We start from the raw sequence: 115,343 nt of genomic DNA, 5'->3' as shown, positions 1-115,343 counted from the left end.
CCCTGAAACTTCTGAAAGAACATTTCTTTCATCTGCTTCAACTGTGCCAGTTATTTCAATATAATCCCCAATTTCACTGTTTTCTATTGTATAAGTTGTAAATATATTTTGTATATTATTCTGAGCTGTGTTTTCTTCTGTATTTCTGTTTGTGTTGATTATAAAAAATACTGAAAGAACAGCAACAATAATTACTATTATAATTAAAAAAACTTTTTTCAATCTAATTCACCTCTAATGTATAAGCCTCTTTCATTTAATAACTCGAGTTTTTCTAAAAGAATTTCATTTCTTTTATTTTCAATTTCTAACTTTTTAAGTTCAAGACTAATCTGATTCAATTTGTAATCTATATCAGTTATATATCCATGGTTATTCAAAATTTCTGACTTTTGAAAATCTTCTATCAAATTTTCATAGTCTATTTCAAAAATCTGTAATTCAAGATACATTGATTCTATGTTGTTTTTATAGTTATTTATTGTTCTATTTATATTGTCTATTTTTTCATTGTATTCTAAATTTGATATATTGTTTTTTCTTGTTAAAGATTCTCCAAGTCTTTCACCTCTATCAAAAATATCGTATTGAAAATTAATTCCAAACTCCCAGTTCCAATTTTCATAGTCTCTTACTCCGAAAGAAAAGTTTAAATCTGGTAAAAAGGGTAAAAACCACAAGTTAGTATTTCTTTTATCTACTTCCTTTGCTATTTCTAAAGCTTCAACATCTTTTCTATTTTCAATAGATAAATCATAATCATTTTCAGTGATGTTTTTTATCCTTGATTTAGAATCAATGTATAGATTTTCGGAAAAATCCAAATTAATGGTTCCAAAAGATTTTTTCAAAGACAAAATAAGAGATTCTTGATTTAAAATTTGTTTTTTTAAATTTTCTTTTTCATCTTCTAATTCTGAAGCTTCATACTTTTGTTGTAATAATTCTAATTTTTGATTTTGTAATTCAATGTTATTTTTCAAATAGTAGTAATTAAATATTTCTTTAAAAGTGGTAGTGGTAATTGAATCTTCAACTTCTTCAAGATTATACTGAGAAGATAAAAGGTTGGATTCTTTGGTTAATTTATTCGAAAAATACTCTGTTTTCAATCCATATGTTATTGATAGACTTATATTTTCTTTTTTTAAGTCAAAATCGAGATTATCTTCTGTTTTTATTTCAAAGGGTATTTGAACTCCAAAATTAACTCCATAAAAATTTGCAATGTTAATATCAGCATTTAATCCAATATCACTAACGCCATCTTCAGTTATTGTAAAACCACTCAATTGGTTGGTGGATAAACTCAAATAAGGTTGAAACCAATTATTATATATAGAATTACTGTAATTTGTTGAAACAAAGTTTTCTAAAGACTTTTGATAATTACTGCTTTCATTTAATTTCTCTTCAATGATAGAATTGACATTAGAAAATGAAAATATGGAAATTATCAAGAATAAAGATAAAATTATATTTTTAAAATTCAATTCATTACCTCCTCCGGAGATACTTGAACATTTAATATGTAATTGATTAAGTTATTTAAAAGATTCTTTTCGTTAGAATAAAGATTTTTTAAAGTGTTGTAGTAGTCTATTTTTGTTTGGTTTAGTTCGGTTTTTGAAATTAAACCATTTTCAAAACTATTTTGATCATTTTCTAAATTGTTTAATTTTATGGAAACTGTTTCATATAAATTATTTACTGTATTTTTCTGTGCTTCTAAATTCACGTAAGAAGTTTTATTTTGTTTTTCAATGTTTTCTACTGTATTTTCTAAATTTATTATAGATTTCTTTACGTTTAATTCTGCTATTCTTTTATCATATTGAGAACTATTTTGTGGTAAAGTATCAAAATTGTACTTTGTTAACTCCAAATTCAGTTTATTCTGTTTAACCAAAAGAGAACTTGCAACATAAGTTTCGTCTGTATAATTCAAATTATCTAAATTTATTTCATATTCTATTGAATCAAGATCAGTGTCAAAATATTTTTCGTATTCTTCCTTTTTCTGATTAAAATTGTTTTTAACATTAACAAGAGAGTTTTTTATATCATTTAGTGATATTTTGCTATTTTTTAGTTCATTTTCTGATATTAAATTTTTTTCATATAGTTTTTCGCTGTTGTTAAAATTAATTTCAGCATTTTCAATTTGTAATTCTAGTACCTTGAGGTCTAATTCTGCTATTTTATAATCATAAACTATTGAATTTATTAAATTATAATAATTCTTCAAAGATGAATAGTAATTATTCATGTTTTGAACATAACTTAGTTCTGCTGATAAATCTGTTCTTTTGTTAAAAGATTCAATTTTTGCTTTTTCATAATCCATTAAAGCAATTTCTCTATCAATTTCTATAAGTTTATAATCGTTAGATACCTCTTTTGCTTGATGATATAAATCTGTAATGCTTGCTGTAAAAGCAAAAATAAAAACGACCAATACAATTGTTGTTACTAATCCTTTTTTCATTAAAATTCCTCCCTGTTATTTTGTAATAATTATTTTAAATGAAATTTTGTTATCTATTTTTTCTGCTATAATTTCATGTTGGTGTATATCCAAAATACTTTTTACTATGGAAAGCCCCAATCCTGAACCACCTTTATTTGTATTTCTTGATTTATCTTCTTTATAAAATCTATTGAATATTTTATCAACGTCTATATCTTCTCCTTCATTAATATAATTAGATATTGTTATATAAATTTCTTTTGTATTTTCATTGACGTAGATATCGATATCAGAATTATCTTTAGAATATTTAAAAGCATTTATGCATAAATTTTGAAATACTCTAAAATAGAGTTGAGGATCTAGCTCCACAAAAACATCTTCCTTATTGAAATGTTTTTTGATTTTTTTGTTGTATTTTTTTTCATAATCAGCCATTTCATAAATAAATTGTTCAATAAAATCGTTTAAATTTACTCTCATCTTGGAAAATTTTATATCTTTGTTGTTGTATTTTGTAAATTCAAAAAGATCATCCACCAATTCTTTGATCTTTATGGATTTTTTGTGGGCTATATTTGAATATTCTTTTAATTGATTTTCATCTTCAAAATTAGCATTATTTATCAAGTCCAAATAACCAATAACAGAAGTTAAAGGTGTTCTAAGATCATGAGATATATTAGAAATCAATTCGTATTTTTCTTTTTCTGCTTTTCTTTCGTTTTCTATTTGATGGTTTATTTCTTCTGACATATAGTTTATATTTTTTGCTATTTCAGCTATTTCGTCACTACCTTTTATTTCTATCTTATGATCTAATTTTCCAATAGATTTTTTAGATATTTCTTTTGAAATCTCATTAATATATTTTATCTTTTTGTTGGTAATCAAATAGAATATTATTAGAAAAATTATAATAGAAAAAATCATTGATGTGAAAAACATAGTATCTCTATTTAAAAGCATTCCAATAGTTTTACCAGGTTCAAAATCAATAATGAGGTAATATTGGTTATTGTTGACTACAAAGGGGATATATATGTATTGTTCTCTTCTAACAGCTGGTCTAATTGGTGGATCGGGCTTAAAATTATAAAAGGTAAATTCCAAAAAATTGTTATTTTCAATGTTGAATTCATCAAAATTAAATCTATCAAAAGCTATATTGTTAATAGATTGATTGGAAGCTATTAAATTTTTTTCTTTATCAATAATTCCAATCGCACCATTTCCCAAATCAAAATTATTTACAAAATCATTTAGAACTTCAGTAAGATCTTGGCCTTTTTCTGTGTGTAATTCAAGATTATCTAAAACTTTGTTTATGCTGTTTTCTCTATATTCAAAAGTAAGTTTTGAATATATACTCAAAAATATAATGTTTATAATTATTGCAGAACAAAAGCTTATTATAAAAGCCATTAAAAAATAACCTCGAAGGGTTTTATTTTTCAATTTTATATCCAACTCCCCATATGGTCTTAATGAAATCAGGATTTTTGGGATCTAACTCAATTTTTTCCCTCAATTTTCTAATGTGAACCATAACGGTATTTTTGGAATCCATGAAGTCATTTCCCCAAACTTCTTCGTAAATTTTGTCCATTCTCATAACGTTTCCTTTATTTATCAACAAAAGTTTTAAAATTTCAAATTCTGTAGGGGTAAGGGTTACTTCTTCGTTGTTAATCTTAACTTCCCTTGTAATAGTGTTCAAATAGAGCCCTTTATGAATATATTCATTTTTATCCTTTGTTTTTTTCGCTTTATTGAAATCTGATCTTCTTAGTTGTGATTTTATTCTTGCAATTAATTCAAGAGGATTAAAAGGTTTTGTGATGTAATCATCTGCACCAAGATTGAGTCCAAGAATAATATCTAAATCTTGGTCTTTTGCTGTCAACATAATAATTGGTGTATCATATTTTTTTCTGGCAGCGATACAAAAATCAGTTCCATTCATCTCAGGCATCATCAAATCAAGAATTATCAAATCTATATCTTCTTTTTTTAGAATATCCAACCCCTGTTTCCCATTTTCTGCTTGAAAAATATTATAGTTTTCACTTTTCAAATAAATTTCTATCAAATTTCTAATTTCAATTTCGTCGTCAATAATCAAAATATTTTTATCCATAAGATCACCTCAAAAACTTTTATCAATAATATATTATAAGTTATAAGACTATAAAAATTCTTTTAAAATTCTTAAATAATTCTTAAGATTAAATATAAATGCTTAAACACATTTTACAATAGTTAAATAAAAAATCTGGCTAAAAAGCCAGATTTAGATTATATATTTTTGATTTCTTCTGGAGAACGAACACCGTAAATAACAAAGTCATTCTTTTCTTTGGATGCTTCTTCAAAACCTTTTTTAACTAGTATATTTCTAAGTTGTTCATCATCTTCACACATATATAAAAATTCGGATCCAGGCCTGTAAACGTCATTATATTTACTTATTGCAAAATCCAAAGCCTCATCAAAATGATTTTCGCCCCAGATAAAAGATATAGACATTATTCCTTCTTTGTTGTACATTTTACTTAAAATTATCAGAGAAACTATCTTTCCTTCAATTTTTTTCACGTAAACTTCTTTTCTATCCACTAATTTTTTTATTAATTCAGCACTTGCATTTATAGCTGTCCAATCAAAAGTAAAGTAACCTTTTCTAACTTTTAATTGTTCTGAATCTAAAATAAACATAACATCATTGTAATTTTCTACAACCTCATAATTTTTAATGTCATTTATTTCTTTTTTCTCATTTATTCGATATATTTTTAAAGAATTTAATAAATAGAAACCATATTTTTTAACGATATCAACACTTTTGCTGGTGTAGAAAGTAGCCATGGAAACTAGATCAAAATCAAGATTTTTTATCTTTTTTAAATATTCTTTTGTCAAATATTTTGCATAACCTCTTCCCTGATAATCTGGGTGGATTCTCAGCCCCTCTAACCAGTACTCTCTATTTTGTAGATAGGTTAATTTTATAGTACCTATTACTTTTCCATCTTTTTCTAAAACAGAAAAATCACTATCTTTTTCATTTATCCATTTATCAAATATATTTTTTAGATAATCGTGACCTTCCCAAGTAACTTCTGAGATTTTATTTATATCATCTCTGTCATCAATTAGAGCTTTTCTTAGAATCATATTGTACCTCCCTATAATGTTTTCTCTATTATATTATATATAATTTTATAAGTATTACAAACTATTCATTTGTTTAAATTTAAATAATTTCTTTAATTTTTTGTAATGTTATTGTATAATATTTATATATAGTGAAAAAAATATCTCATTGGGAGGAGATTAACATGTACTATTTTGCTTACGGGAACAACATGAATCCCGATATTTTCAAGGAACAAGGTGTTGAATTTTTTACAAGGAAGAAAGGAATTATAAGAGGTTATAGGATTATTTTCAACAAAAAAGCAAAAGATGAAAATTATTCTTTTGCCAATATAGAACAAACTGGAAACGGTGAAGATGTTATAGAGGGAATTCTCTATGAATTAGATGATGGTGAAATGAAAGAAATAGATAAAAAAGAGGGATTTCCAACTCAATATAGCAAATATAGGATCGATGTAGAAACTGATGGGGGAGTTGTTCAAGCTATTGTTTATATAGCTCAACCAGAATGGATAGATAATAATCTGAAACCTCCAAAGTTCTATATAGAAAATATGCTTAAAGCTAAAGATCTAATATCACCTGACTATTTAAACTTCATAGAAAACATAGAAACTTTTGAAGAAGATAATAGTTAATGAAGTCTACAAATAAATTTTAAATTTAAACGGTTAGCAAAAATTATTCACAAAAAAAGAGGTGATTTAAATCACCTCTTTTTCACATAAGATCGTTGATATTTTTCTTATTATTCTTTAAAAAATCATCGAATTTGTATATATCCTCTTTATTTTCTAATGCTTCTCCTGCTTTGTAAGAATTTTCAAAACTTGAAAGTTTGTCTTCTGGTATTCCAGAAAAATATGACAATTTCTTTTTGTCTTTCAATAAGTTTGTAAAAATTTCTGGGTATTCTTCCATATAAGTATCAAGTTCATTTTCTTCATTATATAGGAAACCGTCTTGATCTAAAATATGATAGTAAGCTTCTTTTGTACCAGTTTTATTTGATATAGTTAGAGCTTCAATAAGCACTAAATTTTTAAACAATTTATTCCAATTAACAATATTAGGATAATCAGTTTTTAAGTTTTTTAAAAAAACTACTGCTTTTTCAGCTTCGCCATAATTTTTTGTGTAGTTAGCCAACAAAGAGTATTGCACTATTTTTTTATAAACAAAGTTCATGTCAAATTTAGTTGTTTCTGATTTATTTAAAAGAGTTTTCACCTCTTCTAAAATCAAATTGGTTTTATTGTAATAGGATGTGTTCAAACTATCTCCGAAAAATCTATCTTCGTTATAAGCTAAAAATTCCATTCCGGCTATATTCATTGTTTCTACAATATCTTCAATAACATTGTCAAAACCAATATTCAAAAGTTCTAAGTTGTTGAAATAAGTATCCATCTGTTTATAAGGGTTATTATCATAGCTATCTACTTGCAAAATATTACCTTGAGATAAATAAATGTGTTTATTGTTTTTACTGTCATATCCATGGACGTTAACCTGATCAGGAATATCTATTGGGTTGACTAAAACAAATCGATCATTGTATAAAAAATACTCTCCAGTATATACTTCTTCCAACTGGTGTTTAAGGGCAAAATATTTTTTGACTCTTGAAGCTTTTTTTGAGTCTATATAAGCAATATTTGTAGATAAAAAAGAACCGATATTTCCCAAAGCTATTTTTGTAAAAGTTTTATCTTGTAGGTTTATTAGCACTGTATTGACTGCATCCACAAAATTATTATGGTGATAAACCCATTTCTCATCTATGTCGAAAATATATTCATCCGAAAGAGATTTAAAATATAGATAATTATTTTGTGGATCTGAAAAGTATCTTATATAATTATCATCATATTTGTTACCATTTTCTTGCCCCTTATAGTCAGATATAATAAAATAATCATTAAAAATGTGCATTTTTGCTTTAGAAGAAAAAGGCTTGTTATTTTCAGAATATTTCAAAACTAATCTATCTTCGTTGTTTTTATAATCTACAAAATAAAACTCTGATTTACCATCTTTGATAACCTTTACTATTATCATATCTCCATTGGGGTGAAAATAAACATTGGCTGCTTTTTTTAAAATAATATAGTTCAAATCATTTTCAGAATTATAAACAATTACCATCCCATTTTTATTAATACCGGTAAACTTAAGGCCATCTTTAGACACGCTGTAATCAAAAAAACTTTCGCCCTCATAAATCTGGTTTATATTATCTAAATCAGAAGTATCCCAACCTATAATATCGTATAATTTATTTTCTAAGACATGTGTTACCAGAATATTTGTCCCGTCAAAAAAGTTTCCAGTATATTCGTAATTAGTTTGTTTTTCATATTCTTCAAAAGTAATTGAAAATGTTATAATACTTAGAACTAAAAAGACGATAAAGGTAACTTTTCTATACATAATAAAAACCCCTTTCTGATTATTAAGATATTATTAATAAAATTATACCATATTAACAATCAAAAAAGGGAAAACTAAAAATCTTCCAAAATAACCCTATCCAAAACACCATGAAGATAAGATATTAAAACACCATAATTAAAAATAGGAATATTCAGCCTTTTTATATGTTCTAACCTCCTCATCATCATAGTTCTTGTCAGTGTACAACCTCCACAATGAATTATTATCTTGGTGTCTTGAGTATCTTTTTCATCCGGGAATTCTTTACCTGCAATAAAATCAAATATAAGCTTTTTATTGGTGTATTTTTTTAACCATTTTGGTATTTTAACTCTTCCTATATCTTCTGCTAAAGGTCTATGTGAACAGCCTTCCATTATCAAAACTCTATCACCATTTTCCAGTTTTTCAATGATATCAATATCTTTTGACAAAATACTTAAATCACCTTTATGTCTTGCTTCTAAAATAGAAAAAGTAGTCAGATTAATATCTTCTGGAACTTTTTTATTAACTTCTTTAACAGCTTGAGAATCTGTTATAACAAGTTTCGGTTTTCCTTTTAGATTAGATAAAACTTCAGGTATTCCTTCAACAGAAGTTTGAATTGGGAAGGCCTTTCTATCCAAAATTTCTCTTATAGCTGTAACCTGTGGCATTATTAATCTTCCTTTTGGGGCTCCAGTATCAACAGGTATAACCAAAACTACTATGTCGTTTTCTTGAATGAATTCTGGAATCAAAGGAACTTCTTTTTCTTCTGGTTTTATTTCTGTTATTTTTTGTTTTAAATTTTCTATTCCTTCACCATTTTTAGCTGAAACCTTGACTAAATTTTCTTCATCTATTTCTATATTAGCTACATCTATTTTATTTAAAACTATTAAATAAGGAATCTTGTGTTTCTTAAAAGTATTAATAATCTTGTAGTCAAAGTCGTCTAAATTCTTATCTATAACTAAAAGGCCGATATCTCCTTTCATAAAAGCCCTTTCAGCCCTCTTCACTCTTTTTTCTCCAATATACCCTACATCATCTATTCCCGGAGTATCGATTAGGGTAACTGGACCAATTGGTTGTAATTCCATAGTCTTATAAACAGGATCTGTTGTGGTTCCTGGTGTATCAGAAACAAGAGCTATATCTTGTTTTAAAAGGGCGTTGATTAAAGAAGATTTTCCAACATTTCTCTTCCCGGTTATAATTATGTTTAATCTATATCCGCCTAATGACATTTTTTCACCTTCCCAAAGCTTTTGTAGTTATAGGACAAATCTTTATTTCCCTCTTTTCAAGTTCGTCTATGGTTTCAAAAAAATCTATTTTGGCCTTGTTGTCGTATATGTTGTAATTCTTTCTAAATTTATCTGGAGTTATGTTTACCATAACAACATTGCAAAAATATTCTAATGCATCGTAGTGTGTTTTTATATCAAGAGTTCCCAAAGCGGTTGTAACTGGCATTTGCGAATTAGGAACAACAAATCTCGCGGCACAGCAGGCGTTCAATGTCTTTGTTATAGAGCCATTTTCCATATTTTCATAGGGAGTGTTCTTAGAAGCAATTAGTGGTCCTATCCCAATCATAATAACCTTTTCATCTCTTATAAAAAGCAGATCATCTGCAATGTCTGAATTGGTTTGCCCGGGCAATCCGATAATAAAACCAGAACCAGTAACATACCCAATTGAATTGGCGTATTTCAAGAGGCCCAATCTTTTTTCATATTTTTTATCTGGATTTACTTTTTCAAAAAGTTCTCTGTTAACTGTTTCGTGTTTTAAAAGTGTTCTTATCGCCCCTGCTTTTTTATATTTGAAATAAGATTCAAAATCTCTTTCTCCAATAGAAATAGAAATTGGTAATTTGGTTAATTTTTTTATTTTTTTTATAAGTGCTATGATCTTATCATCATCGTAAAAATAATCTTCTCCACTCTGAAGAATTATTGTATCTAACCCCAATTTTTTCACTTTCTCAACTGCTTCTAATATGTCTTCTTCTGTCATTCTATATCTTTTTAGGGTTTTATTATCTCTTCTAATTCCACAGTAATAACAGTTTTTTGAACAGTAATTGCTGAACTCTATTAATCCTTTTATAGAAACATAATTAGCAGTAAAGTTTTCTTTTACTATAGAAGAAGCTTTATAAAGCAAATTTCTTTGCGGATCATCTTTTTCTAACCCTAAAATATAGAGAATAAATTCTTTGTTAAGAGTTTTGTTTTCAGTAAAATAATCCAAAAGTTTTTTACCTTTAGTATTTAATTTGTTGTAAATTGATTCAAACATAAAGCACCTCTAAAAGTATAAATCTCTTTCGCCAGTTTTGATTCTATCTATATTTGCCTTTAATGCATCTTTCATCTTTTCGTCTTTTATATTTTTGATTTCTTTGCCTATAACTCTCAAACAAGATGCCTTAGTTTCTTCAGAAGCATAATCAACTGCGTATTCCATGAGAGTACTTACAGCATTTGGAGTACAAAATCTCTTTACAAATCCAGGAATGGCAAATTCCATAAAGTGCTCACCAGTTCTTCCAAGTCTATAACAACCAGTACAAAAAGAAGGAAGGTAATCTTCATCAGTTAGCTGTCTTATTACATCATCTAAAGTTCTTTGATCTCCAAGTACAAATTGCGATTTTTTATAAGCTTCTTTATCATTGGTTGAATAAGCTCCTACCCCTATATTTGAACCTGCATCAATTTGTGATACCCCAAACTGCATTAATTCGTTTCTAATTTCAAGTGATTCCCTTGCTGTTAAAATTAACCCTGTATAAGGAACGGCCAGCCTCAAAATAGCGACGAGTTTTTTAAAAGTGTAATCATCAACTAAATGTGGTGGTTGTTCGGATATTGGCGTGTTCAAAGCGGGCTCTATTCTTGGAAAAGAAATAGTATGAGGCCCAACATTGAATCTTTCTTCAAAATGTATAGTATGAGATAATAGTCCCATCATTTCAAACTTCCAGTCGTACAATCCGAACAATGCACCTATTCCAACATCATCTATGCCAGCTTTAAAAGCTCTATCTAAAGAATAGAGTCTCCATCTATAGCTGGATTTAGGGCCACTTGGGTGAACCTTTTTATAAGTCTCTTGGTGATATGTTTCTTGAAAAACTTGGTAAGTACCAATGCCAACATCTTTTATTTTCTTAAAATCTTCAACAGTCTGTGGTGCGGCATTTATATTAACTCTTCTTATATTACCTTTTCCACTCTTAACAGAATAAACTTCTTTCACCGTATCAGCAATAAAATCCGCATCATATTGAGGATGTTCCCCATAAACAAGGATCAACCTTTTGTGTCCGCTATTTACTAAAGAAGTTGTTTCATTTTTCACTTGTTCTAAACTCAAAGAATTTCGAAAAATTTCTTTATTGCTGATTCTAAAACCACAATATTCACAATTATTAATACATTCATTACCAATATACAAAGGTGCAAAAAGAACAATTCTATTTCCATAAATTTTTTGTTTTAGTGTTTTTGCCCCTTCAAAAATCTTTTTGACTAATTCTTCTTCTTCACAGTTTAAAAGAACAGCCATCTCTTCTAAATCTAATCTATTTTTGTTCAAAGATTTGTTTATTATTTCTTCTACTCTTTCTTTTTCTGGATTTTTAGCTTTTTCCAGTAAGTTCTTGATTTTTTCTTCATCTATAAAAGTCTTAGTGTTGTTGTCTTTTAAATAAAACATAATACCACCTCTAATATTTTAAAGTATGTGATTTAACCTTAACTCCGTTTATCTGACCTAACTTTCCATTTAAAGAACCAATTTGGTCTGTAGTTCCCTTAAAAACAACAAAAATAATAGCAACATTATCTTCTTTCATTGGATAGCCTACCCTCAAATTAATATTTTCAGCATTTAAATGAAGCACTTCATTAACTTTACTATAGGCATTTTCTCTATCTGTAATTGCAATGGAAATCATAGCCGTCTTAACATCCATAAAAAAATCCTCCTCCTTGTTATAAAATTCTCAAAGGAAGAGGAAACAATATATCAAATCACGTACTAATAAGCACGAGATGATTCCGTTCATTTTCGTCTTCCTTTGATGTCAGAAAAATTCCTTCATCTTAGGGAAAATATTTAATTGTTCAATTATTAACAATCTCAGTATAACAATCAAACTTTACAAAAAAATTAAGAAAATAATGAGAAAATAAAACCAAATCTCTTCATCCAAGATTATCTTTTTTAAAAACTTATTAAAATTATACAATATTTATCATACAATTTTTAGTTACTATATATATAGCAATGGTATAATAATAAAAAGAAGTAAAATTTTTGGCAAGAGGTGTTTTTTGTGGATAAAAGGATTATAGCTGGTATTTTTTCAATAGTCTATATAAGTTTATTTTTTTTAGTGGGAGTATTTTCCATGAGTGTCTTTTCAACAATTGTTTTTTCAATTGGAATGGTGCTTGTAGTGCAACTCTTCTCTAAAAATCTGATTAAACTATTTAAAATTCCACAAAATCTATCTATATCTCTTTCGTTAATAATAATATTTACAGGGTTAGCTTTCTTAATGTTTTTCTTAGTACCAATGGTTTTTGGTGAAGTCAGAAATTTTGTAATATTTATAAACAACTTCTTTGAAAACAGAACATGGGAATCACTTTTTGAAGGATCATCTGGAATTTTGGGAACGGAAAGCAACGTATTTCCAGAAATAGAGAAGAACTTCTCAGAGTATTTGGCATCTTTACAACCAAAGATAATAGAGTTTTTCAACCAGTGGATTGTGGAATTGCCAAATATTGGCCAAAAATTAGGGTCCTTTGTATTTTTTCATATATTAATAACAATATATCTAAGTTTTTATTTTGACTCTTTTAAAACAAACATACACAAAATCTATCCCAGAAACACCAGAAAAATAGCAGTTAATTTCTTGAAAGACTTGCATATAAATTTGAATAATTTTGTTATTTCTACAATTTTTGCATCATTATTCGTCGGTGTTGGGGCCTTTATAGCATTGAATTTTCTTGACATTAGATATTCACTCTTGCTTAGTTTCTGGGCAGGAATAACCAACTTCATTCCTATTGTCGGTGTGGTTTTTGAATTCATTCCATTAATAATTGTTGGGATCTCCAGCGGGCTTGTAAAAATGCTAATACTTCTGATTATAATGTCAATATTACATGGAGCAGCTTTCGTGTTTTTCCTAAATATAATGAAGGGAAGGGCAAGAATAAATCCAGTTGGGGTAATATTATCCATACTCATATTCGGAGCAGCTTTTGGATTCATAGGCTCTCTAATTGCTGCCCCATCAGCACTTGTAATAAAAGTATTCTGGAACCACTACGTTCAACCACAGTTGGATAAATAAATAAAAATTAAACCCATTCTTTTTTAAAGAGTGGGTTTTTAATTATTGTTTAAATGCAGACATCCGTTGATCTCTGCTCCAATAATAATCATAAGACTAATTATATAAATCCAAATAAGAGAAATAACTATTCCTCCCAAACTTCCATAGGTTGTTGAAAAAATATTGAAATTATTAATATAATCAGAAAAAATAGAAGAGCTGATAATCCAACCAACAGTTGTAAAAATAGAACCTGGTAAAGTGTAAATAAACTTAGTACTAGTTCTCTTATTAAATGAAATACTAAATTTGTATAAAAGGCCAAAAATCAAAACCATAGAAACAAAAGGAATAATAATTCTCATGACATTCCAAAAAGAATAAAAAGAGCCATTAGCTTGTAATTCATTAAAAATCTCATTAGTAATAATCTCCCCAAAAACAAGGGTGAAAAGTACAAATATTATAAGAACAACCAGCAATACTGTAAAAACTATGGAAATCAATTTCAACTTCCAATAAGGTAATTTTTTTTGTATACTGTAAGCCTTGTTAATTGAGCTGATAATAGCAGTGATTCCATTAGAACCTGCCCAAATAGAAAAAATTAAACTAACTGATAAAAGAGTCTGCGAACTCGAATTAATAGTCTCGTTAATAATAGTCTCTAAAATATCTCGTGTTTCAGGTGGTATCTCTATCAAAATGTTTTCGATAAAATCTTGATTAGCTATAGGAGTATACCTCAACAAATTAAAGAAAAAAATCAAAAATGGAAAAATAGATAACAAAAGAAAAAAAGATATATAACCGGCAATAAAACCGACGTCATCTTCTCTCGATTTATTATACAAATTTTTCACAAAATAGAAAAATTTATTATCTTCAAAACTTTTAAGAAAATTCTTCATAACATCCCCCAAATCAAATTTCTTACTTAAATTTTAATACAAAATAAGAACTTAGTCAAAAATAATAGTTTAAAAATAAAACTTATAAAAGAAATTAATTATACCTCAATATCTTTTACATAATCAGTTATTTGTTTTTTATTATCAATATTTACCAAGATATAATATTTTTCTTTTAAATCCCTATTGCTCATAATAATAGAAGATAATTCATCTATTAATTGTTTTTTTGAAAAATTACTCAGATAATTTTTTATTTCAGTTTTTTTCATTTTATCAGCTCCTATAATGTTTTTAGTTAAATATATTATATCAATTTATTGATATAATATATTTAATAATTTATTAATTACTTTCTTCGTATAAGGTTTAATATAATAAAGAAATAATATCATAATCGAAGATAATCTAGTATAATTGGCTATAACCAGCTAGATAAAAAAGCTAAAATTATTCAATCTAAGAAATATAATGGTATCAGAGGTGATAATAATGTTAAATAGTCTTAAGTCTAAATTTTTATTTTTGGTAATTATATTAATCGTTATAATTGGGGTATTAGGTATTTTTTCCTCTTCAAGTCTTTATAGAATGACTAATGAGGTAGAGTTATTAATATCAAATAATTATGATTCTATAAAAGTTTTAAATCAAATGAAATATTCTATAAAAGAGCAAAATAACGCAATTGCAAATTTAATTAGAAACTTCTCAATATTGAATGTCGAGACCTTTTATAATGAAAGAAACAATTTTGAAGATGCCTTAGAATTTCAAAATAACAATATTACCGAAGAAGGAGAGAATGATTTAGTCCAAAACCTTAATAGTAATTATAATAAATATCTAAATCTTTTTGATGAATTAAAAAATAACAGAGAAGATACAGAATTTATTGAAGGATTATATGCTGATAGCATAAGACCTTTATATTCTGAAATTTTAAACAACATTGATGAATTAATCAAGATAAATGAAAATTCTATTTTTGGTTCAAGAGATGAGTTAGTTGATAAATGGAGAAATGTCACAGTTTTGATTGTAGTGATAACGGTTTTTTCTGTTTTTATGAGTATATATTTATCTTTATTTTTGATCAAAAGATTTTTAAGTCCACTTTTTAAATTGATTAATGAAATTAAAACTATTAAATCTATGAGTAAAAGAGAACCGCTGGACATAGAAACAAATGATGAACTTGGTATTTTGATTCAAGAGTTTAATAAAATGACTGAGAGAATAAAAGAGTTTGAAAAATCAACTATTGAACAGCTTGGCGAAGAAAAAAGTAAATCTGTGGCACTTATTAACAATATTCCAGATCCTATTTTTGTGTTAGATGAAAATATGAAATTGATATTGACTAATTATGCATTTAAAGAATTTTTTAAATGCAAAGAGGAAGTTAAACATAAGTTTATTTTTGATATAGTAAAAAATCTTGATTTATACGATATACTGTCTAATTTGGTGAAGAGCGATAAAGAAAATGATTATAGAGTTATTAAAATTGAAATCGAAGATCAAAAATATTTTTTCAATGTTTTGGCTACTAAAATAAGAGATGTAAACGCTAATTTAAACGGAATAATAGTTTCTTTAAGAAATATAACTAAAGAAAAAGAATTTGAAAATATGAGATTAGGCTTAATTTCAAGTGTATCTCATGAATTTAAAACTCCGTTGACCTCTATTATTCTTGGCCTTTCTATTTTAGAAGAAAAAATCAAAAATATTGATAGCGAAAATGAAGAGTTGGTTTTAACTATTAAAGAAGATGTCGAAAAAATTTCCAATCTCATTTCTAATCTTGTGAATCTAAGGAAAATAGATGATATAGACGCTTTTTATGAGTATGACTATGAAGATTTAAATGAAATTGTTAGAACAAGTGTAGAGCAGTTTGAATTTCAAGCTAATAAAGAGAATAAAAATATTTATGTTGATCTTCAAGAAATTCCAAACATTTATATAGATAAAGTGAAGATTAGTTGGGTAATAAATAACCTTATTTCAAATTCTTTAAAACATACAAAGGAGAATGACGATATAGCTATAAAAACTTATCAAAACGATAATGAAAATGTCATTTTTGAAATAGCTGATACTGGAAAAGGAATTAAAGCAGATAAAATTGAAAATATTTTTAAAAAATATTATTCAAGTAGAGAAAATAAAACGAATTATGTTGATGATTCTGGAATGGGACTAACTATATCTAAAGAGATTTTAGATAGTCATGGAGCTTCAATTGAGATAGAAAGTCAAAATGAAAAAGGGACTAAATTTATCATCACGTTCTCAAAAGGAGATAATAAAAATGAAGAAAATTCTGATAGCTGATGATACTAAAAATATTAGGAATTTGTTAGTTTTAGGTATGAAAAATAAAGGGTATGATGTAGAAGAAGCAATAGATGGGGAAGAAGCTTTAAGAAAAATCAATCACAATAAATATGATTTGATATTTTTAGATATCAAAATGCCAAAAATTTCTGGGACAAAAATATTGAAAGAGATGAGGAATAAAGATGATCATACAGATGTTGTTATAATGACAGCTTATGGAACAGTTAAAAATGCAATAGAATGTACAAAATTAGGAACAGTCGCTTATATTCAAAAACCTTTTACTTTTGAAAGGTTAGAAAATACTTTAAAAAATATGGAAACAGCTAAAATTAACAGCTATTATTCAAATGAAGAATTTACTAAAATCAAAGATATGTTTTCCATAAATCCTATTGATCCAGAAATATATAGAAAATTGGGCGATTTTATTGGGGGGAAAAAAGGTGAGATATATAAGGAGTTTTTTCATAAAGTTGCTGAAAAATTGGATAATTTAACAAATCAGAAATTGGAGGATTAAGATATGAAAGCAATTGAACATTTGAAAGATTATTTATCTACAGTAAATCCTGTTAAATTAGTTTTATTTGGATATGTATTTTATATAGTTTTTGGTTGGATAATGTTATCTCTACCTATTTCAACCGTGAATTTTGTAGGATCACTGGATAATCTTTTTATAGCCACTTCAGCTGTTTCTACAACAGGTTTAACAACGGTTTCTGTTTCTGATAGTTATACATTTTTTGGAGAATTTGTAATTCTTCTTTTAATTCAACTTGGCGGTATAGGTTATATGACTTTTTCATCTTTTGTAATACTAACAAGAAAAAAACAGTTACCAAAAAATGTTTCTGAAGTTTCACAAACTGTTTTTTCCATTCCTAAAAATTTCGTAATAGAAAAGTTCATTTATTCAGTTATATTTTTTACTGTCATAATTGAAACCATTGGAGCTTTTGTTTTGTATTTTATTTTTATTAATGAAGGAGTAGATAACGCGATTTGGCAGGCAATTTTTCACAGTGTATCAGCATTTTGTACAGCGGGGTTTAGTTTATTTAACAATAGTTTTGTAGATTTTTATAATAATTTTTGGTTAAATTTGACTATTTCAGGGTTAAGTTTTTCAGGAGCTATTGGTTTCATTGTTTTTGTTGACTATTGGAGAAAAATAAGAAGAAAAACTGAAGCAATAACCTTAACTTCAAAAATAATTTTGAGAACAACTTTTTATCTGGTTATATTTGGGACATTTTTAGTGTTTATTTCAGAACCATCTATAGCTGATTTACCTGCACATGAAAGACTTATTACATCATTTTTTCAGGTAATGACATCTATAACTACTGTTGGATTTAACACTATCAATGTTGGTGGTTTGATGAAATCAGTGTTGTTTTTTACAACTATATATATGATTATTGGAGCTTCGCCTTCTGGTACTGGTGGAGGACTTAAAACAACAACTTTTACAGCTGTTTATGGACTTGTAAAAAGTACTCTACAAGGGAAAGATGACGTTTATTTTTGGAAAGCTAAAGTTCCAAAATCAAGAGTTAATAGTGCCGCTGCTGGTTTTGTCTTTTATTTTGTAGTTTTAGCTTTAGGAGTTTATATACTTTCTTTAACTGAAAACACAGATTTTATTAGTGTTGCTTTTGAAGCTGCTTCTGCTTTAGGAACTGTTGGTTTGAGCATGGGGTTAACGAGTTCTCTTACTGTAATTGGTAAAGTTTCTATTATATTACTTATGTTAGTGGGAAGAACTGGACCATTAACTTTTGGTGCAGCATTGTTTGTAAAACCGAAATTGATTTTTGATAATAAAGAAACTGATTTAGCTATTTAAATATAATTATAAAAGAAGAATAAATACTTCTAAAGCTTTAGAAGTATTTATTTTATTATTCTTAAAAAATAAGTAAATTATATTAGAATAGAGGTATTTGGCTTTTTTCTGGCATGTTTTTGAAGAAACCTGTGGTTTTTAGTTTTTCTATTATTCTTTTACTTATTTTTGTCCTCTTTTTGAAATCTTCTATTGATATAAATTTTTTCTCTCTTTCTTTGAAAATATTCTCAGCTCCTTTTATTCCGATATTTGGGATCTTGGTTAAAGGAATTCTCAGATTTTTTCCCTCTATGACAAAATCAGTTATGTGTGATTTGTATATGTCAGGTGGAAGAAAATAGTACCCCTGTTTTTTCATTTCGTAGGCCGTTCTCAATACAGAATAAGTCAGGAATTTTTCAAAGTCGTGTTTGTAGGATATATCTGATAATTCTTCTATCTTTTTCATCATAAGTTCTTCGTTGAATATTGTATCTATATCAAATATTTTTGCTCTAACACTAAAATAGACTGAGTAGAACTCCAATCTGTAGTAAAGTTTGTAAAAGGCTATTTTATATGCCATGAACATATAGGCTACTGCGTGAGATCTTGGGAAAAGGTATTTTATTTTTATTAGTGATTCGATGTACCATTTTGGGACTTTTTTTGATGTTAATAAATTTAATTCTTCTTCAGTTAGTTTTTTGCCTTTTCTGACTTTTTCCATTATATTAAATGCTTTTTTCGATTCTATTCCATAGTGTTCCAGAGTTAGTAAAATGTCATCTCTACAGGAAACAACTTGATTTACAGATACTTGCTTTTTGAGTACTAACTCTCTTGCGTTGTTGAACCATATGTTTGTTCCGTGTGAAAGGCTGGATGTTCTGGCTAAATCGTAGAATGATTTTGGTTTCGTTTCAGATAACATCCTGTGTGCAAAAGGTGTCCATACTTCTGGTATTCCAAGAGTTCCTATTTCTACTTCTATTTCATCCAAATTTATTTTCAGTGGCTTTAGGGATGAAAAAAGTTCGAGAACGTCTTTGTCATTCATCGGGAGATTTTCATAGTTTATTCCTGTTAAATCTTTAAGTTTTTTCAAAAATGTTGGTGCATCGTGTGCTAAAGCATCTATTTTTAAAAGATCATTTTCCAAAGCTTCATAATCAAAATGTGTTGTTAGAATTCCTTTCTCTTTGTCGTTTGCCGAATATTGGTACGGAGTAAAATCGTTTATTTCGTTTTCTTGTGGAATTATTATCATTGCGCTCGTGTGTTGGCCTGTTGTCATTTTTACCCCGTTTAGTTTTTCAGCATAATAAAATATTTTTGCTATGTGGCCTTCTTTTTTTAGGTATTTTTCGGAGAATTTTAGTGCGGATCTTTTTGCTATTGTGTTTATAGTTCCAGCTTTGAAGCAGTGTTCTCTTCCAAATTTTTCTTCCAAATATCTGTGTATTTTAGTTTGATATTCTCCAGAGAAGTTTATGTCTATATCTGGAATTTTCTTCCCTTCAAACCCCATGAATATTTCAAACCTTATGTTATGTCCATCGCTTTTTAGATCTTTTCCGCATTTTGGGCATTTCTTTCTTTCCAGATCAAACCCACATATGTTTAAGTTATCTACGAAATCAACGTATCCGCATTTACAGTAATAATGAGGGGGAAGTGGATTTACTTCAGATATTCCAAGTATAAAAGCTATTAAAGAAGAGCCAACTGATCCCCTCGATCCAACAGGATATCCATCTTCTTTTGATTTTAAAATCATTTCTCTTGCAAGTAGAAAGATAATTGCATATCCATTTTGTATTATAGGATTTAGTTCTTTTTCTATTCTATCTTCTATAATAGGGTGAAGGTTTTCTCCGTAAATCTTTTTTGCTTTTTGGTAGGCTAAATTTCTGAGCTTTAAATTTTCGTCTTTTATTTTTGGTGCGTGTAATTTGTTATCAAGGGGGGATATATTTTCTATAGAGTCTACCAATTTTTTCACATTTCTAACTGCTATCTTTTTTGCCTTTCCTCTTTTTCCAAAAATCTCTATACCCGATTGAATCATTTCTTCTGTTGTTTTAAGATACCTTTTAGAATTGTATATTTTATTGAATTTTTTTAGAGTTTCTGTTCCTTTTTGCAGGGCGTTGTGAATTTCTTTATCTTTTTCATATATGTAATGGACATTTCCTGTTAGTATTACAGGTATATTTTCGTTTTCTGCTGCTTCAGTTATTTTTAAATAAAACTCTTTGAGTTTTTCTTTTGTTACTCTATCATCCTCTTTTGCGTCTAATGGCTGTATTTCTATGTAGTCAAAAAACTTAACTTTTTTTAGAAACATTTCCTCCTCCTGCTTGAGGTAGAAATACATCAAGATGTTCTTTGTACAAGCACTACCTATGTACATCCCTTCTCTATATTTTTCAATATCTTGTGCATTTATTACTGGATTCCTATCGTTTAAATTCATATGAGATTTAGATATTATTTTGTACAGATTTTTTAAGCCACTTTTATTTTTTACCAATACTGTTATATGAAAAAAGTCATTTAGAAATGGTTCAAATACTGTAAGTTCAGCACCAAATACAGGCTTTATATCATATCGTTTAGAAAGGTTCCAAAAAACTGGTATGTTTTGAACAGATTCGTGGTCTGTTATAGCTACATGGGTATGACCCCAATACTTCAATGTTTTTAATAGTTCTTCTATATCCACAATGGAATCTTGTTCACTTAATTTAGAGTGCAGGTGTAATTCGACTCTTTTTTCTATTGAGCTGTCTTTTTTTTCGAAGTTGAAATATTCTTTGTGAGCAATTACTGAAAAAGAGTAATCCCCATTAATATCGTCAAATTCAAAGTATCCTTCTGCTTTTATAATGTCGTATTTTTTGTATGGAAGGTTCTTTTCAAATATTTTAAGTATAACAGCGTCTTCGTTATCTGTTATAAAAACTTGTGTGTAATCTTTTTTATCGTCTTCATCGATGAGAAAGATTTTCCCATATAAGCTTATGTATTGTTTTGTTAATCTATATTTTAAAGCTTTTTTTACTGAAAGAATTTTATCTTTTTTCATGAAAACCCCTCCTTTATACTTATGTATAATTATACATGAAAAGTATAAAAATTTCAATAAAAAAAAGTAGTTTAACAAAAAGTTAAACTACTTCGCTTGAATTTTCTTTATAATAATCACAAAAACCGTTTAATGGACATTTATTACACTTCGGGTTTCTTGGCTTGCAAACTTGTTGACCAAAAGCAACCATTGATCCGTTTAAAGGTCCCCAGAATTCTTTTGATATTATTTCCATTATTTCTAATTCAGAATCTTCAGGTTTTTTTGTATCTATCCATCCCAATCTATTGGCTATTCTGTGAACGTGTGTATCTACTGCCATGGCTTCTTGACCAAAGGATACATAAAGTACTATGTTTGCTGTTTTTCTACCAACTCCAGGTAACTTGATTAAATCATTTATATTTTCAGGAACTTTTGAGTTGTATTGTTCTACAATTATCTTGGACAAATTTATTATTCTCTCTGACTTCTGTTTGTACATTCCTGCTGGTTTTATTAAATCATAGATGTCTTCTGGATTTAGTTTTGCTATTTCGTTTATGCCTTTGTATTTTTCAAAGAGCCTTATGGTTGCTTTTCGAGTATTTTCATCTTTTGTTCTTTGAGAAAGGACCGTGGATACTAATACGATGTATGGGTCAGTAAATTCATGTAGGTATGGAAAATTTTCTATGATTATCTTTGCTTCTTTGTCGTAATTTCTCATAATTCCTCCTTTGAGATTTTATAATTTAGTTAATTTATTATATAATAATTATATAGTTTATTATATGAGGTGTAATATGAATTTATTCATAGTGGATGATTCAGTATTGATTCAAAAAAAATTAAAGGATACAATAGAAAAAAATTTTGAAGACATAAATATATCTCTTTTTAATAGTTCCGAAGAATTACTGAATTTTATAGAGATGAAAATAAAAAAACCTGATTTTATTTTTTTGGATGTTATTTTGCCAGGAATCGATGGGTTGAAGACATGCAAAATTTTAAAAAAGCTTTCTGATTTAGATAGTTATATTTTTATTATGACTTCTCAAGATACCGATGAAACTTTGGAAAAAGCTTTTAAATCTGGCGCTGATGATTTTATTTTAAAACCACTTAGAGAACCTGAGATAATTGCGAGATTAAAAACATATATTAAATTAAAAAATTACATAGATAAATTAGAAGAGTTAAACAAAAGAGACTTTCTAACTGAATTATATAATAAAAGTCAGTTTTATGAAAATTTAAAAAAAGTAGTTTATGAGGAAGACGTTTTCTCTGTCTTATTTATTGATATAGACGATTTTAAACAAATAAACGATACGTATGGTCATATGACTGGAGACCATATTCTCGAAGAATTAGGCAAAATAATAAAAAAGTATGAGAACAAAATGATAGTTCCCTTTAGATATGGTGGAGAAGAATTTTCTATCCTGATAAAAAAATACGATCGTCAAAAAGCTTACTTAGTTGCAGAAGAATTAAGAAAAAAAATTGAAGATAAGTTATTTTATAAAAACATAAAAGTAACTATTTCTGGTGGTGTAGCTGATAATTCAAATATTGATAATTATTCTGATATAATAGAGATAGCAGATTCGAAGTTGTATATTGCAAAAAGCAACGGAAAAAATCAAATAGTGATATAAAAAGGAGAATAATATTGAAAGTATCCATACTTGCTACTGGAAACGAAATAGTTGATAAAAAGGTGGAAGAGACAAATTCTAAGTATATTGTAGAAAAAATTCGTAGTGAAAGTTTAAATATAAAAAATATTTTGGCTATTAAAGATGATAGAGAAAGTTTTTATAAATCTTTAAAGTTTTTATCCGAAGATTCTGATATTATATTTATAATTGGGGGGTTAGGACCAACCTTAGATGACATAACAATAGAATCAGTATCAGATTTTTATGGTCTTGAATTGATAGAGGATAGAAAGGTCAAAGAAAAGATCTTGAATTACCATAAAAATAAAGGGCAAATTAGTGAGTTTGGAGTAAAAAAACAATCGAAAGTTATAAAAAGTGCTGAAATATTTTACAATGATTTTGGAACGGCCCCTGGACAGGTAATAAAAATAGACAATAAGATGATAATTATACTACCAGGGCCACCACATGAATTTTCGAATGTTTTTGATAATATTTATGATAAATTTGATATTTTTAAAAATGATGATAAGATAAAATCGAATTTGTATTTTTATGGTGTTACTGAAATGGATTTAACCAAAAAAATTGAATATTTAAAAATAAAAGAAGATTACGGAATATATATCATAAAAAATTTGGGGTTAAGGCTTGATATTAACTATGATGAAGAGATTTTTAAATTCTTTAGGAATGAATACGGAAGTAGATTTTTAGGTACAAAAAATCTTTTAGAAAATTTTTTTGAAATTTTTATTAATAATAAATTGACCTTAGCATTAGCTGAATCATGCACTGGTGGGAAACTATCAGATTACATAACGAGTAAAAGCGGTTCTTCTAAATTTTTCAAGGGAAGTTTCATAACTTATTCAAATGAGTTAAAAAACAAAATTTTGAATGTAAATTTGAATACTCTTAATAGATTTGGTGCTGTTTCAAAAGAATGTGTGTTAGAAATGTCAAAAGGGTTAAAAAATATTACAAATTCAGATGTATGTATATCAATATCTGGAATTGCTGGTCCAACAGGTGGAACAAAAGAAAAACCTGTAGGAACTGTGTATTTTGGTTTAATTATAGATGATGAAGAATACTCATTTAAAAAAATATTCAATGGAGAAAGAGAAGATGTTAAAGAAAAGGCTGTGTACTATAGTTTATGGAAAGCACTTGATCTACTTCAAATGACAGGGAGGTTATCTAATGAGTGATATGGATGTTTATTTAAGTGTATTTTTGGAAGAGGCGAGAGAAAATGTCCAGAATCTTAATGACAATTTACTAAGTTTAGAAAATGATAAAAAAAATCCTGAAATACTAAATGAAATTTTTAGAATTATGCATACTCTAAAAGGGATGGCAGGAACATTAGGTTTTGATGAATTGGCAAAAATGTGTCATTCTATGGAAAATAGTCTTGATAATATAAGAAATGAAAAAATACAAATAAACGGTGATGTATTAGATCTTCTTTTTGAAGGGTTGGATGCTCTTGAAGATTCACTTAATGATATACAAGAAGGTGGAAGAGGGCATACTGACTCAGTAGAAAAAACTAATAAAAAATTTGAGATCTTGCTAAAGGAAGGAAGGATTTCAAAAGACTCATCTTTGAATGCTGCTTCTGAAGAAAAACCTCCAGAAGAAACAGAAAATAAAATTGAAAATTTATCTGAGGATGAATTTTTTATAGATATGGATGATCCAACAAAAGAAACTATGGAAAAGGTCCAAGAAAAAGCCAAAGAAGATGGCTTGAATTTTTATTTTGTAAAAGTTATTTTAAAAGAAGGTGTTCAACTAAAATTAGCAAGAGCATTCATGATTGTTCATAAATTTGAAGAAATGAATAGCGAAATAGTTTATTCAAAACCAACAAGTGAAGAGATTGAAGAGGAAAAATTTGATAGAGAACTTATTTTTGGGGTTATTTCGAAGCACTCAAAAAATAAAATAATTTCTGCTGTTAAATCTGTTTCTGAAGTGGATTTTGTGTTGATAGAAGATTTCGATGAGAAACTTTTTGAAAAAGAAGTAATCGAAGAGCAGGAAAAAGAAGAAAACAATAATGCAGATGATAAATCATCAAAGAAAAGAATTAAAACTACTCAATCAATCAGAGTCGATATTAAAAAGTTAGATGAATTAATGAATCTTATGGCAGAACTTGTTATATCAAGAAGTAGAATACTTGAAACACTTAAAAAGTACAACATAAAAGAAGTAGATGAAAGCTTGTCACAACTTTCAAGAATTACTTTAGACTTACAGAATATAGTTATGAAAGTTAGAATGGTTCCTGTGTCTTTTGTTTTCAATAGATTTCCAAGGCTTGTAAGGGATATATCAAAAGATTTGAAGAAAGAAATTAATCTTATAATCGAAGGAGAAGATACAGAATTAGATAGAACTGTTGCTGATGAAATCGGAGATCCTTTAATCCATTTAATAAGAAACTCATTAGACCATGGTATAGAATCTCCTCAAAAAAGAATTTCAAGAGGAAAATCAAAAACTGGTACAATAAAGCTCTCTGCAAGACACGAAGGCAATGGAGTAATAATTGAAATAGAAGACGATGGAAATGGATTAGATAGAGAACAAATAATAAACAAAGCTATAAGTAGAGGTATAGTTGATCAACAAAAAGCTCAATCTTTCTCGGATGAAGAAGTTTTTAATTTAGTCTTTGAATCCGGTTTTTCTACAAAAGAACAGGCTACAGAATTATCTGGTAGAGGAGTTGGAATGGATGTAGTTAAATCTACAGTAGAAAGTTTAAACGGGACTGTATCTATAGAATCTGAAAAAGGCAAGGGAACAAAAGTTACAATTAGGCTTCCTTTGACATTGGCTATTATTGAAGCATTGTTAATCACAGTCAATAAGCAAGTTTATGCAATACCTATTGCAAATATAGACACAACTCAAAAGATTAGTGATGGGGAGTTAAAAGAAGTACAAGACAGAGAAGTATTTATGCTTAGAGGCGAAGTTATACCTACAGTACGATTGAGAGAAATATTTGGTTATGAAAGAAAACAAAATAATGAGCAAGAAAATATTGTTATCATAAAAGTTGGTAATAAGAAGTTTGGAGTTATTGTTGATAAGTTGTTGGGTCAAGATGATATCGTAATTAAATCATTAGGTTCTTTATTAACTGATGTAAAAGAATTTAGTGGTGGGGCAATACTTGGAGACGGTAGCATTGCATTAATTTTAGATGTTGCGTCATTAATTTAACAGGAGGTATTTTTATGACAGATGTTCTTTCATTTCAAATTCATAATCAAGAATATGCCATAGATGTTGAAGAAATAGAAAGTGTAGTTGATATAGAAGAAGTAACCCCTGTGCCAAATTCAAAAGAATTTATCAATGGTGTTATAAATTTAAGAGGTAGAATAGTTCCTGTTGTTGATTTAACAAAAAAAATTAACATAAAATTACCTGAAGAACATGAATTTGATAATATATTGATATTAAAAATTGACGAACAAGAAATTGGTGTTTTTGTTGATGAAGTAAAAAATGTTTTATCAATAGATGAATCCAATCTTGAAAATATTCAATCAAAAAATGATGTCTACACGGGGAAAGTAAAAGGAACAATTAAAGTACAAAACCGTTTAATAATATATTTAGATATTAGAGCGGTTTTAAATTTAGAAAAAATAGATTAGGATAAATTTTGGGAGGTGCCTTTTTAATGGCTAAAAGCGTTTTAATTACAGATGATGCTGCATTTATGAGAATGATTTTGAAAGATACTTTAACTAAAGCTGGATATGAAATAGCGGGAGAAGCTGCTAATGGTCAGGAAGCAATAGAAAAATATAAAGAATTAAGTCCTGATTTTGTTACTATGGATATAACTATGCCAGTTATGGACGGTATTCAAGCTATAAAAGAAATAAAGAAAATTGATGCTGAGGCTAAAATAATTGTTTGTTCAGCTATGGGGCAACAGGCAATGGTTATAGAAGCTATTCAAGCTGGAGCAAAAGATTTTATAGTAAAACCATTCCAATCAAATAGAGTTATAGAAGCCATTCAAAAATTGGAGCAAAGTTAATGAATTTAGAACAAGTCAGTAATGAAGCATCCTCCACAGCATTGAGTAGCAGTGGAGGAATTTCTATCTTTTTTTGGTTGCTAACAATTATACTCGTTTTAGTTTTAATGGGGTTACTTTATTTTTTGCTTAACAGACTTATGAAGGGTGGTAAAAGGAATACAAAAATTGGACTCATTAAAAAATTTTATATTGATAAAAATTTTTATATAGGTATTCTAAAAATTTTTGACGAATATTATATGGTTTTATTCTCAAACTCTTCAAGTGAAGTTATAAAAAAAATAGACTACGATGAAATACAAGAATTGCTTGAAAATAAAAGTAGTTTTGTAAATACTTTTGCATCTGTTCTAAATAAGGAGAGTAAGGGTAATGAAAAATAAAGTTTTAAGAATTATATTAATTATAATTGTACTATTGATTTCTGTCTCTTCATTTACTCAAACAACTCCAGGGTTGCCAGATGTAACTATTAGTATTGAAGGAGATGCAACTAATTCTCTAACACCAACATTAGAAATAATTTTAATTATAACTGTAATTTCTTTAGCCCCCGGCTTTTTGATGTTGTTAACTAGTTTTACAAGGATAGTGGTTGTTCTGGGTTTTTTAAGACAGGCGTTGGGTACAAGGCAAGCACCCCCTAATCAAGTTCTTTTAGCTTTAGCTTTATTTTTAACAGTTATGATAATGTTTCCAGTTTTCACTAATGTTTATGACAATGCCATAGTTCCATATAACGATGGTGAAATAGGTTATGAAGAAGCTTTAAACGAAGGTTGGAATCAATTCAAAGAATTCATGACTAGTGAAATTATTGCCCATAAAAATCAAGATGATGTTTTTATGTTGGCAAACTATCTTGAGCAACCCGTTGAAGATATAAATGATACTCCATTTCAAATATTGGTTCCAGCATTTGCTTTGAGCGAACTGGAAATTGCTTTTAAAATGGGTGTTTTAATTTATATACCTTTCATTTTAGTTGATATGGTTGTTGCAAGTATACTTCTTTCTATGGGCATGATGATGATTCCACCAGTTTTGATTTCTTTACCTTTTAAAATTATGCTTTTTGTTATTGTAAATGGATGGGATTTACTAATAGGTAGCTTAATTAGAAGTTTTAGGGGTGTTTGAATATGACTGAAGAGTTATTTATTGAGGCTTTTGTTTCGGGGATTAATGTTTTCTTAACTACTATAACCCCAATCTTATTGATAAGTATTGCAGTTGGACTTATCATAAGTATATTTCAAGCTGTTACTCAAATTCAAGAGCAAACTTTAACATTTGCTCCAAAAATAATCGTTACTTTTTTGGCTATAGCATTATTTTTTGGATGGATGATACAAGAAATTGCTGATTATACCACAATGTTGCTTACAGAGTATATGGGAATGATTTAATGTGGAAATACTGTTAGATTACAAATTGTGGATTTTGTTTTTTATAATGGCAAGATTAGTGGGAGTAACTTTGTTGATACCTTATTTCAGCTCCACTTTTGTTCCAAATGTCGTCAAAGTTTTTATTGTTGTTTTTTTGTCCTATCTAATTCTTCCTACCGTGAATCAAGTATTTCCTATAGATGGCAATGTTTTAATGATTGTTTATCATATATTGATCAATTTTATTTTGGGAGTAACCATAGGGATAATGATCCAACTTGTTTTTTATGCGATCCAATTTGCAGGAGAGTTTATGGGTATCCAAATGGGTTTTGCTCTTGCAAACGTTTTAGATCCGAATTTAAATGAACAAGTATCATTAATTTCACAGTTATCTTTTTTGTTTGCATCTGTTATTTTTTTTCTTTTAAAAGGTCATATACTCATGTATGAACTTATAATTTCTTCTTTTGAAAAGGTTCCCGTATTGTTTAATTTAGATGGAGGATCTTATATAATATTTGCACAAAAGTTGGGTGATATATTAGTTATAGGTCTACAATTTGCTATGCCAATAACTGCATTTATGATTTTTATAAAGGTTGCATTGGGAATTATTTCAAGATTAATCCCTCAAATGAACGTTTTTATGGTAGGTTTACCACTCAACATTCTAGTGGGGTTTTTAATTATTATGGTGGTGATCGTAACATGGGAAGAAGAAATATCACAGATATTTTTAGAGATGTATTATTGGGTGAAAAAGTCGATGATTCTTCTTTCTCAATAGATTTACAGCTCTTCGCTGATCCGGATAAAACTGAAGATCCAACTCAGAGAAGAATTGATAAAGCAAGAGAAGAAGGCAATGTAGCACAATCAAAAGAATTTAATATGGCTATTAGTTTTTTAGGTGTAACCGCTTTACTATATTTTATAGGTAGTACACTTGTCGATGATGTAGTCAAAGTTTTTTATGATTATTTTGACCTTAATACTGAGATTATTGATCAGAATCTAATTACCTATGGAATGACTAAACATTTGGGTTTATATTTAAAGGTAGCAATTCTTTTTATAGGAGGAGCATTAATTTCATTGATGCTCGGCCTTATTCAAACCAGATTTCTTTTAGCTCCAAAAGCAATTAAATTTGATATATCAAAAATAAACCCTATTAAGGGATTTAAAAATCTGTTCAGTATGAAAAAGGTCGTAGAATTGCTTAAAAGTTTGGCTAAATTGGCGGTTGTTGGTATTTTATCTTACCAGATAATTGTTGGAAATATGGAAGCAGTTACGGGATTGGTTGATGAAGATATTTCTGCATCAATAACCTTTACAGTATCATTGATAATGCAAATTATGTTTCAGCTTGGTATAGCCCTTTTGATAATTAGCTTAATAGATTTTTGGTATCAAAGGTACGAATATAAGAAGAACTTGAGAATGACAAAAAAAGAAGTAAAAGACGAGTATAAAGACATGGAAGGAAATCCAGAAGTTAAGAAAAAACAAAAGGAATTTATGCAAAAAATAGTTTTTTCAAGGATGATTCAAGAGGTACCAACTGCAGATGTTGTTGTTACTAATCCTACTCATTATTCTGTTGCCATAAAATATGAATCTGGGGCTATGCCTGCACCAAAAGTTGTTGCAAAAGGTATGGATGAAATTGCGTTTAAAATAAAAGAAGTTGCTCGGGAAAATAGTGTTCCTATTGTTGAAAATCCAGTATTGGCAAGAACGTTATATAGGGATGTTGATATTGACGAGGAAATAACTGAAGAATTATATAAACCTGTTGCCGAGGTTCTTGCTTATGTTTATAATTTAAATAAGTCTTGAGGTGTTTACATGAATTTTAAAGGATTAGATGTATTAATTGCATTGCTAATTGTAGGAATGGTTCTTTTAATGGTTTTGCCGATACCATCTTTCTTACTTGATTTATTGCAATTGTTTAATATTGCATTATCTATTATAATTTTATTATCCTCTCTTTATGTAAAGAGAGCGCTTGATATATCTTCTTTTCCATCCTTACTTTTGATAACTACTTTACTTAGGCTATCATTAAACGTATCATCTACAAGGTTAATTTTACTCCAAGGTGAAGATTTTGACGGACAAGTTATTAGAGCTTTTGGTGATTTTGTCGTTGGAGGTAACTTCATAGTAGGTATAGTAATATTTTTGATTTTAGTTATAATCCAATTTTTGGTTATAACCAAAGGTGCAGAGAGAATTTCTGAAGTTACTGCCAGGTTTACGCTGGACGCTATGCCTGGAAAACAAATGAGCATAGATGCTGATTTGTCTTCTGGTTTAATTTCAGAAGAAGATGCCAAAACCAAAAGAGAAGAAATAAGAAGAGAAGCAGATTTTTATGGTGCAATGGATGGTGCCAGTAAGTTTGTTAGAGGAGACGCCATTGCAGGGCTTATTATAACTGTTATAAACGTTGTTGGTGGCCTTTTGATAGGTTCTATAACACATGGAATGTCTATTGGAGATGCTGCCCAATTATACACACTTTTAACAGTTGGTGATGGTTTAGTTGCTCAAATTCCTGCATTACTTATTTCTACAGCATCTGGTATGGTTGTGTCTCGTGCAGCTTCCAAAGAAAACTTTGGTAACGACGTTGTCAGAGAATTGACAAGTGATAAAAAAGTTATGAATATAACAGGCGGAGTTTTAATAACTATCGGGTTAGTATCCCCACTTCCTATTTTACCTTCATTAATTCTTGGAGGTGGCTTAATAACTATTGCATACGTAGAGAATAGGAATATGAAACAAGAAGTAGCTTTGCAGGGAGCTGGAGGAGGAAATGTTGACTCGTTTGCATCTTCAGATAAAGGTGAATCAGCTGAAGAGCAAAAAAGGTCATCTTCTCCACCTTTAACATCTCCTAATGAAGTATCAGAAGTTATTCAAAACGATACTATAGAGGTTGATATTGGTTATGGTTTGATACCATTAGCAGATCCTCAGCAAGGTGGGGATTTACTGGACAGAATAACCATAGTTAGAAAGCAAATTGCTTATGAAATGGGTATAGTAATAGCTCCAGTAAGAATAAGAGACAGCGTTTTATTGAGTTCCAATGAGTATATGATAAAACTGAAGGGTGTTGAAATAGGAAGGTTTGAATTGATCCCAGATAGGCTATTTGCAATAAATTCTGGTATGGCCTCTACAGAATTATCTGGTATAGAATCAGAAGAGCCAGCCTTTGGATTAAAAGCTTATTGGATAGATGAAAATCAAAAAGAAGAGGCTATAAGTTCTGGATATACTGTGGTTGATGCTCCAAGTGTTTTTGCAACTCATCTTTCAGAATTAATCAAAAAATATGCGCATGAAATAATAGGAATAAGAGAATTGGAAATTATAATAGAAGGTCTAAGAGTTAAAAATGCAACTTTAGTTGATACACTTGTTCCAAATATGTTGAAAATGCATGAAATTAAAAATGTAATTAAAGCACTTCTTTATGAAAATATTTCTATAAGAAATATGCCAGTTATTTTTGAAAACTTAATAGAAACTGCGGATAAACATGGATACGATTTGGAAAAATTAGTTGAAAATGTAAGAATTGGATTAGGGAGACAAATTTGTGAGGGATTAAAATCTTCAGATAATCAGGTACATGTAGTTGCTCTTGACTCTTCTGTTGAGAAGAAAATATTAGAATCAATTACTGAAGGTGAAGAAGGACGTTTAGTTGCATTGGAACCAGAATATAGTAATCTAATGATAGAAAAAATTTCTAAATCTTTAGAGAATATAATGATGAAAGGATATAATCCAATATTAATTTGTTCAAAAAGTATAAGATTTCCACTTGCAAACTTAATCTTAAGATTTGTTCAAAATATAAATATAATAGCATATGAAGAAGTTCCTTCTGATTTATCTTTGAATGTTGATGAAGTTATTACCATTTAGGAGGTATTTTTATGAAAGTAAAAAAGTATATGGTTAAAAATATATCTGAAGCAATGGACCAAATAAGAAATGATTTTGGTGACGATGCATATATTTTGGATACTAAAAAAGTGAAAAAAGGTGGTTTTTTTGGCTTTGGTGGAGAAAAATATGTTGAGGTAACCGTACTTAGCGAGAAAGAAAAAAATAAAAAAGACAATGATAATTATACCTCCCAATCGAATTCAATATATTCAATGAACGATATGGTTAATAGAAATAAAAGGTTGAATGATAGAATAAATTCAAATAAAAATGGTAATAGTGATCAAAATACTGGAGAGAAATTAGACATAAAAGAGAATGAAGATATGCAGTCTTTGCTAGAACTTATAAATTCACAAAGAGAAGTTTCTAAAAGTATAGATGAAGAAGCAAAAAGCTTTTACAATAATCAAAAAAACAATTATCAGAGTATAAAATATGATCAAGAAAAACAAAAAAAAGAGATAACAAAAAAGAGCCCGTCAGGCTATTCTAATCAAAGCTTAGAAAGGAAAAAAATAGATGAGAAAAAAGATAACTCTAATGAGAATTTAGATGAAATAAAAAACCTTATAAACAAGTTGAACAACAAAATAAACTCTGGAAATGAGTTTGTTTCAGAGTTAAAAGATAATTTAAAAGAGTCTGGTCTTAGTAAAGATATAGTAAATGAAATAATGGAAGAAGTAGATTCTGAAAATATTACAGAAAATTGGAAAAGTGATGTAACACTTTTAAATAAAATAAAGAACATTCTAATGAAAGATATCCAAATAAATAAAGAAGAAAATTTACAAGGTAAGATAATGTTAGTTGGACCAACAGGTATTGGAAAAACGACAACACTTGCAAAAATTGCAGCAATAATAAAAAGAAAGAATAAGAAAGTTGCAATTGTAACTATTGATACATATAGGATAGCAGCAGCAGACCAACTGAAGATTTATGCAGATATAATGGGTATACCTGCTTATGTTTGTTATACTCCAAAAGATTTACAGCTAACTATAGAATCTTTGCGAGAAATGGACACAATTTTAATAGATACTGCAGGAAGAAGTCATAAAAATGATCTTCAATTAGGAGAGTTGAAAGCTTTCATGGATACTGTTAATCCTGATAAAAAAATATTGGTTTGCTCTTCTAATGTAAATACTAATGATTTAATAGATATATATGAAAAGTTTAGTATTTCTAATCCAAATTCTTTGATATTTACAAAATTGGATGAAACCTCTTCATTTGGACAAATAATTTCTTTGTCTAAATATACTAATTTACCAGTTGATTATATAACTACAGGACAAAAGGTCCCTGATGATATTGAAAAGCCGGATTATGATAAATTAGTCTCAGAGGTTATCAAGGGGGTCGTGAAATGAGTCCGGGATACCAAGATCAAGCAGAAAGTTTAAGAAGTCAATTTAAAAAATCTGATACAAAAATTATATCTATATCTGGAGGAAAAGGTGGGGTTGGGAAATCAGTTTTTGCCGTAAATCTCTCTGCCGAATTAGCCAAAAGAGAAAAATCAGTGTTATTATTTGATTCTGATGCTGGGTTTGCAAACGCTGCAATATTACTCGGTAAAAATGTTAAATATAATATGAGTGATTACATAGATGGAAGAGCTACTCTTGATCAATGTATTCAAGAAACTAAATACGGTGTGGATGTAATAAGTTCTGGATTTGATTTTAAAGATTGGAAACTTTTTCAGAATGGATTCACTTCTTCAATGACAGAAGATTTCTTTTTAAAAGCAAAAGATCATGATTATTTAATTATAGATATTGGTGCTGGTTATTCGGATAAATTAAACTCTTTTTACTTGGCCTCAGATAAAATATTTTTAATCACAATACCAGAGCCAACTGCCATTGTAAATGCATACACCCTTATAAAAGCCCTGTCTTTTATAGGAGTACATTCAGAACTTGATATAATATTAAATATGATAAGAGAAAAAAGTGAGATAGAGCCTGTTAAACAGGTAATCAAAAAAACTGTTAGCAACTTTCTTGGAAAAGATATTGCTAATTTTTACGATGTTTATTATGATAAAAGAGTACATGACTCAATCAAAAGCCAAACACCCATAGTAAATCAAAACATAAACAACAAATTTAAAAAATCCTTAGAACTGATTGTAGATGACATCTTGAATATTGAGCCAAATAATGAAAAAAGCTTTACTAAAAGATTTAAAAATATTTTTGGGATGAGTTGATTATATGAAAAATGAAATAATTTACATAATATTAAAACTAGCACTAAGCAGGGGAAACTTAATAAAAGTAAGAAGTAAACAATTTTTAGATGAAGCAAGAATAATTTCATATAAAAACAAACGATTAAAAATAGTAAAGCCCACTTTCGATGTTAATGAAAATGATAACCTATTACTTGATATAGTGTATAATGGGACTTTTAAGTTAAATGGAGTATGTGTTGATAAAAACGAGCACGACATAACACTTAAGATTAAAGAAGATTTTCAATATATTACTAAAAGAAAAGATTTTAGAATTCCGTTGTTTATTCCTATTATTATTAATGATAAAATTAATGCAGTTTTAGTTGATTTTAATTCTTCAAATTATTTAGCTTTGTTAGCTTTTAAAGGAGAAATAAAATACGGAGATTTAATTTCAATAAAAACGAAAAATATAGATGATATAATATTAGAAGGGAAATGCGAAAAAGTAAGAGATGAATTATTCAATATGGAAAGGGTCGTTGTAAAAGTCAATTCAAAAAATTCACAAAAAGCTATTGAGATGTTCAACAAATTAATAGAATACTATGTCTAATGGGGGAATAATATGTCTGATTTTGTTGAAAAAGTTTCTGCCAAGAGAAATATATCTATAAATATGCCTATTGAAATAGAGGTAGATGAAGAATATTATGAAGGCAACTATAAAAGTATAATACACGAATATAATAGTAAGTCTGGTTATGCTAAAATAGGAATTCCAATGTATAAAGGTGCTTTAATAAAACTTCCAAAAGGCATTAAAATTAGAATTAGAATTTATTCAAATACAGCAGTATTTTTATTTAAAACTATCATACTACAATCGGGACAAGAAAATAATATAAGGTTTTTGGTAGTTAAAGTCCCTGAGGTTATATATAAAGTTCAAAGAAGAAAATATGTGAGAATTCCAATTTCCGAAGATGGATATTTCTATTTAAAAAAGGAATACGAAGAAATGGACGATCCACCTAAACATAAGTTTGTCAGTAAAGATTTTTCTGCAGGTGGACTTTCTATAGTTTCAGATTATGACCTTGTAGAAGGAGATAGAGTTTTCATAAATATGAATATAAAAGAAGGTCTTAAAATAGAAAACTTTGAAGCAGAAGTTGTGAGGAAAATTGGCGAAACAGATGTAGGAAGAAAAATTTTTGGTTTGGAATTTACGAACTTAGATACAAAAACAGAGAAAAAATTTGTTAAATTTGTTTTTAGGTATGAAATTCAATCTATGAAGAGGAACAGACTTTAATGGGGGGTTAATATGTCTTTATATGAAAAAATAAATAAAATGCATTTAGATGCACTTAAAGAATTTGGCAATATTGGAGCTGGAAATGCAGCTACTTCAATTTCAATGATGCTAAACAAAAAAACTGATATAAATGTTCCCGAAGTAAAGCTAATTTCTTTATCTGATTTATGGAAAATATTTAAGGATCCTGAAGAAATAACAGCTGGTGCAATGATTGGTGTTGGTGGAGAGTTAGATGGAGCAATATTATTTTTAATGGGAACTGAAGATATAAAAAAAGTTTTGGAAATGATGATGCTTCCAAAACCAGAAGATCTTACAGAACTTGATGAAATGAATAGATCTGCTATAGGAGAATTGGGAAATATTATGTGTAGTTCTTATGTTGTTTCATTATCTCAATTTACTAATTTAAACATTCATTCGTTACCACCTAAGGTTGTAGTTGATATGATTGCAGCCATAGTTTCTGAAGTATCTCTTATAACAACCGATGGTTCAGATTATCTTATATTGATAGAAACAAATATGAGTGTAGAAGATTTTGAAAAAGAAATTTCAGGATATATCATTTATATTCCAGATGAAGCTTCTTTGAATAAAATATTGAAAACTATGGGGCTGGGAATTGATGAAGAATAAAAAAATAATTGGTATAGGCGAATATACAGTTTCCAATGATAATGAAGAATTGATCGTAACCCTTGGACTGGGATCTTGTGTAGGGGTATGTTTGCTTGATAAAAAAAAGAAAATAGGAGCAATGATTCATGTCATGCTACCTGATTCAGGGGGAAAAGATACTCCTAAACCAGGTAAGTATGCTGATTCAGGTATAAAAATAGTATTGAATGAAATGAAAAATAAAGGCGCAAATTTATCAAGTATAGAAGCAAAGATAGCTGGTGGAGCAGCAATGTTTGGAAATTCCAGCAAAACTATGGATATTGGAAAGAGAAACGTTGAAGCTATAAAAAATATACTAAAACAAGAAAATATAAGAATAGTTGCAGAAGATACAGGGGGAAATAGAGCAAGAAGTATAGAATTTAATGTAAACAATTCTGAACTGATGATAAAAAAAGTTGGTGGTGGAGAAAAGGTTGAAATAAAAGTAATCTAAAAAGGGTGAGTATATGTATAAAATGGATAAAGACCAAATAGTCAGAAATTTTTTGCCCAAAATAAAAGCAATAGCTATTAACCTTCTTAATACACTTCCAAAAAGCGTTGATTTAGATGACCTTATTCAAGAAGGAGTTATTGGGTTACTACAATCCTATGAAAGGTATGATCCTACCCAAGGAGCAACCTTTTATACGTATGCTTTGACCAGGATAAAAGGTTCAATGCTTGATTATCTTAGAAAGATAGATTGGCTTCCAAAAGAGATTAGGCATTTGATAAAAAAATATGAAGAGTTTGTTTATAAACACCAGGATGAGAATTTTACTGATGAAGAAATTGCAAAAGAACTTGAAGTAGAACTCACTGATATTCAAAAGATTAAGTATTCTATTAACAAATCTCAGATTTTAGAATTAGATAATTATCTTCTCAATATAGGTGAAGATTTTATAGAAGCAAAGGAAAAAAATAATGAAAATGATCCTGAGATATCTGCTTATAAAGAAATTTTAGAAAATGAATTGAAGGAACAGATAAAAACCTTAAAAGAAAAAGAACAATTAATTTTGTCTTTATATTATGAAAAAGAGTTGACTTTTAAGGAAATTGGAGAAGTGATTGGGGTTAGCGAATCAAGAATATCACAGATTCATTCTTCTATAATTATTAAATTAAAGAAGAAAATGAATCAAGGAGATGATTGATATGTCAGAACTACATAATTACCAAATTATGGTTCAAAAAAATGTTCAAGCTTCTCAAAATATTCAAGGTATTTCTAATGCTCAAGATTCTTCAAGAATGATAAGCCTCTTCAATAAAGTTAAACAATTTCAAGAGAGTAAAAAGAAAGTTAATGAGAACAATAAAACAGAAAATAGTAAAGTAAATCCGGATGGGAAAAATAAAAATAACATTATGAATTTCAATTCTCAAAAAGAGAATAAAGATATAGATAAAAAAAATAATTTTAAATTTGATGAATATCGAGGAAATACTATAGACGTTAGACTTTAAAGGAAGTGAAATGATGATCGGATATTTTATGATTTACAAATCTCCCGAAGACAAATATTCTGGTGGTTTGATGACTTTGAATGACAAAGGACTTCCAACTAATTTCAAATATACTGAGCCGATAAAACCAAGTAAAATACAAAAAATAATTTATGGAAATAATTTAAAAAGTTTTTTGGCTTCTGAAATAATTGGTAAAAAAATATTAGAAGGTGAAAATGATATAGATTATTTTTTTATAGATGATAATGAAATTTTAGATTTTATAGATACTGATAAACTTCTCGTTTACATAAAAGAATCTTATTCTGATATGGAAAAAAGTGAAAAAGAAAACGAAACTTTTATAAATATATCAGATAAAAAAACATACAAATTAATTTTTTCCAAAAAAGCTGGAGAAGATCTGATTGGGAAAATTAAAGATAATGCTGAATATTTTAATTTATCTGAACCATTCATAAGATTAAAAGAGGCTTTAGAATTTATATGCTCTTCAAACGAAAGTCACAAGTAAAAGAAATGGACATTCAATTTTATCTTAGACCTAAAGAAAATAATATTAGTAATTTAAAAACAGCGGACATGAACAATATGAGTCCGCGTTTTGTTTGTGTTAATAATAAAATAGATAGATTTAACATTGAAATAAACAATGGATTGGAAGTTGAAAAGGTAGAAAAACGCAATTTATATGATTTGTTCGAAACGAAAAAAATTGAAGCTTTAGATATTGAAACAAACAAGCTATTGGCAAAAATTTCCTTTGAAGAACCTTTAAAAAATACTGTTAATTTTATATTTGACCTAAAATTATTTTATTCAGAAGGGTTTAATGCAACGGTATATAGATTTGATATTAATTACGATATAAAATTAAAAAAGGTAAAACCAAAAAAAGTAATCGAAAAATTAGCTATCAATCAATTGAAGAGAAATGTTAATAAAAATTACATAAAACAACTTGTTTTGGAATTGGTTCAAGAAGAAAGTTTAAAATTATCAAACGTAAAATTTTTTGGTTTTTTCAAGTCTGTTCCAATTGGTAAAGAAGTTTTTTACTCATGGAATAAAGGTAATTTAGTGTGTAAAATAGAAAAAAGCGTAGATCTATATCTCGATTCTATAGCTTTTATTGATGTTTCAACAGATGAGAAATATTTGAAGTTTATCCGGAGGTAATAAAATGAACAAAGATATTATAAAATATATAAAAGATAACCCTACAAATAAAACAAGAGTTTTTATTTTCCCTGAATACACCAATTTAGAAATAGAAGATGAAAATCTGAATGTTTTTCCTGATTATGATATTTTTCCTTTTGAAGACATAGACATCTCTTCGAAAATAAAGAAACAAAGACTGAATATTATGTATAAATTAATCAAAGGTAAAGATTTAAACCTTGTTACAACTCTTCATTCTATGACAAGATTCACTATACCACCAGAAAATTTTTATATAAAAAATTATTCTTATGGTGATAATTTCATTGATGAATTATATGAGATAGGTTATAAAAATGTTTTTGAAATAACAGAGCCATCAGAATATTCAAAGAGAGGATTTATAAGAGACATTTTTGTTCCAATATATAAAAACCCTATAAGGTTGGAACTTTTTGATGATGAAATAGAGAGGTTAAATTATTTTGATCCTTTAAATCAAAAATCTATAAAAAAGATTGAAAAATTTGATTTAGTTCCTGGCAGTGAAATTTTCTATGATCAATTTAACATAAATTTGATGAATGAAAGATTGAAATCGGAAATGAAAAAGTTTAAAGAAATTGAAGAACTAAATATAGATATGCTCAATTATTTTCCTTCTCTTTTTCATAAAAATAAAGCTACTTTGTTATCTTACTTACCAAAAGATACTGAGTTTATAATAATTGAAAAAGATAAAATTGTAAAGACTTTTACAGAAAAAGAAAGAGAAAATATAGAGATGTCAGATTCCAAGGTTAAAAAAGCCATTTACAAAAAATATTCAGGTATGAATATTCAAATATTAGATACTATAAATTATAAAGAATTAGACATAAAATTAAAAAGAAAAAAAGTGAAACAAACAGAAGATAAGGAAAAAGATTTAGAGTATTTACCTCTATTAGATTGGGAAGATTTAAAGGAAGATGATCTTATAGTACACGATGATTATGGTATAGGCGTTTTCAAAGGGGTTAAAATAAAGTCAACTCCCATAGGGAAAAGAGAATACATAACTATTGAATATAGCAATAAATCGAAAATATTTGTTCCTGTTGAAAGATTGGATAAAATTTCTAAGTATATTGGAGACAAGTCTAAAGTTAGAATTTCTTCTTTGAATGGGAAAAAGTGGAAGAAAACTAAAAAAGAAGTTGAGAAAAAAATTCATGAAAAAGTTAAAAAGCTTCTTGAAATCTATGCCCTAAGAGAGAATAAAAAAGGAAAGATAATAAAAGGAGATGAAGAGTTAGAAAAGAAGTTGCAAGAAACATTTCCTTATGTTGAAACAAATGACCAATTGAAGAGTATAGAAGAAATAAACAGAGATTTGATGTCTAACAAACCTATGGATAGACTATTAGTTGGTGATGCAGGTTTTGGCAAAACTGAAGTAGCCCTAAGAGCTGCTTTCAAAGCTATAATTGATAATTATCAAGTTCTTTTTTTAGCTCCAACGACAATTCTTTCTCAACAGCATTATGATACTTTTGTTGAGAGGTTAAAGGGATTTGGAGTTAACATAAAATTATTGAACCGACATATAACACCAAAAGAAAGAAATGAAATAATTAAACAAGCATCATTAGGTGAAATCGATATTTTAATTGGTACTCATTCACTTCTTTCAGAAAAAATCAAGATTAAAAAATTAGGCCTTGTTATAATAGATGAAGAACAGAGATTTGGAGTCCTTCAAAAAGAGAGACTTAAAGAATTAGAGCTGGGGGTTAATTTTTTAATGATGAGTGCTACACCTATTCCACGTACGCTGTATATGTCTATAAGCGGATTGAGAGAAATATCAACTATTTCAACTCCACCTTTCGGTAGAATGCCAATTCAAACATATATTGGTAATTACTCAGATAGAATAGTCAGAATAGCAGCATTAAGAGAAAAGTCAAGAGGTGGACAGATATTATATGTTCATAATAGAGTAAATGGGCTAAAGAAGATTTATGAATATTTAAAAAACCTTATTCCTGAAATAAAAATTGAGTATCTACACGGTAGAACTAACAAAATAGAGTTTAACAAAATAATTAATAGATTTTATAACAATGAAATTGATATGTTAGTAACTACTTCTATAATAGAAAATGGAGTAGACATACCAAATGTAAATACCATAATAATTGATGATTCTCAAAGATATGGTATTTCTCAACTTTATCAATTAAAAGGTAGAGTAGGAAGGTCTAAAAGAAGAGCTTTTGCATATTTCTTATATAAGGATTCACTTACTAATGATAGTAAAAGACGTTTAGAAGCTATGAAAAAATTTAATGAACCTGGATCAGGTTTGAAATTGGCCTTAAGAGATTTAGAAATAAGAGGATATGGTGATGTTTTAGGTATTGATCAAAAAGGGCACATAAATTCTATAGGTCTTCATTTATATAAAGATATCTTAGAAGAAACTGTCAATAAAATGACAGGAAAAGAAACTATAGAGAAAAAACAAAAAATCTATACTGAAATAAAAGGTATAAAAGGTTCACTATTGATTCCAGAATATTATATAGGAAATTCCATTGAAAGAATGAGAATTTACAGAAGAATATCTATTCTATCAAATTTAGATGAATTAAATGAACTGTATAAAGAAATTGAAGATAGATTTGGTAAAATACCTGAAGAGTTAACCAATTTATTTGATTATGCAAGAATTAGAATAAATGCCTCATATAATGGGATTAGGCTAATTGAAATTGGGGACAATTATGTTAAACTTGTATTTGACGAGGATGTTGTTCCAAGAAAAGAAGACTTTAATTTTAAAGTTAAAAGAATAAATCTTGATCCAAAAACAAATGAAATGATTATATATGGTATAAAAAATTTTAAAGAATACTTCAACAAAGTTTTGAAAATAGGAGAGAAAGAGAATGTTTAAAGATACAATAGTTGCTTTAAGTTCTTCATATGGAATATCTGCTATTGGTGTTATAAGAATTAGTGGAAATAATGTAGAAGATATAATAAGGAACCATTTAAGAAAGAGTTTCAAACCAAAAAAAATGTATTATAACTGGTTTATAGATAATGAAAAGAAAATTGATGAAATCACATGGACATTCCACAAAGGGCCTAAGTCTTATACAGGAGAAGATATGCTTGAAATATTTTGTCACGGTGGTCCAAAGATAATAGAAGAATTAATAACTATCTTAAAAAGATATTCAAGAGATGCAATAGAAGGAGAATTTTCAAAAAGAGCTGTATTAAATAACAAGATGGATTTAATAAAAGCTGAATCTATTAACAACATGATTCATTCAGAAACAGAGTTATCTCTTGATGCTTCAAGAAATCAAGTAACTATGGGATTATCAAAGGATATTAGTAAAATAGAAAAAGATCTCTTAGATCTCTCAACAGAAATAGAAGTAGAACTCGATTATCCAGATGATATAGCCTTTGAAAGTGAATCAGATACCCTTAAAAATAAAGTGGATAGCATTATAAAAGCTGGCAAAGAAATATTATTAAATGCAGACAATGGAATTATGGCTGTACATGGGATTAAAACAGCAATTGTTGGGAAACCAAACTCTGGTAAAAGTACGCTATTAAATGCTCTATTACGAAAAGATAGAGCTATAGTTACAGATATCCCAGGGACAACAAGAGATACTATAGAAGAAAATTTAAACATCAAAGGAATATATTTAAGAGTGATAGATACAGCTGGTATAAGAGAATCCGAAGATAAAATAGAGAAAATAGGAATTCAAAAATCTATTGATTCAATTAAAAACTCTGACTTAATTATATTTATTGTTGATGGATCAAACCCAAATAAAGATGATGAAAAAATATTTGAAAAAATTAATAAAGATTATAAAAACAAAGAGTTAATAATTGTTCTAAATAAAAACGATGATAAAAATTTTGTTCAACCATTTTTTTTAAAAAATTATCATTATATAAGTATATCTGCTAAAGAAGGTAATATAAAAGACCTTGAAGAAGAAATTTATAAGAAATTTATAAATAAATTGACTATAAAAAAACCATTACTTACAAATAGTAGACAAAAAGATATCTTGAAAGAAACCCTAAATCATTTAGAAAAAGCATCGAATAACATTGAAAATGGCATATCTAAAGATTTTATAATGTTTGATATAAGAAAGGCGTTGGAAAAAATTTATGAATTAAATGGTAAAAACTATAACGAAGAAATGTTAAATAATTTATTTTCAAATTTTTGTGTTGGCAAATAAGGAGTGGGTTAAATGAATATAATTTTATCTGTTTTATTTGGGTTAATTCCCTTATTACAATTTTTTATTCAAGGATACCTGTTTTTTGGGGTATCTCTATTATTATTAATAATTTCTTATTTTGTTATTAGAAGAAAAGGGGCTATTAATTTTATGATTGAATCAACTTTGTTGTTGGCAATGCAGGTTATTTTAGTGATCATTGATGTTTCAAATATATTTTTGTTTATATATATCGCTTTAGCTTCTGCACTTTTATATTTAGCTTCTATGGAAGACAGAAAAATTGATGAATTAAAAAGTTTTATAAAACAAGCTGGTTATGATCCTGAAACTTTTAATTTTATTTTTTGCTTTTTTGGTTTGGGTCAAATAAAAAATTTAGATGAACTAAAAAACCTTAAAAGCGCTGTTTTAGGATATGGAAAAGATGGCATTGCTTATAGTGTAAAAATGGAAACTGGAGATATAAACAGATTTTTAAGTTATGATGAGTTGAGCGATTATGGTATGTTTCGATTGGAAAAAGAACAAGAACCATATTTTCAAAAAACATGGGAGTTATTTTGGCCGAGCAGCAGACTAAGAACTTTGCATAAACCGCAATTAGAAACATTTGGACTGTTTTTCGTTGTTAAAGATGAAATTGTGACATTTTATGAAGAACCAGGATTACTATATAAGGTAGCAAATTACCTTGATGATAATGCATGATAGATGAAAAGAAATATTATGAGACTTTTAACCAGGCAATAAAAGAAGAAAGAAAAGCAGAAATCGAATCCACTATTTCAGAAATAAAAAATATATCAGGTAAAAAAAGAGAAGAAAAAGGAAGGGCAATTTTAAATCTTGATGGAAGGATTTCTGGATATGAAATAGGTGGTTTTACAGTAATAAAATATGGTAGAAAAAAATATATAGACACTAATATCTCTGTTGGAGATGAAGTTTTGATAAGCAAAGGAGATCCACTAAAATCTGATTATCTTGCAACGGTTACAAACATAGGAAATAGATATATTGAGGTTGTTGTAGCAGGCGGTGTTCCTTATTGGGCACTTAAGAATATAAGATTAGATTTATATTTTAATGATGTCACATATTCAAGAATGAAAGATGCCTTGAAAAGGTTTAGAAATAATTCTGAATATTTTCAAAATCTCAAAAATATTTTGTTGGAAAAAGAAAAGCCTACTATAAACAATTTAGAGTGTCAAATTGATTTTTTTGATGATAGACTAAATAAATTTCAAAAAGAAGCTGTAAAAAAATCTATTAAAGAAAATGATTTATTTTTATTATATGGCCCCCCAGGTACTGGAAAAACTAGAACAATAACTGAAATAATATTGCAAGAAGCAAAATTAGGTAAGAAAATACTTGCAACTGCAGAATCAAATGTTGCTACAGATAATTTGGTTGAATATTTAACAAAGATTCCTCACAATTTTAAAATTATAAGGATAGGGCATCCTGCAAGGGTTAGCGAAAGAATAAAAGATATGCTAATTTATAATGCCGTTAAGAATAAACAAAGTTATATTAATGCTCAGAAAATGAGAGAAGAGATGAATGAACTTATTGAAACAAGAAACAAGTATAAAAAACCAAATCCGAGTTTAAGGCGCGGAATGTCTGATGATCAGATAAAAAAACACGCAAGAAACAAAAAGTCTTTTAGAGGAATAAATCCAAAAAAAATGAAATCTATGGCTAAATGGATTAAATACAATGAAATGATAGATGAATTATACATGAATATTAAAGATTTAGAAGAATTTGCTTTAGATTCTGTGATAGAAGAATCTGATATTATAATCACTACAAATGCTACGGCTGGTTCAGATTTTTTAGAAGATAAAAATTTTGATGTTTCAATAATAGATGAAGGATCGCAATCTATGGAGCCATCAAGTCTTATAAGTGTCACTAAATCAAAAAAATTTATAATGTCTGGTGACCATAACCAATTACCTCCTACTATTCTTTCTGACAAAGCTAAAGATGTTCTATCTAAAACACTTTTTCAAAGAATGATAAATAAATATCCAGAGAATTCCTACATGTTGAAAATTCAGTACAGGATGAATGAGCAAATAATGGAAATTCCAAACAAGTTTTTTTATGGAAATGAATTAATAGCTGACGATTCTGTAAAAAATCATACTATAAAAGATTTGATAAATATTGACGATTATGATGATATTTTGGATCCCAACAAAACTGTTGTTTTTTTAAACACAAGTGCATCTGATAAAAAAGAAGAAGAACAAAAATTTGGTTCAAAATCAAGAAGAAATATTTTTGAGTCAGATGTGATAGTTGAAATTCTTGAAAAATTCAAAAAAAGAAATTTTGATTTAGAAAATATTGGTATTATAAGTCCATATTTTGATCAAATTGAGCTAATAGAAGAAAAAATAAAAAATAAATTCAACTTAGTTCCTGAAATTAGCACTGTTGATGGTTTTCAAGGTAGAGAAAAAGAAGTTATTATTATTTCAAATGTTAGAAGCAATGAAAACTCTGATATTGGATTTTTAGAGGATTATAGAAGATTAAATGTTTCAATAACAAGATCAAAAAGAAAACTTATAATAATTGGCGATTCAGAGACATTAAAGGAAAATGTTTATTATAAAAATCTAATAGAACATTTAAAAGAAAAAGATCTTTTTATAGATATAACATGGGGGTAGAAAATGAAGATATTTAAACTATCGATATTCGAAATAAAAAAAATATTTAGAAACCCAGGAATGCTTGTTTTGATAATTTTAATACCGATTATTATAGCTTATTTAGGAGCTTCTTTTTATCCAGAAAATTTAATGGGAGAACATAAAATTGGTATTTATAACCAAGATAATTCATTTTTAGGTAGATTTGGTTTTATTTTTTTGAAGCAGTTTTTAAAATGGGATAATACAGTTGAAATTAATTCAGAGGAAGAACTTCAGAGTTTCATAGCAACTCGAGATTTTGATTCAGTTTTGATGATCCCGAAAGGTTTTATAGATTCTCTTAGAAATTATGAAGAAAACGAACTTTATATTATTCCAAATCCGGATAAATTACAGGATGCTTTTTCTTTTTATACTATTGTAGACGCTTTGTTCAAAGAATTAAGTGGTATACCAGAGTTGTCAAGTGGATCTACTACCAATTTTTTACTTCAAGGTGGTATATCAGTTGATGAAAATAGGAAAAAGCCAGAAATTAAGTTGTTAATCCCTCAAGTTAATTCAAATGAACTAAAACTTTCAGAAAATTCAAGTTTAGGATTTAAAGATATATTTTCTCCAGTTGTTGCTGTTATTATGATCCTTTTATTTTCAATGATTGGCATTGGTAATAGTATTTCACAAACTAAGGAGAATGGATTGTTTGATATCTATAGGGCTAATGGTTTAAAAATTTATGAGTTTATTGGCTTTAAATTTATAGCTTATTTTTTAATTGGCCTTGTAGCAAGTATTTATTCTTGGTACATTTATAGGGCTTTTGGAGTTACTTCTGTTGCATCAGAAATAAACATATTGTTGATTATCTCTTTAAATGTATTTGTTTATACATCTTTAGGAATCCTTATATCAAGTATAACAAGTAATTCAAAGTCAACATCATTTTTTTTAACGGCTTTAACGGGAGGATTAGTCTTGTTTGGAGATGTATTAATACCTATACCAAAAGATTCTATAGTATTACAATTCTCTAATTTTTTACCGATTAAATATTCTATAGAATCTTGGAGAAAACTTTCTATTTTGGGATATTCAATGGACAATATATCAAAAGAAATTATATATTTATTGACATTTGGTTTGGTATTTTTGATTTCATCTTATACATTGATGTATATAAAAAATAAAAGGTAGTGATTTTATATGATAGCTTTTATTACAGATTGGGGAGAAGATAGTTATTATGTCTCTTCTGTAAAATCAGTAATAAAAAATATAAATAAAAATGCTGAGATAATAGATATTACGCATAATATGGGAAAATATGATATTTATTCCTATTCACACATTTTGCTAAGAGCGTCCAAAGAATTTCAAGAAAATACAATATTTTTGGTTGTTATCGATCCAACTGTAGGGAGTTCAAGAAAAGCCATTTTAGTAGAAACAAATCAACCAAAATATTATTTTATAGCCCCTGACAATGGAATTTTAACTCAGGTTAAAAGAAAATATGGAATTAATAAGATTATTGAATTAAATAACAAAAACTATTTTTGGAAAGAAAGTAACACTTTTCATGGTAGAGATATTTTTGGAGCATTTGCAGCTTATCTATCAAAAAACATAAATTTTAAATATTTTGGAAACGAGCTTTTAAAAATTAATGAGCTGAATATAAAAAATCCTTTCTACAATAAAAATAATATAATAGGACATTTTTTGTATAAAGATAGTTTTGGAAATTTAGAAACAGATGTTGAGAATAATAATACATTTAATTTTGACAAACATAGTAGTTATGTTATTTCTTTTGAAGGTAAAGAATATCCTTTAAACTATAAAGAATATTATTCGGAATGTGGTGACGATAAATTATTAATGCATTTTGACAGTTCTAATTATTTAGAAATTTCAATTTACAAAGGCTCGGCAGCTTCTTATCTTAATATAAAAAACTTTAATACTAAGTTTGAAATAAAGAAGATCAAATAATGCCATACAAATCCATATTAAAAAATAAAGAAACAAAAATAAACATTAAAAGATCAGAATTTATTGGTAACTGTTCTAAAGTTAACTCTGAGCAACAGGCTAAAGAATTTATAAAATCGATAAGCGAATTGTATAAAAATGCCAATCACAATTGTTGGGCCTATTTTGTAACTGATGAAAATCGAGAGTATTTCAACTACACTGATAATGGTGAACCATCTGGTTCCGCAGGGAAACCAATTTTTGGTGAAATTCAAAAAATGAATTTGAACAACATTGTTTGCGTTGTAACCCGTTTTTTTGGTGGTGTTAAATTAGGAGTAAGAGGTCTAATTGATGCCTATTCTAAGACAACTTTTGAAACTGTTAAAAACTCAAAAATAGTTGAATATCGAAACGCCTTTATTTATGGAATTGTTACTGATTACTCACAACACGCAGAAATAGAAAGATTATTGAAAAGAGAAATTGGATGGGAAATAATAGAGACGAAATTTACTGAAAATGTCTATCTTGAAATATCAATTGACGAGGAAAAAATTGAACCGATTAAAAATATTATTGAAAAAAAATCTATTAAATTAGATTTTCTAAGGCAAGAAGAAAAACCTTATAAAGTGAGGGATTGATATGAAACAAAGTTTATATAGAGTTTATAGACCTATGATTTTTGATGAAATATTTGGACAGGAACACATAAAAAGATATTTTAAAAATGCAGTTAAAAATGAAAACATATCTCATGCCTATATTTTTTCTGGGCCAAGAGGTACTGGAAAAACTACAACTGCAAGAATATTGTCAAAAATTGTAAATTGTGAAAATCCCAATGGATCAAATCCTTGCAATGAATGTTCTAATTGTAAGGCAATAAACGAAAATAATTTTATGGATGTTATAGAATTAGATGCTGCATCAAATAGAGGTATAGATGAAATAAGGCAGATAAGAGATTCTGCTAATTACAGACCTGTGAAAGGTAAATATAAAGTCTATATCATTGATGAAATTCATATGCTAACAAAAGAAGCTTTCAATGCATTGTTAAAGACATTAGAAGAACCACCTGAGCATGTTATATTCGTTTTAGCTACTACCAACTTGGAAAAGATTCCTGACACAATAATATCCAGGTCACAATTATTAAATTTTAGAAATTTATCAGAAGTTGATATTTCTGATAATTTGAAATTAATTTCTGAAAATGAAAAAATAAATATTGAAGATCAAGCAATAAATCTTATTTCAAGAAAAGCAAAAGGTGGAATGAGAGATGCTATATCTCTTTTAGAACAAGTAATGAAATTTTCTGATAAAGAAATAACTAAACAAGATATAGTCAATATACTTGGTATTTATGATGAACAGTATATAATGAATTTTATAAACGCAATATACAATTCTGACATAGATGAAATACTTGAAATTTCAAATGAAATATTTAACCTTGGTAAAGATCCTGAGTTGTTAGTTGAAGAAAGTATGGAAAAAATAATAACAATTATAGGAAATGATAAAAATGACAAATATTTCTATATACTTGAAAATCTTCAAAAAATACATAAAGAACTCAAATACAGTGAAAACACTAAGCTTGTTTTTGAGACTATGGTGGCGACATTTTCTTTTAATCTATCTAATATAGATGAAAAAAAGATGGAAAAACAATCAGAAAGCAATTTGGATACATTTGAGTCAGATCCTGCCGAAGAAAAGAAAATCGATAAAAATGTAACTCAAATTTTTGATTATTTCACTAAAAATCAGAAAAAAATTAACTTAGCTATAGTTTATGCTCTCAAATATTCCGAGTATAAATTGGAAGGTAATGAATTTATTATAAAAATTAAAAAGGATCAATCTTTGGAATATGAATTGATTAACAAGTATAAAAATGATATAAAAGTTGCCTTAAACAATATTTTTAATGACGATACACATTTGAATATTTTTTATGAAGGCAACATAAAAACTTATGATGAAAAACCAAAAAGCCAATCAAAACAATTATTTTGAGGAGTTACCATGATTTATGTTGTAGTATCTTCTAAACAAGAAAAAAGATTTATAAAAGAAAATTTAGTAAAGATAAAAGACTATTTTTTTGATATTTATGAGAATACAAAAATTAAATTAATAATATCAGGCATAGGAGCTTACAATGTAAGCTCCTCCATTTCTTATATCTGTAGATTATTTGAGCCTCAAAAAAATGACCTAATATTAAATTATGGATTTGCTGCTACAAAAGAAATAAAATATGTAAACAATATTTTTAGGATTAATACAGTAAAGGACTTTTGCTTAAATAAAAATATGTACTTTGACTTGACTTACGATTTGGGATTACAAGAAAGAAGTTTAGTAACAATGCCAAAACCTGTTGAAAATAATGAAATGGAAAAGAATATGTTGTACGATATGGAAGGCTATGCCTTTTATCAAATATCAAGAAAGTTTTTTGATAGACAAAACATTTTTATGATAAAAAAAATCAGTGATAATGGTAAAAACAATTTTGATTTAAAAAATATAGATTTAAATGATGGATTAGATAAAACATTTGAAAAGTTATATAATATAAGCGATGAGCAGGAGAAAATTTATAAAATAAAAGAACTCAAATACATAAAAAGCTCTATGATTAAAAGTAATTTCACCAAAGTTCAAAAAGATCTAATTATTAAAAAATTATACCAATTTTTATTAGATGGAAAAGAAATAAACAACTTATTGGATGAAATAATTAAAAAAGAATTTAATAATAAGAGAGAAAGGAATTGTTATTTTGAGCAAATTATTAAATCGTAGTTTTTCGCATATTTATGTGGAAAAACAAGTCGCTAATAATTACATTACAAAAAATATTTTATCTAAGTTTAAAGATTCTAAAGTAATTTATATTGATGATTACAAGGAAGTGTTTTCTGGGTTCGATCAAAATTTTTCAATTCAAAAACAATCTCAAAAAATCATAATTGCTGAAAAAAAAGATAATTTTATCTATCAAGGAAGTAAAATGTGTCACGATTTCAACAATTCTGCTTTTTTTTATGCTAACAATATAATTAACTGTCTTTTTGACTGTAAATACTGTTATTTAGGTGGTATGTATCCATCAAGTAATATAGTGGTTTTTGTAAATATAGAAGAATTTTTCTATGAAATAGAAAAAATATCAAAATCTTACAAGAATATTTATTTGAGTTATGGATATGATACAGATATACCAATTTTTGAAAATATATATCCTTTTATAGGTGAATGGATTAACAAAATAAATGAATTAAGTAATATTAAGATGGAAATTAGAACAAAATCAAATATCTTTCATAATGTTCTTTCAAATAAAAATATTGATAATGTTATACCTGCCTGGACATTAAACCCACAAAAGTTTATAGAAAAATATGAAAAGAAAACAGCTAATTTAGATGAAAGGCTGGTTTCAATAAAGAAGGTTCAAGATATGGGAATTAAAGTTAGATTATCTATTGATCCTATAATAATTGAAGGTGATTTTTTAAAAGAGTATAAACTACTAATCGATAAAATCTTTAATTTTTTAAATCATGAATTTATAAGAGACTTAAGCATAGGTTTTTTTAGAATTCCAAATGTATATTTAAAAAATTTAAAAAAGCATTCTAATTCGCCAATAATTTTTAATAATTTTGAGGTCATAGATTCCATAGCTACATATCCATTAAAAGAAAAAGAAACTGCAATAAATTCTTTGATAAATTATTTGAATAGATTTATAGAAAGAGAAAAGATATTTATTATATAAGGGAGATGGGAAATATGAAAAAAATCTTGTTAGTTAATATTTTTCTTATAATTATTAGTTTAGGATTTTCTTACGTTTATTTACAAGGTGAAAACGTCTTGAATTCTGGTGATCCAATTTTTATTAAAGGATACAACGAAAAACAGGTCTTTATGAAAGTCTATAATATAGAAAATGATATAAACGTTATTATGAATAGAGAAGTTGAAAATCAAGAAAGAAAAGTATACAAAACCAAGATATTAAATGCAAATAGTGAAGGGAACATAGACGAGAAATTTACTGTAAATGAAATAGGATTGTACTTTGTTGAATTCATTAAAAATAACGAGATAATATCTTCTGATTCATTTTTGGTTTCTGATCTTAATTTTATAGCTTTTTATGACGGCAAGAATTTGTTTCTTGATATGAGAGACAAAAATGGAAATCAAGTTAATTCAGATATATACATTAAAACTGAAAATGGAAAAACTACTATTTTAAACGATAAAAAGGTTTTAAATTATGAAATAGAAAATATAAGTGAAATTTATGTCAAAAGTAAGAAAGGGATAGCTTTTAAAAATTTCTATTATTATAGAAATAATTATCCTAATAATCCCATTGAATTTTTAAAAGATAAACCTATTTACAAAAACGATCAAGAAGTTAAATTCAATATATATTCTTTCGTCAGAAATGAAAATTATTATGTGTTAAAACCAAATGAAAAAATGAGCTATTTCATCTCTGATCCAGCGGGGAACAAACTTGTAGAAAAAGAAATAACCACAAATAATTTAGGAATTTATACAGATAGTTATTATATTTCAGAAAGTGCACCTTTTGGATATTATTCTGTCACAATAAAAACAAATGAAGAAGTTAAAAATACAGGTTTTATTGTGGAAAATTATGAGAAACCAACTTATGAAATTGAGATAAATAGAGATGATGTTTACTACAACAAGGATACAATTGATTATGAAATTGAGCTGAATTATTATGATGGAAATCCTGTTTCTAATGCAGAAATTAAATATTATGTTTATTATGGACGTTATCCAATGAATAGAGATAGACTTGTTTATGATGGAAAATCATTCACTAATGAAAATGGAGTATTAAATATCCCAATAGGTGTTGATATTAAAGAAGATGGATATTACACTCTTGAAATAATTTCGATTGACCAATCACAAAAGCAAATGGAAAAGAGAGATTATGTTGAAGTTCTCAAAGGTAAATACAATATTGAAATTTTAGGCAAAGAAGATTTTTATTTAAAACTCAACAATGGTTATAGACTTTCTTTGAAAGATAGAGAGGGAAATACAATTTCTGGTTTTGTAGACCTCACTATTAAAAAAGACGTATATGAAAACGAACAGTATAATGAAAAAATAATTCAAAAAGAATCTATAGAGGTACAAAACGGACTGGGTGATTTTTCTATTGAGAATCTATCCAATGGATTTTATACAATAGAATTTTCTTATAAAGACACTATTAAAAGCTTTTATCTAAATATATCTCCTAATGAAGATCAAGTAGAGCTATCTATAGAAACAAATAAAATAAATTCTAAAACTTATGAAGTGAATATTAATAAGCCGAAAGATATGACGGGATATATTTACTTATCTGGTTTAAATGTATATGAAAAAAAAGAATTAAAAAAAGATAAAAATAAATATGAATTTGAGCTACCTGAAAAGATTTTAGAAAGAAATGTATTTGTAGAGGTTATTGGAATTTATCAAGGCAATGTTTATAAAAGTTCTAAAGCCATTATGACAAAAGAGAACATAAATTATAATTTTGATTTATCAATTGAAAAAGATGTATATAAACCAGGAGAAGAAGTAACTATAAAAATAAAATCTCCTGAAAAAAGTATTTACAATATTTCTGTTGTAGACGACGCTTTATACGATGTGTATGAAGATAATTACGATATGAAAGATTCTCTTTATCCAGAGCTATATTCTTCGAATATCTTGTTATCAGGAAGAGAAGAATACTTTTACGTTAGGAGGCTATCTGAATTGTCTACGGAGGATTCTCATGTTTTTGCTTCTTACAAGGGATCAAGAGCGAATGAAAATGTTAGAGAATACTTCCCAGAGAATGCTTTGTGGATACCTTTTATAGAAGTTGATGGAGAAAAAGAAATTAAATTCAAAAATCCAGATAGTTTAACAAGGTGGAGAGTAAATGTATTAGGTATAAATTCCGAAAAAATAGAGGACAAAAAGATTAATTATACTTCTAAAAAGGAGTTTTATGTTACTCCGTATATTCCAGAAAACATTTCTTTAAACGATACAATGACTTTGAAATTATCGGTTACAAACAATTCTACCAAAACCAAGAATATTTCTTACAAAATATACAATCAAGAAAAATCTGTTTCTATAAATAAGTCTGAAGGAGAAATTCAATTAGATCCAAATGAAACAAAAATAGTGTCGTTTGATCTCAAGGCTATAGCAGTTGGTAAGGATAATCTAATATTTGATTTTGAGGATGATATAGTAAAACTACCTATTGATGTATATGCCAATGATATAAATCAAAATTTTGTAAAGATTATTGATTCTGATATGCAAGAAGTAAAAGTAAAAAAAGGTGATAGTTGGAGAAAATTTTCAGTTGAAAACATAATTAAAGACAATATAAAATTTTTAGATGAATATGAATATAGATGTACTGAACAAACAGTTTCAACATTAATACCTCTTTTAGTAGCAGATAAAAATGGCTATGAGATAGATGACATAGATAAAAAAGTTACTTCATCACTTCAAATTTTATACAAATATCAAAGATCTGATGGAGGCTGGGGATGGTGGATGAACTCAGAAAAATCAAATCTTTTAATGACAACGTATGTTTTAGAAGCTTTTCATATTATCCAACAATATGGTTATCAAGTTAGTCAACAAGTTGTTAATAATGGTTTGAATTATTTGAGTTCGAATACAATATCCGGTTATCAAAATTATGTTTTGAATTTATATGATTCAGCTATTAACTTACCTCTTAATAAGGTAGAAAAAATAGATTTGTTATTCATGTCACTTTATGATAAAAATGCTTTTGAATTACTTTTGGAAAAAATAGAAGAGAATAAAGATATGATAGCTTTTGAATTTAACAATTATTATAATACAGATTTAGAATTAAACTCTTATTTACTTTTAAGTATGATTAAAAATGGGTATAAGGATGAATCAATTATAAAGTTAATGAACACTATTGTTAATCTTAGATCAGGATATTATTGGTATTCTACAAAAGATACTGCTATAGCTTTAAGAGCCATTTTAGAAGCAAAGAACTATCTCAGTTTATCAGACAATGAGTCTGATTTCCATGAAGTCACAAAAAGTTCTGTTATTAGAAATAAAGGTTTAATTGAGATATTTTCAAATGAAAAGATTGAGGAAAACTTATCAAATATGGTTATCAACAAAAATTTTTATAAAAAGTTTAGTACTAAGTTATATAAGGGTCATGATGTTTACATAGTAGACTATTTTATTGATATTTCTAAAGATTTTAACGTCGAAAATATTAAATATATATCTAAAGACACCATTTTGAAAAAAACAGACCATGAGTACATTTATCTAAAAGATGAGGATTTTAAATACAGTGATAATATATACTATACCTATAAAGATTTAACGCTATACGTTTTCGGGGAAAAAATAGAAAATGCAAAAGAAGTTATGATTCATAAGGATGAAATTTATGTGATTGATACAAAAAATAACCTTTTTAAATATGAGAGTGGCTTGTTATACAAAAATGATCTTAATGTCTTGTCTATGACTTATCATAAAGGTAATTTTACTTATTTGTTCAAAAAAGATGGGGAAAAATATTTAAAATTTAACCAATATGATATTGAGTTAAGTGATGATATTTTTAGTTTGGATACTTTAAACGAAGAATTGTACCTTTTTGGAGATAAGACCTTTATATTTAATGAAGAAGACCTTACTTTATATGAAAGAGTTCCTATGGTATCGAAAAAGATAAAAGAGGATAAAAATGGTGAAATAACTTTTTATGGTGGTTTAAAATTTTCTGGGAACAATAGCTGGACAGATATAGAAGGAATTTACAAAATTAATTACAATAAAGAAAAGATAAAAGTAAAATCTGGAGATATTTTAAAATCAGAAATAAAAATCGATTCTAACATAAAAAACTACTTAACAATTGAAAGCTATATACCATCTAATTCTCAGTTATTAGAAAATTATCAAGAAAAAAGGATAACTGATTCTGGTAAATACTACAATTATTGGTACTCTGATTGGAGTTATTCATACACATCGTATAATTTTAGAAAAAATAAAATCACATTTTTCAATGATTACTATAACTCAGGTGATTATGATTACTATTTTAAAATACTTTCAACAGGAGAATATTATATAAAACCAGACTTTGGATACAACATGTACCTACCAAATTCTTATGGAATAAATACAAAAACAATTTTAAAGGTAGAATGATGAAAAAATTTTTCATTTCAATCTATTTTATTATAATTATTTTTGGTTTTTCTTATGATGTTTATTCTTCCGATAGATTTATAAATAAAGAAAGCAAAATATTGAAAATCCTTGACGACTTGGGATATAAAAAGATAAGTATGCAAGTAATTGAAACAAAAACTTTAAATGAATTCACGCAATTAACCAATTTGCCATACAGTTATTATAATGGGGCATTATTAGTAATCGACGGAAAAAAGTATATAATTATAACGCCTTTCAAATATTTTGATAATCTATTAGACGTTAGAAAAACAGTTAACCATGAAATATTACATTATTACTTAACGGAGAAAACTGATTTAACCAGCTATGAGCAAGAAGGGGTTATTTTATACCTTTTAAATGATTTCAAAAATGAAGAGGGATATAGTGAGTATAGAAAAATGGATTATTATGAGATAATTAATTATATAAAAACAAGAGAGCTTTATTAAGCTCTCTTGTTAATTTTAAAGAAATTTTCTAAGAGAATTCCAAATATTATACCAAGTATTATAAAAAGATAGCTAAAATAATTGTCTGTTAAAGGTAAAATTTTTAATCCACCGCTTAGAGTTAAAGCCAGTAATATGGACATAATAATTTGATAATAATTTTTAAGCAAATAACTAAGTAGTTTAACTATGAAGATAATTCCAAAAACTATTCCCGCTGCAACGGGTAATAAAATTGAAAAATCAAGATCTGAAACACCTTGTAATATAGGCTCATAAACTCCCATTATTAAAAGCATAGATGATCCACTTATCCCCGGTAAAACCATAGCTGAAGCTCCAATTATACCTCCAAAAAATAGATTTATAAAATTTACATTATTTTCTGCACTTCCATTCATGAAAAAGAATATTAAACTGAATATAACAAGAGATAATATAAAAGAGATTAAATTAGCTGTGTTTTTAATATCAATTTCCTTGAAGATTAAAAATAACCCGCCTAATATAAGTCCAACAAAGATGTTCATCAAATACAATTCGTAATTGTCAAGTAATAAAATAATAAGACTAGAGAAAGAAAATATTGCTATTATAAGACCTAAAAATAAAGGCACTAATAACAATAAAATTTTCTTTGAAAATTTAAGGGATAAAAATTCAGAAGCAGAAGTTAAAATGTCATCATACTTACCACTTATTATTGCTATTGTTCCAGCACTCACTCCTGGAACTAAATTGGCTATTCCCATCAATATTCCAAGTATAAAATTTTTTATAGTATTCATATTTTCCCCCTTATTAAAAATAAATGTATGTAAATATTGCTAATACAAGAGTATATAATGAAAATATTTTGAGTTTTCCATTAATAACACTTTTTTTAACCAAAACTAACCCTATTAAACCAGATAAAAATGCCACTATAGCACCGAATATTACATTTAAAGACATATCCACCTTTCCAATTTCTAAAATCCCGGCTCCAAATGTTACTGGAAGACTCATTAAAAATGAATACTTAACCGCGGACTTTTTTGTCATGCCTAACATTAAAGCTGCAAATAAAGTAGCTCCACTTCGTGAAATTCCAGGTAGAATTGCAAAAGCTTGAAATAAACCAATGATTAATGCAGTTTTATAACTAATATTTTTCATATCCTTTTGATTATTATTAAAAAAGTCTGATAAAAACATCATTATAGATGTTATAATTAAGAATGTAGCTACCATATCCACGGAATTAAACATATTTTTAAAAAAGTCTTCTAAAAGAAAACCAGCAAGAACTGCCGGAACTGTTGAAACGATAAGTTTAAAAACTAAAGATAATATTTCGGAATCTAGCTTGAAAATACCAATTAAAATGTCTTTTATTTCTTTAAAAACAAAAATAAATACGGCAAAAAATGTAGCCAAATGTAGTAAAGCAAAAAATGAAGGATCTTGTTCAAAACTAATAAATTCTGAAAAAATCGTTAAATGTCCAGAGGAAGAAACAGGTAGAAATTCTGTAAAACCTTGTATAATTCCTAATATTATCTCACTCATGATAACCTCCTAAAATATTTTCAAATTAAATAATAACATAAAAATTTGAACAAAAAGTTAATTGATAGAATGGTAGGTGATTTTTGTGATAAACAAAAAAGTTCTTGGAGAAAAATGTCCTAACTGTAATAACAAAATGATCTTTGTAACTAAAAGAAGGATGAAAGCTAAGAAAAAATACAAGATAAAAGTTTATTTATGTAAAAATTGTGGCAACACATATAAAAAGGTTATATAAATATTTTCTGAAATATAATAAAAATATTAATCTATTATTTCATTAATTATAGATATAGTTAATAAATAAGCAATAAATCGTTTATATTAAAAAATATCTTTTATAACAAGCTGTTTATAGCATTTTGAAATATAAAAAAAAACATGTATAATATATATGATTTATTTAAAGGGCGATTTTATGAATAAAAGAAACACATTAAAAAGTTTAACAATAATTTTGTTAATGTTAAGTATTATTATTTTTGTATATATAATATTTTACGATTATAATGACATATATAAAATAGAACTTAATGATCATAATAATAATAATTATTTAGACATTTTAGAGTTAAATATAGAAGATTCAAAATCTTTTTATCTATGGTTCTCTAATATAATAATTAATGTTGTGAATAATGATATGAAAATTCCTGATAGCTATTCTGATTGTGCTGGTTTGATAAGATATGCATACAAAGAATCTCTCAAAAAACATGATCAAACTTGGATAAAAGAGACTGGTTATAAAGGGAATATTTTTAAAGATATTAAAAAATACAATTATCCTGAAATACCCTTTATAGGTACAGACATTTTTTATTTAGGAGAAGATATTTTTGTCAAAAAAAATTATTCAAATTTTGCTTCAGCAAGATACCTTGTAGAATTTAACATGGATTACTTAGGTAGTAATATTGTTAATATCAAAACTGGTGATATATTAGCTTTTTTTCATCCTTATGACATAGAATATCCTTATCATCTCATGGTATATATTGAACAAAATAGGGAAAGGTATGTTATCTACCATACTGGACCAATATCTGAAAATAATCCAGGAGAACTAAGATTGACAAATTTTGAAGATTTGAAATACGCAGATCCTTCATGGATAGCAAACAAAGAGAATAAAAATTTTTTAGGTTTTTATAGATTTAAAATATTAAGTGATAATTATGAGTGAAATATTTATATCTGCAAAAGCAAAAAATTTTGGTGACCATAAAAAAGATTTTTATATAAAAAATTCATTCGAGTTCATTGAGAATCTTGACTTATTTATTTATAATATTACAAAAGTAAGCGATGCGATTACTTCTTTAAAGTTTAATTTAAATAGAAATGAATTTTCAGATTTTATAATAAAAGACCAAAAAAATTTTATTACAGATGAAGAAAACAAAGAAATATATCTTTTTGATTCTTTTGAAAAACCTGAATTACTAAAAGACCTAATTATTAAAGCAAACAAAGAAGTTTTTAATAGAAGAGCTAAAATAACAGAATTGATTAATCAACTTCAATATGACTATATGATACAAATTAATCCTTGGTATAAACATTCAAAAGCAAGACTTTATCTTTCGGATGAAAATGAAAATAAAGAATCATTTGGGCATATTGACTTGTTAAATAACAAACATTATATGAAAAACAATCAAGAGCTTCTTAATACTCTTATTAAGGATAAAAGAGTTAGAATTATATCAAAATTTTATAAAATTTCAGAAGGAATTAAATAGGTTTTTCAATCTATCGAAAGGGGGAATTTTCAGTGAACAAAAAAGAACTAGTAGATACTTTATCTGAAAAAGCTTCAACTACAAAAAAAATGGCAGAATCTTTTGTTGATAGCTTTGTTGAGGTAGTATCAGAACAACTTTCAAAAGGGGAAGAAGTTAAATTAGTTGGCTTTGGCACATTTAAAGTGCAAGACAGAAAAGCCAGAAAAGGAGTTAATCCTCAAACTGGTAAGTCAATTAAAATTCCTGCAAGAAAGGTTCCTAAATTTGTAGCAGGTAAAGATTTGAAAGAAAAAGTAAAATAATGAAAATAGTAAAAGGGCAGCGTTAAAGCTGTCCTTTTTTATTTAATAAGTTTAAGACTAATTCTTTTCCTTTGGGGATCAATTTCTATAATTTCAACAGTTACTATTTGATTTATACTTAAATATTCAGATGGATGTTTAACAAATTTTTCTGCTATATTTGATTTATGTATTAATCCATTTTCTTTTATGCCTAAATCAATAAATGCACCAAAGTCAGTTATATTGTTTACTTTACCTTCAAGTTTCATACCTTCTTTAAGATCTTCAAAATTTAAAATATCGTCAAAGAGTATTGGCTGTGGTAATTCATCTCTTGGGTCCCTTCCAGGTTTAAGTAAGTCATTTATAATGTCTTTCAATGTGTATATTCCAGTATTTAAAGATTCACTCATTTCATTAATTCGATTTTCATCATTTAAAAAAGAAATTAAATTACTTCTTATTTCATCATTTTTATTCAAAATGTCATCTTTTTTAAATCCAATATGATTTAATAATTTTTCAGCTATTTCATAAGATTCAGGATGGATGCTGGTTATTTCTAAAGGATTAATTCCACCATATATCTTTAAAAAACCCGCGGCCTGTTCAAATGATTTTGCCCCTATACCTTTTACATTCAAAATATCCTTTCTTTCTTTGAATGGACCGTTTTTTTCTCTATATTCAACTAATTTTTTGGCAATATTACTATTAAGTCCTGATACATGTTCTAATAATGCATAAGAGGCAGTATTAGCGTTAACTCCTACGTTGTTAACAACTGATTCAACAGTGTTTCTTAGCTTTTCTTTTAAACTTTTTTGATCAACATCATGTTGATATTGGCCAACGCCAATTGATTTTGGATCTATTTTAACCAATTCAGCCAAAGGATCTTGTACTCTTCTCCCTAAGCTAACAGCACCTCTAACTGTAACATCTTTATCTGGGAACTCTTTTTTTGCAAGCTTAGAAGCAGAATAAACTGAGGCTCCAGATTCGTTTGCAAAAATATATTTTAAATTCTTATCGTATTGTTTTATATATTGAACTATGAACTGTTGTGTTTCTCTTGAAGCAGTGGCGTTACCTATTACTATCAAATTGAGTTTATGGTGATCAATTATTTTATCTATAATCTTCATTGATTTTTCTACTTCATTTTTTGGTTCAACAGGAAAAATGGTAGTGTTTTCAAGTAGATTACCGTATTCATCTAAAGCAACTACTTTACAACCTGTTCTAAAACCCGGATCCATTGCTAAAATTCTTTTGTTTTTTAATGGCGGAGTTAATAATAGTTGTTTTAAATTTTCAGAAAATAGAGAAATTGAATTTTCTTCTGCTCTTACAGTTAATGTCTGTCGGATTTCTCTTTCCAACGAAGGAAGTAACATATTTTTTAGTCCATAGTTTAACCCCATGCTAATTATTTCATCATTTAACTTTTTGCCTTTTAGAAATTCTTTTATTTTGCTTTTATATTTTTCTTCTTCTAACACAACTTTAACAGAGAGAATATTTTCTTTTTCACCTCTATTAATAGCTAAAACTCTATAATCTGGAATTGCTTTTACAAGCTGGGAAAAATTGTCATAAACATCGTATTTTGTAAATTCTTCTTTAAATTTCTTTTTTTTATTTGTAGAAATTCTACCAAATTTGAAAAATAGATTTCTAAAATAATCTCTATTTTCTTTGTCATGAGCAAAGCTTTGACCAATTATATTTCCAATACCTTCTTTTATATCATCTTTACTTTTGAAATTGTCATTTATAAAATTTTTTAAATACTCGTCATCTATATCTTCTCCAAGCATAACTTTAATGGAAGCTGGTTCTAGTCCATTCTCTACAGCAATATCAGCTTTAGTTTTTTTTCTTTTTTTATAAGGAAGGTATAAATCTTCTACATCAGAAAGTTTTTCAGATTTTAATATTTTTTCTCTTAAAGAATCTGATAATTTTCCTTGTTCATTGATATTTTTAATAACCGTTTGTTTGTAATCTTCTAATTTCGTATAATAATTGAATTTTTCTTCTATATTTCTTATTTGTTCTTCATTTAAGTTCCCTGTAGCTTCTTTTCTGTATCTACTTATGAAAGGAACTGTGTTCCCTTCTTCAAGAAGTTTAATAGTGCTATTTACTTGTTTCTTATTAACGTTTAACTCTTCTGAAATCTTTCCATTTATGTCCATTCGATCACCTCATTAATATATTTTTATAAAAATCATTATAGTTATTAAAAACAAAATCAGCATTGTAATTTGATTTTATAATATCAAAATTCATAAAGACACTCGCTATATTAGAATTTTTAGCTGCTTCAATATCTAATTTCCTGTCTCCAATACCTATGGTTTTGTTTAGTGATAAACTATATTTGTTAATTAAGAAATTAAAACTTTCTGGATTTGGTTTTAATTTAAATCCATCATCAGAAGTAACAATTTCTTCAAATAAATATTTTAAATTATAAAAATCTAAAATATCAAGAGTACTTTTACTATCTCTATTAGTAACTAAAAAATTTTTACCATCATTTTTTTTGATATATATTAGCACTTCTTCAATTTTATCATATTTAATTCTATCTTTAGGTGAAATTTTAGAAAAATCATATAATATTTTATCTACAATTTCGTTATTAAAATTATATTCATTTTTTATGTAATCAAATACATATCTTAATGTTACTTTCGCTTTTTTGTAAACTTCCTCGTAATTTAGATTGACATTATATTCTTTCATTGTTTTTAATATACTGTTTATGGTTGCAGGATAAGTATCAATGATTGTTCCATCAAAATCCCAAATAAAATTTTTATATAACATAATTATCTCCTAAGTTTTTAAGCGTATTAAAATTATAACACTCATAAAGTGAAAATGTGAACATAAAAATACAAATGTTAAAATAAATATAACAATAGTTAATAATAAAAGAATAAAATATTAATATATGATAATGTGAAAAAAATATTTATTTATAAAAAAGGGGGGACAAAAATGCAAAAGTTTTTTGAAAAAGAGTTAATAGAAGAACTACATGAAATACAAGATACTTATGGTTATATTTCAGAAGAAGATATAGTAAGAATTTCTAAAAATAGAGATATTCCAAAAGCTCATTTGTATGGAGTTATAAGTTTTTATTCTATGTTTTATTTACAACCTACAGGAAAGTACATTATCCGTATTTGTGATAGCGTTAGTTGTAGGATAAATCAGTCAAAAGAATTAATAGAGATATTGCATAAAAAGTTGAGTGTTAAGAATGGAGAAACGACAAAAGATAAAAAATTTACTCTTGAAGTAGTAGAATGTTTGGGACATTGCGGTGAAGGACCCGTGATGACAATTAACGGTAAAATTTATAATTATTTGAATTCTCAAAAAGCACTGGAAATTATAAATAATTTAAAGTGAGGTGTAATTATGGAAAAATACTTTTTAAAAAATGATTTGGGAATTAAAATAGACGATTATAAGTTTAATGGTTTGAAAAATTCCCTCAATATTGAACCATTAAAAATTGTTGAAAAAATAAAAGAATCAAATTTGAAGGGAAGAGGTGGAGCTGGATTTCCTACGGGAGTGAAGTGGGAGTATGCAAACAAAATTAAATCTACTTCCAAAATAGTTATATGTAACGGAGATGAAGGAGAACCAGGAACATTTAAAGATAGATTTCTTATGGAAAATTTACCTTACAAAGTAATTGAGGGTATTGTGATTTGTGCGTATGCCGTAAAAGCCAGATATGGTTATATTTATATAAGAGGAGAGTATGAAAAAGCTATTGAAAATATAGAAAAGACGATTAAATATATGTACAAAAACCATTTTTTGGGTAAAAATATTTTTGATTCAAATTTTGACTTTGATGTTAAATTGATAAAAGGTGCTGGTGCCTATGTTTGTGGTGATGAGACTTCTTTGATAAATTCTATAGAAGGTGAAAGGGGAAGGTCTAGAATAAAGCCACCTTTACCCATTGAAAAAGGCCTGTATGAACAACCTACTATAGTCAATAACGTTGAATCATTAAGTTCAGCAGCAGAAATTATGAAATATGATGATAATCCTTATTTAAAAATGGGAACAGAAAATAGCAGAGGAACAAAATTGATTTCAATTAGTGGAGACGTTAATGGTCCAGATGTTTATGAAATAGAGTTTGGTTCATTGACAATAAAAGAAATAATAGAATTAGCTGGTGGTGTAAGAGGTAATCGAGTTGGAATTGTAATTCCAGGTGGGATTGCTACTGAATGTTTAACTGAGGATGAGTTAAATACTAAATATACATACGAAGATCTTGAAAAAATAGGTAGTTCTTTAGGATCTGGTGGAATGATAGTAATTAACAATCAAAGAAATTTATTCGAAATAATTAAAAACGTTTCAGATTTTTTTAAGAATGAAACCTGTGGAACATGTTTTCCTTGTAGAGAGGGAAATAAAAATATTAACGTAATTTTAGAGAAAGTATTAAATGAAAACATAATTACAGAGGAAGAAACTAAACTTATTAATGAAATAAAAGAAGCTATTGGACTTGCAGCTCGTTGTGGTTTTGGACGATCTTCTGTAAATTTAATCTTGTCTATATTGAACAAAAAATTGCTTAAGAAGGTGATTTTATGATTAATATTAAAATTAACAATAGAGAATACAGTTTTGAAGAAAAAATTACAATACTTCATGCCGCTAAAAAGGCTAATTTGAAAATACCAACACTTTGTTACAATGAAAAGTTAGCCCCTTATGGTAGCTGCAGACTTTGTTCTGTAGAAGTAAAAGGTAAAAAAACACTTATGCCTGCTTGTGTAACAAGAATAGAAGAAGGGATGGAAATCAAAACACATTCAGAAAAAGTGAGAAGAGTTAGAAAAATTATTATGGAGCTTATTATAGCTTCCCATGGTATAAACTGTAATTTGAATTGTTTAAATTGTTCCAGATCAGGAACATGTGAAATTAGAGAAGTAGCTGAAGAAATAGGAATAACAGAAATAAGAATACCTCCAATCGATAATTATGAACCAATAGACAACAGTAGTTTTTCTATAGTTAGAGAACCACAAAAATGTATAGTATGTAATAGATGTGTTAGAAAGTGTGCTGAGGTTCAAAATGTTAATATTTTGACCATTTCCAATAAAGGCCCATCAACACATATAACAACATTTATGGATAAAGGAATGGGAAATGTTGATTGTACTAATTGTGGTCAATGTATTTTAGAATGTCCAACAGGTGCATTGCATGAAGTTTACCATATGGAAAATGTTTGGAATTTGTTAGAAAATGATGAATATATAACGGTAGTTCAAACCGCTCCCGCTGTTAGAGTTGCAATTGCAGAGGAATTCAAACAAAAACCAGGAACAATTGTTACAGGTCAAATGGTAGAAGGTTTGAAACTGTTAGGTTTTGATAAGGTTTTTGATACTAATTTTGCTGCAGATCTAACAATTATGGAAGAAGGAACTGAATTCATTAATAGATTAAAGAATAATGGAAAACTTCCATTATTCACTTCTTGCAGTCCTGGATGGATAAAATTCATCGAACATAATTATCCTGAATATTTAGATAACTTATCTTCTTGTAAATCCCCACAGCAAATGTTTGGTGCAATAGTAAAAAATTATTATGCAAAAAAATTAGATATTTCACCAGATAAATTAAAAGTTGTTTCAGTTATGCCTTGTACAGCAAAAAAATATGAAAGTCAGAGAAATGAAATGAGCAAAGATGTTGATTTTGTTCTTACAACAAGAGAATTAGCAAAAATGTTTAAACATGCAGGAATAGATTTATGTAACTTGCCTGAGTCGAAATACGATAATCCTTTAGGAGAATCAACAGGTGCTGCGGTTGTATTCGGGACTAGTGGAGGAGTTATGGAGGCAGCTTTGAGAACAGCTTATGAAATTATTACTGGCCTTGAATTGGAAAATTTAGACTTTAACAACGTTAGAGGAATTAAAGGAATTAAAGAAGCAACAATTAAAATAGGTTCTAAAGATATAAACATTGCAGTTGCAAATGGTCTTGGAAATGCCAGGATTTTGATGGAAAAAATTAAAAAAGAAGAAAAGAAATATCATTTTGTTGAGTTTATGGCATGCCCTGGTGGATGTATAGGTGGTGGTGGACAACCAATTCCAACAGATGAAGAAACTTTGATAGAAAGAATGACTTCATTATACGATATTGATAAAAATAGTAAAATTAGAAAGTCCCATGAAAATCCTTACATAAAAAAATTATATGAAGAATATTTAGGAGAACCAAATGGAGGAATAGCGCATGAAATATTACATACTCATTATACTGTAAGAGGTTAAAAACGGGGTTTAAGCCCTATGTTTTTAGATAATTTTTACTATATTAGAAAATTATTTATCTAATCAAGAATAATATCTTTAAATAACTTAAAAATGATGATAACCCATGAAAAATATTTCATGGTTTCATGTTATAATTCATTGAGGTGATTTAAATGATGAAATTACTGAAAAGTTTTGTAAAATACCCTGAGTACGATATTATTAAGTCAATATTAGAAGAAAACGGAATTGAAGTTCAATTAAAGCAAACAGGAAACATAGGTGTGGCCTTTTTTGGAGATTCTACAAACTGCGATATATATGTACCAGAAGAATACTATCAAAAATCTTTAGAAATCATAGAACAATACAAAGAAGGAGGTTTTAATAATGGCTGATTTAAAAAAAACACCGTTAAATAAACAGCATAAAAAATTAGGGGCTAAAATGATTGATTTTGGTGGTTGGGAGATGCCAGTATGGTATAGCTCAATTATTGAAGAACATAATACAGTAAGAGAAAATTGCGGACTTTTTGATGTTTCTCATATGGGAGAGATAGATATAAAAGGTGAAGAAACAAAGAAGTTTGTAGATTATATTCTTACAAATAAAATACATGAAATGAAAGAAAAGGATGCCATTTATACTCCTATGCTTAACAAAGATGGGGGTATAATTGATGATTTGTTAGCTTATATGATAAATGAAAAAAATTTTTTATTAGTTGTAAATGCATCTAATGTTGAAAAAGATTTTGAATGGATTAAAAGTCAATCCAGAAATTTTGATGTAGAAGTAAAAAATGTTTCTGATGAATGGGGACAAATTGCTATTCAAGGGCCTAATTCAGAAAAAATCCTACAAAAATATGTAAAAATAGATTTAGATAAAATAGGTTTTTATAAATTTGATTACGAAACGATTGATGGTGAAAAAGTTATCATTTCAAGAACAGGTTACACTGGTGAAGATGGCTTTGAATTATATATGCCGGAAAAAATTGCTGAAAAAATATGGATTGATTTAATTGGATTAGTTATCAAAAATAACGGTAAACCTTGTGGACTTGGAGCAAGAGACACTTTAAGATTTGAAGCAAAACTATTGCTATATGGAAATGATATGGACGAAACAAAAACACCATTGAATGCTTCATTAAAATGGACTGTTGATTTTGATAAAGATTTTGTAGGAAAAGACAAATTGTTAGAACAAAAGGAAAAAGGCTTAAATTGGCATTTAAGAGGTTTAGAGATTAACAATAAAATGCCTGTAAGACATGGTTATAAAATATTTAATGAAAATGATGAGGAAGTTGGTTTTATTACAAGTGGAGTTAAATCTCCAACATTAAACAAAAATTTAGCTCTGGCTTATTTGAAAAAAGGAAACACAAAAATCGGAACAAAATTATTTGTTGAAGCAAGAAATAAAAAATTAGAGTCTATTGTTGTCAAGACACCTTTTTATAAAGGAAGTTCTAATCCATCTAAATAATATTGTGAGGTGATTTTATGCCAATGTATCCATTTCTTCCACATACTAAAGAAGAAATAAGAGAAATGCTTGATGTAATAGGGGTTAATAATGTAGACGAATTATATTCTGATGTTACTAATTTATACAAAGATGAGTTAAATATCCCAGAGTCAATGTCAGAAATTGAGCTTAACCAACATTTGAAAGATTTAGCCGCAAATAATAGACATATAAGAGAATATGGAACTTTTAGAGGGGCAGGAATTTATGCTCACTATATTCCATCATTAGTTTATCAAATTGGAGCTAAAAGAGGTTTTTTAACTGCTTATACCCCCTATCAAGCAGAAGTATCTCAAGGAACTCTGCAAATAATGTATGAATTTCAAACAATGATGAGTGAATTAACTGGTATGGAAGTATCAAATTCTTCTATGTATGATGGTGCTACATCGATGGCAGAAGCCATTTTAATGGCTTCAAGAGTAAATAAAAAACAAAAAACTCTTATATCAGAATCTATACATCCAGAATATAAAAATGTTTCAGAAACATATATTAAACCCCAAAACATTGAGTTTGATTACATAAAATATGACGAAAAAACAGGTAGATTGGATTTAGAAGATTTGAAAAATAAAATTGATTCTAAAACATCCTCAATTGTGGTTGGGTATCCAAATTTCTTTGGTATAATTGAACATTTAGATGAAATAAAAGAAATGTTGCCTGAAAAAGTTATGATGATTGTAGTAGCAAACCCAATCGCTTTAGGAATGCTTGAAGCACCAGGTAATTTAGGAGCTGATATAGTAGTCGGAGAAGGGCAGCCATTAGGAAATGCCCCTGCAATGGGGGGACCAAGTTTTGGATTTTTTACTTCCAAGAGAAAGTATATTAGGCAAATGCCAGGCAGAATAATTGGTGAAACTGTTGATGAACAAGGGAAACCTGGATATGTAATGGTTTTACAAACAAGGGAACAGCATATTAGAAGAGATAAGTCAACTTCAAATATTTGTTCAAATCATGCCCACAACGCTTTATTAGCAACTATCTATTTAAATGTAATAGGAAAAAGAGGTTTAAGAGATATTGCTTACCAAAACTATTACAAAGCTCATTATTTAGCTAAAAAACTTTTGGAAACAGAGAAATTTGAGCCTTTTTTCGAAGCTGATTTTTTTAACGAATTTACCATCAAGTATAATGGTAATCTAAAAATATTGAATAATAAATTATTAGATCAAAATTATTTTGGGCCATACGATTTAGAAAAGAATTATGATAAATTTAAAAATGTTGCATTATTTTGTGCTACAGAATTAACTTCTAAAGAAGATGTGTTATTTCTAACTGCTTTTGTGGAGGGATTAATATGAGCTTAATATTTGAAAAATCATCAGAAGAGAGAACTGGCTTTAGAATTCCAAGGTTAGATATAGAAAAAACAGAAATAGAAATAGATAACAAATATATAAGAAAAGAAGAACCTAAACTTCCACAAGTTCACGAGTTGGAAATTGTTCGTCATTATGATTCCTTAGAAAGATTAAATCACTCAGTTGATAAAGGATTTTATCCACTCGGCTCTTGTACCATGAAATATAATCCGATTTTTGCTGATGAAATAGCAAATTGGGAAAGGTTTAAATTTATACATCCTTATCAAGATTTAAATACAATGCAAGGTTCTTTAGAAGTAATGTACAATTTACAACATTATTTAGCAGAAATAACTGGTATGGATAATGTAACCCTACAGCCAGCTGCCGGAGCTCATGGTGAGTTAACTGGAATGCTAATTATCAAAAAGTATTTAGAGGATCAAGGATATAAAAATAAAACAAAGGTTATTGTACCAGATTCTGCACACGGGACCAATCCTGCAAGTGCAAAAATGGCCGGGTTTGATGTTGTAGAAGTTAAATCTAATGAGTATGGTAGAGTTGATTTAGAAGAGTTTAAAAACATTATGGATGAGGATGTTGCAGCTGTTATGCTAACAAATCCAAATACATTAGGGTTATTTGAAAAAGACATATTAAAAATTTCTAAAATAGCTCATGATCATCATGCTTTATTGTATTATGATGGTGCAAATTTAAATGCTATTATGGGTAAAATTAGACCTGGAGACAATGGCTTTGATGTAGTTCATCTAAATTTACATAAAACATTTTCGACTCCTCATGGAATGGGGGGGCCAGGAAGTGGACCAGTAGGTGTTAAAGCTTACTTAAAAGAATATTTACCTGTTCCAGTAGTTGAGCACGATGAAGAAGGTAAATTTTATTTCAATTATGATATTAAAAATAGTATAGGCCAAATGAGGAGTTTCTATGGGAATTTCTTAGTGCTATTAAGAGCTTATGTATATATTCTTTCAATGGGAAGAGACGGGCTAAAAAAAGCAAGTGAAATGGCTGTATTAAATGCTAATTATATGAGAAAAAAACTTTCAGAATTTATGACTGTTGCTTACCCAGGTTTATGTAAACATGAGTTTGTAATAGAAGGATCTTTTTTAAAAAAATATAACGTAAAAACTTTAGACTTTGCAAAAAGAATGTTGGACTACGGAATACATCCTTCGACTATATATTTTCCTTTAATTGTAAAAGAAGCGATGATGATTGAACCAACTGAAACTGAATCAAAAGGAACCATAGATGAAGTGATAGATATATTCAAAAAGATAACAGAAGAGGCAAAAAAGAATCCAAGGTTGTTAAAAGACGCACCGTTTTCTACACCAGTAAAAAGATTGGATGAGTTAAAAGCAAACAAGGAATTAAAAGTTAGATTCTAATAAAAAAGAAGGTGAATTAAAATTCACCTTCTTTTGGTTATTCTAAACATTCATTGCAAACACCAAAATAATTGATTTCAATTGAATCGACTTTCATTGAATTTACATATTTAGGAAACTCCAATTTTAAGTCGTCTTCTATGTCTATTACTTTACCACATTTTTTACAAATAAAGTGCGAATGCGGTTTTGTATTAGCATCATACCGGGATCTGTCCTTAGATTTTATTTCTTTTACTATTCCAGCAGATTGGAACATTTTTATAATATTATACACTGAAGTAAAAGATATATTCTTACCGTTTCTAGTCAAAGTAGTATGTATTTCGTCAATAGAGGGGTGTTTTTTTGAATTTAAAATAACTTCTGCAACCTTCAGTCTGTTAGGGGTTACTTTGATATTGTACCCATTAAGAATATTGACGATTTTGTCTTTATCATAAACCTCTGTCATTATAGCCCTCCTCTCTATTATTATTATAACATAAAATTATAAGTAATTCAAAAAGTTACGAAAATTAAAAATAAATTAAAAAAATTAACAATAAATAAATAAAACTGAAAAAAATCTATTTTTTAAATATTGTTATCATAATTAATTATAATATAACATATTAAGTAATATGTCTTATAATTAAATATCTTATATAATATTCAACCTTTTTTTAATGAAAATTTATTTTATTAAATGATATAATAAAATGGAAGAATTTTTTTAACCATTTTTGGGAGGGATATTATGGAAAAAATAAAAAGAATAGGTATTATAACAAGCGGAGGAGATGCTCCGGGGATGAATGCTGTAATTAGATCGGTCACAAGAACTGCAGTATCCGAAGGTATTGAGGTTTTTGCATTTTTTAGAGGATATGCAGGTATATTAGATAAAGAATATAAAAAATTCAATTTCTCTGATGTTGGTGGAATTATGGAGAAAGGTGGAACTATACTTAGAACTGCAAGAGTACCAGAATTCAAATTACCAGAAATCAGAAAAAAAGCAGCAGACAATCTAAAAGAGTTAGGAGTAGAAGCTTTAATTGTTATTGGCGGAGAAGGTAGTTTAACAGGTGCAAAACTTATGTCTGAAGAAAATGATATTAAAGTTATAGGAATACCTGGATCTATTGATAATGATATTTCTGGAACAGATATGTGTATTGGTGTTGATACTTGTTTAAATACTTCAGTAGATTCTATTCAAAAATTAAAAGATACTGCTTCATCACATGAAAGAGCTTTTATAGTTGAAGTGATGGGCAGAGGATCAGGTTACATTGCTTTAATGTCCGCATTAGCAACAGGAGCGGAAGCTGCAATAATACCGGAAAATCCTGTTGATTATAAAGCTTTGGGTGAAAGATTATGGGAGGAAAGAAAAAGAGGTAAGATTAATTCAATTGTTGTTGTAGCTGAAGGTGCAGCTAGTGCATACACAGTTGCAAGACATTTAGAAAACAGAATTGGTTTTGAAACACGAATTACAATTCTTGGGCATATTCAAAGAGGCGGATCACCTTCGGCCTTTGATAGGATTTTGGCTTCAAGAATGGGATATGAAGCAATTCAAGCTCTTTTGGAAGGCGAGTCCAATGTTATGATTGCTTTAAACAGATCGAGTATGGAAAGAGTTGCCATAGATAAAGTGTTGACTGAGAAAAAAGATTTAGATCTTGACCTCATTAAATTAACCAATACACTTTCTTAAGGAGTGATTTTATGTCTGAAAAGAAAACCAGAATTGTCTGTACAATTGGACCAGCTACTGAATCAAAAGAAATGATGAAAGATTTAATGAAAACGGGTATGAATGTTGCAAGATTAAATACTTCTCATGGTGATCCAGAAATTCATGCTAATAGAATTAAGAGGCTAAAAGAAGTAAGAAAAGAGTTGAGGAAACCTTTAGCTATACTTTTAGATCTTGAAGGGCCAAAAATGAGAACTACTACATTTAAAGATAAAGAAGTTGAATTAATAGATGGAAATGAATTTGTTTTAACATCAGAAGATATAGATGGAGATGAAAAAAAAGTTGGTTTAACTTATAAAGGTCTTCCAGAAGATGTAAATAAAGGAGATATTATTTTACTTGACGACGGTAAAATAAAATTAGAAGTAATATCTACTGATGGTGTCAATGTGAAGACAAAGATAATTAATGGTGGGGTGATTAGAGATAGAAGAGGTATCAATATTCCATCTGTTGATATAAGATTACCCGCGCTAACTGAAAAAGACCTAATGTACCTTGAACATGCTGTAGAATGGGGAGTTGAATATATAGCCCAATCTTTTGTTAGAAAAGCAGAAGATATAAGTCAAACAAAAGAATTATTAACAAAATTTGGAGCTCCAGATATACCAGTGATTGCAAAGATAGAGACATTACAAGCGATAGACAATTTAGAAGAAATAATAGATAAATCAGATGGGGTAATGGTAGCAAGGGGAGACCTTGGAGTAGAAGTTCCAGTACAAAAAGTTCCATTATTACAAAAGCGGATTATAGAGATTGCAAATGCTCAATCAAAACCTGTAATTACAGCAACTCAAATGTTGGAAACTATGATAGATAATCCTGTTCCTACAAGAGCAGAAGCTACTGATATTGCAAATGCAATATTAGATGGAACAGATGCAGTGATGTTATCAGCCGAGACTTCAATTGGAAATTATCCATTACAAGCAGTCCAAGTCATGGTTGACGTTTCTTTAGAAACAGAAAAATATATAAACGACTATTCTTCTAAATTTGAAAAATTTGTAAACTCAGGGGGAGATGCTGCAACTAATGCAATATCAAGAGCTGCTGTAGATACTGCGAAGGAACTTGGCTTATCAACAATTATTGCAACAACTTATAGTGGCTATACTGCGCGTGCAATATCAAGATTTAGACGTGATTTAAATATTATTGCTGCTAGCCCAAGAGAAGAAACATTCAATAGAATGGCTTTAGTTTGGGGGGTTACTCCAGTAATAATGACTAAATTTATTGACACAGATTCTATGCTTGACAATGTATCAAATATCGCAAAATCATTAGGGCTTTGTAAAAAAGGTGATGAAATAATAGTAACTGCTGGAATTCCGTATGGTTTTTCAGGCACAACCAATTTATTAAAAGTTCATAAAGTTTAATTGGCGTGGTTGTTACCACGCTTTTTGTTAATTGATAACTAGTTATGTTAAAATTACATAGAGGTGATAAAAAATGAAATTAGATGATTTAACTCCAAAAATGATTGTTAAAGAATTGGATAAGTATATTATAGGTCAGGATGATGCAAAGAAGAAAGTTGCTATTGCTTTAAGAAATAGAATTAGGAGACTAAAGTTAAAAGACGAATTAAAAAAAGATGTTATCCCAAAAAATATTTTGATGATAGGTCCAACGGGTGTTGGTAAAACAGAGATTGCAAGAAGACTTGCAGAAATAGCGAGTGCTCCATTTGTAAAATTTGAAGCTACAAGATTTACCGAAGTGGGATATGTCGGTAAAAATGTAGAAACTATGGTGAAAGAACTTGTAGATGTATCTATTAATTTAGTAAAAAAAGAAATGATGGAAGATGTTAAAGATCAAGCGGAGGTTATGGTTGAAGAAAGAATACTTGATGCTCTTGTTCCTTCAAAAAAGAAAAACCAAAATAAACAACCATTGATGAATATGCTTTCAATGTTTGGGCAGAATAATCAATATGTTGACAATGATTATGAAAAAAATAATGAAGAAGAAAATGAACAAAACAAAAACAGGAAAGCCGAGTTAAGAGAAAAATTGAAAAATAAAGAACTTGAAGATGTAGAAGTTGAAATCGAAGTAGAAGAAGACCAAAAACCTATGTTTGGCGGAATGGGACAAGAATTTGAAGATATGGGATTGCAATTAGGTGAAATGTTCTCAAACATGATGCCAAAAAAGACAATTAAGAGAAAAATGAAAATATCTGATGCAAGAAAAGTGCTTCTACCCATAGAAGCTGAAAAATTAGTTGATCAAGATAAGATGCAACAAGAGGGAATGGAGAGAGCACAAAATAGGGGAATAATATTTTTAGATGAAATAGACAAGATAACAGATAATAATGAAAAATCATCTGGAGCTGGGGTATCAAGAGAAGGTGTTCAGAGAGATTTATTACCAATAGTAGAAGGTACAAATATAATGACAAAATACGGCCCTGTAAAAACTGATTATATTTTATTTATTGCAGCCGGAGCTTTTCATACATCCAAGCCTTCTGATTTAATACCAGAGTTACAGGGTAGATTCCCTGTTAGAGTGGAACTAAATGATTTAACAGAAGAAGACTTTAAGTCAATTTTAACAAAACCACAGAACGCTATAATAAAGCAATATATAGAGTTATTGAAAACAGATGGTGTTACAATTGAATTTTCAGAAGATGGAATTAATTCACTTGCACACATCGCCTTTGAATTAAATGAAAAAATAGAAAATATTGGTGCAAGAAGATTGTACACAGTAGTTGAAAGAGTTTTAGAAGAAGTATCTTACGAAGCACCATCATCAACTGAATATTCACTTAATATAGACTCTAAATATGTAAAAAATAGATTAGATGATGTAGTCGGAGATGAAAATTTAAGAGAGTATGTTTTATAATTTTCTGGGGGTTTTTTATGATAAAACAAAACAGAGTTCTTATCATTGAAGAAGATGAAGCAATTATAAGATTATATAAAAGAATGGTTGAAAATAATACAAAAGAACAAATTCATATAAAAGTTTTAAATGATGTAGAAAGTATAGATAATTTTATTGAAGATTTCGATATAACTGAAAAAGAAAAATATTCTTTGGTTTTATCAGAAATTGAAATAAAAGGAACTGATATAACTAAAAAATTAGAAAAAATCAAATTACTTTTGAGAAATACACATTTATATGTTCTTAGTAATAATATTACTATTGAAAGACTAAAAAGTTGCTTGAAATTTGGGGCAGATGATTGGATAGAAAAACCAGTTACAAATGAAGAATTTGATAAAATAATGTATAATTCATTATTCAAAGGATATTATTATGAAAAAAGAATTGAAGATTTGAAAAACGAAATAATTAATTTGGATGTAAATAATAAGATAGAGTATTATAAAATAAAAAATCAAATTTTGAATTTATTATGGGAATTTCCTTCAAATCCTATAGGACATTTTTTATTGGCTGATTTATACAATAGAACTGATAAAAAAGAACTTGCTAAAAAACATTATAATGCTGCAAATGTATTGGAAAATGATGATTAATAGAGGAGAATCTATATGTTTAGAAATAAAAAAAATATTAAATATATAGTTATAATAGGGTGTGGAAGATTAGGTTCAGAGTTAGCTTTAAAATTTTCCAAAACACATAATGTTGTTGTTATTGATAAAAATGAAGAATCATTTTATAGATTGAGTAATAGAAATTTTACTGGTTTTACTCATACAATTGATACAACTGATATAGAAGCATTGAAAAAAATGAAATTAGATAAAGCTGATTTAGTTTATATTGTTACTCCTGATGATAATTTGAATTTTATGTTAGCATATGGAATAAAGATGATGAAATATGATATAAAACTCATTGCAAGAGTTAATGATCCTGTTAAAAAGGGAATCTTTAACAAAGCAGGAGTAACTTTATTTTGCCCAATAGAAAATTCTGTAAATGATCTTGTTGAAGATTTTGAAAGAATCGAAGGGAATGATTGATTATGTCTAGAAAGTTATTCTATATCTTTGAAGGTAAAAATTTAGCTTTTTCTCTTGCTAAAAAATTACTTTTACTTGGAAATGAAGTATTTTATATATCAAATGATGAAGAAAATATTAAAATATTAGATGGGTTAAAAGCTTATCATAAATCATTAGAATTAATTAATAATGACCCTACAGATATCAATTGGATAAAAAACTTAGATATGTCAAAAAAAGTTGGAGCAGTCATTGTAATTTCTGAAGATGATGCTTTGAATTTTGTAATTACTTGGCTTCTGAGACAATTTTATGAAGATGTTAGAATAATGGCTTTGGTTAATTTTCCTGAAAATGAATTTATGTTTAAAAGTATAAATGTTAGTACATTAACCCCAATTTCCTGGATGGAAAAACTAATAGAAGCATCACTTAATTACGAAGATATCACAGATTTTTTTAATCCATATGTAGATAAATTATCTATTTTAGAATTAACTATTAACAAAGGTGATAAATCATGCGATAAAAAATTAAAAGATATAAAATTACCTAAAAATACAATTATTGGAGTACAAGTAAAATCTGATGGTTCTATTTTTGTTCCTCAAGGAAATTCGGAAATAAAAGATGAAGATAAATTAATAATTTTTGCTTTAAAAGAAGAAGTTCAGGCTACAAAAGAAGCACTGAAGTAGGAGTTGTTTATATGCCTAATTATTTAATATTTTTGAAATCAAGATATAAAAGTATTTTTAAAGCAACAGGAGATGTATTATTAGCTTTATCTATTCTTATATTTGCACTAAGTATCTTAACTTTATTAATGAAAGAATTTAACATGTTTTACCCATTTTTTTCTACATTTTTAATAAGTTTTGGAATTAGTCTTTTAATGAAATTTTTTACAAGAAAAGATAAATACGATTTTCTTAATATACAAGATGCTGTTATGATAATATTTTTAGTATGGACATCAGCAATTGTTATTTCATCTTTACCATTTATTTTTTCAGGGTTATTAAATTTCACACAAGCTATTTTTGAATCTACTTCAGGGTGGACAACTACAGGGTTATCTATGTTTCTTGATGTTGAATCATTACCAAAAATAATATTATTATGGAGATCTATTATTCAATATATTGGTGGAGCAGGTTTTGCATTGATTATGGTTGTTACTGCTGGTGCGATGGGTGCAGGTTTATATCAAGCTGAAGGTAGAACAGATAATTTAGTTCCTAATTTAAAAGATTCTACAAAATTAATTGGAACAATATACATATCTTGGGCTTTAATTGGTATTGCTGCCATATACTTTTTTACTGATTTGAATTTTTTTGAATCTTTAAATCAAACATTTACAGCCCTTGCTACTGGTGGATTTTCAACTAATAATGCAAGTATTGGTGGATTTAATAGTGTACCTCTTGAAATTATCATTATGGTATTAATGATAATGGGTGGAACTGGATTTGGAGTTCATTATGCTGGTATTTTATTAATTAAAAATAGTTATAAAACTTTTAAAGATTTAAGAAATAAAAAAATAGATAAATTAGAATTTAGAGATAGAATAAAAAGAGAACCTTTTTTAAAAAATCCAGAACCAAAGTTAATGTTATATATTTTAGTTTTTAGTTTTATTTTAGTAACTCTTTTTTCTACCATAAAAATTTTTAATGGTTGGGATAGTATAAGGCATTCAGCATTTCAAGTGATATCCTCTTTAACAGGTACAGGTTTTGCCTCGACTTCTTTGTTAAATTGGAATCCATTTGGTATTTTCTTTTTAACTATATTAATGATACTTGGTGGTATGATGGATTCGACTTCTGGTGGGTTGAAATTGTATAGGGTTTATATTGCTTTTAAAATGATTATAATAGAAATACAATCATATTTTAAACCACAAGGAGTAAAGTTTCATTTTGAATTGTATAAAGGAGTATCAAAGAAAGAAATTGGATTAGAATCTCTTAAAAATGTTTTATCAATATTTACAATGTATTTTATAGTATATTTTATAGGAGTATTCGTATTAGTAAGCCATGGTTATAACCTTCAAGATTCCTTGTTTGAATATGCATCAGCTTTATCAGCTGTAGGATTATCAGTTGGAATAACTACTCCTGATGCTCCAAGTGGAGTATTATGGATAGAAATATTTGGAATGTATTTAGGTAGATTAGAATTTTACGCAATAATATTTGCTTTAATGAAATTATTTAAAGATATAAAAGATATAATAAAATGGGAGCGATAAAGCTCCCATTATCTTATGTTCATATTTGATTTTATTTCTTCATTTCTTATTTTTCTTTTGTGTTTAGCACCGTAATAATTTACTCCCCATACTCCACTAATAATAAGAATCATTCCCACTATATAATACCAATATAATTGTTCTCCCCTGAAAAAAAATCCAGCAAGAACAGTAATAACTGTTGTTAAATTTGCAAAAATAGAAGATTCAACTGCAGTAACTTTGGATAACATATAATTTATTAAAAAGAAAGTTACTGTTGAAGATAATATACCTAAATAAATAGCTGAAATTATAACTTCAGGAATTAATATATTACTATAATCAAAATCAAAACTAATAATATATATGAAATTATAAATTATAGCCCCACTAATCATCATAAAAAAAGTAATTTCAGAGGGTTTAAAATTAACAGATAATTTTCTTGATTGTATATTAAATAAAGAGGCACAAATAACAGCTAAAAACATCAAAAAATCACCTAAAAGATTTCCTTTTAAAGAATTAACTCCCATGATTAAAAATACTCCTAAAAGTGATAAAAATATAAATACATATTGAATTTTCAATGTTTTTTCTTTTAAAACAAAATGTGATAATAAAGCTACAAAAATTGGTATTGTTGAAATAATTATTCCAGATTCAGATACGGGAATATATTTTACTCCAAAATTTTCGAAAATAAAATACAATCCTGGTTGAAAAATTATCAAAGGAATAAGTTTATGATATGGTTTTTTGGCTATTTTAATTACTCCAAGGATTAATAAAAAAATCATTGACAAAGAACTAACTAAAAACCTGAAAGACAGAAATTCTATTGGTGAAACAAAATCTAAAGCATTTTTAGTAAAAAGAAAAGATAAACCAAAAATTATTGACATACCTAACCCCGCAGATATTACTTTTACTCTATCTTTATTTATTTCCATAAAAACCCCCCAATAACAATTAATTTATAAGATTATACCACATATAAATTAATCACACAAACCATAAATATATAATACTTGAACGACTATTTTTTATCATATATCAAAAAAAACTATAAGAAATATTTCGTTTATATATTTCACCTTTTTTAAGAATATAATTTTTATTGAATTTGTTTATAAAATCTGGATAAAACTGTGGTTCTAAACAAAAACCACATCTTTCTGATGAATTATTAGCATAATAATTCTCTTGAATAAAATTTCCTGAATAAAAAATCAGTGAAGGTAAATCTGTTTTTAATTTCATATGGATTTTCTGATCTCTATTTAATATTTCAGCGTTGATAATCGAATTACTTAGTAAGTAAGGATGGTCATAGCCTTTCTGATCTTTAAGAAAATCATCATTTAAGTTTTTTGATATTCTTTTGAATTTATTGAAATCAAGAGTACTATTTACACTGAAGATTTTTCCCGTAGGAAGTGAATCTTTATTTAATTCAAGATAAAAATCTGAATTTATTTTCAAGTAATGATTTCCTATATCTTTGTTAAGATTTTTGTTGAAGTTGAAATAAATGTGATATGTTGGATTGAAAATTGTATCTTTATCAGTTGTTGCTAAAATATTTATAAATAATCCATTATTTTTTATTTTGAAATGTATTTTTATATCAACATTACCTGGAAATTGGTTTTCTTCTTCAACTAATTTTAATTCCAATTCTTTATTACTGATTAAATTATATTCAAAAACTTTTTTTGATAAACAATAAGAACCACTATGAAGATTAATATTTTCGTTATTCTTCTCAAGAAAATAGCTTTTATTATTAATTTTAAATGAAGCATTAGAAATTCTTCCTGCATTTCTCCCCACAAAAGCTCCTGTATAAAGAGTATCATTAATATAATCTTCAAGAGTATTAAAGCCAAGGATTGTGTTTTTACCTTTAAAGAGTATATTTTTTATAATAGCTCCATAATTTAATATGTTTATTTTAAGATCCTTGTCTTTAAGTTCAAAGATAAAAATGTCTTTTCCCATAATCCGACCAAAATATTTTTTCATATATAAAACTTCACCACCTTTTATAATACTTGAACGATTATTTATATTTCATAAATAAAAACATAAAAAAAATTGAAGCAGTTTATTACTGCTTCAATTCTACTATAAATTTACTACCAATCATCCATTTTGAATTAAATTTAATTTTATAATTTGCGATCTCACAGAAATATTTAACTACAGCAAGGCCTAAACCAGATCCTTTAGCATATTTAGGTGATTCATTTCCTCTGAAAAATCTTTCAAATATTCTTTTCTTTTCATCTTCTCTTATACCAATTCCAAAATCTTCTATTATAATTTCATTTTCGTTTATTGTCAGATTTATTTTTGAGTTTTTATATGAATATTTTACAGCATTTGAAATTAAATTTCTTAGAATTGTGTATAGTATAAACTTATCGCCATGTAATACATCAGCTTCTATATTTTGGTTTATTTCTATATTTTTATTAAGAATCTTACCGTTTAAATCATTTATCACCTCTTCAACTAATGGTTTAGTATCTAAAATCTCAGGTTTAATAACATAATTACCCAATTGTGCCATTGACAACATCGTAAGTTGAGAGATTATATTTTCAATTTTATTAATAGAATCACTTATTTTATTTACATAATTTTTAAATTTATCATCCTCTAAAAAATCGTTTAAAATATGGGCATTACCTTTTGCAACAGATAACGGAGTTCTTAATTCATGTGATAACGAAGATATAAAATCAGATTTTACTTTATTTAATAATTGAATTTCTGTTCTGTCTTCTAAAACCAATATTTGTTGGTTCGGTTTATAAGATATTCGACAATATTTTGAATTTCCGGATAAAAAATAAATGTTATCTTCAGTTTGGTATTCTTCATTGTTTAAAATAGCTTTTATTAAGTTATCGATATCCTCATAAGTAATTATATTTAAGATATCATGGGCTTTTGAAAAACCCCATTTTTTAGCTTTTAAATTAGAATTTATTACAGCAGTATGTTTTACTTGTACTACTGCGTCTTTAATTGTGTCGAATATTTCAAAATACTCTTCATTAATCATATTAATCATCCTTTATTTAATAAATCTGCGTCAGGATTAAATTTATATCCAACCCCTCTGATTGTTTTAATCCATTCTTTTCCAATTTTTGACCTAATCATTGATACGTGAACATCTATTACTCTATCCGTAATAAAATTATCATCAAACCAAATTTTCGAAATTATATCATCTCTTGTATATATTCTTTCTGGTTTTTTTGCCAATAAGTATAAAATCTCAAATTCTTTAGAAGTAAATTCAATAACTTCATTATTATACTTAACTGAATAATTGTTAGGATAAATTTCTAAATTGCCATACTTTATTATCTCATTGTCATTTTTTATTCTTTTTAATAGTGCTCTAACTCGAACAACTACCTCTTTTGGGTTAAAGGGCTTTGTAATATAGTCATCTGAACCCGATTCAATTCCCCATATTTTATCTCTGTCAGTATTTTTTGCAGAAATTATAATTATCCCCATATCTCTATTCATCATTCTTATTCTGGGTAGTTCATCAACTGAATCGCCATCAGGAAGCATGATATCCAAGAGCATTATATCAATAGATTTTTCTCTATTTAAAACATTTCTCATTTCAGATAAAGTTTCAGCCTCTAAAATATGAAATTTTTCTATTTGCAAATATGTTTTTAAAATGTCTCTTATATCAGGATCATCTTCAACTATTAAAATCGTAGGCATATAAAAGCCTCCTATTCAAAAATTATCAAAGAAATTCATGAATTTCTTTAGATGTTTCAATATAAACAGTTTCTTCACATAAATTAGTTGCATGATCGGCAATTCTTTCTATATCCCTTGCAATTAAAATATATGGTACAATAAGCTCTTTATCAAAATCTTTATCTTCTATCTTTTTTATGGCATCTTTTCTAATTTCATTTTCAATTCTATCAATTTCATTATCTGTTTTCCATGTTTTTACAGCTAAATTTATGTCTCTTTCTCCGAAAGCTTTAAAAGCATCTTTCATCATTTGCAATGATATCCCAAACATGTTTTTTATATCTTTATTCATTATAGATTTGATATTTTTATCAGTATATTTTTTTGATTTTTTAGCTATATTACAAGATAAATCTCCTATTCTTTCTAAATTATTCGAAAATTTTATCATAGTCATTGAATATCTAAGTTCTTTTGCTAAAGGATTGTATCTAGCTATTATTTGGTAAACAGAATCCTCAATTTTTCTGTTTATATCATCAATTTTATCGTCTAAATCCAAAACTCGGTTGGCAAGTTCTAAATTTGAATCTTCTAATGACTTTATAGACATTTCAAATGATTCAAGTACCAATGATAATAATTTTGATATGTCAGCTTTTAAAATTAACATTTCATTTTCTAAATGATGTATAGAATCCATACTAACCCTCCTATTAACCGATTCTTCCATTTAAATAATCTTCTGTTAGTTGTACTTTAGGAGCTTTAACCATGTTAGGTGTTTCTCCGGTTTCGATTAGTTCTCCTTGATACATAAAGTACATATAATCAGAAATTCTTACTGCTTGGGCAAGATTATGCGTCACTATTATTATAGTATATTTTTCTGATAATTCTTCAATTAATCTTTCTATTTTTTGTGTAGCGATTGGATCAAGAGCTGATGTGGGTTCATCTAATAAAATTACTTCTGGATCTATAGCAATTGCTCTTGCAATACAAAGTCTCTGTTGTTGACCACCAGATAAAGAATAAGCAGATTTATCCAACTCATCTTTAACTTCATCCCAAAGAGCAGCATCTTTTAAGGACTTTTCAACAACATCTTCCAATTTATTTTTGTTTTTTATTCCGTGTATTTTCAATCCAAAGGCAACATTTTCAAATATACTCATGGGAAAAGGAACTGGTTTTTGGAAAACCATTCCCACTTTTTTTCTAAAAACAGTTAAGTCCAAATCTTTATCATAAATATTTTTTTCACCATAATACATATCTCCATCCACTTTATAGGTAGGGATCTCATCATTCATTCTATTAATACTTCTAAGAAGGGTTGATTTTCCACAACCAGAAGGTCCTATAATAGCAGAAATTTTATTTTTATAAAAATTTAAATTTATATTTTTTAAAGCTTGTTTTTCTCCGTACCATCCATTAAAATCTTTAGTTCTTATTATAACATCATTATCCATTTGACTTCCTCCTAAATGCAAAAGCTATTGAATAAATTGCAATAATTATAAGTAATAAAAATGCGGATGATCCTTTTGCCATCCACTGAGCATCTCTACCATAGGCAATAGTAATATAATAAATGTGTGTTGGCAAAGTCATAACAGGTTGCATTATATTTGATGGGAAATAGGTTGAATAGAAAACAGCACCTGTCAATAAAACCGGAGCAGTTTCACCAATAACCCTACCCATTCCAATAAGTACAGCTGTAATAATTCTATTTTTTGATGCAGGAACTAAAATTTTATAAATTACTTCAGTTTTTTTTGCTCCTAATGCTAAGGCAGATTCCCTTAGAGTTCCTGGTAAAGAAGATAAAGCTTCTTTAACCGAAGAAGCAATTATTGGCAGAGTCATTACTGCTAATGTTAAACTACCTGATAAAATGGAAGTTTTAAAGCCTAACGTAACAGAAAATAACGATAACCCAAAAAGTCCATAAACTATTGAAGGAACTCCAGATAAAGAAGTTATTGCCGTATCTAAAATTCTTGCAAGCCTCGTATTTCTTCCAAACTCAGCCAAAAATATCCCCGTTAGAATCCCTATTGGTAAGGCAAATAATAATGTTAGACTAATCATAATTAAGCTTCCTAAAATAGCAGGCCATATACCACCTTCTGTCATTCCATTGGAAGGATATTTAGTAAAAAAATCTATACTGAAATATTGAACTCCTTCTATAATTATAGTAGCAAATATACCTATAATAATTAAAAATATTGTATAAGAAATTATTCTAAAAATAGAAGATATTATTAAGTCTTTCTTCAATGTGACCATCTCCTGGTTAGTCTTCTAGATAATAAAGTTAGTAAAAAAGAAATAACTAATAGAATTAATCCAGCTACAAAAAGTGCTGAATAATGAATACTACCAAGTTCAACTTCTCCCATTTCCCCAGCAATTGTTGCTGTTAAAGGCCTTACGGGATCAAAGATGGACTTTGGAATAAGATTAGCTCCTCCAGCTACCATTAAAACAACCATTGTTTCCCCAATAACTCTGTTTATAGTTAAAATTATTGAATTAAATATTCCAGAAATAGCCGCTTTTGAAACTACTCTAAAACCCGCTGTAAATCTTGATGAACCGAGGGCTAAAGCACCTTCTTTTAAACTAATATCAACAGAGTCTAAAGCTTCTTGCATCAATGAAGCAGTATATGGTAATGATAATATTGCAAGGCCAACTGCTCCTAAAAATAAGTTCTCGGCATTCCAAATATTAAATTCATACATTATAGGAGAGATATAAATAATTAAAAAAGTACCAACAATTACCGATGGAACTCCAGATAATAAATCAACAGCGGATTTTATAATATTTTTTTCATGATATTTTGCATAATCATACATAAAAAAGGCTACAATATAGCCTAAAGGTAAAACTATAACTGATGCTAATAATGTGATTAAAACAGAAGCAATTATTTGAGCCAACATTCCATACTCTGCATCTTCATATGTAGGATACCAATTCGCACTTGTAAAAATCTCAGCCCCGACTTCAGTCAGAGCTGGGATTGATGCTTGTATTATAAAATAAAATAGTCCACCAAGTACGAATATCCCCAGAGTTGCTACCAATGTTATCAAGTATTTGTTGAATGAGTTCTTATATTCTCTTCTTGTCATATAAATTCACTCCTTGAGGATAATTCATTTAAATATAACTAATTATTTTCCGTAAGCAGCTACATAACCTGCTTTTTCAACTAATTCTTGACCTTTTTTAGAAAGTCCAAAGTTAACATATTCCTTTACATTTCCTGTTATAAAACCATCAGTTACATCAACAAACATAAATAAAGGTCTTGAAATAGGGTAAACTGAATTTAAAATGTTATAAGCAGTTGGTTGAACTCCTTCTACAGTTAAAACTTTTACTGAGTCATCAACATAACCTACACCTGCATAAGCAATCGCATAAGCATTTTGAGATACTTGGTTTATTTCAAATTGTGTTGATGGTCCCATTTTTACTGTTGGATCCATTTTTTCACCTGATAAAGCTATATTTGTAAAAGTCTCATATGTTCCTGAAGCTGTGTCTCTTGAGTATTTAATTATAGGTCTGTTTGGTAAATTAGAATTAAGTTGATTCCAAGTTCTTATTTGACCTGTATATATTGATTTTAACTGATCCAAAGTTATATTGTCTATTCCTAATTCTTTGTTAACAACAATTGCTATTCCATCATAACCTACAACTATTGGCATGAAAAATTGTCCATTTTCGTTCATTTTTTCAATCTCAGAACTTTTCATAAATCTTGATGAATTTGCTACGTCTGTAGTTCCATTTAATAATGCTGCAATTCCAGTTGATGAACCTGCGCCTTCAAGAGTGATGTTTAATTCTGGTTTTGATTCTTTTAAATCTTCAATCCAAAGTTGTGCAATTGGGAATACTGTGTTAGATCCTTTTATTACCAATGTTTCTGCAAATGAAACGACAAATAATGTTACTACCAATAAACTTAATAAAACTTTTTTCATTCATAAAACCTCCTAAATAATTTTTTCGTAGTTGTGTTTCATAACTTTCATCTACATAATAATTTTTTATTATTTGGATTATATTAACTAATATTAAGAAATGTTAAGCTGAAAAATCTATTCTCTATATACCTTTTAAAAAAGCTATGATATAATTAAATAAAGAATGATTGATTATTTGGAGTGATTACTATGGACATAATAAAAGACTATATAAAGGAACTAGAATCCATTTTAGGCCATAAGTTAAATAGAAAAGATAGGGATAGATTAATAAAAGCATATAAATTTGGAGAAGAAGCACATAAAGGACAAATGAGAGATTCTGGAGATCCTTTTTTTGAACATCCAAAAGAAGTAGCTTTGATTTTGGCTGGGTTTAGAATGGATATAGATACAATAATAGCGGGATTGCTTCATGATACAGTTGAAGATTGTGATGTTCCAATAGAAAAAATTGAAAAAGAGTTTGGAATTGATGTTTCAAGAATTGTAAACGGAGTTACTAAAATAAGTAATTTGAAGTTAAACGAAAGACTATCCAGAAGTGATATGAAATCAATTGAAAAAATAGAAACAATTAGAAAGATGCTTCTTGCAATGTCAACAGATATAAGAGTTATAGTGGTTAAATTGTCAGATAGATTACATAACATGAGAACTTTGGATTTTGTAAAAAGAGATAAGCAAGTTATAAAATCAGAAGAAACTTTAAAAATTTATGCACCAATAGCACATAGATTGGGGATAAATAAGATAAAAGCTGAGTTAGAGGATTTATCTTTCAAATATTTACATCCAGATATATATACAGATTTGGATCAAAAATTGAAAACAAAACTTTCCAACAGACAAAAAAGTATAGATGAATATGCCGATACTGTTAAAGAAGAACTCAAAAAACATAGAATAAAAGCAGATGTTTCTGGAAGAGCAAAGCATTTATACAGTATATGGAATAAAATGCTTAAAAAAGGGAAAACTTTTGATGATATTTATGATATTATTGCACTTAGAATTATTACTGAGAACCAAAATCAATGCTATGCTTCTTTAGGAATCGTTCATTCTATGTGGGCACCAATGCCAGGTCGAATTAAAGATTATATAGCAACACCAAAATTCAATGGATATAAATCTTTACACACTACTGTAATAACAAACAAAGGAGAACCTTTAGAAATACAAATTCGTGACTGGAATATGCATGAAGAAGCTGAATTTGGTTTAGCAGCACATTGGGCTTATAAACAAGGAGTTAGTTCTCAAAAAGTAAAATTTTTACAAAATCTTATGGAACTACATAAAGACATAGCTCAAAGTGCTTTTGATATAAAAGATATTGAAACAAATTTACTTTCTAAAGAAATATTTGTTTTTACCCCTCAAGGGGAGATAATTCATTTACCAAAGGGAGCAACACCTATAGATTTTGCATATGCAATACATACAGATATAGGGAATCATTTTGCTGGTGCTAAAATAAATGGTAGAATCGTTCCAATTTCATATAAATTGCAAAATTCAGATGTTGTTGAAATAATAGTGAATAGAAATTTCAACGGTCCCAGTATTGATTGGATTAAACATGCCAAATCACCAAGAACTGCCAGCAAGATAAAAAAATTTTATAGACAAAAAAATGAAAAAATTCTTGTTGATAGAGGTAAAGATAAATTTAGAGAGTTGGCAAAAAAGCTTAATATATCAATAGAAGATATGTTAAATAAATTAAAAGAAGAAGCTTTTTTCATAAAATATAATATAAAAAATGATGAAGATTTATATATAAAAATTGAGCTTGAAGATGTAAATATTCAAACTATAAGGTCTTTTTTTGTAAAAGATAATGAAGAAAAAGAACAAAAAATACCAAGGTCAAAGTCATCATTATCTACGCCTTCAGTTATTGTCGATGGAGTTGAAGGCATTGACACTCATTTTGCAAAATGTTGTACGCCTGTACCTGGAGATGATATTATAGGTATAATAGGAAGAAGAGGTATCGGAATTCACCGAACAAATTGTAAGAATATTCGCGGAGTTAAAGAAGATAAAAAATTAAACGTTGAATGGAATACTTCCGAAAATCAAACAAGTTTCGTTGCTATATTATCTTTGGACATGGAAAGTAAAAAAGTTATGAATTCTGTTAGAGATGTTTTAAAAGCAGAAAAGGGTTATATTGAAAAATTTGAAATTTTAAAACAATCTGATATTTTAACTGCAAAGATTAGGCTAAAGGTAACTAATATAGAACATTTAATAAGAATAACTCACAAAATACAAGACATAAAAGGAATATTTAGCGTTAGGAGGATGTAATTTGAGAGCGGTAATTCAAAGAGTAAATTTTTCTAAAGTAACAGTAAATGAGCAAACTGTTGGCGATATAAATAAAGGTTTTATGGTTTTAATAGGTATTGGTGAGAATGATACAGAAAAAGATATCAAATGGGTTGCTGATAAAATTTTAAATTTAAGGGTATTTGAAGATTCAAATGGTAAAATGAATTTAAGTTTATTAGATGTAAAAGGTGAACTTCTTCTTATACCTCAGTTTACTCTTTATGGAGATTGTAGAAAAGGAAGAAGGCCATCATTCAGTAATTCTGCTTCACAACAAAAAGGTAGAGAATATTATGAAAAAATAATAGAGTATATTGAAAATAATTATAATATAAAGATCAAAAGAGGTAAATTCCAAACTCATATGAAGGTAGATCTTCAAAATGATGGTCCAGTTACTCTGTTATTAGATTCTGAAAAAAATTTTTAGGGGGTATTTTTATGAAAGAAATCGAAATCACAGTCTTTGTTTACAGTGAAGAACCTTTTGATGCTCATATTTCGGAAGAAGGAGCAGAATATGGAGTTAATCAAACAAATGTACACAAAATTTTTAAGGGTTATGAAAAGCCACCTAAAGGTACCATTGTTAAGTTTAAAATGCCAGATGGTGAAAAAAAATATGTTAGACCATGAAAAAATTAAATAAAAAGCAGAGCTTAAAAGCTCTGCTTTTTATTTAAAAGTATTGTATTCTATTTCGTCTATTATAGAATAGATGTCAAAAGGTGATGTTCCCTTTATTTCAGTTTTCATTCCAAAAAAGGCTCTCCTAAAATTTTCATTTGAATTACCTGTTCTTATTTCGTTTGAACATTCTATTATCGCAGCCAGCAAATCTGCAGTTCTTACGAATCTCCCGTATTCACCTTTAAAGGGATTGATTATTAATGGCATAATATTTTTTATAACATCATTAACTTGTTTATTTTTTAAAGACCAGCTTAAAACATAATCCTCCTCTATTTGAGTTATAATTTTATCTAACTTTTCTACTTTTCTTTTTGTAGGACTTATAACATCTCCTGTAAAAGCTTCAGGCAAATCATGGAAAAGAGAAGCTGTTATTATATTAAACATAAGCTCGTTATCAACATTTTCTGACAAAGATAATATATATGAAGTAAACATTACATAATACGAATGAGCTGATACAGAACTATTTATATTTCTATGCATTTTATTCCATCTTTTAAGATTGGTTAATCTTATTATTAAATCAAATAGGGCTTTATTATATTGATCTATTTTTCTTTTTAAATCTATATTCAAATTAAGTTTTTGAAGTGAACGTTCGTTTTCAGAATAAGGTTCTTCATAGAATTCTTTAAAGACCCTTTTATTTATATTTATTTCATTTTTTGCAGTGATTAGTCGTAAATATTGTTCTATTTTAATATTTTCTTTTTTAAGATTATATTCCTGGGTAATTTTTGACATTATGTTATCATCTTTTACAAAATCTTTCAGTTCTTCTTTTGAAATATCAAGAACTCTATCCCAAATATTAGGATCTTCTTCTATTATTCTCTTTTTAGTATTTAAAGGTATATCAGACAAAATTATCTTTGGGATATTTTCAACTATTTTATTATGCATAAGTTTTAATAAATCTTCTCTGTCTTGATCATAAAATGTAAAAAAGCTCAACATTGCATTAGAAAAAGAGCTATCAGCTTCATTAAATCTAACTATCGCCGGTAAATTACTCCACCTATAAATTGTAAATAAATCAGACATTTTTATAAAGAATTTCCCCAATCCCATAAAAAATCCCTCCTTACGTTTAATATAATTATAGTATAATATTTTAAAATAATCAATTAAAAACCTTGATTAACGATATTCATCCGGCTTGTGTTTTCCCTTTTAATGTATTATATTATAAAATATAATTATAGGGGGTATGTAAATGAAAAAATATATCGGAGCTATTGATCAGGGAACAACCAGTTCAAGATTTATTATATTTGACAATGAAGCTAACATCATCGCAAAAGATCAATTGGAACATGAACAAATTTATCCTAAATCTGGTTGGGTTGAACACGATCCAATTGAAATTTGGGAAAAAACTCAAAAAGTAATTATTGGTGGAATTTCTAAATCTGGAATTTTTCCAAATGATTTGGAAACAGTTGGTATAACAAATCAGAGAGAGACCACAATTGTTTGGAATAGACATACTGGGAAACCTTATTATAATGCGATCGTATGGCAAGATGTTAGAACTAAAGATATCTGCAAAAAAATTGAAGAAAAATATGGTGAATTAATAAACAAAAAAACTGGCTTAAAAGTTAATACATATTTTTCTGCAAGTAAAATCAAGTGGATTTTAGATAATATAAAGGGTGTAAGAGAAGATGCGGAAAAAGGTGACGCGATATTTGGTACGATAGACACATGGATTCTTTGGAATTTAACTGGTGGGGTTAGAAACGGAAAGCATATCACTGAACCTACTAATGCTTCACGTACGCTTTTAATGAACATCGATACATTAGAATGGGATGAAGAGCTTTTAAAAATTTTTGACATCCCTCAAGCAATGCTTCCTGAAATAAAATCATCTTCTGAAGTGTATGGTAAATGTAAAGGTATATTAGAAAATATTTCAATTGGAGGTATTCTTGGAGATCAACAATCTGCTTTATTCGGTCAAACATGTTTTGAAAAAGGCGATGCAAAAAATACTTATGGTACAGGATGTTTTTTGTTAACGAATACAGGAGAAAATAAGATTCTTTCTGGAAATGGTTTGCTAACTACTGTTGCATATAAAATTGGAGACAATAAAGTGCATTACGCTTTGGAAGGTTCAATAGCTATAGCTGGAGCTCTAGTCCAGTGGTTAAGAGACAATTTGGGAATAATAGAAAACTCTTCTCAAATAGAAGAGTTAGCAGAAAAAGTCGAAGATAACTCAGGCGTATTTTTCGTCCCAGCTTTTAGTGGTTTATTTGCTCCCTATTGGGAAGACACCGCAAGAGGAACCATAGTTGGCATGACAAGATACACCAACAAAAATCATATAGCAAGAGCAGCTCTGGAATCAACTGCTTTTCAAACAAGAGACGTAATTGAAGTTATGGAAAAAGAAACTGGTGTTAAGATTAAAGAATTAAAAGTTGATGGTGGTATGGTTGTAAACAATTTATTAATGCAATTTCAATCTGATATTTTAAATGTTCCTGTTATTAAGCCAAGAGTTACAGAAACAACTGCTTTGGGTGCAGCATATGCTGCAGGATTGGCTGTAAATGTTTGGAGTAGCACAGATGAATTGAAAAAACATTGGAGCATTGATAAAAAATTTAAAAGTAAAATGAAAGAAGCTAAAAGAAAGGATTTATATAAAAATTGGAAAAAAGCTATAGATAAAAGTATTGGGTGGATTGACTAATTAAAAGAGGAGTTAAATTATTTAATTTAACTCCTCTTTTAAATTATTTAGGCTCTTTTTTGTTTGGTATTATTATATTAGCAATTAACCCTATTATGGCTGCAAGAGCAACCCCTTTAAATTCAATATTACCAAAAGATATTGTTGCTCCACCTAATCCAATAACAAGCATTAATGAAACTATTGATAGATTTTTTGAGTTAGTTAAATCAACTTTATCGTTTACAAGAGTTCTTATCCCAACTGATGCAATCATTCCAAAAAGAACAATTCCAACCCCACCAATAACAGATTGAGGTATTGTTCTTAAAATGATACCAAATTTAGAAAGAAAGGAAAATAATATGGCTAACAAGGCTGCTCCTCTTAATATTGCAGGGTTATAATTTTTTGTTAAAGCTAAAACTCCTGTATTTTCACTATATGTTGTGTTTGCTGGTGCTCCAATCATTCCAGCAAAAGCTGTTGCTAATCCATCACCCAATAAAGTTTTATGCAAACCTGGATTTTTAACAAAATTTTTTCCTACAACAGCACCATTTGTAGTAATATCTCCAATATGCTCCATAAATGTTGCAAATACTACAGGTACAGTTACAGAAATTGCATAAATTGAAAATTTAGGAGCCATAAAATCTGGTATTGCTATCCAAGAACTATTACTAACTGCAGCAAAATCTACATTTCCAGTTAAAACAGCTACAGAATATCCTGCAATAACTCCTATTAATACGGGAATCATGCTCAAAAATCCTTTGAAAAAGTTTGAAAATATTATTACGGTGAAGAGTGTGGATAAAGCTATTAACCAATTTGAAGAAGCCCATTGTATGGCTACTGGGGCTAAAGTAAGGCCTATAATTATGATCATAGTTCCAGTTATAACAGTTGGGAAGAGTTTTCTCAATACTTCGTAACCTATTAGTTTTACAATAAGTGAAAAGACAAGATAAGTTAAACCTGAAATCATTATCGCGCCAGAAGCATATGCTAAATCACCAGTTGCATCTTTTATCATAAGCACTGGAGCTATAAACGCAAAACTTGATCCTAAAAACACCGGTACTATAAATCCTGTTAGATAGTGAAATAGAAGTGTTCCAACACCTACAGAAAAGAGTGTTACAAGTGGATCAAACCCCGTTAGAAGTGGAACCAAAATTGTAGCACCAAACATAGCAATAAAGTGTTGAAGAGACAGAATAAACTTCTTTGAAGTTATACCTTTTAAACTAAATCCTTCTTTAACACCAATAGTTTTTTCGTACTCAACCATATTAAATTCCTCCTTTATAGCCTCACTGGACTATTTTTAAAAGTTTCTAAAAATGAGAATACACTAACTACTTTAACAATTATTGAAATTAAAGTAAATGTTATTCAATTTTTATCAAATATAATATCGTATTTTTCATTGTTTTTTAAGAAGATATCAAAAAAATCCGGATCGAAATATTTATAATGATTTTGCATTTGAATCATCTTCTCAAGAGCTTCATCATGGCTTACAGTTTCTTTGTAAACTTTTTTCCCTCTTATTGAGTCATATACATCTATTATAGAAACTATTCTTGCAGAAACTGGTATTTTATCTCCAATTAAAGAAAAAGGATATCCTCCTCCACCATATCTTTCATGATGATACAATGCTATTTCCCAAGCTATTTTTAACCAGTCGACACCTTGCAAAATTTCCGCTCCATAAAGCACATGTTTTTTTATAATTTCATATTCTTCTCTGTTCAATTTACCAGGTTTATTTAGTATGTTAGAAGAAACTAAAACTTTTCCGATATCGTGCAAAGGAGAGTATAATCCAATTTCATAAGAATATTTTTCATTAAAACCAATATCCAGAGCTAATTGTTTTGATAAATTACCTATTCGCCTTGTATGACCACTCTTACCAGAATCAAATTTGTCAGCTAATATTCTGAGTTTGGAAACAAATTGAATTTTTGATAATTTAACTTCTCTTCTCATAGCATTTTCAGAAGATATTTTGTTTTCATAATTAGAATATAAATCTAAAATATAATTAACATAATTTTTAATATCAGGATCAAAAGAAGATTTTTTATTTTTTATATATATATTGTATTCGGAATTCAGATTTATTTTTTCAAATTCGTCCAACCTTTCATCGTCCTTTGAGATATTAACCTCTTCACATTTAGTTTCATTCTTAATTAATTCTTTAAGATGTTTTATAGTATCTTGAGTTTTAATGTTTTTAAACAGTTTTTCTTTTGTAGATTTTTTCATCATAAGATAAATGTTAAAAAATATAAACAAGATTAAAATTAATATGATGTATAATCTACTTATAGGCATATACAATAATAAGCCTATTAAGAAAGAAAATAATAAATTTATAAATAATATATTTGACACAAAGAAAACCCCCATAATTACATTATAATTATATTATAAAGTATTTTTCATATTTTAGCAAGGTGAGGTGTATTAATGAAAACTCTTTTTATTACTGGAATTACTGGATCAATTGGTACTCAAGCACTTGATGTTTTAAATACATTGAATGATTCTATTAACTTAATTGGAGGTTCAGTTAACTCAAATTGGAGAAAATTAAAAATAATTATAGAAAAATATGGTCTAAAATATGCAGCTTTAGCAAAACCAAGTAATGAAGTACCAAATTTTTATAAGGGATGTAAAATTTTTAAAGGGGATAATTCTACAGAAAATGCCATAGAAAAAGCAAATGCTGATATATCTTTAATAGCAACTTCAGGGGCTGCAGGATTAGCTCACACCATACAAGCTTCCAAATATTCAAAAAGAATTGCACTGGCAAATAAAGAATCTTTAGTTCTTGGAGGAGACTTGATTTTAAACCTTTTTAAAAAAAATGGCAATGAACTAATCCCTGTTGATAGTGAACATAGTGCTATTTTTCAACTTGTTCTGGGTGAAAATTCCATTGATGAAATATATTTAACTGCTTCTGGTGGTTCTTTAAGAGATAAACAACCTTTTGAATTAAAAAACATTACCAAAGAACAAGTTTTGAATCATCCAACATGGTCCATGGGAAAGAGAATAACTGTAGATTCAGCAAGTATGGTTAATAAGATACTTGAAGTTATAGAAGCTTACTATCTATTTAACACAAATAAAATTAAAATTTTTATAAATAGAAACTCTCATATTCACTCTATGGTCAAATTTAAAGATGGAGTTATAAAAATGCATTTTGGAAAACCGAATATGAAAGTTCCAATTGCTTATGCTTTTACTTATCCTGACAGATTATATGAATATGAAATCCCAGATATTATAAATACTGAAATCAACTTTGAAGAACCAGATATACAAAAATATCCTGTTTTAAAAAATTTAGATAGAATTCTCGGAAATCATTCATTGCATATTGCTCTAAATGCATCAGATGAAGTAGCGGTTGATTATTTTTTGAAGGGGAATATCAAATACTTAGATATAAACAAAACTATTAACTATGTAATAAATGAAATTGAAAAAAAACAAATAAATATAAAAAATTTTCAAGATATTTTTAATTTAGATAATGAATGCAGAAAAATTGCAGAAGAATTTATTAAGGAGGAACTTTAATGGCTATAGTATGGTTTTTAATAATTTTTACAATAATAGTAGTTGTTCATGAATTCGGTCATTTTATATTTGCTAAAATGTTTAACACAAAGGTTTTGGAATTTTCTATAGGGTTTGGTCCAAAGTTATTTTTTAAAAAAGGTAAAAAAACAGATTTTGCTATAAGGGCTATCCCTTTGGGAGGTTATGTTAAATTAGCAGGAGAAGATGAGCTCGAAAACATTGAAGATAATGATGACCCAACATTACTTTTTAACAAAAAGCCATGGCAAAAACTGTTAATATCTTTTGCTGGTCCATTGTTTTCATTTTTACTTGGTATAATAGTAATTGCAGGCTCTGGATTAATATATGGTTTACCCCAGGTCCAAATTGAAAATGTATTACAAAATTCCCCAGCAGAACAAGCGGGCTTAAGTTCAGGCGATATCATTAAAAAAGTTAATAATGATTATGTTTTTGATCCTCAAATTCTGAATTTGGAAATAAGAGAAGGAAAAACAATTACTTTAGACATTATAAGAGAAGGTAAATCATTAGAAATAGAATTAACTCCTCAAAAAATCCCCGCAGAATATATGGTTCAAATATCAAATATTTCTGGGAGTACTTCTATAAATGAACTAGATAAAATAAATGGTTTAAATCAAGATATAGAAGTTTTAAACAAAATGGAACCAGGTGATCCCATTTCATTTTCTAATAAGGATAAAACTATCCGAGGTAATATTGTTAATATACAAAAAATGGAGTCTAGGTATATTATTGGAGTAAATTTTGATATATATACCAACATCATAGCTAAAGATTATCAAATTTTTGAAAAAGACGATCAAATTATAGAAATAGAAGGAGAAGCAATTGATAATGGAATTGATTTTGTAAACACAATTAGTAGGTTGAATATACCTGAAAATGATATTATGGTTGAATTATCTGAAAATCAGTTCAGCATTATAAAAGCATTTACAGAAAATACAATAAATCTAAAAGTTTTAAGAAAAGATAAAATAATTGAATTACAATCGAATAAAGAAAATCTCATAGAAATATTTTCTCAGCCAGGTATAGTGAAAATTTCTGATAATAGGCTGAAACCATCTTTAGTTGAAATAATTCCAGTTTCTTTTGGATGGGCCAAAACTCTTATGGAATCAGTAGTTCAAGTTATAAAACAACTTTTCACAGGGCAGACTAATACAAATGAAATTGCTGGACCAATTGGAATAGCAACAATCATAGGGCAAGCTTCAAAAGCTGGATTTGAATCTATTTTAAATATACTGGCATTGATAACAATTAATTTAGGAGTTATAAATATACTACCATTACCAGCTTTAGATGGAGGAAGAATTATATTTTCATTATATGAAATAATTGCAAGAAGAAAAGTAAATCCTAAGATTGAATCTCTAATTCATGCTATTGGATTTATAATATTGATGGGCTTAATGATTTTTATTGCTTTTAACGATATTACAAGATTTTTTAATTGAGGTAGATAATATGTTTTCAAAAAAAGTTGTAAATGTGGGTAATGTGTCAATCGGTGGGAATAATCACGTGGTTATACAAACAATGACAAATACTAATTCATCAAATTTTGAAGAGACTATAAATCAAATTAAACAATTAAATGCAGCTGGTGCTGAATTAGTAAGAATCTCTGTTAGGAACGATGATGACGTAAAAGTATTAAAAGAGTTAGTAAAATCATCTCCCATTCCATTAATAGCTGATATTCATTTTAATTATAAAATAGCTATAGAATCGATCAAAGCGGGTATTTCAAAGATTAGAATCAACCCCGGCAACATAGGATCAGACTGGAAAGTAGCAGAGGTTGTAAAAGTAGCAAAAGAATATGATATTCCGATCAGAGTGGGGTCAAATTCTGGATCTTTAGATAAAAGATATGAAAATGATACAATAGAAATGGCTATGGTTAACAGTGCTTTGCATCAAGTAAGATTGCTTGAGAAATATGAATTTGATAAAATAGTTATATCTATGAAATCATCTGATGTCAAACAAACTTATTTAGCAAACAAAATTATATCTAAAAAAATTGACTATCCTTTGCATTTGGGAATAACAGAAGCTGGGGTATATGAAGATTCAATTATCTCTTCTTCAGCTGGTATAGGTGCCCTATTATTAAATGGTATTGGAGATACAGTTAGGATTTCTATTTCTGGTGATCCAGTTCAAGAAATAATAGCAGCTAAAAAATTGCTAACCACTCTTGGCCTAAAAAATGGTATTAAAGTAATATCTTGTCCTACTTGTGCCAGAACAGAAATTGATATTGAAAAATTAACAAATAGAGTTAAAAATATAGTAAAAGATTTTGGGGACATAGATAAAAACATAACTATAGCAGTTATGGGATGTGTTGTGAATGGCCCGGGTGAAGCTAAACATGCTGACATAGCCATAGCAGGAAGCAAACAAACTGCTGCTATTTTTAAAAAAGGAAAATTAATAGAAAATGTAAAAAAAGAAGATATTGAAAAAAGATTAAGTGAGGTTATAAAAGAATACATAGAGGTGATATGATGTATATCAACCCAACGGGGAACAACAAATCTGAAAACACGAAAAAATCAAAAAAAACAAAAAGAAAAAAAACTACTTCTTTAAAAAGTAGTTCAATTGAAGATGGATTTTTTGATATATTGACTGATACAGAGTATAAAATAACAGAAAGAGAGATTAAAAAACTCTTAGATGAAATATTGAATTTTGGAAATAGATTTGTAAAATCTCCAACTCAAAGTAATCTGAAAAATTATAAGCAGTCAATTAAAGAATTTTTAAAAAAGATCGAAAAAAAGATATATAAAGTTAAAGAAGACATAGACATGGAAAATGGTTCACCCAGGCTTCATGTAATAGCAGAAGTGGTAGATAACAAAATAAAAGAAATCACAGAATCAGTTATGAACAAAGAAAAAAATACTTTATTCTACGCTTCAAGAGTTGAAGAAATAAATGGACTTTTATTAGATTTATATAGATAAGGGGATAGCTATGAGCTCAATTTTAAATTTAAATTTAGATAAATTCGCTGGTAAATCAATTTGTTTTTACTCATCTGAAATTTTTAACAATAGAAAATTTATTGAAGACAAAATATCAAAAATTAATGACTTTAACAAACTTGATTTGCTAAATTTAGAGCCAATAAAAGGCAACATTAAAATAGATCAAATAAGAGAAATCCATGAATTTCTAAAATACAAGCCAAACTATTCAAATATAAAAATTGTAGTTATAAATGAAATTGATAAGTTAAATGAATCAGCAGAAAACTCTTTATTGAAAATTCTTGAGGAGCCTCCAACTTTTGCTTTAATAATAACTCATACAAATTCCTGGAACAATTTATTACCAACTACAAGAAGTAGATTAACTCGCTTTGATATTCCTATAAAAAATTTAGAATTTGAAAAATTCAACTCTATAAAAGAAAATAATATTAAATTATTCCAAATATATAGTGCACTTGGTTATGAATATGTTTATTATTTTAACAACTTAGATGAAAAAAGCCTTACGGGTTTTATAAGAACTGTAAATGAAATTGATTTTGACAAGGCATTAAAATTTTTAATCTCTTATAAATCTGATACAAGATCAAAAGTGTTTTTTATATTTTCATATTATTATATTTTGAAGAAAATTATAACTGAAAATTCAGATGAAATATTGAATAAAACTATTTTAAAATTAAAGGGAATAAAGAATTCTTTAGATAATCCAATAGAATTTTTAAAAATGATATCGCTTTTATCTAATATTTTAATCCACGATTCTTTAATTTCAAAAATGACAAACAAATGGAAATTTATGTATAATTATGATTTGATTGAATTCTTTGGAATAGAAGATTATAAAATTGATTTAGAATTATTATTTGATACTTTTGAATATAATAACAAGATTATTAACTCTTCGGTATCAAATCACAATTTTACTTTGGAAGTTATTACACATTTCATAAGAATAAAAGAAACCTACTCAAAAAATTAGGAGGAACAAAAAATGCCTGAATTGAAAATAAATGTTTATGGTGTAGAGCTTATGAAGAAAGATAAAATGTATTTTTTTCAACCTAATGGACCTGAAGACGAATACAATATCAATGATCTTGTTTTGGTAAACTCTGATTTAGGTCTTGAAGTTGGAAAGATTATAGCTCCTTTAAAAGAAAGAAATTTTGATGATTTAGATGATGAACCAACTCCTATAATAAGAAAGCTAACTGAAGAAGATAAAGAAATTCATGAAAATATTTTGAAAGACGCAAATGAGGTTAAGAAATTCACCCAAGAAAAATCAGAAGAACTTAATTTACAAATGAGAGTTTTAAAAGCAAAATATACATTTGATAAATCAAAATTGATCATCTTCTTCGGTGCAGATTCAAGGGTTGATTTTAGAGAATTGGTTAAGATACTTGCTAAAAAGTACAAAGTAAGAATAGAGCTTAGACAAGTTGGCATTAGAGATGAAGTTAAAATGAAAGGTTCATTAGGGCTTTGTGGACAAGTAGCTTGTTGTGCCAGATTCTTAAGGGAATTTTCATCAATTAAGATGGAACTTGCTAAAACTCAACAAATGATGATTAATACTGCAAAAATATCTGGAAGATGCGGAAAATTATTATGTTGTTTAAAATATGAAAATGAGTTTTATGAAGAAGTGTTGAGAAATGTTCCGAACGAAAACTCAACTATTGAATATGACAATAAACCTGCTAAAGTAATAACTGTAAATGTTTTTTTGAAAGAGGTTACTCTTCAAATTATTGAAGAAAACCAGCCAATATTGATAAAAGTCCCTTTTCAGTATTTTAATAATTTAGATGAAAAAATAGTAAAAGAATAAAAATTGGAGGTGTTTTGATTGAAAAATAGCTTAAGTGAATTAAAAGAATTAGCAAGATTATGTAGAGGGGATATTTTAAAAATGACATCGGTAGCTTCTTCTGGCCACCCAGGTGGCTCAATGTCATCAATAGAATTATACCTTTCTGTTTTTAATAGAGCAAATATTGACCCAAAGAACCCCTTTGATGAAAAAAGAGATAAAACAGTTGTCTCTCATGGTCATACTTCTCCTGGTGTTTATTCTTCTTTAGCGAGGTTAGGCTTTTTTGCTATAGATGACGTTATTTCAGGATTTAGACATCCTGGTTCAATTTTTGAGGGACATGTAACAAGGGGAATACCAGGCATTGAATGGTCCACTGGAAATCTTGGTCAAGGTTTATCAGCTGGTGTTGGCTTTGCATTGGCTGCTAAGATGAAAAATGAAGATTCAAAAGTTTATGTTTTTTCCAGCGATGGAGAAAGTCCTAAAGGCCAGATTTCAGAAGCCAGAAGAACTGCAAAAAAAGAAAATTTAAATAATTTAATTGTTTTGGTCGATTACAATGATATTCAAATTTCTGGTAGAGCGAGAGACGTTCTTCCTGTAAATATAAAGGAAGAATATAAATCTGCTGGATGGAATGTTTTAGAAATAGATGGCCACAATTTAATTCAAATTAATGAAGCATTAGAGATTGCAGAAAATAATAAAATGGGGCCAACAGTCATTATTGCTTCAACTATAATTGGTAAAGGGGTTTCATTCATGAAAAATAGGCATGAATATCATGGTTCGCCTTTATCCGATGATGAATTAGACAAAGCATTAAAAGAATTAAACATTGAAAATGATATCGAGAAATATAGAAAAATGAGAGAGAACCTTGATTTAACAAAAACTAAAGTTAGCTATCCAAATATAAAATTGGATGTTGAAAAAGGGAAACCAAGAATTTATCCCAAAGATAAAAAAATTGATAATAGATCTGCTTTTGGTAATGCATTAGCAGATTTAGCAAAAGAAAATAAAAATAAATTTCCTATTGCTGCTTTAGACTGTGATCTTTTTCCTTCTGTAAAATTGGCAGCTTTTAAAGAAGTTAATCCAGAAGGGTACATCCAAATTGGAATTCAAGAACACAACGCCGCAACAATTGCAGGCGCATTGTCAACTTCTGGTGTTTTAACGTTTTTTGCTGATTTTGGTGTTTTTGGTTTAGACGAGCCATTTAACCAACAAAGGTTAAATGATATTAATCATACTAATTTGAAAACAGCGATTACACATTCAGGAACAGATGTTGGAGAAGATGGTAAAACCCATCAAGAAGTTAACTATATAGGACTAACAAGAAGTTTATACAACACCAAACTCATAGTTCCAAATGATCCAAATCAAACTGATAAAGTTGTAAGATATGCAGCTTCCACAGATGGGAACATCATTATAACAATGGGTAGATCAAAATTAGATATCATATTAGATGAAAACGGAGATATCTTTTATGGAGAGAATTACGAATTTAATTATGGAGATATAGATGTTTTAAGAAATGGAGAAGATATTACAATAATTACATATGGTACTTATACAAATAACGCTGTAAAAACCGCAGACAATCTAAGAAAGGAAAATATAAATATTAATGTTATTGGAGTTCCAACTCCTTTAGACTATGATGAAGAGAAAATTCTTCCATTTCTAAAAGATAAAATAATCATTACACTTGAAGATCATAATTTAGAAAATGGAATTGCAAATGAATTATCAAAAACTATAGTTAAAAATAATGTATCTGTTAAAGATTTTATTAATCTTGGTTATAAAGATTATGCTGCATCAGGTTCTTCTAAGCTAATTCAAAAGCAAAATAGTTTGGATGTAGACAGCTTAACAAAAATGATTAAGGAGTTATATTAGGATGAATCAAAACGATGTAATGACAAAAAAAGAAAAAAATATAGTAAACAAAGCAATAAAATCGTTAAAACTTCCAGAAAATATGGATAAAAATATTCTTTTTACTGCTTTAAGTCATACATCTTTTGTTTTTGAAAAAGAAAATAAAGGAAGAAAACTAAATTCAAATGAAAGATTAGAATTTCTCGGAGATTCAGTATTGGAACTCTCGATCTCCGAGTTCCTTTTTAATAAATATAATCTTTCTGAGGGAGATATGTCGAAGATAAGGGCAACTGTTGCCTCTGAATTAATTTTAACCGAAGTAGCCAAAAAAATTCATTTAGATAAATTTTTATTCTTAGGTACTGGTGAAGAAAAACATGGTGGTAGACAAAAACATTCTATTTTAGCTGATGCAACTGAATCGTTGTTTGCTTCGATATATCTATCTTTAGGTTTTGACTATGCAAAAGAATACATTTTAAAAAGATTAACCCCTTATATAAAAAAAGCTATTAAAGGAGAACTATTTTTAGATCATAAAACAAAATTACAGGAAATTACTCAAGAAGTTTATAAAGCATTACCAGTATATGAAGTTCTAAACTCTCAAGGCCCATCCCATATAAAATATTATAAAGTTGCTGTAAAAATTAACAATGAAACACTTGGAGTTGGAGAAGGGCATTCAAAAAAAATTGCTGAACAATTAGCAGCAAAGGAAGCCTGTGAAAAATTTTTAAATGGAAGTAATAAAAATGAAAAATATTGAATTTGTTAAGTTAACTCATACCAAATCAATTTCTACAACAAAAAATTATTGCTTTTTAAATTGTAAACACTGCAATAAGCATTATTTAAAAAATATGAAGTCAGTTGATGAAATAGAAGAACTTGCAAAAGAAGGTATAAAATCATTCTTAATTAGTGGTGGTATGAATAGCAATATAGAAGTTCCTATTATTCCTTTTTACGAAAAACTAAAATATTTAAAAAATAAGTACAATTTAAGATATAACATACATACTGGAATTGTTGAAAATTCATATGAATACCTTTCTAAATTAAGGGATCTTCATGATTCTATTTCTTTTGATATTGTAGGTAAAGAAGAAGCATATAAAAATGTTTACGGAAATAATTTTTATAAAGAAATGATCTCAAGTTTTGATACTCTCATAAGTGAAAACTTTAATGTCAAACCACATATAACATTAGGCTTAAATGGTGGAAAAATAGAACATGAATTCAATTCATTAAATATTTTGAAAAAAAATGCAAATAAAATTAAGAATGTAATATTCATTGTTTTTATACCTACGAAAGATACATTTTTTGAAAACAAAAAACCACCAAATTTAAAAGAGATAGAAGATATTTTTAAAACATTTAAAAAAGAAATGCCAAACACAAATCTAACTCTTGGCTGCATGCAGCCTAAAGGGTTTTATAGAAAAGAGTTACAGGTTATGTCCCTTAAATATTTAGATAAGATAACCCAGCCCTTACAACATACAATAAAACTTGCAGAAGAAAATAACTATAAAATAGAATATTCTTTTGAATGCTGTGCTTTATAACGTTGAAAAATCAAATGGAGGAATTTTATATGTACCAACCTTCTTATATAAAATTATATGAAAATGGTGAATTGCATAAAAGAAGAGATATATTATATAATCATATATATAAATGTACATTGTGCCCTATGAAATGCAATGCTAATAGAAATGTTAATAACGGAGTATGTGGCGCTAACGACAAGATAAAAATTTCTGAATACGTTTTATATCCTGGAGAAGAACCACCAATAACTGGTGACACAGGTGCAGGAGGAGTATTTTTTAGTAATTGCAATATGAGGTGTGTTTACTGTCAAAACTTTTTATTTTCTCAAAAAGGTAACGGCAAGGAAAGAACTGTTGACGAATTAGCAGATATTTTTATTAATATACAGGAAGTTAAAAAAGCTAAAAACTTAGATTTGATAACTGCCACTCCATATCTTCCTTTTATTTTTGATGCATTGATCATTGCAATAGAAAAAGGTTTTAACTTACCAATTGTATGGAATACAAGTTCATTTGAAAATCCTGAAACTTTAGATTTATTAGATGGCGTAGTTGATATATACCTACCAGATATAAGATATACCAGTAATATTTTAGGTAAAAGATATTCTAATGTAAAAAACTATTGGGATTATGCCAAAAAATCGATTAAAATGATGTATAATCAAATAGGAAATATTTTTCATACTAACGAAGAAGGAGTGCTATTAAGGGGGTTAATAATAAGAATTTTAGTTTTACCAAATCTTACAAACCAAGCAAAAGAAGCTTTGAAATTTATCAAATATGAATTATCTGATGAAATACATATTAGCCTAATGGATCAATATGTACCTGTAAATGAAATTAAAAAATATCCAAAATTAAATAGATTTCTGTACAAAGAAGAATATGAAGAAGTTGTTCAATATATGGGGGAATTAGAACTTAACAAAGGTTGGGTTCAACATCATAAATTAAAATCTTTTCGGGGTGAAGAAAATGAATAATAATGAGTTGATAAAATCTATACTAGACCAATTACAAGAAGGAGTAATCGCGGTTGATGAGCATGAAAATTTGTTTTTTGTCAATGATTCTGCTTGTAGAATTTTAGATTTAGAACGAGAAAATGTTTTGAACAAAAATGTTGTAGAAACTGTTCCAAACACCAGATTACACATTATTTTACGAACAGGTGAATCTGAATTAGATAGATTGCAAAATCTTGGAAATAAAGTGATAATTACATCCAGATTTCCTATAAAAAACGATAATAACGAAACAATTGCAGCGGCAGCTGTATTTAGAGATGTAACAACAATTCAAAAGTTAGCTGAAGAAGTTACCAATCTTAGAGAAATTGAAGCTATGCTTACCTCAATTATTGATTCAACTACTGATGCAATTTCGGTAGCAGATCAAGAAGGTAGAGTCATTATGGTAAATAGGGCCTACACCAAAATAACTGGGCTAACTCCAAGAGAAGTCATTGGTAAACCCGCTTCTATAGATATTGAAGAAGGGGAAAGTCTTCACATAAAATGTGCCAGAGAGAAAAAACCTATTTTCAACGTGAGAAAAAAAGTAGCTGGAAGCAAGAAAGATGTACTCGCATCTGTAACCCCATATTTTGTAAAAAATGAATTTAAAGGGTCTGTGGCTGTTATTCATGATGTATCAGAAATACAAAGATTGATGAATGAACTTGAGGCTACAAAAAGGATGCTTAAAAAAGAAAAGGCTAGATACACTTTTGATGATATAATAAGTGAATCTAATGAAATGAAAAATGTTATTAAACAAGCACAGAAAGCATCGCTAACAAAAGTTAATGTATTAATACACGGAGAGTACGGTGTAGGAAAGGAAATATTGGCTCAAGCAATACATAACTATTCTGAAAGAAAAAATAATACGTATTTAAAACTTAATTTATCAATGATTCAGAAAAACAAACAAAATCAAATGTTGTTTGGAGATAAAAGTTATATAGCTTTGTCAGATAAAGGGACTTTGTTTATAGAAAATATACATGAAGCTTCAGAAGAAATTCAAGAAAAACTCCTAAAATTTATTAGAGATAACGAGTTTGAAAGCGAATATTTCAGCGTAAAACCTGATGTAAGGTTTATCTTTTCAACAACAGAAGACTTAAAAACTTTGATAAGCCTCGGAAAATTTTCAAAAGAATTATTTTACAAAATTTCAGTTGTTACCATTAACATTCCTCCATTAAGAGAGAGAACAGAAGACATCCCAAAATTGGCAAGACAAATATTATATTCTTTAAATCAGAAATATGGTAGGGTTATTTACGACTTTACTGATGATGCTATTAACAAATTGAAAGATTATTCGTGGAATGGTAATATTAGAGAACTCGAAAATGTAATTGACAGATCAATTTTAAACCTTGAAAGTAATGATTCTATAATTACATCTTCTCATGTTCCTGAAATAACAGAAAATAAAGAAAATAATTCGGGAACATTGAAAGAATTAGTTGAAGACTTTGAAAAAAGAATTATTATGGAAATATTAGAAGTCTGTCATGGCAATAAAACAGAAGCTTCCAAAAAATTAGGATTAACAGTTAGAAATCTTTACTATAAACTAGATCGATATGGAATAAAATAATTGAGGCGATTTCTATGAAATTTAAATTTTCTTTACAAAAAGTTCAAGATTTAAGAGAAAAATTAGAAGAAAATGCAAAAGAAGAATTGGGTAAAAAAATACAACAAAGATTGATAGAAGAAAATAGGTTAGAAGAGATCAACAATGAGATAAAAGAATACAATAAACTCTTTGACTTATATCTTAAATCCCAAATATCATCAGCTAAGATTCAAGAGATGATAAGATACCGACAATCTTTGAACAATAAGAGAGATTTACAAGTTAGAATTTATCAAAAGTCTCTTTTAGAAGAAGACAAATCCAGAAACATTTATTTAGAGAAAAAAATGGATAAAGACATATTAAACAAACTAAAAATAAGAAAAAAAGAAGAATACGATATTGAACAGAAAAAAAATGATATCAAAGAATTGGATGAAATAGCACAAACTATGTATTTAAACAAAAATCAAGAGGGCTAATAAAGCCCTCTTGATTTTTAGAAATATAACTCATACTCTTGAGGAGTGGGTGCATTATAAACGTAGTTAGCTTCTTTCCTTTTTATTTTTATCCATTCTTCTATCAAAGATTCAGGGAATACCTTTTCTAAATATTTATGATCTTGTTTTAATCCATTTAAAACTGCATCTAAATCTAACGGAAATATCTTATCTTCCATATTATCTGTAGAATTGTAACCTCTTTCTTTGGGGTCTAATTTATTTAAAATCCCATCTACTCCAGCGAGCACCATTGCTGCAAAAGAATAATAGAAATTACTAGTTGCATCTCCTGTTCTATATTCAATTCTAACTGCATTTTTCTTCAAGTATCCAGGAACTCTAATTGCTGCAGATCTACTTCCTTTTGCGTAAGTTGCGCTAATTGGAGCTTCAAATCCTGGTACTAATCTTTTATATGAGTTTGTACTTGGATTTGTAAAGGCTAATAAAGATCCAGACAAAGCATGATCAAGTATTCCACAAATATAATTTAATCCAATATCGCTTAATCCATGTTCTTTGTCACCAACAAATAGGGATTTACCATCTTTTACTAAAAATTGGTGAACATGCATACCATTTCCTGGCATTTTGTAAATTGGCTTTGGCATAAAAGTAACATACAAATTCATCTCATTGGCAACTTGTTTGATCACCCATTTAGCGATACTTATATTGTCAGCAACTTCTTCGAGGTCCATAAAATTCACTTCAATTTCAAGTTGAGCTATACCAACCTCATGATGATGATATTTAATAGGTATACCCAAACCTTCTAATATACTTACTATTGTATTTCTATAGGTAAAATATTTTTCTTCTGGATAGAGTTTATGGTAACCAGAATCGTGCGGCATTCTGGGTAAGGATCCAAAAGACTCACCTATTCCTTCTGAGCTGTTCAAAGAATAATAAGAGTGATTATGCGCTGACGAATATCTAACTTCATCAAAAACATGAAATTCTAATTCAACAAGTAGTTTTGCAGTATCTGCAATGCCTAATTCATTTAAATATTTAACTGTGTTTTTGATAACATTTCTTGGATAATGTTCAAAAGATCTTTCGTTATCAAAAGGATCTACAACATCACAAAAAACATGAAGAATTTTAAACCCATCTTTTTCCTCAACAAAAGCTTTATTCATATCAGGTATAGCCACCATATCAGATTTGGTAACTTTAGCAAAACCTAAATTTGAAGCATCAAAACCTATACCTTCTTCAAAAATATTATCAGTAATATAACTTTTTGCTATGGATACATGTCTCATATTTCCTGATATATCAATCATCATCATGTCTAAAAAATCAACACTTGATAAATCTCCATCATACTTTTTTAAAATCATATAATCCCTCCTATTTCTCATTATATAGAAATTTTATCAAATATGAAATATTTTTCAAACTCAATTTAATATAGCTTATAGTTTTTCTAAAGCGATGAGATGGATATAATGAAATTATTTTCTTATTTTATTAAAAACAGATTTTAATAAAGTATATAAATTTAATATTTTTGTTTTTTTAATCTGTTAAAATATTAATACACAATAATAAGAAGGAAGGTACAAAATGACTAAAATATTTAACATTGATACTTTTAATATTGATCTAAAAATAATAAATGAAGCAGCAGAAGCGCTTAAAAATGATGAAACTGTGATATTTCCCACAGAAACTGTTTATGGATTAGGTGCAAATGGTTTGTCTGTAAATGCTGTAGAAAAAATATATCAGGCAAAAGGAAGACCATCAGACAATCCATTAATTTTACACATAGCAAAATTAGAAGATATTTTAAAATATACTTATTTTCCATATGAATTATTTGAAAAGGTTGAATCTCTTGTACCAGGGCCTATAACTTTTGTTTTGAAGAAAAAAAATGTAGTACCTGATATTGTTACTGCTGGTAGAGATACAGTCGCAATAAGAATACCTGCTCATCCAGTAGCAAATAAAATAATAGAATTTTCTGATTTACCCATAGCCGCTCCCAGTGCTAATTTATCTGGTAAACCTTCTCCGACCTATCCAGATCATGTTATAGAAGATATGGATGGAAGAGTAGATTACATCATTTCATCAGGAAAACTTGAGTTTGGTATAGAATCCACAATAATAAATTTGACAGAAAAAATTCCTACTTTATTAAGACCAGGGCCCATATCTCCAGAAAAAATTAAGGAAATATTTGGAGATATAAAGATACCTGATTTTGTTTATGGCAAAGCTGATGCTGATATTGCGATTGCACCAGGGATGAAATACCGTCATTATGCCCCAGAGAGTAATGTTGTAATATTTAATGATTTAGACATAAATATTGATAAATATAAGGAGAATTCAATTTTTTTAATTTTAAAATCGAATGAAAAATTGGCTAAATCAAAAAAATTGAATTATGATATAATATCAACCGATGAAAATCATTATGAATTTGCTATAAATCTTTTTTATATGTTAAGAAAATACGATAAAAAATATAAAAATATTATGGTCCAATCTATTGAAGATAAAGGTATTGGTATTGCTATAATGAACAGGCTAAGAAAAGCTGCTAATAAAAAAATATAACGGAGGAAGTGAGTATGTTTTTACTAATTGATGTAGGAAATACTAATATGGTTATAGGATTATATGAAAATAAAAGTGGCTTTGATAATCTAAAAACTATCAGACTTGGGACTCATGGGTTTGAAACTGAAGATGAATTGTTTTCTCATATATACAACTTATTAAAAATAAATGATATAAACATTGAAAGTATTGATTCAATATCAGTCGCTTCAGTTGTTCCATCTGTAAACTATATAATCAAAAAGATGGGAGAAAAGTACTTTAATTCAAAAACATATTTTGTTGATCACACTAAAAGGGTATTTAATATAGAATACAAAGCACAATATCCACATGAAATAGGTCCTGACAGAATAGCAAATGTTATTGCTGCAAGAAAGGAATATGGTGAAAATGTAATTGCGATTGATTTTGGAACCGCTATAACAGTAGACATAATACAAAACGGTGATTTTGTAGGTGGCTCAATAACTCCAGGCTTTAAAATATCTATGCAAGCTTTATTTTCTAATACAGCTAAACTTCCGCAAATAGAGTTAGATATACCTAATTACAATAAAGGTATTAATACAATAGATAATTTACAAATAGGTATTATAAAAACCACAATTTATGGCTTAGAAAAATTAATTGAAGAAATTCAAAATGAAGATCAAAATATTTACAAAATAATAACAACAGGTGGCATGGCTAAAAACTTAAAAGGGAAATCAAAATTGTTTAATAATTACGTTCCTGATCTTACTCTTAAGGGAATTTATTACTACATGATGAGTGAAAAAGGTGAACTAAAGTGAAATTTCTAATTGTAAATCCCTGGATTTATGATTCCGCCGCATATGATTTTTGGCTAAAACCTATGGGGTTGCTCTATATTTCTGCTATGTTGAAAAAGCAAGGCCATCAAGTTCAATTTATAGATAATTTAGATAGACATACTAAAGGTATAGAAAAATATAAAAAACCAAAAGACAAATATTATGGAACTGGAAAGTTCTACACAAAAACTGTTGAAAAACCAAAAATAATAAATTTTATTGACCGAAAATTCAAAAAATACGGTATGCCAGAAGAATTGTTTGAAGAAAAGTTAAAATCGATAGGTAGAATTGATGGAATAATAACTGGCATAACACTTACTTACTGGTATTATGGTGGGAAAAAAACTGTTGAAAAAATTAGAGAATTCTATCCCGATACACCTTTGTTTTTAGGGGGCATTTATGCTAACTTATATCCAGATCATTCTAGAAAAACATTCAATGATCTAAATACACATATTATAAACGGTAATGGTGTTCAATCGTTAAACCAAGTATTAAAATATTATAACACTGAAATGATAAATGATTATGATTGGTTTGAAGAAATATTGCTGGATTATTCTGAATATAAAAAAATATCTTATGCTGTTATATTATCTTCTATTGGTTGTCCTTACAAATGTACTTATTGTTCAACTCCAAATATGTGGAGGTTCAAATATAAATCCCTTGATAAAATAAGACAAGAACTCGGAATGATACTGAAAAACCACCCAAACATTAAAAACATAGTGTTTTTTGATGATGCTTTTCTATTAAGACCTGATCTTGAAGATATGCTTTTTATGTTAAAGGATTTCAATGTTAACTACCATCTACCAAATGGGATCCATGCTCATAGAATAAACCAAAAATTATCCGATCTTCTAAAAGAAGCCGGTTTTAAAATAATAAAACTTGGTTATGAGACTTCAAATCCAGATATGCAAAAGAAAACAGGAAATAAAGTTACTAATTTAGATTTAATGAACGCTGTTAAATGTTTTAAACAATCAGGATTTGATATGAAAAATATTGGTGCTTATATAATTTCTAATCTGCCTGGCCAAAAAATCAATGAATTATATGAAGCCATAGACTTTTGTTTGGATTTAGGTATAAATCCAAACATTAATGAATATACACCTATACCTGGTACCAAAGATTATTTAGAATTAATTGAAAAGAATATTTTACCTAAAAATACTGATCCTCTTTTGTTAAACAATACTTATATTCCCTATTGGTGGGAAAAAGGAATAAGTAAACAAGAACTTGAAAAAGTGAAGTTATATCTCAAACAAAAAAAGAAGGCGATTGAGAATGAGCGAATTTAAACAAGAACTAAACTTATTAATAGAAGAACTATCAAACATAGAAAAAAGCCTTGATGATGCCATTAAAAGTGATGATTTTATAAAGTACAACTCTATCATGGATTCAAGAATGAAAACTTTTAAAAAATTAGAAAACTTTTTTGATGATGAAAAAGTAAAAAATATATTAAAAGACATAATCAAAAAAGATGAAGAAAGAAAAAAAATTGTTGAAGAAAAAATCTCAAACTTAAAAAAAGATCAAATGAATTTACAAAAGGGTAAAAACGCGATTAAAAAAGGGTATTATAATGTTCAAGAAGGATTAAGAAGAAAAAAAATAGATAAAAGCGGATAAAAACAATTATCACCAATAAAGCATAATTATTACCAATTATGCTTTATTTTTTTATATATAAGAATTAATGAAGATTTGACTTTTATTTTTATTTTGACTATAATTATAGTCAGAGAGGTGAAATATGAATTTAGATGACATAAAATTTTATAGCATTGCCATAGCAAAAGCAAAATTTTCCGAAGTAATTGAAAAATCAAAAAAATCAGATATAATTATTACAAAAAATGGAAAACCTGAATCTATTATTGTTAACTACGAAAAGTATAACAATATTCTTAAGTTTATAGATGAAATAAAGGATTTATCTCTTTTAGAAATAGATGATCTTGAGGAATATAAAAATTTCAAAAAGTTTTTTAAAGATTTTGATTTATAACACTCGGAGGTGCTGAAAATGGGAGACGTTGTATTAACAAAAGTAAACAAGATTTATCCTAATGGATTTCACGCTGTTAAAGATGCTGAATTTACAATTGGAGACAAACAATTTGTAGTTTTGTTGGGTCCTTCTGGATGTGGTAAAACAACAACATTGAGAATGATTGCGGGGTTAGAAGATATTTCAAAAGGTACAATTAAAATCGATGGAAATGTTGTTAACGATGTAGAACCTAAAGATAGAGACATTGCTATGGTTTTTCAGAACTATGCTTTATATCCTCATATGTCAGTATATGATAACATGGCTTTTGGTTTAAAATTAAGAAAAATGGATAAATCCGTAATTGATAAAAGAGTTAAAAATGCTGCGAAAATTTTAGATATTGAACATTTATTAGAAAATAAACCAAAACAACTTTCAGGTGGTCAAAGGCAGAGGGTTGCAGTTGGTAGAGCTATTGTTAGAGACCCTAAAGTGTTTTTGTTTGATGAACCTTTATCTAACTTAGATGCTAAATTAAGAGTTCAAATGAGAGCTGAGCTTAAAAAACTTCATTTAAGATTAAATGCAACAATAGCATATGTTACTCACGATCAAGTTGAAGCTATGACAATGGCAGACAAGATTGTTATTTTAAAAGATGGTTGGGTACAACAAATCGGTACACCACACGAAGTTTATCATCAACCAAGAAATGTTTTTGTTGCCGGTTTTATTGGTACACCTGCTATGAATTTTATGACTGTAAAAGTTATAAGAGAAAACGGAATATGGTTAAAGCATGAAGGCATAAATCTTAAAGTACCTGAACAATACGAAAACCATTTTGAAGATTATATTGATAAAGAAGTTCTTTTTGGAATTAGGCCTGAAGATATATATGATAAAGCTTTCTATGAAGAAAAAGAAGGAAATCACGAAGGCAACGTTTTAAAAGCAAAAATAGAAGTTGTTGAACCTCTTGGCGCTGAAACTTTATTACATGCTGCGATATCAGATCAATCATTTACAGCAAAAGTTACCCCAAGAACAGAAGCGGAAGCAATGCAAGAAATGGAATTAGTTTTTGATATGAATGCAATGCATGCTTTCGATAAAGAAACTGAAGAAGCTATATTTTAGATTGAAATAAATAATAAACCCGGAATTCCCGGGTTTATTTTTAATTAATAATTATATTTTTTTTATTTTAATGATTTTGATATAATAATTACGTTATTTTTAAATAAAATTGTAAAGTATAAAAATGTTAAATTTGGTTTGGGGGGATTTTTAATGGTAATTAAGTTGGAGTTCAAGCCGGTTAATAACGAAATGGTTGATTTACCTGTTCATTATAACAGACCACTACAAGGGATGTTTTACAATTTAATGTCAGACGCTATTCCTGAATACCATGATGATGGGACTTTGATTGATAATAAGAAGCTTAAACTCTTCACATTTTCAAGGATTTACCCTTTGAGCTCTTTCAAGGTAGAGCATAAAAGAATGAAATTCTATGGTTCTTTTGTAGTCTATTTTGCATCACCTATGCAAGAGATTATCGATGCAATATTCAAATCTATTGAATCTGAAGAAGTATTTAGAGTTGAGAGAAACTATTTTACTTTGAAAAAGACTGAAATGGTTATCGAAACCACTAATGAAACCCTATTAGTTAAAACACTTTCTCCTATTACAACTTATTCTACTATAATTTTACCTAATGGAAATAGATACACGCACTACTTTTCGCCATACTCTACCGATTTTAAGAAGCTTGTAGAAGAAAATTTAAAAAGAAAAGCCAACGCCCTTGGAATAGAAACTAAAAGAAAATGTT

The 115,343-nt window shown here is 27.9% G+C and carries 112 protein-coding genes (2 of these 112 only partly in view); 79 read left to right on the top strand and 33 right to left on the bottom strand.

Annotated features, from left to right (window positions below; all coding sequences use genetic code 11):
• From BLS00_RS03680 to BLS00_RS03655, 6 genes are all read right to left on the bottom strand, one after another.
• Positions 1 to 222 carry the 5' portion of an efflux RND transporter periplasmic adaptor subunit gene (locus tag BLS00_RS03680; RefSeq protein WP_176759831.1) on the bottom strand. 837 nt of this gene lie to the left of the window's left edge, so only the first 222 of its 1,059 coding nucleotides appear in the window; the start codon lies at positions 220 to 222; its stop codon lies off the left edge, out of view.
• Positions 219 to 1,493 carry a TolC family protein gene (locus BLS00_RS03675; protein ID WP_091402920.1) on the bottom strand — a complete coding sequence of 425 codons (1,275 nt, stop codon included), beginning with the start codon at positions 1,491 to 1,493 and terminating at the stop codon, positions 219 to 221. The genes BLS00_RS03680 and BLS00_RS03675 overlap by 4 nt, the downstream gene beginning before the upstream one ends.
• Positions 1,490 to 2,488 carry a TolC family protein gene (locus tag BLS00_RS03670; RefSeq protein WP_091402919.1) on the bottom strand — a complete coding sequence of 333 codons (999 nt, stop codon included), beginning with the start codon at positions 2,486 to 2,488 and terminating at the stop codon, positions 1,490 to 1,492. The genes BLS00_RS03675 and BLS00_RS03670 overlap by 4 nt, the downstream gene beginning before the upstream one ends.
• A gap of 15 nt (positions 2,489 to 2,503) precedes the next feature.
• Positions 2,504 to 3,895, bottom strand: coding sequence for a sensor histidine kinase (locus BLS00_RS03665; protein WP_143012937.1), 1,392 nt, complete (start codon positions 3,893 to 3,895; stop codon positions 2,504 to 2,506).
• Between the two features lie 22 nt (positions 3,896 to 3,917).
• Complete coding sequence (locus BLS00_RS03660; RefSeq protein WP_091402915.1) at positions 3,918 to 4,610, bottom strand: response regulator transcription factor; 693 nt, start codon at positions 4,608 to 4,610, stop codon at positions 3,918 to 3,920.
• A 158-nt stretch (positions 4,611 to 4,768) separates the two neighbouring features.
• Positions 4,769 to 5,647, bottom strand: a complete 879-nt coding sequence (locus tag BLS00_RS03655) for a GNAT family N-acetyltransferase (RefSeq protein ID WP_091402913.1) — start codon at positions 5,645 to 5,647, stop codon at positions 4,769 to 4,771.
• 164 nt (positions 5,648 to 5,811) lie between these two features.
• Between BLS00_RS03655 and BLS00_RS03650 the strand changes: the two genes are divergently transcribed.
• A complete protein-coding gene (locus BLS00_RS03650; protein WP_091402911.1) occupies positions 5,812 to 6,270 on the top strand; it encodes a gamma-glutamylcyclotransferase family protein in 459 nt (152 codons plus the stop codon).
• 82 nt (positions 6,271 to 6,352) lie between these two features.
• Here BLS00_RS03650 and BLS00_RS03645 read toward each other — a convergent pair whose 3' ends face one another.
• The 5 genes from BLS00_RS03645 to BLS00_RS03625 form a co-directional block, all read right to left on the bottom strand.
• Positions 6,353 to 8,065 carry a hypothetical protein gene (locus BLS00_RS03645; RefSeq protein ID WP_091402910.1) on the bottom strand — a complete coding sequence of 571 codons (1,713 nt, stop codon included), beginning with the start codon at positions 8,063 to 8,065 and terminating at the stop codon, positions 6,353 to 6,355.
• A 74-nt stretch (positions 8,066 to 8,139) separates the two neighbouring features.
• Positions 8,140 to 9,303, bottom strand: a complete 1,164-nt coding sequence (hydF, locus tag BLS00_RS03640; protein ID WP_091402908.1) for a [FeFe] hydrogenase H-cluster maturation GTPase HydF — start codon at positions 9,301 to 9,303, stop codon at positions 8,140 to 8,142.
• Between the two features lie 4 nt (positions 9,304 to 9,307).
• A complete protein-coding gene (gene hydE / locus BLS00_RS03635) occupies positions 9,308 to 10,363 on the bottom strand; it encodes a [FeFe] hydrogenase H-cluster radical SAM maturase HydE (RefSeq protein ID WP_091402907.1) in 1,056 nt (351 codons plus the stop codon).
• A 9-nt stretch (positions 10,364 to 10,372) separates the two neighbouring features.
• Positions 10,373 to 11,788, bottom strand: a complete 1,416-nt coding sequence (gene hydG / locus BLS00_RS03630; protein WP_091402905.1) for a [FeFe] hydrogenase H-cluster radical SAM maturase HydG — start codon at positions 11,786 to 11,788, stop codon at positions 10,373 to 10,375.
• 7 nt (positions 11,789 to 11,795) lie between these two features.
• Complete coding sequence (locus BLS00_RS03625; RefSeq protein ID WP_091402904.1) at positions 11,796 to 12,044, bottom strand: TM1266 family iron-only hydrogenase system putative regulator; 249 nt, start codon at positions 12,042 to 12,044, stop codon at positions 11,796 to 11,798.
• Positions 12,045 to 12,407: 363 nt separating this feature from the next.
• Between BLS00_RS03625 and BLS00_RS03620 the strand changes: the two genes are divergently transcribed.
• On the top strand, positions 12,408 to 13,445 hold the full coding sequence (locus BLS00_RS03620) for an AI-2E family transporter (protein WP_091402903.1): 1,038 nt from the start codon (positions 12,408 to 12,410) through the stop codon (positions 13,443 to 13,445).
• A gap of 38 nt (positions 13,446 to 13,483) precedes the next feature.
• On the opposite strand, the gene BLS00_RS03615 is transcribed toward BLS00_RS03620, so the two are convergent.
• Complete coding sequence (locus BLS00_RS03615; protein ID WP_091402901.1) at positions 13,484 to 14,338, bottom strand: YihY/virulence factor BrkB family protein; 855 nt, start codon at positions 14,336 to 14,338, stop codon at positions 13,484 to 13,486.
• Positions 14,339 to 14,436: 98 nt separating this feature from the next.
• Positions 14,437 to 14,610 (bottom strand): hypothetical protein, encoded by a 174-nt coding sequence (locus BLS00_RS10560; RefSeq protein WP_176759829.1) that lies wholly within the window; start codon positions 14,608 to 14,610, stop codon positions 14,437 to 14,439.
• A 220-nt stretch (positions 14,611 to 14,830) separates the two neighbouring features.
• Here BLS00_RS10560 and BLS00_RS03610 point away from each other — a divergent pair, with 220 nt between their 5' ends.
• From BLS00_RS03610 to BLS00_RS03600, 3 genes are read left to right on the top strand one after another with little or no spacing between them, the layout of a single operon-like run.
• Positions 14,831 to 16,681 carry a sensor histidine kinase gene (locus tag BLS00_RS03610; RefSeq protein ID WP_167848969.1) on the top strand — a complete coding sequence of 617 codons (1,851 nt, stop codon included), beginning with the start codon at positions 14,831 to 14,833 and terminating at the stop codon, positions 16,679 to 16,681.
• Entirely contained in the window at positions 16,659 to 17,210 is a 552-nt protein-coding gene (locus BLS00_RS03605; protein WP_167848968.1) for a response regulator, read from the top strand. Before BLS00_RS03610 ends, BLS00_RS03605 begins: the two co-directional genes overlap by 23 nt.
• A 3-nt stretch (positions 17,211 to 17,213) precedes the next feature.
• Positions 17,214 to 18,542, top strand: coding sequence for a TrkH family potassium uptake protein (locus BLS00_RS03600; RefSeq protein WP_205742415.1), 1,329 nt, complete (start codon positions 17,214 to 17,216; stop codon positions 18,540 to 18,542).
• Between the two features lie 82 nt (positions 18,543 to 18,624).
• On the opposite strand, the gene BLS00_RS03595 is transcribed toward BLS00_RS03600, so the two are convergent.
• Positions 18,625 to 21,615, bottom strand: a complete 2,991-nt coding sequence (locus BLS00_RS03595; protein ID WP_091402897.1) for a PolC-type DNA polymerase III — start codon at positions 21,613 to 21,615, stop codon at positions 18,625 to 18,627.
• Between the two features lie 82 nt (positions 21,616 to 21,697).
• On the bottom strand, positions 21,698 to 22,327 hold the full coding sequence (gene nth / locus BLS00_RS03590; protein ID WP_091402895.1) for an endonuclease III: 630 nt from the start codon (positions 22,325 to 22,327) through the stop codon (positions 21,698 to 21,700).
• Between the two features lie 76 nt (positions 22,328 to 22,403).
• On the opposite strand from nth, the gene BLS00_RS03585 reads away from it, so the two are divergent.
• The 33 genes from BLS00_RS03585 to BLS00_RS03425 are packed head-to-tail and all read left to right on the top strand — an operon-like array spanning position 22,404 to position 57,301.
• Positions 22,404 to 23,264 (top strand): diguanylate cyclase, encoded by an 861-nt coding sequence (locus BLS00_RS03585; RefSeq protein WP_167848967.1) that lies wholly within the window; start codon positions 22,404 to 22,406, stop codon positions 23,262 to 23,264.
• Positions 23,265 to 23,278: 14 nt separating this feature from the next.
• On the top strand, positions 23,279 to 24,484 hold the full coding sequence (locus BLS00_RS03580) for a nicotinamide-nucleotide amidohydrolase family protein (protein WP_091402892.1): 1,206 nt from the start codon (positions 23,279 to 23,281) through the stop codon (positions 24,482 to 24,484).
• Positions 24,477 to 26,519, top strand: coding sequence for a chemotaxis protein CheA (locus BLS00_RS03575; protein ID WP_091402890.1), 2,043 nt, complete (start codon positions 24,477 to 24,479; stop codon positions 26,517 to 26,519). Before BLS00_RS03580 ends, BLS00_RS03575 begins: the two co-directional genes overlap by 8 nt.
• A 14-nt stretch (positions 26,520 to 26,533) precedes the next feature.
• Positions 26,534 to 26,959, top strand: coding sequence for a chemotaxis protein CheW (locus tag BLS00_RS03570; protein WP_091402889.1), 426 nt, complete (start codon positions 26,534 to 26,536; stop codon positions 26,957 to 26,959).
• A 26-nt stretch (positions 26,960 to 26,985) separates the two neighbouring features.
• Entirely contained in the window at positions 26,986 to 27,351 is a 366-nt protein-coding gene (locus tag BLS00_RS03565) for a response regulator (RefSeq protein WP_091402888.1), read from the top strand.
• Positions 27,351 to 27,737 carry a hypothetical protein gene (locus BLS00_RS03560; protein ID WP_091402886.1) on the top strand — a complete coding sequence of 129 codons (387 nt, stop codon included), beginning with the start codon at positions 27,351 to 27,353 and terminating at the stop codon, positions 27,735 to 27,737. The genes BLS00_RS03565 and BLS00_RS03560 overlap by 1 nt, the downstream gene beginning before the upstream one ends.
• On the top strand, positions 27,727 to 28,494 hold the full coding sequence (fliP, locus tag BLS00_RS03555; protein WP_091402885.1) for a flagellar type III secretion system pore protein FliP: 768 nt from the start codon (positions 27,727 to 27,729) through the stop codon (positions 28,492 to 28,494). Before BLS00_RS03560 ends, fliP begins: the two co-directional genes overlap by 11 nt.
• 2 nt (positions 28,495 to 28,496) lie before the next feature.
• A complete protein-coding gene (fliQ, locus tag BLS00_RS03550; RefSeq protein ID WP_091402883.1) occupies positions 28,497 to 28,763 on the top strand; it encodes a flagellar biosynthesis protein FliQ in 267 nt (88 codons plus the stop codon).
• Position 28,764: 1 nt separating this feature from the next.
• Positions 28,765 to 29,535: a flagellar biosynthetic protein FliR gene (fliR, locus tag BLS00_RS03545; RefSeq protein WP_091402882.1), complete on the top strand. Its 771-nt coding sequence runs from the start codon at positions 28,765 to 28,767 to the stop codon at positions 29,533 to 29,535.
• Positions 29,457 to 30,593, top strand: coding sequence for a flagellar biosynthesis protein FlhB (gene flhB, locus BLS00_RS03540; RefSeq protein WP_240724337.1), 1,137 nt, complete (start codon positions 29,457 to 29,459; stop codon positions 30,591 to 30,593). The genes fliR and flhB overlap by 79 nt, the downstream gene beginning before the upstream one ends.
• Positions 30,594 to 30,602: 9 nt before the next feature.
• A complete protein-coding gene (gene flhA / locus BLS00_RS03535; RefSeq protein ID WP_091402881.1) occupies positions 30,603 to 32,705 on the top strand; it encodes a flagellar biosynthesis protein FlhA in 2,103 nt (700 codons plus the stop codon).
• Positions 32,706 to 32,716: 11 nt separating this feature from the next.
• Positions 32,717 to 34,111, top strand: a complete 1,395-nt coding sequence (gene flhF / locus BLS00_RS03530; protein WP_091402879.1) for a flagellar biosynthesis GTPase FlhF — start codon at positions 32,717 to 32,719, stop codon at positions 34,109 to 34,111.
• Positions 34,108 to 34,959, top strand: coding sequence for a MinD/ParA family ATP-binding protein (locus tag BLS00_RS03525; RefSeq protein ID WP_091402878.1), 852 nt, complete (start codon positions 34,108 to 34,110; stop codon positions 34,957 to 34,959). The genes flhF and BLS00_RS03525 overlap by 4 nt, the downstream gene beginning before the upstream one ends.
• 4 nt (positions 34,960 to 34,963) lie before the next feature.
• Positions 34,964 to 35,542: a hypothetical protein gene (locus BLS00_RS03520; protein WP_091402876.1), complete on the top strand. Its 579-nt coding sequence runs from the start codon at positions 34,964 to 34,966 to the stop codon at positions 35,540 to 35,542.
• Between the two features lie 12 nt (positions 35,543 to 35,554).
• Positions 35,555 to 36,244: a flagellar brake protein gene (locus BLS00_RS03515; protein ID WP_091402875.1), complete on the top strand. Its 690-nt coding sequence runs from the start codon at positions 35,555 to 35,557 to the stop codon at positions 36,242 to 36,244.
• Positions 36,245 to 36,256: 12 nt separating this feature from the next.
• Entirely contained in the window at positions 36,257 to 36,889 is a 633-nt protein-coding gene (gene cheC / locus BLS00_RS03510; RefSeq protein WP_091402873.1) for a CheY-P phosphatase CheC, read from the top strand.
• Entirely contained in the window at positions 36,879 to 37,370 is a 492-nt protein-coding gene (cheD, locus tag BLS00_RS03505; protein WP_091402872.1) for a chemoreceptor glutamine deamidase/glutamate methylesterase CheD, read from the top strand. Before cheC ends, cheD begins: the two co-directional genes overlap by 11 nt.
• A 13-nt stretch (positions 37,371 to 37,383) precedes the next feature.
• A complete protein-coding gene (locus BLS00_RS03500) occupies positions 37,384 to 38,079 on the top strand; it encodes a FliA/WhiG family RNA polymerase sigma factor (protein WP_091402870.1) in 696 nt (231 codons plus the stop codon).
• A gap of 1 nt (position 38,080) precedes the next feature.
• On the top strand, positions 38,081 to 38,392 hold the full coding sequence (locus BLS00_RS03495) for a hypothetical protein (protein ID WP_091402869.1): 312 nt from the start codon (positions 38,081 to 38,083) through the stop codon (positions 38,390 to 38,392).
• Between the two features lie 28 nt (positions 38,393 to 38,420).
• Positions 38,421 to 38,909 carry a hypothetical protein gene (locus BLS00_RS03490; RefSeq protein ID WP_135402764.1) on the top strand — a complete coding sequence of 163 codons (489 nt, stop codon included), beginning with the start codon at positions 38,421 to 38,423 and terminating at the stop codon, positions 38,907 to 38,909.
• A complete protein-coding gene (locus tag BLS00_RS03485; RefSeq protein WP_091402866.1) occupies positions 38,882 to 39,574 on the top strand; it encodes a hypothetical protein in 693 nt (230 codons plus the stop codon). The genes BLS00_RS03490 and BLS00_RS03485 overlap by 28 nt, the downstream gene beginning before the upstream one ends.
• Positions 39,575 to 39,578: 4 nt before the next feature.
• Positions 39,579 to 42,503 carry a transcription-repair coupling factor gene (gene mfd / locus BLS00_RS03480; RefSeq protein WP_091402864.1) on the top strand — a complete coding sequence of 975 codons (2,925 nt, stop codon included), beginning with the start codon at positions 39,579 to 39,581 and terminating at the stop codon, positions 42,501 to 42,503.
• Positions 42,496 to 43,836 (top strand): tRNA uridine-5-carboxymethylaminomethyl(34) synthesis GTPase MnmE, encoded by a 1,341-nt coding sequence (gene mnmE, locus BLS00_RS03475; protein WP_091402862.1) that lies wholly within the window; start codon positions 42,496 to 42,498, stop codon positions 43,834 to 43,836. Before mfd ends, mnmE begins: the two co-directional genes overlap by 8 nt.
• Before the next feature lie 12 nt (positions 43,837 to 43,848).
• Positions 43,849 to 44,550: a hypothetical protein gene (locus tag BLS00_RS03470; RefSeq protein WP_091402846.1), complete on the top strand. Its 702-nt coding sequence runs from the start codon at positions 43,849 to 43,851 to the stop codon at positions 44,548 to 44,550.
• Entirely contained in the window at positions 44,547 to 46,538 is a 1,992-nt protein-coding gene (locus BLS00_RS03465; RefSeq protein ID WP_091402844.1) for an IGHMBP2 family helicase, read from the top strand. The genes BLS00_RS03470 and BLS00_RS03465 overlap by 4 nt, the downstream gene beginning before the upstream one ends.
• A 3-nt stretch (positions 46,539 to 46,541) precedes the next feature.
• Positions 46,542 to 47,717: an ABC transporter permease gene (locus tag BLS00_RS03460; RefSeq protein ID WP_091402842.1), complete on the top strand. Its 1,176-nt coding sequence runs from the start codon at positions 46,542 to 46,544 to the stop codon at positions 47,715 to 47,717.
• A 9-nt stretch (positions 47,718 to 47,726) separates the two neighbouring features.
• On the top strand, positions 47,727 to 48,518 hold the full coding sequence (locus tag BLS00_RS03455; RefSeq protein ID WP_091402841.1) for an SAM hydrolase/SAM-dependent halogenase family protein: 792 nt from the start codon (positions 47,727 to 47,729) through the stop codon (positions 48,516 to 48,518).
• The gene (locus BLS00_RS03450; protein WP_091402839.1) at positions 48,518 to 49,147 is read left to right on the top strand and encodes an IMPACT family protein; all 630 of its coding nucleotides are present in this window, start codon (positions 48,518 to 48,520) and stop codon (positions 49,145 to 49,147) included. The genes BLS00_RS03455 and BLS00_RS03450 overlap by 1 nt, the downstream gene beginning before the upstream one ends.
• Before the next feature lies 1 nt (position 49,148).
• Positions 49,149 to 50,534 carry a DNA polymerase III subunit gamma/tau gene (gene dnaX, locus BLS00_RS03445; protein ID WP_091402838.1) on the top strand — a complete coding sequence of 462 codons (1,386 nt, stop codon included), beginning with the start codon at positions 49,149 to 49,151 and terminating at the stop codon, positions 50,532 to 50,534.
• Between the two features lie 9 nt (positions 50,535 to 50,543).
• Complete coding sequence (locus BLS00_RS03440) at positions 50,544 to 51,329, top strand: hypothetical protein (protein ID WP_091402836.1); 786 nt, start codon at positions 50,544 to 50,546, stop codon at positions 51,327 to 51,329.
• Positions 51,330 to 51,345: 16 nt separating this feature from the next.
• Complete coding sequence (locus tag BLS00_RS03435; RefSeq protein ID WP_176759828.1) at positions 51,346 to 52,308, top strand: SPL family radical SAM protein; 963 nt, start codon at positions 51,346 to 51,348, stop codon at positions 52,306 to 52,308.
• A 14-nt stretch (positions 52,309 to 52,322) separates the two neighbouring features.
• Positions 52,323 to 56,822: an MG2 domain-containing protein gene (locus tag BLS00_RS03430; protein ID WP_176759827.1), complete on the top strand. Its 4,500-nt coding sequence runs from the start codon at positions 52,323 to 52,325 to the stop codon at positions 56,820 to 56,822.
• Entirely contained in the window at positions 56,822 to 57,301 is a 480-nt protein-coding gene (locus BLS00_RS03425) for a hypothetical protein (RefSeq protein ID WP_091402832.1), read from the top strand. The genes BLS00_RS03430 and BLS00_RS03425 overlap by 1 nt, the downstream gene beginning before the upstream one ends.
• Here the strand turns inward: BLS00_RS03425 and BLS00_RS03420 are convergent.
• Both BLS00_RS03420 and BLS00_RS03415 read right to left on the bottom strand, forming a co-directional pair.
• Positions 57,298 to 58,089, bottom strand: a complete 792-nt coding sequence (locus BLS00_RS03420; protein ID WP_091402830.1) for a DUF368 domain-containing protein — start codon at positions 58,087 to 58,089, stop codon at positions 57,298 to 57,300. The genes BLS00_RS03425 and BLS00_RS03420 overlap by 4 nt on opposite strands.
• Positions 58,090 to 58,102: 13 nt before the next feature.
• A complete protein-coding gene (locus tag BLS00_RS03415; RefSeq protein ID WP_091402829.1) occupies positions 58,103 to 58,852 on the bottom strand; it encodes an undecaprenyl-diphosphate phosphatase in 750 nt (249 codons plus the stop codon).
• Positions 58,853 to 58,928: 76 nt separating this feature from the next.
• Between BLS00_RS03415 and BLS00_RS10900 the strand changes: the two genes are divergently transcribed.
• The 4 genes from BLS00_RS10900 (at position 58,929) to BLS00_RS03400 (ending at position 60,902) form a co-directional block, all read left to right on the top strand.
• Positions 58,929 to 59,090 carry a hypothetical protein gene (locus tag BLS00_RS10900; RefSeq protein ID WP_375338211.1) on the top strand — a complete coding sequence of 54 codons (162 nt, stop codon included), beginning with the start codon at positions 58,929 to 58,931 and terminating at the stop codon, positions 59,088 to 59,090.
• Between the two features lie 180 nt (positions 59,091 to 59,270).
• Positions 59,271 to 60,038: a DUF1175 family protein gene (locus BLS00_RS03410; protein ID WP_167848965.1), complete on the top strand. Its 768-nt coding sequence runs from the start codon at positions 59,271 to 59,273 to the stop codon at positions 60,036 to 60,038.
• Positions 60,031 to 60,597, top strand: coding sequence for a hypothetical protein (locus BLS00_RS03405; RefSeq protein WP_091402825.1), 567 nt, complete (start codon positions 60,031 to 60,033; stop codon positions 60,595 to 60,597). The genes BLS00_RS03410 and BLS00_RS03405 overlap by 8 nt, the downstream gene beginning before the upstream one ends.
• Before the next feature lie 32 nt (positions 60,598 to 60,629).
• Entirely contained in the window at positions 60,630 to 60,902 is a 273-nt protein-coding gene (locus BLS00_RS03400) for an HU family DNA-binding protein (protein WP_091402824.1), read from the top strand.
• Between the two features lie 38 nt (positions 60,903 to 60,940).
• Here BLS00_RS03400 and BLS00_RS03395 read toward each other — a convergent pair whose 3' ends face one another.
• Together BLS00_RS03395 and BLS00_RS03390 are read right to left on the bottom strand one after the other, a co-directional pair.
• The gene (locus tag BLS00_RS03395) at positions 60,941 to 63,088 is read right to left on the bottom strand and encodes a Tex-like N-terminal domain-containing protein (protein ID WP_091402822.1); all 2,148 of its coding nucleotides are present in this window, start codon (positions 63,086 to 63,088) and stop codon (positions 60,941 to 60,943) included.
• Positions 63,089 to 63,092: 4 nt separating this feature from the next.
• On the bottom strand, positions 63,093 to 63,725 hold the full coding sequence (locus BLS00_RS03390) for an HAD-IA family hydrolase (RefSeq protein ID WP_091402821.1): 633 nt from the start codon (positions 63,723 to 63,725) through the stop codon (positions 63,093 to 63,095).
• A gap of 174 nt (positions 63,726 to 63,899) precedes the next feature.
• Between BLS00_RS03390 and nuoE the strand changes: the two genes are divergently transcribed.
• The 7 genes from nuoE to gcvPB all read left to right on the top strand — a co-directional run bounded on the left by nuoE (position 63,900) and on the right by gcvPB (position 71,525).
• Positions 63,900 to 64,319 carry an NADH-quinone oxidoreductase subunit NuoE gene (gene nuoE, locus BLS00_RS03385; protein ID WP_091402820.1) on the top strand — a complete coding sequence of 140 codons (420 nt, stop codon included), beginning with the start codon at positions 63,900 to 63,902 and terminating at the stop codon, positions 64,317 to 64,319.
• Between the two features lie 9 nt (positions 64,320 to 64,328).
• Entirely contained in the window at positions 64,329 to 65,540 is a 1,212-nt protein-coding gene (locus tag BLS00_RS03380; RefSeq protein ID WP_091402818.1) for a complex I 51 kDa subunit family protein, read from the top strand.
• Positions 65,537 to 67,249 carry an NADH-dependent [FeFe] hydrogenase, group A6 gene (locus BLS00_RS03375; RefSeq protein ID WP_091402817.1) on the top strand — a complete coding sequence of 571 codons (1,713 nt, stop codon included), beginning with the start codon at positions 65,537 to 65,539 and terminating at the stop codon, positions 67,247 to 67,249. The genes BLS00_RS03380 and BLS00_RS03375 overlap by 4 nt, the downstream gene beginning before the upstream one ends.
• 158 nt (positions 67,250 to 67,407) lie before the next feature.
• The gene (locus BLS00_RS03370; RefSeq protein WP_167848964.1) at positions 67,408 to 67,629 is read left to right on the top strand and encodes a putative signal transducing protein; all 222 of its coding nucleotides are present in this window, start codon (positions 67,408 to 67,410) and stop codon (positions 67,627 to 67,629) included.
• Complete coding sequence (gcvT, locus tag BLS00_RS03365) at positions 67,622 to 68,731, top strand: glycine cleavage system aminomethyltransferase GcvT (RefSeq protein ID WP_091402813.1); 1,110 nt, start codon at positions 67,622 to 67,624, stop codon at positions 68,729 to 68,731. Before BLS00_RS03370 ends, gcvT begins: the two co-directional genes overlap by 8 nt.
• Positions 68,732 to 68,748: 17 nt before the next feature.
• Complete coding sequence (gene gcvPA, locus BLS00_RS03360; protein WP_091402811.1) at positions 68,749 to 70,095, top strand: aminomethyl-transferring glycine dehydrogenase subunit GcvPA; 1,347 nt, start codon at positions 68,749 to 68,751, stop codon at positions 70,093 to 70,095.
• Complete coding sequence (gene gcvPB / locus BLS00_RS03355; RefSeq protein ID WP_091402809.1) at positions 70,092 to 71,525, top strand: aminomethyl-transferring glycine dehydrogenase subunit GcvPB; 1,434 nt, start codon at positions 70,092 to 70,094, stop codon at positions 71,523 to 71,525. The genes gcvPA and gcvPB overlap by 4 nt, the downstream gene beginning before the upstream one ends.
• A gap of 37 nt (positions 71,526 to 71,562) precedes the next feature.
• Here the strand turns inward: gcvPB and BLS00_RS03350 are convergent, their stop codons facing one another.
• Positions 71,563 to 71,979: a Fur family transcriptional regulator gene (locus BLS00_RS03350; protein WP_091402807.1), complete on the bottom strand. Its 417-nt coding sequence runs from the start codon at positions 71,977 to 71,979 to the stop codon at positions 71,563 to 71,565.
• A gap of 285 nt (positions 71,980 to 72,264) precedes the next feature.
• On the opposite strand from BLS00_RS03350, the gene pfkA reads away from it, so the two are divergent.
• The 7 genes from pfkA to BLS00_RS03315 all read left to right on the top strand — a co-directional run bounded on the left by pfkA (position 72,265) and on the right by BLS00_RS03315 (position 79,503).
• Positions 72,265 to 73,233 carry a 6-phosphofructokinase gene (gene pfkA, locus BLS00_RS03345; RefSeq protein ID WP_176759826.1) on the top strand — a complete coding sequence of 323 codons (969 nt, stop codon included), beginning with the start codon at positions 72,265 to 72,267 and terminating at the stop codon, positions 73,231 to 73,233.
• 11 nt (positions 73,234 to 73,244) lie between these two features.
• Positions 73,245 to 74,669, top strand: coding sequence for a pyruvate kinase (pyk, locus tag BLS00_RS03340; protein ID WP_091402805.1), 1,425 nt, complete (start codon positions 73,245 to 73,247; stop codon positions 74,667 to 74,669).
• Positions 74,670 to 74,742: 73 nt separating this feature from the next.
• On the top strand, positions 74,743 to 76,158 hold the full coding sequence (hslU, locus tag BLS00_RS03335; protein WP_091402804.1) for an ATP-dependent protease ATPase subunit HslU: 1,416 nt from the start codon (positions 74,743 to 74,745) through the stop codon (positions 76,156 to 76,158).
• 17 nt (positions 76,159 to 76,175) lie between these two features.
• Positions 76,176 to 76,802 (top strand): response regulator, encoded by a 627-nt coding sequence (locus BLS00_RS03330; protein WP_091402802.1) that lies wholly within the window; start codon positions 76,176 to 76,178, stop codon positions 76,800 to 76,802.
• 15 nt (positions 76,803 to 76,817) lie between these two features.
• Positions 76,818 to 77,255, top strand: a complete 438-nt coding sequence (locus BLS00_RS03325; RefSeq protein WP_091402801.1) for an NAD(P)-binding protein — start codon at positions 76,818 to 76,820, stop codon at positions 77,253 to 77,255.
• A gap of 2 nt (positions 77,256 to 77,257) precedes the next feature.
• Complete coding sequence (locus BLS00_RS03320; protein WP_143012935.1) at positions 77,258 to 77,935, top strand: TrkA C-terminal domain-containing protein; 678 nt, start codon at positions 77,258 to 77,260, stop codon at positions 77,933 to 77,935.
• 11 nt (positions 77,936 to 77,946) lie between these two features.
• On the top strand, positions 77,947 to 79,503 hold the full coding sequence (locus BLS00_RS03315; RefSeq protein ID WP_091402798.1) for a TrkH family potassium uptake protein: 1,557 nt from the start codon (positions 77,947 to 77,949) through the stop codon (positions 79,501 to 79,503).
• A gap of 8 nt (positions 79,504 to 79,511) precedes the next feature.
• On the opposite strand, the gene BLS00_RS03310 is transcribed toward BLS00_RS03315, so the two are convergent.
• From BLS00_RS03310 to BLS00_RS03270, 9 genes are all read right to left on the bottom strand, one after another.
• On the bottom strand, positions 79,512 to 80,438 hold the full coding sequence (locus BLS00_RS03310) for a DMT family transporter (RefSeq protein WP_091402796.1): 927 nt from the start codon (positions 80,436 to 80,438) through the stop codon (positions 79,512 to 79,514).
• 103 nt (positions 80,439 to 80,541) lie between these two features.
• Positions 80,542 to 81,513 carry an aldose epimerase family protein gene (locus tag BLS00_RS03305; RefSeq protein WP_091402794.1) on the bottom strand — a complete coding sequence of 324 codons (972 nt, stop codon included), beginning with the start codon at positions 81,511 to 81,513 and terminating at the stop codon, positions 80,542 to 80,544.
• An 85-nt stretch (positions 81,514 to 81,598) separates the two neighbouring features.
• Positions 81,599 to 82,561: a sensor histidine kinase gene (locus BLS00_RS03300; RefSeq protein WP_244885732.1), complete on the bottom strand. Its 963-nt coding sequence runs from the start codon at positions 82,559 to 82,561 to the stop codon at positions 81,599 to 81,601.
• A 5-nt stretch (positions 82,562 to 82,566) separates the two neighbouring features.
• A complete protein-coding gene (locus BLS00_RS03295) occupies positions 82,567 to 83,250 on the bottom strand; it encodes a response regulator transcription factor (protein WP_091402791.1) in 684 nt (227 codons plus the stop codon).
• 25 nt (positions 83,251 to 83,275) lie between these two features.
• Positions 83,276 to 83,938, bottom strand: a complete 663-nt coding sequence (gene phoU, locus BLS00_RS03290) for a phosphate signaling complex protein PhoU (RefSeq protein ID WP_091402790.1) — start codon at positions 83,936 to 83,938, stop codon at positions 83,276 to 83,278.
• Positions 83,939 to 83,951: 13 nt separating this feature from the next.
• Positions 83,952 to 84,713, bottom strand: coding sequence for a phosphate ABC transporter ATP-binding protein PstB (gene pstB, locus BLS00_RS03285; protein WP_091402788.1), 762 nt, complete (start codon positions 84,711 to 84,713; stop codon positions 83,952 to 83,954).
• On the bottom strand, positions 84,706 to 85,530 hold the full coding sequence (gene pstA, locus BLS00_RS03280) for a phosphate ABC transporter permease PstA (protein ID WP_167848963.1): 825 nt from the start codon (positions 85,528 to 85,530) through the stop codon (positions 84,706 to 84,708). Before pstA ends, pstB begins: the two co-directional genes overlap by 8 nt.
• A complete protein-coding gene (pstC, locus tag BLS00_RS03275; RefSeq protein WP_091402785.1) occupies positions 85,527 to 86,393 on the bottom strand; it encodes a phosphate ABC transporter permease subunit PstC in 867 nt (288 codons plus the stop codon). Before pstC ends, pstA begins: the two co-directional genes overlap by 4 nt.
• A 42-nt stretch (positions 86,394 to 86,435) precedes the next feature.
• The gene (locus tag BLS00_RS03270; protein ID WP_091402784.1) at positions 86,436 to 87,257 is read right to left on the bottom strand and encodes a phosphate ABC transporter substrate-binding protein PstS family protein; all 822 of its coding nucleotides are present in this window, start codon (positions 87,255 to 87,257) and stop codon (positions 86,436 to 86,438) included.
• Positions 87,258 to 87,449: 192 nt separating this feature from the next.
• Between BLS00_RS03270 and BLS00_RS03265 the strand changes: the two genes are divergently transcribed.
• The 3 genes from BLS00_RS03265 to BLS00_RS03255 are packed head-to-tail and all read left to right on the top strand — an operon-like array spanning position 87,450 to position 90,242.
• Positions 87,450 to 89,582 (top strand): RelA/SpoT family protein, encoded by a 2,133-nt coding sequence (locus tag BLS00_RS03265; protein WP_091402782.1) that lies wholly within the window; start codon positions 87,450 to 87,452, stop codon positions 89,580 to 89,582.
• Between the two features lies 1 nt (position 89,583).
• Positions 89,584 to 90,036, top strand: coding sequence for a D-aminoacyl-tRNA deacylase (dtd, locus tag BLS00_RS03260; RefSeq protein ID WP_091402781.1), 453 nt, complete (start codon positions 89,584 to 89,586; stop codon positions 90,034 to 90,036).
• An 11-nt stretch (positions 90,037 to 90,047) separates the two neighbouring features.
• Positions 90,048 to 90,242: a hypothetical protein gene (locus tag BLS00_RS03255; RefSeq protein ID WP_091402779.1), complete on the top strand. Its 195-nt coding sequence runs from the start codon at positions 90,048 to 90,050 to the stop codon at positions 90,240 to 90,242.
• Between the two features lie 39 nt (positions 90,243 to 90,281).
• Here BLS00_RS03255 and BLS00_RS03250 read toward each other — a convergent pair whose 3' ends face one another.
• Positions 90,282 to 91,373: an HD domain-containing protein gene (locus BLS00_RS03250; RefSeq protein ID WP_091402777.1), complete on the bottom strand. Its 1,092-nt coding sequence runs from the start codon at positions 91,371 to 91,373 to the stop codon at positions 90,282 to 90,284.
• Positions 91,374 to 91,518: 145 nt separating this feature from the next.
• Here BLS00_RS03250 and glpK point away from each other — a divergent pair, with 145 nt between their 5' ends.
• A complete protein-coding gene (gene glpK / locus BLS00_RS03245) occupies positions 91,519 to 93,012 on the top strand; it encodes a glycerol kinase GlpK (protein WP_091402776.1) in 1,494 nt (497 codons plus the stop codon).
• A 43-nt stretch (positions 93,013 to 93,055) separates the two neighbouring features.
• Here glpK and BLS00_RS03240 read toward each other — a convergent pair whose 3' ends face one another.
• On the bottom strand, positions 93,056 to 94,288 hold the full coding sequence (locus BLS00_RS03240; protein ID WP_091402774.1) for a uracil-xanthine permease family protein: 1,233 nt from the start codon (positions 94,286 to 94,288) through the stop codon (positions 93,056 to 93,058).
• A 104-nt stretch (positions 94,289 to 94,392) separates the two neighbouring features.
• Entirely contained in the window at positions 94,393 to 95,406 is a 1,014-nt protein-coding gene (locus BLS00_RS03235) for an HD-GYP domain-containing protein (RefSeq protein ID WP_176759825.1), read from the bottom strand.
• A 75-nt stretch (positions 95,407 to 95,481) separates the two neighbouring features.
• On the opposite strand from BLS00_RS03235, the gene dxr reads away from it, so the two are divergent.
• The 12 genes from dxr to fliJ are packed head-to-tail and all read left to right on the top strand — an operon-like array spanning position 95,482 to position 108,046.
• The gene (gene dxr, locus BLS00_RS03230; RefSeq protein WP_091402771.1) at positions 95,482 to 96,612 is read left to right on the top strand and encodes a 1-deoxy-D-xylulose-5-phosphate reductoisomerase; all 1,131 of its coding nucleotides are present in this window, start codon (positions 95,482 to 95,484) and stop codon (positions 96,610 to 96,612) included.
• Positions 96,612 to 98,108 carry a M50 family metallopeptidase gene (locus tag BLS00_RS03225; protein WP_091402770.1) on the top strand — a complete coding sequence of 499 codons (1,497 nt, stop codon included), beginning with the start codon at positions 96,612 to 96,614 and terminating at the stop codon, positions 98,106 to 98,108. The genes dxr and BLS00_RS03225 overlap by 1 nt, the downstream gene beginning before the upstream one ends.
• Positions 98,109 to 98,118: 10 nt before the next feature.
• A complete protein-coding gene (gene ispG / locus BLS00_RS03220; protein WP_091402768.1) occupies positions 98,119 to 99,171 on the top strand; it encodes a flavodoxin-dependent (E)-4-hydroxy-3-methylbut-2-enyl-diphosphate synthase in 1,053 nt (350 codons plus the stop codon).
• On the top strand, positions 99,171 to 99,635 hold the full coding sequence (locus BLS00_RS03215) for a YaaR family protein (protein ID WP_167848961.1): 465 nt from the start codon (positions 99,171 to 99,173) through the stop codon (positions 99,633 to 99,635). Before ispG ends, BLS00_RS03215 begins: the two co-directional genes overlap by 1 nt.
• 10 nt (positions 99,636 to 99,645) lie before the next feature.
• On the top strand, positions 99,646 to 100,647 hold the full coding sequence (locus BLS00_RS03210; RefSeq protein ID WP_091402764.1) for a hypothetical protein: 1,002 nt from the start codon (positions 99,646 to 99,648) through the stop codon (positions 100,645 to 100,647).
• 12 nt (positions 100,648 to 100,659) lie between these two features.
• Positions 100,660 to 101,505, top strand: a complete 846-nt coding sequence (locus BLS00_RS03205; protein WP_091402763.1) for a PSP1 domain-containing protein — start codon at positions 100,660 to 100,662, stop codon at positions 101,503 to 101,505.
• Between the two features lie 18 nt (positions 101,506 to 101,523).
• Positions 101,524 to 103,410 carry a transketolase gene (locus tag BLS00_RS03200; RefSeq protein ID WP_091402761.1) on the top strand — a complete coding sequence of 629 codons (1,887 nt, stop codon included), beginning with the start codon at positions 101,524 to 101,526 and terminating at the stop codon, positions 103,408 to 103,410.
• Between the two features lies 1 nt (position 103,411).
• Positions 103,412 to 104,164 carry a ribonuclease III gene (gene rnc, locus BLS00_RS03195; protein ID WP_091402758.1) on the top strand — a complete coding sequence of 251 codons (753 nt, stop codon included), beginning with the start codon at positions 103,412 to 103,414 and terminating at the stop codon, positions 104,162 to 104,164.
• Entirely contained in the window at positions 104,151 to 104,972 is an 822-nt protein-coding gene (gene lipS1 / locus BLS00_RS03190) for a LipS1 family lipoyl synthase (protein WP_091402757.1), read from the top strand. Before rnc ends, lipS1 begins: the two co-directional genes overlap by 14 nt.
• Positions 104,973 to 105,001: 29 nt before the next feature.
• Positions 105,002 to 105,952 (top strand): radical SAM protein, encoded by a 951-nt coding sequence (locus BLS00_RS03185; RefSeq protein ID WP_091402755.1) that lies wholly within the window; start codon positions 105,002 to 105,004, stop codon positions 105,950 to 105,952.
• A complete protein-coding gene (locus BLS00_RS03180; RefSeq protein WP_091402754.1) occupies positions 105,945 to 107,582 on the top strand; it encodes a sigma-54 interaction domain-containing protein in 1,638 nt (545 codons plus the stop codon). Before BLS00_RS03185 ends, BLS00_RS03180 begins: the two co-directional genes overlap by 8 nt.
• A gap of 14 nt (positions 107,583 to 107,596) precedes the next feature.
• Entirely contained in the window at positions 107,597 to 108,046 is a 450-nt protein-coding gene (fliJ, locus tag BLS00_RS03175) for a flagellar export protein FliJ (protein WP_091402752.1), read from the top strand.
• A 17-nt stretch (positions 108,047 to 108,063) separates the two neighbouring features.
• Here the strand turns inward: fliJ and BLS00_RS03170 are convergent, their stop codons facing one another.
• Positions 108,064 to 109,422: a glutamine synthetase family protein gene (locus tag BLS00_RS03170; protein ID WP_091402751.1), complete on the bottom strand. Its 1,359-nt coding sequence runs from the start codon at positions 109,420 to 109,422 to the stop codon at positions 108,064 to 108,066.
• Between the two features lie 226 nt (positions 109,423 to 109,648).
• Between BLS00_RS03170 and BLS00_RS03165 the strand changes: the two genes are divergently transcribed.
• From BLS00_RS03165 to cas6, 7 genes are all read left to right on the top strand, one after another.
• The gene (locus BLS00_RS03165) at positions 109,649 to 110,653 is read left to right on the top strand and encodes an L-threonylcarbamoyladenylate synthase (protein WP_091402749.1); all 1,005 of its coding nucleotides are present in this window, start codon (positions 109,649 to 109,651) and stop codon (positions 110,651 to 110,653) included.
• Between the two features lie 14 nt (positions 110,654 to 110,667).
• Positions 110,668 to 111,453, top strand: coding sequence for a type III pantothenate kinase (locus BLS00_RS03160; RefSeq protein WP_091402748.1), 786 nt, complete (start codon positions 110,668 to 110,670; stop codon positions 111,451 to 111,453).
• Positions 111,450 to 112,796: a B12-binding domain-containing radical SAM protein gene (locus BLS00_RS03155; RefSeq protein ID WP_091402746.1), complete on the top strand. Its 1,347-nt coding sequence runs from the start codon at positions 111,450 to 111,452 to the stop codon at positions 112,794 to 112,796. The genes BLS00_RS03160 and BLS00_RS03155 overlap by 4 nt, the downstream gene beginning before the upstream one ends.
• On the top strand, positions 112,783 to 113,133 hold the full coding sequence (locus BLS00_RS03150; protein WP_091402745.1) for a hypothetical protein: 351 nt from the start codon (positions 112,783 to 112,785) through the stop codon (positions 113,131 to 113,133). The genes BLS00_RS03155 and BLS00_RS03150 overlap by 14 nt, the downstream gene beginning before the upstream one ends.
• 124 nt (positions 113,134 to 113,257) lie before the next feature.
• Positions 113,258 to 113,512: a type II toxin-antitoxin system Phd/YefM family antitoxin gene (locus BLS00_RS03145; protein WP_091402743.1), complete on the top strand. Its 255-nt coding sequence runs from the start codon at positions 113,258 to 113,260 to the stop codon at positions 113,510 to 113,512.
• Positions 113,513 to 113,530: 18 nt separating this feature from the next.
• Positions 113,531 to 114,640, top strand: a complete 1,110-nt coding sequence (locus tag BLS00_RS03140; RefSeq protein WP_091402742.1) for an ABC transporter ATP-binding protein — start codon at positions 113,531 to 113,533, stop codon at positions 114,638 to 114,640.
• Between the two features lie 153 nt (positions 114,641 to 114,793).
• Positions 114,794 to 115,343, top strand: partial view of a CRISPR-associated endoribonuclease Cas6 gene (gene cas6, locus BLS00_RS03135; protein WP_091402740.1) — the 5' portion only. 239 nt of this gene lie beyond the right edge of the window; the window shows 550 of its 789 coding nt (coding positions 1–550); it begins with the start codon at positions 114,794 to 114,796; its stop codon lies beyond the right edge, outside the window.

This window comes from Geotoga petraea (assembly GCF_900102615.1).
Classification (GTDB): Bacteria; Thermotogota; Thermotogae; order Petrotogales; family Petrotogaceae; genus Geotoga; species Geotoga petraea.
Note: the sequence above shows the minus strand (reverse complement) of the source record. Positions and strands in the feature narration are given on the sequence as shown.

Bases quoted from the DNA above. Each gene is read 5' to 3' on its own strand.
- flhA (WP_091402881.1), top strand. From the start codon at position 30,603: ATGAATTTTAAAGGATTAGATGTATTAATTGCATTGCTAATTGTAGGA.
- BLS00_RS03600 (WP_205742415.1), top strand. From the start codon at position 17,214: ATGAAAGCAATTGAACATTTGAAAGATTATTTATCTACAGTAAATCCT.
- ispG (WP_091402768.1), top strand. From the start codon at position 98,119: ATGTTTTCAAAAAAAGTTGTAAATGTGGGTAATGTGTCAATCGGTGGG.
- BLS00_RS03585 (WP_167848967.1), top strand. From the start codon at position 22,404: ATGAATTTATTCATAGTGGATGATTCAGTATTGATTCAAAAAAAATTA.
- BLS00_RS03140 (WP_091402742.1), top strand. From the start codon at position 113,531: ATGGGAGACGTTGTATTAACAAAAGTAAACAAGATTTATCCTAATGGA.
- mfd (WP_091402864.1), top strand. From the start codon at position 39,579: ATGAACAAAGATATTATAAAATATATAAAAGATAACCCTACAAATAAA.
- BLS00_RS03410 (WP_167848965.1), top strand. From the start codon at position 59,271: ATGAATAAAAGAAACACATTAAAAAGTTTAACAATAATTTTGTTAATG.
- hslU (WP_091402804.1), top strand. From the start codon at position 74,743: ATGAAATTAGATGATTTAACTCCAAAAATGATTGTTAAAGAATTGGAT.
- BLS00_RS03565 (WP_091402888.1), top strand. From the start codon at position 26,986: ATGGCTAAAAGCGTTTTAATTACAGATGATGCTGCATTTATGAGAATG.
- pstB (WP_091402788.1), bottom strand. From the start codon at position 84,713: ATGGATAATGATGTTATAATAAGAACTAAAGATTTTAATGGATGGTAC.
- BLS00_RS03515 (WP_091402875.1), top strand. From the start codon at position 35,555: ATGTCTGATTTTGTTGAAAAAGTTTCTGCCAAGAGAAATATATCTATA.
- BLS00_RS03575 (WP_091402890.1), top strand. From the start codon at position 24,477: ATGAGTGATATGGATGTTTATTTAAGTGTATTTTTGGAAGAGGCGAGA.
- nth (WP_091402895.1), bottom strand. From the start codon at position 22,327: ATGAGAAATTACGACAAAGAAGCAAAGATAATCATAGAAAATTTTCCA.
- gcvT (WP_091402813.1), top strand. From the start codon at position 67,622: ATGGCTGATTTAAAAAAAACACCGTTAAATAAACAGCATAAAAAATTA.
- BLS00_RS03595 (WP_091402897.1), bottom strand. From the start codon at position 21,615: ATGAAAAAAGATAAAATTCTTTCAGTAAAAAAAGCTTTAAAATATAGA.
- BLS00_RS03305 (WP_091402794.1), bottom strand. From the start codon at position 81,513: ATGAAAAAATATTTTGGTCGGATTATGGGAAAAGACATTTTTATCTTT.
- BLS00_RS03390 (WP_091402821.1), bottom strand. From the start codon at position 63,725: ATGTTATATAAAAATTTTATTTGGGATTTTGATGGAACAATCATTGAT.
- BLS00_RS03665 (WP_143012937.1), bottom strand. From the start codon at position 3,895: ATGGCTTTTATAATAAGCTTTTGTTCTGCAATAATTATAAACATTATA.
- rnc (WP_091402758.1), top strand. From the start codon at position 103,412: ATGAATCAAAACGATGTAATGACAAAAAAAGAAAAAAATATAGTAAAC.
- BLS00_RS03520 (WP_091402876.1), top strand. From the start codon at position 34,964: ATGAAAAATGAAATAATTTACATAATATTAAAACTAGCACTAAGCAGG.
- fliQ (WP_091402883.1), top strand. From the start codon at position 28,497: ATGACTGAAGAGTTATTTATTGAGGCTTTTGTTTCGGGGATTAATGTT.
- BLS00_RS03330 (WP_091402802.1), top strand. From the start codon at position 76,176: ATGATAAAACAAAACAGAGTTCTTATCATTGAAGAAGATGAAGCAATT.
- BLS00_RS03405 (WP_091402825.1), top strand. From the start codon at position 60,031: ATGAGTGAAATATTTATATCTGCAAAAGCAAAAAATTTTGGTGACCAT.
- BLS00_RS03440 (WP_091402836.1), top strand. From the start codon at position 50,544: ATGATTTATGTTGTAGTATCTTCTAAACAAGAAAAAAGATTTATAAAA.
- BLS00_RS03415 (WP_091402829.1), bottom strand. From the start codon at position 58,852: ATGAGTGAGATAATATTAGGAATTATACAAGGTTTTACAGAATTTCTA.
- gcvPA (WP_091402811.1), top strand. From the start codon at position 68,749: ATGCCAATGTATCCATTTCTTCCACATACTAAAGAAGAAATAAGAGAA.
- BLS00_RS03250 (WP_091402777.1), bottom strand. From the start codon at position 91,373: ATGGGATTGGGGAAATTCTTTATAAAAATGTCTGATTTATTTACAATT.
- fliP (WP_091402885.1), top strand. From the start codon at position 27,727: ATGAAAAATAAAGTTTTAAGAATTATATTAATTATAATTGTACTATTG.
- dnaX (WP_091402838.1), top strand. From the start codon at position 49,149: ATGAAACAAAGTTTATATAGAGTTTATAGACCTATGATTTTTGATGAA.
- BLS00_RS03605 (WP_167848968.1), top strand. From the start codon at position 16,659: ATGAAGAAAATTCTGATAGCTGATGATACTAAAAATATTAGGAATTTG.
- BLS00_RS03610 (WP_167848969.1), top strand. From the start codon at position 14,831: ATGTTAAATAGTCTTAAGTCTAAATTTTTATTTTTGGTAATTATATTA.
- BLS00_RS03500 (WP_091402870.1), top strand. From the start codon at position 37,384: ATGTATAAAATGGATAAAGACCAAATAGTCAGAAATTTTTTGCCCAAA.
- BLS00_RS03165 (WP_091402749.1), top strand. From the start codon at position 109,649: ATGACTAAAATATTTAACATTGATACTTTTAATATTGATCTAAAAATA.
- hydF (WP_091402908.1), bottom strand. From the start codon at position 9,303: ATGTCATTAGGCGGATATAGATTAAACATAATTATAACCGGGAAGAGA.
- BLS00_RS03180 (WP_091402754.1), top strand. From the start codon at position 105,945: ATGAATAATAATGAGTTGATAAAATCTATACTAGACCAATTACAAGAA.
- phoU (WP_091402790.1), bottom strand. From the start codon at position 83,938: ATGGATTCTATACATCATTTAGAAAATGAAATGTTAATTTTAAAAGCT.
- BLS00_RS03490 (WP_135402764.1), top strand. From the start codon at position 38,421: ATGATTTACAAATCTCCCGAAGACAAATATTCTGGTGGTTTGATGACT.
- BLS00_RS10560 (WP_176759829.1), bottom strand. From the start codon at position 14,610: ATGAAAAAAACTGAAATAAAAAATTATCTGAGTAATTTTTCAAAAAAA.
- fliJ (WP_091402752.1), top strand. From the start codon at position 107,597: ATGAAATTTAAATTTTCTTTACAAAAAGTTCAAGATTTAAGAGAAAAA.
- dxr (WP_091402771.1), top strand. From the start codon at position 95,482: ATGAAAACTCTTTTTATTACTGGAATTACTGGATCAATTGGTACTCAA.
- BLS00_RS03370 (WP_167848964.1), top strand. From the start codon at position 67,408: ATGAAATTACTGAAAAGTTTTGTAAAATACCCTGAGTACGATATTATT.
- BLS00_RS03660 (WP_091402915.1), bottom strand. From the start codon at position 4,610: ATGGATAAAAATATTTTGATTATTGACGACGAAATTGAAATTAGAAAT.
- BLS00_RS03255 (WP_091402779.1), top strand. From the start codon at position 90,048: ATGAAAGAAATCGAAATCACAGTCTTTGTTTACAGTGAAGAACCTTTT.
- mnmE (WP_091402862.1), top strand. From the start codon at position 42,496: ATGTTTAAAGATACAATAGTTGCTTTAAGTTCTTCATATGGAATATCT.
- flhF (WP_091402879.1), top strand. From the start codon at position 32,717: ATGAAAGTAAAAAAGTATATGGTTAAAAATATATCTGAAGCAATGGAC.
- cheC (WP_091402873.1), top strand. From the start codon at position 36,257: ATGTCTTTATATGAAAAAATAAATAAAATGCATTTAGATGCACTTAAA.
- BLS00_RS03560 (WP_091402886.1), top strand. From the start codon at position 27,351: ATGAATTTAGAACAAGTCAGTAATGAAGCATCCTCCACAGCATTGAGT.
- pyk (WP_091402805.1), top strand. From the start codon at position 73,245: ATGTCTGAAAAGAAAACCAGAATTGTCTGTACAATTGGACCAGCTACT.
- BLS00_RS03265 (WP_091402782.1), top strand. From the start codon at position 87,450: ATGGACATAATAAAAGACTATATAAAGGAACTAGAATCCATTTTAGGC.
- BLS00_RS03485 (WP_091402866.1), top strand. From the start codon at position 38,882: ATGCTCTTCAAACGAAAGTCACAAGTAAAAGAAATGGACATTCAATTT.
- BLS00_RS03495 (WP_091402869.1), top strand. From the start codon at position 38,081: ATGTCAGAACTACATAATTACCAAATTATGGTTCAAAAAAATGTTCAA.
- hydE (WP_091402907.1), bottom strand. From the start codon at position 10,363: ATGTTTGAATCAATTTACAACAAATTAAATACTAAAGGTAAAAAACTT.
- BLS00_RS03570 (WP_091402889.1), top strand. From the start codon at position 26,534: ATGACAGATGTTCTTTCATTTCAAATTCATAATCAAGAATATGCCATA.
- BLS00_RS03310 (WP_091402796.1), bottom strand. From the start codon at position 80,438: ATGGAAATAAATAAAGATAGAGTAAAAGTAATATCTGCGGGGTTAGGT.
- glpK (WP_091402776.1), top strand. From the start codon at position 91,519: ATGAAAAAATATATCGGAGCTATTGATCAGGGAACAACCAGTTCAAGA.
- pstC (WP_091402785.1), bottom strand. From the start codon at position 86,393: ATGACAAGAAGAGAATATAAGAACTCATTCAACAAATACTTGATAACA.
- BLS00_RS03320 (WP_143012935.1), top strand. From the start codon at position 77,258: ATGTCTAGAAAGTTATTCTATATCTTTGAAGGTAAAAATTTAGCTTTT.
- BLS00_RS03150 (WP_091402745.1), top strand. From the start codon at position 112,783: ATGAGCGAATTTAAACAAGAACTAAACTTATTAATAGAAGAACTATCA.
- BLS00_RS03525 (WP_091402878.1), top strand. From the start codon at position 34,108: ATGAGTCCGGGATACCAAGATCAAGCAGAAAGTTTAAGAAGTCAATTT.
- lipS1 (WP_091402757.1), top strand. From the start codon at position 104,151: ATGAAAAATATTGAATTTGTTAAGTTAACTCATACCAAATCAATTTCT.
- BLS00_RS03425 (WP_091402832.1), top strand. From the start codon at position 56,822: ATGAAAAAATTTTTCATTTCAATCTATTTTATTATAATTATTTTTGGT.
- pfkA (WP_176759826.1), top strand. From the start codon at position 72,265: ATGGAAAAAATAAAAAGAATAGGTATTATAACAAGCGGAGGAGATGCT.
- BLS00_RS03325 (WP_091402801.1), top strand. From the start codon at position 76,818: ATGTTTAGAAATAAAAAAAATATTAAATATATAGTTATAATAGGGTGT.
- BLS00_RS03160 (WP_091402748.1), top strand. From the start codon at position 110,668: ATGTTTTTACTAATTGATGTAGGAAATACTAATATGGTTATAGGATTA.
- BLS00_RS03270 (WP_091402784.1), bottom strand. From the start codon at position 87,257: ATGAAAAAAGTTTTATTAAGTTTATTGGTAGTAACATTATTTGTCGTT.
- BLS00_RS03375 (WP_091402817.1), top strand. From the start codon at position 65,537: ATGATTAATATTAAAATTAACAATAGAGAATACAGTTTTGAAGAAAAA.
- nuoE (WP_091402820.1), top strand. From the start codon at position 63,900: ATGCAAAAGTTTTTTGAAAAAGAGTTAATAGAAGAACTACATGAAATA.
- BLS00_RS03455 (WP_091402841.1), top strand. From the start codon at position 47,727: ATGATAGCTTTTATTACAGATTGGGGAGAAGATAGTTATTATGTCTCT.
- BLS00_RS03145 (WP_091402743.1), top strand. From the start codon at position 113,258: ATGAATTTAGATGACATAAAATTTTATAGCATTGCCATAGCAAAAGCA.
- BLS00_RS03465 (WP_091402844.1), top strand. From the start codon at position 44,547: ATGATAGATGAAAAGAAATATTATGAGACTTTTAACCAGGCAATAAAA.
- BLS00_RS03450 (WP_091402839.1), top strand. From the start codon at position 48,518: ATGCCATACAAATCCATATTAAAAAATAAAGAAACAAAAATAAACATT.
- BLS00_RS03210 (WP_091402764.1), top strand. From the start codon at position 99,646: ATGAGCTCAATTTTAAATTTAAATTTAGATAAATTCGCTGGTAAATCA.
- BLS00_RS03655 (WP_091402913.1), bottom strand. From the start codon at position 5,647: ATGATTCTAAGAAAAGCTCTAATTGATGACAGAGATGATATAAATAAA.
- BLS00_RS03470 (WP_091402846.1), top strand. From the start codon at position 43,849: ATGAATATAATTTTATCTGTTTTATTTGGGTTAATTCCCTTATTACAA.
- BLS00_RS03215 (WP_167848961.1), top strand. From the start codon at position 99,171: ATGTATATCAACCCAACGGGGAACAACAAATCTGAAAACACGAAAAAA.
- BLS00_RS03350 (WP_091402807.1), bottom strand. From the start codon at position 71,979: ATGACAGAGGTTTATGATAAAGACAAAATCGTCAATATTCTTAATGGG.
- BLS00_RS03395 (WP_091402822.1), bottom strand. From the start codon at position 63,088: ATGGACATAAATGGAAAGATTTCAGAAGAGTTAAACGTTAATAAGAAA.
- BLS00_RS03240 (WP_091402774.1), bottom strand. From the start codon at position 94,288: ATGGTTGAGTACGAAAAAACTATTGGTGTTAAAGAAGGATTTAGTTTA.
- BLS00_RS03460 (WP_091402842.1), top strand. From the start codon at position 46,542: ATGAAGATATTTAAACTATCGATATTCGAAATAAAAAAAATATTTAGA.
- BLS00_RS03670 (WP_091402919.1), bottom strand. From the start codon at position 2,488: ATGAAAAAAGGATTAGTAACAACAATTGTATTGGTCGTTTTTATTTTT.
- BLS00_RS03205 (WP_091402763.1), top strand. From the start codon at position 100,660: ATGCCTGAATTGAAAATAAATGTTTATGGTGTAGAGCTTATGAAGAAA.
- BLS00_RS03225 (WP_091402770.1), top strand. From the start codon at position 96,612: ATGGCTATAGTATGGTTTTTAATAATTTTTACAATAATAGTAGTTGTT.
- flhB (WP_240724337.1), top strand. From the start codon at position 29,457: ATGGGAAGAAGAAATATCACAGATATTTTTAGAGATGTATTATTGGGT.
- BLS00_RS03420 (WP_091402830.1), bottom strand. From the start codon at position 58,089: ATGAATACTATAAAAAATTTTATACTTGGAATATTGATGGGAATAGCC.
- BLS00_RS03615 (WP_091402901.1), bottom strand. From the start codon at position 14,338: ATGAAGAATTTTCTTAAAAGTTTTGAAGATAATAAATTTTTCTATTTT.
- BLS00_RS03300 (WP_244885732.1), bottom strand. From the start codon at position 82,561: ATGATTAATGAAGAGTATTTTGAAATATTCGACACAATTAAAGACGCA.
- cheD (WP_091402872.1), top strand. From the start codon at position 36,879: ATGAAGAATAAAAAAATAATTGGTATAGGCGAATATACAGTTTCCAAT.
- gcvPB (WP_091402809.1), top strand. From the start codon at position 70,092: ATGAGCTTAATATTTGAAAAATCATCAGAAGAGAGAACTGGCTTTAGA.
- BLS00_RS03185 (WP_091402755.1), top strand. From the start codon at position 105,002: ATGTACCAACCTTCTTATATAAAATTATATGAAAATGGTGAATTGCAT.
- BLS00_RS03430 (WP_176759827.1), top strand. From the start codon at position 52,323: ATGAAAAAAATCTTGTTAGTTAATATTTTTCTTATAATTATTAGTTTA.
- BLS00_RS03170 (WP_091402751.1), bottom strand. From the start codon at position 109,422: ATGATTTTAAAAAAGTATGATGGAGATTTATCAAGTGTTGATTTTTTA.
- BLS00_RS03295 (WP_091402791.1), bottom strand. From the start codon at position 83,250: ATGCCTACGATTTTAATAGTTGAAGATGATCCTGATATAAGAGACATT.
- BLS00_RS03645 (WP_091402910.1), bottom strand. From the start codon at position 8,065: ATGTATAGAAAAGTTACCTTTATCGTCTTTTTAGTTCTAAGTATTATA.
- BLS00_RS03625 (WP_091402904.1), bottom strand. From the start codon at position 12,044: ATGGATGTTAAGACGGCTATGATTTCCATTGCAATTACAGATAGAGAA.
- BLS00_RS03380 (WP_091402818.1), top strand. From the start codon at position 64,329: ATGGAAAAATACTTTTTAAAAAATGATTTGGGAATTAAAATAGACGAT.
- BLS00_RS03315 (WP_091402798.1), top strand. From the start codon at position 77,947: ATGCCTAATTATTTAATATTTTTGAAATCAAGATATAAAAGTATTTTT.
- BLS00_RS03650 (WP_091402911.1), top strand. From the start codon at position 5,812: ATGTACTATTTTGCTTACGGGAACAACATGAATCCCGATATTTTCAAG.